This window comes from Cohnella phaseoli (assembly GCF_003386235.1).
GTDB classification, from domain to species: domain Bacteria; phylum Bacillota; class Bacilli; order Paenibacillales; family Paenibacillaceae; genus Cohnella; species Cohnella phaseoli.
Genome location: NZ_QRDZ01000022.1, coordinates 57,672 through 170,657 on the forward strand (window position 1 = coordinate 57,672; position 112,986 = coordinate 170,657).

The 112,986-nt window shown below is 54.1% G+C and carries 96 protein-coding genes, 2 rRNA genes and 1 riboswitch (1 of these 99 cut by a window edge); of the genes, 27 read left to right on the forward strand and 71 right to left on the reverse strand.

The window, feature by feature from the left end; all coding sequences use genetic code 11:
- The 4 genes from DFP98_RS24320 to DFP98_RS24335 all read right to left on the reverse strand — a co-directional run.
- Nucleotides 1-200 carry the 5' portion of a lactonase family protein gene (locus tag DFP98_RS24320; protein WP_116063221.1) on the reverse strand. 874 nt of this gene lie to the left of the window's left edge, so only the first 200 of its 1,074 coding nucleotides appear in the window; the start codon lies at nt 198-200; the stop codon falls past the left edge of the window.
- A 411-nt stretch (nt 201-611) separates the two neighbouring features.
- Nucleotides 612-1,556 (reverse strand): Gfo/Idh/MocA family protein, encoded by a 945-nt coding sequence (locus tag DFP98_RS24325; protein ID WP_116063222.1) that lies wholly within the window; start codon nt 1,554-1,556, stop codon nt 612-614.
- The gene (locus DFP98_RS24330; RefSeq protein ID WP_116063223.1) at nt 1,553-2,590 is read right to left on the reverse strand and encodes a Gfo/Idh/MocA family protein; all 1,038 of its coding nucleotides are present in this window, start codon (nt 2,588-2,590) and stop codon (nt 1,553-1,555) included. The genes DFP98_RS24325 and DFP98_RS24330 overlap by 4 nt, the downstream gene beginning before the upstream one ends.
- A 41-nt stretch (nt 2,591-2,631) precedes the next feature.
- The gene (locus DFP98_RS24335; protein ID WP_116063224.1) at nt 2,632-4,848 is read right to left on the reverse strand and encodes a helix-turn-helix domain-containing protein; all 2,217 of its coding nucleotides are present in this window, start codon (nt 4,846-4,848) and stop codon (nt 2,632-2,634) included.
- Nucleotides 4,849-5,093: 245 nt separating this feature from the next.
- On the opposite strand from DFP98_RS24335, the gene DFP98_RS24340 reads away from it, so the two are divergent.
- The 4 genes from DFP98_RS24340 to DFP98_RS24355 all read left to right on the forward strand — a co-directional run bounded on the left by DFP98_RS24340 (nt 5,094) and on the right by DFP98_RS24355 (nt 8,883).
- Entirely contained in the window at nt 5,094-5,996 is a 903-nt protein-coding gene (locus DFP98_RS24340) for an ABC transporter permease (RefSeq protein ID WP_116063317.1), read from the forward strand.
- A 16-nt stretch (nt 5,997-6,012) separates the two neighbouring features.
- The gene (locus DFP98_RS24345) at nt 6,013-6,879 is read left to right on the forward strand and encodes a carbohydrate ABC transporter permease (protein WP_116063225.1); all 867 of its coding nucleotides are present in this window, start codon (nt 6,013-6,015) and stop codon (nt 6,877-6,879) included.
- A gap of 44 nt (nt 6,880-6,923) precedes the next feature.
- Nucleotides 6,924-8,486 (forward strand): extracellular solute-binding protein, encoded by a 1,563-nt coding sequence (locus DFP98_RS24350; protein WP_116063226.1) that lies wholly within the window; start codon nt 6,924-6,926, stop codon nt 8,484-8,486.
- A 145-nt stretch (nt 8,487-8,631) separates the two neighbouring features.
- On the forward strand, nt 8,632-8,883 hold the full coding sequence (locus tag DFP98_RS24355; protein WP_116063227.1) for a hypothetical protein: 252 nt from the start codon (nt 8,632-8,634) through the stop codon (nt 8,881-8,883).
- 220 nt (nt 8,884-9,103) lie between these two features.
- On the opposite strand, the gene DFP98_RS24360 is transcribed toward DFP98_RS24355, so the two are convergent.
- The 21 genes from DFP98_RS24360 to pth all read right to left on the reverse strand — a co-directional run bounded on the left by DFP98_RS24360 (nt 9,104) and on the right by pth (nt 39,078).
- Entirely contained in the window at nt 9,104-10,816 is a 1,713-nt protein-coding gene (locus tag DFP98_RS24360) for a hypothetical protein (protein ID WP_116063228.1), read from the reverse strand.
- A gap of 167 nt (nt 10,817-10,983) precedes the next feature.
- A complete protein-coding gene (locus DFP98_RS24365) occupies nt 10,984-11,229 on the reverse strand; it encodes a TetR/AcrR family transcriptional regulator (protein WP_220377163.1) in 246 nt (81 codons plus the stop codon).
- Between the two features lie 17 nt (nt 11,230-11,246).
- Nucleotides 11,247-12,239, reverse strand: a complete 993-nt coding sequence (locus DFP98_RS24370) for a LacI family DNA-binding transcriptional regulator (RefSeq protein WP_181917920.1) — start codon at nt 12,237-12,239, stop codon at nt 11,247-11,249.
- Between the two features lie 11 nt (nt 12,240-12,250).
- The gene (locus DFP98_RS24375) at nt 12,251-14,716 is read right to left on the reverse strand and encodes a GH116 family glycosyl hydrolase (RefSeq protein WP_116063231.1); all 2,466 of its coding nucleotides are present in this window, start codon (nt 14,714-14,716) and stop codon (nt 12,251-12,253) included.
- A gap of 196 nt (nt 14,717-14,912) precedes the next feature.
- Nucleotides 14,913-15,839, reverse strand: coding sequence for a metallophosphoesterase family protein (locus tag DFP98_RS24380; protein WP_116063232.1), 927 nt, complete (start codon nt 15,837-15,839; stop codon nt 14,913-14,915).
- 27 nt (nt 15,840-15,866) lie between these two features.
- A complete protein-coding gene (locus DFP98_RS24385; protein ID WP_147310270.1) occupies nt 15,867-18,278 on the reverse strand; it encodes a hypothetical protein in 2,412 nt (803 codons plus the stop codon).
- Between the two features lie 20 nt (nt 18,279-18,298).
- A complete protein-coding gene (locus DFP98_RS24390; RefSeq protein WP_116063234.1) occupies nt 18,299-19,900 on the reverse strand; it encodes an alpha-L-fucosidase in 1,602 nt (533 codons plus the stop codon).
- A gap of 113 nt (nt 19,901-20,013) precedes the next feature.
- Nucleotides 20,014-21,795: an extracellular solute-binding protein gene (locus DFP98_RS24395; protein WP_116063235.1), complete on the reverse strand. Its 1,782-nt coding sequence runs from the start codon at nt 21,793-21,795 to the stop codon at nt 20,014-20,016.
- 88 nt (nt 21,796-21,883) lie between these two features.
- Entirely contained in the window at nt 21,884-22,768 is an 885-nt protein-coding gene (locus tag DFP98_RS24400; protein WP_116063236.1) for a carbohydrate ABC transporter permease, read from the reverse strand.
- Between the two features lie 47 nt (nt 22,769-22,815).
- Entirely contained in the window at nt 22,816-23,724 is a 909-nt protein-coding gene (locus DFP98_RS24405; RefSeq protein WP_116063237.1) for an ABC transporter permease, read from the reverse strand.
- Between the two features lie 173 nt (nt 23,725-23,897).
- Nucleotides 23,898-25,733 carry a sensor histidine kinase gene (locus tag DFP98_RS24410; RefSeq protein ID WP_116063238.1) on the reverse strand — a complete coding sequence of 612 codons (1,836 nt, stop codon included), beginning with the start codon at nt 25,731-25,733 and terminating at the stop codon, nt 23,898-23,900.
- Nucleotides 25,720-27,345, reverse strand: a complete 1,626-nt coding sequence (locus DFP98_RS40025) for a response regulator (RefSeq protein ID WP_116063239.1) — start codon at nt 27,343-27,345, stop codon at nt 25,720-25,722. Before DFP98_RS40025 ends, DFP98_RS24410 begins: the two co-directional genes overlap by 14 nt.
- Nucleotides 27,346-27,951: 606 nt before the next feature.
- Nucleotides 27,952-28,233, reverse strand: coding sequence for an RNA-binding S4 domain-containing protein (locus DFP98_RS24425; RefSeq protein WP_116063241.1), 282 nt, complete (start codon nt 28,231-28,233; stop codon nt 27,952-27,954).
- A 3-nt stretch (nt 28,234-28,236) separates the two neighbouring features.
- Nucleotides 28,237-28,509 carry an HU family DNA-binding protein gene (locus tag DFP98_RS24430; RefSeq protein ID WP_116063242.1) on the reverse strand — a complete coding sequence of 91 codons (273 nt, stop codon included), beginning with the start codon at nt 28,507-28,509 and terminating at the stop codon, nt 28,237-28,239.
- A gap of 587 nt (nt 28,510-29,096) precedes the next feature.
- Nucleotides 29,097-30,581 (reverse strand): bifunctional methyltransferase/pyrophosphohydrolase YabN, encoded by a 1,485-nt coding sequence (gene yabN, locus DFP98_RS24435; RefSeq protein ID WP_116063243.1) that lies wholly within the window; start codon nt 30,579-30,581, stop codon nt 29,097-29,099.
- Between the two features lie 6 nt (nt 30,582-30,587).
- Nucleotides 30,588-32,423 (reverse strand): polysaccharide biosynthesis protein, encoded by a 1,836-nt coding sequence (locus tag DFP98_RS24440; protein ID WP_116063244.1) that lies wholly within the window; start codon nt 32,421-32,423, stop codon nt 30,588-30,590.
- 183 nt (nt 32,424-32,606) lie between these two features.
- A complete protein-coding gene (gene spoVT / locus DFP98_RS24445) occupies nt 32,607-33,149 on the reverse strand; it encodes a stage V sporulation protein T (RefSeq protein ID WP_116063245.1) in 543 nt (180 codons plus the stop codon).
- A gap of 293 nt (nt 33,150-33,442) precedes the next feature.
- Complete coding sequence (locus DFP98_RS24450; RefSeq protein WP_116063246.1) at nt 33,443-34,543, reverse strand: peptidylprolyl isomerase; 1,101 nt, start codon at nt 34,541-34,543, stop codon at nt 33,443-33,445.
- Nucleotides 34,530-38,051, reverse strand: a complete 3,522-nt coding sequence (mfd, locus tag DFP98_RS24455) for a transcription-repair coupling factor (protein WP_116063247.1) — start codon at nt 38,049-38,051, stop codon at nt 34,530-34,532. Before mfd ends, DFP98_RS24450 begins: the two co-directional genes overlap by 14 nt.
- Nucleotides 38,052-38,184: 133 nt before the next feature.
- A complete protein-coding gene (locus tag DFP98_RS24460) occupies nt 38,185-38,415 on the reverse strand; it encodes an anti-sigma-F factor Fin family protein (RefSeq protein ID WP_116063248.1) in 231 nt (76 codons plus the stop codon).
- Between the two features lie 96 nt (nt 38,416-38,511).
- Entirely contained in the window at nt 38,512-39,078 is a 567-nt protein-coding gene (gene pth, locus DFP98_RS24465) for an aminoacyl-tRNA hydrolase (RefSeq protein ID WP_116063249.1), read from the reverse strand.
- Nucleotides 39,079-39,210: 132 nt separating this feature from the next.
- Here pth and DFP98_RS24470 point away from each other — a divergent pair, with 132 nt between their 5' ends.
- Nucleotides 39,211-39,405 (forward strand): hypothetical protein, encoded by a 195-nt coding sequence (locus DFP98_RS24470; protein WP_181917922.1) that lies wholly within the window; start codon nt 39,211-39,213, stop codon nt 39,403-39,405.
- A 166-nt stretch (nt 39,406-39,571) separates the two neighbouring features.
- Here DFP98_RS24470 and DFP98_RS24475 read toward each other — a convergent pair whose 3' ends face one another.
- The 15 genes from DFP98_RS24475 to DFP98_RS24545 form a co-directional block, all read right to left on the reverse strand.
- Complete coding sequence (locus DFP98_RS24475; RefSeq protein ID WP_116063251.1) at nt 39,572-40,216, reverse strand: 50S ribosomal protein L25; 645 nt, start codon at nt 40,214-40,216, stop codon at nt 39,572-39,574.
- A gap of 54 nt (nt 40,217-40,270) precedes the next feature.
- Entirely contained in the window at nt 40,271-41,227 is a 957-nt protein-coding gene (locus DFP98_RS24480) for a ribose-phosphate diphosphokinase (RefSeq protein WP_116063252.1), read from the reverse strand.
- A gap of 21 nt (nt 41,228-41,248) precedes the next feature.
- Nucleotides 41,249-42,646, reverse strand: a complete 1,398-nt coding sequence (gene glmU / locus DFP98_RS24485) for a bifunctional UDP-N-acetylglucosamine diphosphorylase/glucosamine-1-phosphate N-acetyltransferase GlmU (protein WP_116063253.1) — start codon at nt 42,644-42,646, stop codon at nt 41,249-41,251.
- Nucleotides 42,647-42,798: 152 nt separating this feature from the next.
- On the reverse strand, nt 42,799-43,083 hold the full coding sequence (spoVG, locus tag DFP98_RS24490; RefSeq protein ID WP_115995948.1) for a septation regulator SpoVG: 285 nt from the start codon (nt 43,081-43,083) through the stop codon (nt 42,799-42,801).
- Nucleotides 43,084-43,192: 109 nt separating this feature from the next.
- A complete protein-coding gene (locus tag DFP98_RS24495) occupies nt 43,193-43,591 on the reverse strand; it encodes a RidA family protein (RefSeq protein ID WP_116063254.1) in 399 nt (132 codons plus the stop codon).
- A gap of 13 nt (nt 43,592-43,604) precedes the next feature.
- Nucleotides 43,605-44,426, reverse strand: a complete 822-nt coding sequence (purR, locus tag DFP98_RS24500; protein ID WP_116063255.1) for a pur operon repressor — start codon at nt 44,424-44,426, stop codon at nt 43,605-43,607.
- Nucleotides 44,427-44,526: 100 nt separating this feature from the next.
- A complete protein-coding gene (ispE, locus tag DFP98_RS24505) occupies nt 44,527-45,384 on the reverse strand; it encodes a 4-(cytidine 5'-diphospho)-2-C-methyl-D-erythritol kinase (protein ID WP_116063256.1) in 858 nt (285 codons plus the stop codon).
- 125 nt (nt 45,385-45,509) lie between these two features.
- Nucleotides 45,510-45,692 carry a small, acid-soluble spore protein, alpha/beta type gene (locus tag DFP98_RS24510; RefSeq protein ID WP_116063257.1) on the reverse strand — a complete coding sequence of 61 codons (183 nt, stop codon included), beginning with the start codon at nt 45,690-45,692 and terminating at the stop codon, nt 45,510-45,512.
- 129 nt (nt 45,693-45,821) lie between these two features.
- Nucleotides 45,822-46,097, reverse strand: coding sequence for a biofilm formation stimulator Veg (gene veg / locus DFP98_RS24515; protein ID WP_116063258.1), 276 nt, complete (start codon nt 46,095-46,097; stop codon nt 45,822-45,824).
- Between the two features lie 150 nt (nt 46,098-46,247).
- On the reverse strand, nt 46,248-47,126 hold the full coding sequence (yabG, locus tag DFP98_RS24520; RefSeq protein ID WP_116063259.1) for a sporulation peptidase YabG: 879 nt from the start codon (nt 47,124-47,126) through the stop codon (nt 46,248-46,250).
- Between the two features lie 89 nt (nt 47,127-47,215).
- On the reverse strand, nt 47,216-48,091 hold the full coding sequence (gene rsmA, locus DFP98_RS24525; RefSeq protein ID WP_116063260.1) for a 16S rRNA (adenine(1518)-N(6)/adenine(1519)-N(6))-dimethyltransferase RsmA: 876 nt from the start codon (nt 48,089-48,091) through the stop codon (nt 47,216-47,218).
- A 4-nt stretch (nt 48,092-48,095) separates the two neighbouring features.
- Complete coding sequence (gene rnmV / locus DFP98_RS24530; RefSeq protein WP_116063261.1) at nt 48,096-48,647, reverse strand: ribonuclease M5; 552 nt, start codon at nt 48,645-48,647, stop codon at nt 48,096-48,098.
- Between the two features lie 171 nt (nt 48,648-48,818).
- Nucleotides 48,819-49,976 (reverse strand): resuscitation-promoting factor, encoded by a 1,158-nt coding sequence (locus DFP98_RS24535; protein ID WP_116063262.1) that lies wholly within the window; start codon nt 49,974-49,976, stop codon nt 48,819-48,821.
- 279 nt (nt 49,977-50,255) lie between these two features.
- Nucleotides 50,256-50,473, reverse strand: a riboswitch (cyclic di-AMP (ydaO/yuaA leader).
- A gap of 179 nt (nt 50,474-50,652) precedes the next feature.
- Entirely contained in the window at nt 50,653-51,429 is a 777-nt protein-coding gene (locus DFP98_RS24540; protein ID WP_116063263.1) for a TatD family hydrolase, read from the reverse strand.
- Nucleotides 51,430-51,658: 229 nt separating this feature from the next.
- Entirely contained in the window at nt 51,659-52,951 is a 1,293-nt protein-coding gene (locus DFP98_RS24545) for an HD domain-containing protein (RefSeq protein ID WP_116063264.1), read from the reverse strand.
- Nucleotides 52,952-53,279: 328 nt separating this feature from the next.
- Here DFP98_RS24545 and DFP98_RS24550 point away from each other — a divergent pair, with 328 nt between their 5' ends.
- Nucleotides 53,280-53,534, forward strand: coding sequence for an AbrB/MazE/SpoVT family DNA-binding domain-containing protein (locus tag DFP98_RS24550; protein ID WP_027086730.1), 255 nt, complete (start codon nt 53,280-53,282; stop codon nt 53,532-53,534).
- A gap of 126 nt (nt 53,535-53,660) precedes the next feature.
- On the opposite strand, the gene rsmI is transcribed toward DFP98_RS24550, so the two are convergent.
- Entirely contained in the window at nt 53,661-54,635 is a 975-nt protein-coding gene (gene rsmI / locus DFP98_RS24555; RefSeq protein ID WP_116063265.1) for a 16S rRNA (cytidine(1402)-2'-O)-methyltransferase, read from the reverse strand.
- Nucleotides 54,632-55,459 (reverse strand): tRNA1(Val) (adenine(37)-N6)-methyltransferase, encoded by an 828-nt coding sequence (locus tag DFP98_RS24560; protein ID WP_116063266.1) that lies wholly within the window; start codon nt 55,457-55,459, stop codon nt 54,632-54,634. Before DFP98_RS24560 ends, rsmI begins: the two co-directional genes overlap by 4 nt.
- Before the next feature lie 166 nt (nt 55,460-55,625).
- On the opposite strand from DFP98_RS24560, the gene DFP98_RS24565 reads away from it, so the two are divergent.
- The gene (locus DFP98_RS24565) at nt 55,626-57,488 is read left to right on the forward strand and encodes a patatin-like phospholipase family protein (RefSeq protein WP_116063267.1); all 1,863 of its coding nucleotides are present in this window, start codon (nt 55,626-55,628) and stop codon (nt 57,486-57,488) included.
- 136 nt (nt 57,489-57,624) lie between these two features.
- Nucleotides 57,625-58,344, forward strand: coding sequence for a G1 family glutamic endopeptidase (locus DFP98_RS24570; RefSeq protein ID WP_116063268.1), 720 nt, complete (start codon nt 57,625-57,627; stop codon nt 58,342-58,344).
- Nucleotides 58,345-58,449: 105 nt separating this feature from the next.
- Here the strand turns inward: DFP98_RS24570 and DFP98_RS24575 are convergent, their stop codons facing one another.
- The 6 genes from DFP98_RS24575 to DFP98_RS24600 form a co-directional block, all read right to left on the reverse strand.
- Nucleotides 58,450-59,226 (reverse strand): response regulator transcription factor, encoded by a 777-nt coding sequence (locus tag DFP98_RS24575; RefSeq protein ID WP_246016676.1) that lies wholly within the window; start codon nt 59,224-59,226, stop codon nt 58,450-58,452.
- On the reverse strand, nt 59,226-60,989 hold the full coding sequence (locus tag DFP98_RS24580) for a sensor histidine kinase (protein ID WP_147310272.1): 1,764 nt from the start codon (nt 60,987-60,989) through the stop codon (nt 59,226-59,228). The genes DFP98_RS24575 and DFP98_RS24580 overlap by 1 nt, the downstream gene beginning before the upstream one ends.
- 86 nt (nt 60,990-61,075) lie before the next feature.
- On the reverse strand, nt 61,076-62,668 hold the full coding sequence (locus DFP98_RS24585) for an extracellular solute-binding protein (RefSeq protein ID WP_181917924.1): 1,593 nt from the start codon (nt 62,666-62,668) through the stop codon (nt 61,076-61,078).
- Nucleotides 62,669-62,709: 41 nt separating this feature from the next.
- Nucleotides 62,710-63,591, reverse strand: a complete 882-nt coding sequence (locus DFP98_RS24590; RefSeq protein ID WP_116063272.1) for a carbohydrate ABC transporter permease — start codon at nt 63,589-63,591, stop codon at nt 62,710-62,712.
- Nucleotides 63,592-63,614: 23 nt separating this feature from the next.
- Nucleotides 63,615-64,601 (reverse strand): ABC transporter permease, encoded by a 987-nt coding sequence (locus DFP98_RS24595; protein WP_246016677.1) that lies wholly within the window; start codon nt 64,599-64,601, stop codon nt 63,615-63,617.
- Between the two features lie 100 nt (nt 64,602-64,701).
- Nucleotides 64,702-68,559, reverse strand: a complete 3,858-nt coding sequence (locus DFP98_RS24600) for a hypothetical protein (protein WP_246016678.1) — start codon at nt 68,557-68,559, stop codon at nt 64,702-64,704.
- Between the two features lie 172 nt (nt 68,560-68,731).
- Here DFP98_RS24600 and DFP98_RS24605 point away from each other — a divergent pair, with 172 nt between their 5' ends.
- The 7 genes from DFP98_RS24605 to DFP98_RS24635 all read left to right on the forward strand — a co-directional run bounded on the left by DFP98_RS24605 (nt 68,732) and on the right by DFP98_RS24635 (nt 78,881).
- Complete coding sequence (locus DFP98_RS24605; RefSeq protein ID WP_116063273.1) at nt 68,732-69,757, forward strand: family 43 glycosylhydrolase; 1,026 nt, start codon at nt 68,732-68,734, stop codon at nt 69,755-69,757.
- Nucleotides 69,754-72,456, forward strand: a complete 2,703-nt coding sequence (locus DFP98_RS24610) for a family 78 glycoside hydrolase catalytic domain (protein WP_116063274.1) — start codon at nt 69,754-69,756, stop codon at nt 72,454-72,456. The genes DFP98_RS24605 and DFP98_RS24610 overlap by 4 nt, the downstream gene beginning before the upstream one ends.
- A 13-nt stretch (nt 72,457-72,469) precedes the next feature.
- Complete coding sequence (locus DFP98_RS24615) at nt 72,470-74,536, forward strand: beta-galactosidase (RefSeq protein ID WP_116063275.1); 2,067 nt, start codon at nt 72,470-72,472, stop codon at nt 74,534-74,536.
- Nucleotides 74,526-76,922: a glycoside hydrolase family 95 protein gene (locus DFP98_RS24620; RefSeq protein WP_116063276.1), complete on the forward strand. Its 2,397-nt coding sequence runs from the start codon at nt 74,526-74,528 to the stop codon at nt 76,920-76,922. The genes DFP98_RS24615 and DFP98_RS24620 overlap by 11 nt, the downstream gene beginning before the upstream one ends.
- Nucleotides 76,923-76,958: 36 nt before the next feature.
- Nucleotides 76,959-77,957 (forward strand): hypothetical protein, encoded by a 999-nt coding sequence (locus tag DFP98_RS24625; RefSeq protein ID WP_116063277.1) that lies wholly within the window; start codon nt 76,959-76,961, stop codon nt 77,955-77,957.
- Between the two features lie 60 nt (nt 77,958-78,017).
- Complete coding sequence (locus DFP98_RS24630) at nt 78,018-78,407, forward strand: hypothetical protein (RefSeq protein WP_116063278.1); 390 nt, start codon at nt 78,018-78,020, stop codon at nt 78,405-78,407.
- A 204-nt stretch (nt 78,408-78,611) separates the two neighbouring features.
- Nucleotides 78,612-78,881: a TroA family protein gene (locus DFP98_RS24635; protein ID WP_116063279.1), complete on the forward strand. Its 270-nt coding sequence runs from the start codon at nt 78,612-78,614 to the stop codon at nt 78,879-78,881.
- Nucleotides 78,882-78,971: 90 nt separating this feature from the next.
- Here the strand turns inward: DFP98_RS24635 and DFP98_RS24640 are convergent, their stop codons facing one another.
- The gene (locus DFP98_RS24640; protein ID WP_181917925.1) at nt 78,972-79,730 is read right to left on the reverse strand and encodes a helix-turn-helix transcriptional regulator; all 759 of its coding nucleotides are present in this window, start codon (nt 79,728-79,730) and stop codon (nt 78,972-78,974) included.
- A gap of 163 nt (nt 79,731-79,893) precedes the next feature.
- On the opposite strand from DFP98_RS24640, the gene DFP98_RS24645 reads away from it, so the two are divergent.
- Both DFP98_RS24645 and rbsK read left to right on the forward strand, forming a co-directional pair.
- Nucleotides 79,894-80,844, forward strand: a complete 951-nt coding sequence (locus DFP98_RS24645) for a nucleoside hydrolase (protein WP_116063281.1) — start codon at nt 79,894-79,896, stop codon at nt 80,842-80,844.
- A complete protein-coding gene (gene rbsK / locus DFP98_RS24650; protein ID WP_116063282.1) occupies nt 80,841-81,767 on the forward strand; it encodes a ribokinase in 927 nt (308 codons plus the stop codon). Before DFP98_RS24645 ends, rbsK begins: the two co-directional genes overlap by 4 nt.
- 109 nt (nt 81,768-81,876) lie before the next feature.
- Here rbsK and DFP98_RS24655 read toward each other — a convergent pair whose 3' ends face one another.
- From DFP98_RS24655 to aroC, 4 genes are all read right to left on the reverse strand, one after another.
- Nucleotides 81,877-82,770 (reverse strand): alpha/beta fold hydrolase, encoded by an 894-nt coding sequence (locus tag DFP98_RS24655; protein WP_116063283.1) that lies wholly within the window; start codon nt 82,768-82,770, stop codon nt 81,877-81,879.
- A gap of 100 nt (nt 82,771-82,870) precedes the next feature.
- The gene (locus DFP98_RS24660; RefSeq protein WP_116063284.1) at nt 82,871-83,455 is read right to left on the reverse strand and encodes a TetR/AcrR family transcriptional regulator; all 585 of its coding nucleotides are present in this window, start codon (nt 83,453-83,455) and stop codon (nt 82,871-82,873) included.
- Nucleotides 83,456-83,482: 27 nt separating this feature from the next.
- Entirely contained in the window at nt 83,483-83,911 is a 429-nt protein-coding gene (locus tag DFP98_RS24665) for a VOC family protein (RefSeq protein ID WP_116063285.1), read from the reverse strand.
- 102 nt (nt 83,912-84,013) lie between these two features.
- On the reverse strand, nt 84,014-85,072 hold the full coding sequence (gene aroC / locus DFP98_RS24670) for a chorismate synthase (RefSeq protein WP_116063286.1): 1,059 nt from the start codon (nt 85,070-85,072) through the stop codon (nt 84,014-84,016).
- A 108-nt stretch (nt 85,073-85,180) separates the two neighbouring features.
- On the opposite strand from aroC, the gene DFP98_RS24675 reads away from it, so the two are divergent.
- Nucleotides 85,181-86,074 carry a LysR family transcriptional regulator gene (locus DFP98_RS24675; RefSeq protein WP_116063287.1) on the forward strand — a complete coding sequence of 298 codons (894 nt, stop codon included), beginning with the start codon at nt 85,181-85,183 and terminating at the stop codon, nt 86,072-86,074.
- A 94-nt stretch (nt 86,075-86,168) separates the two neighbouring features.
- Here DFP98_RS24675 and DFP98_RS24680 read toward each other — a convergent pair whose 3' ends face one another.
- A complete protein-coding gene (locus tag DFP98_RS24680) occupies nt 86,169-87,572 on the reverse strand; it encodes a hypothetical protein (protein ID WP_116063288.1) in 1,404 nt (467 codons plus the stop codon).
- Between the two features lie 285 nt (nt 87,573-87,857).
- On the opposite strand from DFP98_RS24680, the gene DFP98_RS24685 reads away from it, so the two are divergent.
- Complete coding sequence (locus DFP98_RS24685) at nt 87,858-89,570, forward strand: methyl-accepting chemotaxis protein (protein WP_116063289.1); 1,713 nt, start codon at nt 87,858-87,860, stop codon at nt 89,568-89,570.
- A 270-nt stretch (nt 89,571-89,840) separates the two neighbouring features.
- On the opposite strand, the gene DFP98_RS24690 is transcribed toward DFP98_RS24685, so the two are convergent.
- Entirely contained in the window at nt 89,841-90,731 is an 891-nt protein-coding gene (locus DFP98_RS24690) for a LysR family transcriptional regulator (RefSeq protein WP_116063290.1), read from the reverse strand.
- Between the two features lie 148 nt (nt 90,732-90,879).
- On the opposite strand from DFP98_RS24690, the gene DFP98_RS24695 reads away from it, so the two are divergent.
- The 4 genes from DFP98_RS24695 to DFP98_RS24710 are packed head-to-tail and all read left to right on the forward strand — an operon-like array spanning nt 90,880 to nt 94,261.
- Entirely contained in the window at nt 90,880-92,070 is a 1,191-nt protein-coding gene (locus DFP98_RS24695) for an acetyl-CoA C-acetyltransferase (protein WP_116063291.1), read from the forward strand.
- A gap of 20 nt (nt 92,071-92,090) precedes the next feature.
- Nucleotides 92,091-92,783: a CoA transferase subunit A gene (locus DFP98_RS24700; protein ID WP_116063292.1), complete on the forward strand. Its 693-nt coding sequence runs from the start codon at nt 92,091-92,093 to the stop codon at nt 92,781-92,783.
- 16 nt (nt 92,784-92,799) lie between these two features.
- The gene (locus tag DFP98_RS24705) at nt 92,800-93,462 is read left to right on the forward strand and encodes a CoA transferase subunit B (RefSeq protein WP_116063293.1); all 663 of its coding nucleotides are present in this window, start codon (nt 92,800-92,802) and stop codon (nt 93,460-93,462) included.
- Between the two features lie 19 nt (nt 93,463-93,481).
- A complete protein-coding gene (locus DFP98_RS24710) occupies nt 93,482-94,261 on the forward strand; it encodes a 3-hydroxybutyrate dehydrogenase (RefSeq protein WP_116063294.1) in 780 nt (259 codons plus the stop codon).
- A 41-nt stretch (nt 94,262-94,302) separates the two neighbouring features.
- Here DFP98_RS24710 and DFP98_RS24715 read toward each other — a convergent pair whose 3' ends face one another.
- On the reverse strand, nt 94,303-95,223 hold the full coding sequence (locus tag DFP98_RS24715) for a helix-turn-helix transcriptional regulator (RefSeq protein WP_116063295.1): 921 nt from the start codon (nt 95,221-95,223) through the stop codon (nt 94,303-94,305).
- A gap of 206 nt (nt 95,224-95,429) precedes the next feature.
- On the opposite strand from DFP98_RS24715, the gene DFP98_RS24720 reads away from it, so the two are divergent.
- Entirely contained in the window at nt 95,430-97,199 is a 1,770-nt protein-coding gene (locus DFP98_RS24720; protein ID WP_116063296.1) for a glycoside hydrolase family 35 protein, read from the forward strand.
- Nucleotides 97,200-97,290: 91 nt separating this feature from the next.
- Here DFP98_RS24720 and DFP98_RS24725 read toward each other — a convergent pair whose 3' ends face one another.
- The 4 genes from DFP98_RS24725 to DFP98_RS24740 all read right to left on the reverse strand — a co-directional run bounded on the left by DFP98_RS24725 (nt 97,291) and on the right by DFP98_RS24740 (nt 101,686).
- Nucleotides 97,291-98,166, reverse strand: coding sequence for a carbohydrate ABC transporter permease (locus tag DFP98_RS24725; protein ID WP_209073690.1), 876 nt, complete (start codon nt 98,164-98,166; stop codon nt 97,291-97,293).
- A gap of 41 nt (nt 98,167-98,207) precedes the next feature.
- A complete protein-coding gene (locus tag DFP98_RS24730; protein WP_116063297.1) occupies nt 98,208-99,083 on the reverse strand; it encodes a carbohydrate ABC transporter permease in 876 nt (291 codons plus the stop codon).
- Nucleotides 99,084-99,156: 73 nt separating this feature from the next.
- Nucleotides 99,157-100,425, reverse strand: coding sequence for an ABC transporter substrate-binding protein (locus DFP98_RS24735; protein ID WP_116063298.1), 1,269 nt, complete (start codon nt 100,423-100,425; stop codon nt 99,157-99,159).
- 547 nt (nt 100,426-100,972) lie between these two features.
- Nucleotides 100,973-101,686 carry a GntR family transcriptional regulator gene (locus DFP98_RS24740; protein ID WP_116063299.1) on the reverse strand — a complete coding sequence of 238 codons (714 nt, stop codon included), beginning with the start codon at nt 101,684-101,686 and terminating at the stop codon, nt 100,973-100,975.
- Nucleotides 101,687-102,067: 381 nt separating this feature from the next.
- Here DFP98_RS24740 and DFP98_RS24745 point away from each other — a divergent pair, with 381 nt between their 5' ends.
- Nucleotides 102,068-103,042, forward strand: coding sequence for an N-acetylglucosamine kinase (locus DFP98_RS24745; RefSeq protein WP_116063300.1), 975 nt, complete (start codon nt 102,068-102,070; stop codon nt 103,040-103,042).
- Between the two features lie 4 nt (nt 103,043-103,046).
- Nucleotides 103,047-104,372, forward strand: coding sequence for a 6-phospho-beta-glucosidase (locus DFP98_RS24750; RefSeq protein ID WP_116063301.1), 1,326 nt, complete (start codon nt 103,047-103,049; stop codon nt 104,370-104,372).
- Nucleotides 104,373-104,454: 82 nt separating this feature from the next.
- Here the strand turns inward: DFP98_RS24750 and DFP98_RS24755 are convergent, their stop codons facing one another.
- The 9 genes from DFP98_RS24755 to DFP98_RS24795 all read right to left on the reverse strand — a co-directional run bounded on the left by DFP98_RS24755 (nt 104,455) and on the right by DFP98_RS24795 (nt 111,682).
- Nucleotides 104,455-104,808 (reverse strand): initiation-control protein YabA, encoded by a 354-nt coding sequence (locus DFP98_RS24755; RefSeq protein ID WP_425455548.1) that lies wholly within the window; start codon nt 104,806-104,808, stop codon nt 104,455-104,457.
- 75 nt (nt 104,809-104,883) lie between these two features.
- On the reverse strand, nt 104,884-105,684 hold the full coding sequence (locus DFP98_RS24760; protein ID WP_116063303.1) for a PSP1 domain-containing protein: 801 nt from the start codon (nt 105,682-105,684) through the stop codon (nt 104,884-104,886).
- Nucleotides 105,685-105,686: 2 nt separating this feature from the next.
- Nucleotides 105,687-106,664: a DNA polymerase III subunit delta' gene (gene holB, locus DFP98_RS24765; protein ID WP_116063304.1), complete on the reverse strand. Its 978-nt coding sequence runs from the start codon at nt 106,662-106,664 to the stop codon at nt 105,687-105,689.
- A 24-nt stretch (nt 106,665-106,688) separates the two neighbouring features.
- Complete coding sequence (locus DFP98_RS24770) at nt 106,689-107,132, reverse strand: YaaR family protein (RefSeq protein ID WP_116063305.1); 444 nt, start codon at nt 107,130-107,132, stop codon at nt 106,689-106,691.
- Nucleotides 107,133-107,154: 22 nt separating this feature from the next.
- A complete protein-coding gene (locus DFP98_RS24775) occupies nt 107,155-107,484 on the reverse strand; it encodes a cyclic-di-AMP receptor (RefSeq protein ID WP_116063306.1) in 330 nt (109 codons plus the stop codon).
- A gap of 101 nt (nt 107,485-107,585) precedes the next feature.
- Nucleotides 107,586-108,218 (reverse strand): dTMP kinase, encoded by a 633-nt coding sequence (tmk, locus tag DFP98_RS24780; protein ID WP_116063307.1) that lies wholly within the window; start codon nt 108,216-108,218, stop codon nt 107,586-107,588.
- A 227-nt stretch (nt 108,219-108,445) separates the two neighbouring features.
- Nucleotides 108,446-109,909, reverse strand: a complete 1,464-nt coding sequence (gene wsfD, locus DFP98_RS24785; protein WP_116063308.1) for a glycan biosynthesis hexose transferase WsfD — start codon at nt 109,907-109,909, stop codon at nt 108,446-108,448.
- Between the two features lie 10 nt (nt 109,910-109,919).
- The gene (locus DFP98_RS24790) at nt 109,920-111,416 is read right to left on the reverse strand and encodes an aminotransferase class I/II-fold pyridoxal phosphate-dependent enzyme (protein WP_116063309.1); all 1,497 of its coding nucleotides are present in this window, start codon (nt 111,414-111,416) and stop codon (nt 109,920-109,922) included.
- Between the two features lie 80 nt (nt 111,417-111,496).
- Entirely contained in the window at nt 111,497-111,682 is a 186-nt protein-coding gene (locus DFP98_RS24795; protein WP_116063310.1) for a sigma factor G inhibitor Gin, read from the reverse strand.
- 162 nt (nt 111,683-111,844) lie between these two features.
- Between DFP98_RS24795 and DFP98_RS24800 the strand changes: the two genes are divergently transcribed.
- Complete coding sequence (locus DFP98_RS24800; protein ID WP_116063311.1) at nt 111,845-112,372, forward strand: transposase; 528 nt, start codon at nt 111,845-111,847, stop codon at nt 112,370-112,372.
- A gap of 252 nt (nt 112,373-112,624) precedes the next feature.
- Here DFP98_RS24800 and rrf read toward each other — a convergent pair.
- Nucleotides 112,625-112,741, reverse strand: a 5S ribosomal RNA gene (rrf, locus tag DFP98_RS24805).
- Nucleotides 112,742-112,893: 152 nt separating this feature from the next.
- Nucleotides 112,894-112,986, reverse strand: a 23S ribosomal RNA gene (locus DFP98_RS24810); the annotation flags it as partial.

The following is a 112,986-nucleotide window of genomic DNA, read 5'->3' on the forward strand; positions in this document are numbered from 1 at the left end:
TCAATATGCTCTTCCACCTCGCTGACCGCATAAAGACGGGTCCCGCTCTTATTCACGCGCAAAAACGACGGATTCTCGATATTCCCATACTCCGCCGTCTTCACCAGCTCAGCCGTCTCCGTCAGCAGCTCCGCCCTCGTAATTCCGACTTCATTTTTGGCGCCGTAGGCGCTGATCCATATTTCGAGAGCTTTAGTCATGTCTTATTGCTCCTTTGGGATGATTGGAATAGATAACCCGTTAAGAGGTGAATTCAGTACCGAATGAGACAGTATCCAAGCGGATCACGACCCACAAAATTCCCATTTGTATGGAAATTGGACTTCTACTGCAGATCTGTCTGTTTGCACAAAAAGTTTATGCAGGGAAGTTAGCCGGAAAATCGTACAATACAGCTGGAATCAGGCTTGAAATAAGAATGTTTGTTCGGAAAATCGTACAAAGCAACTCGAATCAGGCTCAAACGATGGAAGTTTGTAGGAAAAACCGTGCAAGTCGACCAAAATCAAGGATTGTATGCCGCTGACCCCTTTTAAAGGATAGTCCCATTATACAACATTTAGCAGTTTTTCCGTATCCCCGAAACCGAGAGCGTCTTACGCCTAACAGCGCTACAACCGCACTGGCTCCCCTGTAAGACGGCTGCGGTTGCCCGCTTCGAGGAAGCGGACGACCTCCAGCAGCTCGTCCGGCGGAATCGGAGAGACCCCGGAGCGAAACATAGCGAGTACCGCCTCCAGCAAGCCGGCGTAATACGGCTTCGGGTGGGCGGAGGCGTCGACGTGCCGCGAGCCGGAACGGCCGTGCAGCACCGCGCCGAAGCAAGTATTGCCCATCCGGTTGCCGCGGAAAGCGCCGAGGCGGCCGTCGGCCCATTCCCCGATAACGCAGTCGCCGACCGCATTCGATACGGCCGTTACTTGCTTGCAGCCGGTGCCGAGACTGGCGTATAGCATTTCCGTCATGTGGATGCCGTACCAATACAGGCCGGGCTGAGTCGGCTGAATCGTCATCGGCCCGTATGCGTCTATACCGTACAGTTCGCCGGTCGGAATTGCGGCTAGCGCATCCGTCAGCGCCTGCGAATACCGCAATGCGGAGGCGCTCATAACGGGGATGCCGTGTCGAGCGGCGAGTTCGACGATTGTGTAGGCATCCTCGTAACCGATCGTCAGCGGTTTGTCGATGAATACCGGTTTGCCGAATGCCGCGATCGCCCGAAACTGCTCGCAATGAACCCGGGCGTCGACCGATTCGAGCAAAATCGCGTCGCTCGCCTCGGCCACCGCTTCCGGCGTGTCCAGCAATCGAACGCCGAACTCCTCCTTCATGCGGGCGGTAAAGCCTTCGACTCTCGCATAGCTCATCTCGAAGTCCGGAGAGACGCTCGAATAAGCCGACTCGATGATCGCGCCGGGAACATGGTACGGATGGGCGGCATCGTGCAGCAGCTCCGCGAATGCGACGACGTGAGAAGTATCCAAGCCGATGATGCCAAGCTTCAGCGGACGACGGCCCGCTGAACGTGCATCGCCATTCCTCGATAAAATGTTCATCCTACGTCTTTCACCGCTTCTTCCCGTCCAGATTTGTGCGAAGCATACATCGCGCGAACGACCGCGACCGCATGACGCGAATGCTCTAGAGACGGCCCCGGCCATTCGACCGAATCCGAGCTGGCCTCTGCATCCGAATTGGAACCGGAGTCGTCCCCCGCCTCAATCCTCGCGATCAGATCCAGCAGCTGCAGCACGAAAGGCGGCTCCTGCCGATCCGTCTCGACCCGTTCGTATTCGCCGCCGCTGCTAAGCCAGAGCGCTTTGCCCGTCTCCAGCTTCAGCATGCCTTCCGTGAAGACGAGTTCCGTCTCGTTGCGGGCGAGGCCTTGGTAGCCGGACTGCGACACCGTTGCTGGAACGCCGTTCTCCAGGTGGAGAAACGCCATGCCGCTCCCTTCGATATCCCCTTTGCCTCCGTAATGGCTCGTTACCGCTTTGACCGAATGAACGGCGGAGCCGGCCAGCCACGCGATCTTGTCGACGGAGTGCGAACCGAGATTCATCAGAATGCCGCCCCCCGCGAGCGCCTTCTGGAAAAACCACGCCGGGCGCCGCTCCTGAAAGTAATACACGTTGCGGACATCGTTGATCATAACGAGCTTGCCTAAGCCGCCCTCGTCAATTATCCGTTTCGCCGTCCGGTTCTCGGCGATATAATGCTGAGTGTGGCCAACCATGAGACGAACGCCCTGTCGACTTGCCGCCTCGATGATCTCGTCGCATTGGCCGACATCCAGCGCCATCGGCTTCTCCAGCAGCACGTGAACGCCCGATTCGATACAGAACAACGCCGCAGTCATGTGCAGAAAATGAGGGAGAGTAATAATGGCGATATCCGGCTTCTCCCGAACGATCATTTCCTTGTAATCCGTATACGCCGATAGACCGCCGTAACGCCCAGCCAACCCCTCTGCGCGCTCTTCGATTAAATCCGCCACGGCAACCGCCTTCGCCCGCTCCATTCCCGCCAGCGCAAGCAAATGCTCTTCTGCGATCGCCCCTCCGCCGATAACCGCCACGCGATAGACCATGTCGAACAACCTCTTCCCTAGGAGGCGGCCAAGGCCGCCTACTATCGTGTATTTTTACGATACTCTCCCGGCGACAAGCCGGTTATCTTCTTGAACGTGCGGATAAACGAATTCGCGTTCAAGTAACCCGTTCGGACGGCGACCTCCTGAATCTGCAGGTCCGTGCCGGTTAGCAGCTCCTTCGCTTTGCCGATGCGGACCTCATTCAAGTAGTCGACGAAGTTCACGCCTTGCTTCTTCTTGAAATACGCCGAAAGATACGTGCCGGTAATGTTTAGCTTCCGTGCGAGAATGTCGAGAGAGAGTTCCTCCGAATAGTGCTCTTCGATATAGCCGAGAGCAAATCCGATGATCGGATCGCGTTCTTCTTTCTTCCGGCGGATCGCTGCCGCGACCCCGGCCACATATGCCGTCAGCCCCTTATCGAGCTGCTCCACCGTCAGACACTCTTCGATCTCCTCCCAAGGAGCCCGGCGCACGTCTCCATCTGGCGGCTCGGATTCGACCTCGACGGCTTGCAGCGTCTTCTGAGCCTTGACGACGATGTCGCGGGCGAACGACTGGAACGCTGCCGCCGTCGCGTGTACGCGCGTCATGCCGGCCAAGTGCCGCGAGACGAGCTGTCGCAGCTCGGTCTCGTTTCCGTAGCGCAGGTGGGTGTAGAATTCCTGCTCCTCTGCGGCGCTGAGCGAGTAACGCCCGGTAGACGGCCGGACATTGCACAGAATTTGCGTCTCGTCGTTCAGCATCCGCTGCTCCGTCATCGCCACGGCTTGCTCGTAAGCGGAGATAAGTTCGTAAGAGTGAGAATAGATCGGGCTAACGCCGATCGTGAAGCAGCCATAGGCTTTATCGAGATCGAACGTCCTCTTCATCCTATCGAGCAGCGCCAGCACGTCGGCGACGTCGTCTTCCGTGAATAGAAGCGTCACGATCCGATTGCGTTCAATCTGGAACGTCTGCGAATCCGGAAATCTTTCCTTGAATTCGAGTTGAATATATTCCTTATAGAGGAACACCGCCCGCTCCATCCCGTTTGCCGTCTGTTCTAGAAACCGGCGCTTAAACGCCATGTCGTAGACGATGACAAGAAACGGCTTGTCTGCGAACGACGTGCCTTTGGGCTCGCCCGTTCCCGTTCGGATCATTTTCAGCCGATTGATGTAGGCGTAATAGCGAAGCGTCGTCTCATTCTGCTTGAGATGGTGCATAGCGTCTTCGTTGGACTTGAGCAGCAGGCTCATTTTCTCCCCGATGTAATCGAACTCCGCAATCTGCGTCGCAAACGGCCCCGGCTTCTGTCTTCTGAGCGCATCGACGATTCTCTTCAGAGGCCCGTTCACGCGAAAGCTGAAAATGACGGACGCGCCCACGCTGATCAAAATCGCCACGCCGAGCAAGCCGGCAAGAACGAGGTTCAGATGCTTGATTTGGGACGAGATGTTGGCGTACGGCATCGACAAGATGTAGGTTAGCCCGCTGTCCTTGCTTTTGGTGTAGAACACGTAATAGCCGTTTCTCTTCACGTAGCCTTCCTGGCCCGGCATTTCGGACGGAGAGAGCGCCGGGGTCGACCCGGAAGTGCGATAGAGAGGTTCGCCGTCATCGCCGAGCAGCGAGAATTGACTGTCTTTAGGAAGGAACGCCTCCGTCATTTTGCGGGCGTCCAGGAAGGCGATCATGTAAACCTTCGACTGCCCGTACTCCTTCATGACGATGGGATACAGAAGGCCGATCGGTTTCTTCTGATGCGAGAAAACCTCGGAGAAGACGGCGGAAGGGAACATCTTGAAGCTGTAATCTTTGACGAACTCCTGCTGCCAAAACGAGAAAGAATATTCGTCGCTTAGATAGAATTTCTCGAACATCCGCTCCGGCTTGACGGTCCCTTCCTTCTCAATCATCAGGTTGTTTTGCGGAAAATAAAGCACGACGTTGTTCAAGCAAAGCGATTCGTTGGAAAGCATATAATTGATGTCCTTCTGGACCTGGTAAACCATCTCGTAGCTGATGCTCTGCCGGTCGTTCTTTAATATCGCCACGTGGTCGTTGAAGTACAGCTGAAGCACCGACTTGCGGACGAGCGCCAGATGCTTCTCGTAATTCTCGCTGGCAAAGCCGAGGTTTAAGCTGCTGTTCTTAATGATCTCGTCCTGAATCGTATCCCGGAAAAAGGTATAGGAAAAAACGTTAAACGATAGCATCAACGCAATAATAGCCAGGAAGCTGGCAAGCAGCTTATAAAGCAACGAGTTCATTTTTCCCCGTAAGAATGCCTTCTTGGAAGCCTCCCTATCCCCTCGTCGATCGCCTCTTCTCACTATAGCCGACGATCCCACTCCTTCATAGAGAAGCCCTCCGCTCAGCGATATACGAATTTCAAGATCATCACCCAATCTTTCGATTGCTGCAAAAATGCGCGTTATTCAAAGAACGGAAGATTTCGCTTCGGCTGTACCGAGGCTATGCTAAGGTCACATTCCGGACCGAAAGGAACATCGAGATGACGCTGAGTCAAAAATGGAACAAAGGCAAATGGCTATTCGCCATGTTTATTCCTTGTTTGCTGTATTACGTCCTATTCAAGTATTTGCCCATCTTCGGGATCGTCGTCGCCTTTAAGGACTATAGCCTGTATAAGGGAATTTGGGCGAGCGATTGGGTCGGCCTGAAATATTTCAGAATGTTCTTCAACAGCTCCGACTTCTGGCTGCTGCTTCGCAACACGTTCCTGCTCGGCTTCTACAATCTGGCATTCGGATTCGCGGCCCCAATCGCTCTCGCTCTTCTTCTTAATGAAATGAGGCTGCGGGCGTTCAAAAGATTCGTCCAGACCGTGAGCTATCTGCCTCACTTTATCTCCAACGTCGTCGCGGCGAGCATGGTCATCATCTTCCTATCTCCGACGGGCGGCGTATTTAACCGGATGCTGACCTCCTTCGGCTTCGATTCGATCAACTTCATGATCGAGCCAGGCTGGTTTCGCCCCATCTACGTTCTGTCCGAAATCTGGCAGCACGTCGGCTGGGAATCGATCATCTTTTTGGCAGCGCTCACAGCGATCGATCCGTCCTTATACGAAGCCGCGGGAATCGACGGGGCGAGCCGCTGGCGGAAAATCGTGCATGTCACGCTGCCCGGCATTTCCTCGACGATGATCGTTCTGCTGATCTTGAAAATCGGCAGCATGATGGAGATCGGCTTCGAGAAAGTGTTCCTGCTCGCGAATCCGGCCACGTACGCGAACGCCGACATTCTGAGCACGTACGTCTACCGGGCCGGCTTGGTCAACGGCAATTTCAGCTACGGTTCCGCGATCGACCTGTTCACTGCAGCCGTCAGCTTCGTTTTCCTACTGAATGCCAACTATATGAGCCGTAAATTCACCGGCAATAGCCTGTGGTAGAGAGAGGACGACAACGATGAGAAAACTATCGATATTCGGCTTGGCGAATGGGGTCTTGCTCGCCGCAGTCGCGTTCGTTACGCTATTTCCTTTCCTTTATATGGCATCCGTTTCCTTGAGCGGCAGCAACTATGTGTTGAAAGGCATGGTGAGCTGGTTTCCTCGCGGCTTTAACGTGGACATGTATAAGTTCGTGCTGGATGATCCGCGCATCATGAGGGCTTACTGGAACACGATCGTGTACGCTGTCGTCGGCACAGCCGTCGCCTTGGTCGTGACGGGTTTCGGCGCCTATGCCCTTTCGAAGAGAGAGATGTTTTTTCACCGCGGCTTTACGATCATGATCGTTATTACGATGTTTTTTAGCGGAGGCATGATTCCGACATTCCTCGTGGTGAGAGAGCTCGGCATCATGAACTCGATCTGGGCAATGGTGCTCCCGAGCGCGGTCAGCACATGGAACCTGCTTATTATGAGAACGTTCTTCGCGAACATTCCGAAGGAGCTCGAGGAATCCGGCAAACTTGACGGGCTCTCCGAGCTCGGAATCTTCGCCCGTATCGTCGCACCGTTGTCCGGCGCGATCTTCGCCACCATCGGCTTGTTCTACGCGGTCGGACTGTGGAACAACTTCCTGAATCCGCTCCTTTACTTGCGGGACCCCGATCTGTTCCCGCTGCAGGTTATTCTGCGCAACATGCTGCTCGTCGGCCAGGCAGGCTCGGGCGATCTGACCGCTGCGAAGGGAGGTGATTCTCTGATCGTGGAGGAGTCGTACACCTACGCTGTCATCCTTGTCTCCACGCTGCCCATCCTGTGCTTGTATCCGTTTCTGCAACGTTATTTCGTAAGGGGAGTTATGATTGGCGCTGTCAAGGGTTAAGAAGTGCGTTATACTATTCGCAATAATAAAGGAGCCTGTTTACGATGAAAAACAGACAAATCATTCTGGCGACGATGCTGGCATTCGCTCTCCTAATCGCAGGATGCAGCAAGTCGAATAATAATGAAGGCTCGCCTTCCTCCTCCGGGACGCAGCCCGCGTCGAAAAGCCCGTCGGCTGCCGCAAGCGAGACGCCGGCTGCGCTTACCTCCAAGACGTTTACGATGCTGACCGACTCCAATCCAAGTTGGCCGTTCGACAAGGAATGGCCGGTCTGGAAGTGGATCGAGGAGAAAACCGGCGCGAAATTCAACGTCCAGCTTCCATCGGGCACGTTGTACGACGCACTGAACTTAACGTTCGCTTCCGGCGATCTGCCCGATCTTATCTTCATGCCGGATCGGACGCAAGCGCTGAAATACGGTCAACAGGGCGCGCTTGTTAACATCTTGGACTACAAGGACAAGATGCCGAATTTTCAGAAATGGATGGAGCAATATCCGGATGTGACGAAGTCGTTCCTCGCCGCCGACGGCAAAATGTATATGTTGCCGACGCAAGGCTTTGGAGAGACGAACCGCGTCGTGTGGATGTACCGTGAAGATATTTTCAAGAAGCACGGATTAACGCCGCCTAAGACATACGACGAACTGTATACAATACTGAAAGAGCTGAAGAAGCTGTATCCGGACAGCTACCCGCTGGCGTTCCGCAACGGCATGCCCGCGATGACGAACTTGACGCCGAACTTCGAGACCAGCGACACCTACTACAAAAACGACGACGGCGATGTGATCTTCGGCCCGGCCGAGGACAACTACAAGACAATGGTCGGCTACTTGAACAAATTCTATTACGAGAAGCTCATCCCGTCCGATTGGCTGACGCTGCAGACCAAGCAATGGCAGGATTTGCTATCGACCGACCAAGCTTTCATTACAGTCGATTTCATCGGACGGATCGACTTCTTCAACGCCGCTATTCGTCAGGAAAACCCGGAATTTACGATGGCGTTCATGGCGCCTCCCGCCGGTTTGCCGGGCGGCAAGCAGCAGAACCCGTTCAAGCAAGTTGTCGAGAACAACCTGGCGATCTCCGCTACGTCCAACAATATCGACGACATCGTTAAAGTGTTCGACTTCTTCTACAGCGAAGAAGGACGAACGCTGCTCAGCTGGGGCAAGGAAGGCGAGACGTACACCGTCGAAGGCGGCCAGAAGAAAATCAATCCAACTTACGTCGATTCCTCCGACTTCCGCAAGAGAACCGGTCTGGCGACGAATGGCACCTACACGTGGATCGACTATGACGCGCATCTCAGCCTTGCGTCCAAGGAGCTCAAATACGCTTATCAGGAAGCCCCAAAATACGATAGCAAATTCAATCTTAAGCCTTCGTTCACGGACAAAGAATACGAGACGATCTCCATCACCGGCACAGCGATCGACAAGTATCGCGACGAGCAGATCAGCAAATTTATTCTCGGCGCTGAGAGCTTGGACGATTGGAGCAAATACGTCGACGAGCTGAACAAGCTCGGCCTGCCTCAAGTGACGGAGCTGACGAAATCGGCTCTCGATCGCACAGAGAACATTAGCTTGAAGTAAGCGAGTGAAATAGGTTAGGCGAAGATCTCCCCCATTAAGAGTCAAACTCTTGATCGGGGGAGATTTCCCATCCGAATTCATATTGCATTTCGAATGAAAATCGTTATCATTAAACCCAACTTAGCGTATTAAAAGAGGGCGACCTATGATATCAAGAGGACAAGAAGCCGGGGCGCTGATTCGAATAAAAGATATTGTTTCTCTGGAAGTGCCTTTGGATGGAGAGGCGGCTTATCCGGCGAACAGCTCGTATACCGCCGTCTTTTGCTTGGGCGGCAGGGCGATGATCGCTTCGGGAAGCGAAACCGTCGAGTTGGCGCCGAACGATCCGGCCGCAAGAGCGGCTGGCCGAGGATATACGCTTGGCGCAGGAGCTGCCGCCCCATGTATTCGGTAGGAGCAAAAACCCACTTCAAGTCAACATAAGGCGTCTGCCCCATCCGCTGGAACAGGGCAGGCAGCTCGCACTTAAAAACGTCTGCTGCCTCCAGTATTTGCGGCAAAACCGCTATTCTTGCTATACCTGTCCGCGCCTTACGGCTAAGGAACGGGCGGAGTGGCGGCATTGATCGGCTGTTTGACCGGCAGTGGTCCATGACTGGCGCCTGACTTTGCGGTCAAAGCCGCCGAGAAGCCCCCAAGAACACCTCTGACGTCAGAAATTTGCTCAAGGCCAATAGGAGGATAACCGAAGGAAGGCTAACGATCGCTCCCATCTGCAGCACAATCTCGGGAGATTGCTGCAGGTCCATGCTTCTGCTTAACATAGCGACGCTGGTGATAGGAGAGTATAGTTCGGGATTGCTTATATAAACGAAAGGCGGGATATAGGAGTTCCATAGGCCGACGAAGCTCAGCACGCCAAGCCCCAGCAGCGGCTTCCATACTTTAGGCACGAAAAGGGTGAAAAAAGCATGCATCTCCCCCCGCCCTTCCTGCTCGGCCTGCAGCTTTAACGACGCATAATTTGCGTTAAAGGCGCTCTTCAGCACAAATACGCCCACAATCGCGACTAATCCGCCGATCAGCAGCGGGTAAGTCGTGTTGACCGCGCCCATCCCCCGATACGCCATATATTCGTGTAAAGTACTGCCCGTTCCGATCGCCAGCACAAACAGCAGCACAAGCTTATAAAGTCCGCGACCGGGCAGCCGAGAAACGGTGAGAGGATAAGCGAGCATGAGAATAATCAACAGACCGATCACGGTCACCGTGCCGTACAGGATTAGAAAAAGCATAAAATTTTGCCCCGGGAAGACATCGGATAAGGCTGGCCCGCCCCCTTCGCCGATAAGAAAAGGGTGAACAAACAGGAAGTACAGGAAAAACAGCACGATCGCCGAATACAGCGAAGCGACGACAATTCCGAGCGCGTTGCGCCCTGCAGAAGTACCGAAGCCCGAATTAGAACGGGTGTCTGCGGCCTTGTCGAGATTCACCCGCTTCCCTCCCGAAGCTTGCGCGGAGCCGCGGGTGAACAGATCGCGGAGGAACCATTTTCGCACAAGAAAATAGGCCGCTAAAGTAAAGACGAGTTGAACCGCAAACTGAAACAGCCACACCGCCGAGCTGACGCCGTAATTGGCATTTATAAAGCCGATCCGAAAACCGAAGGTATCCACCGTATCGCCTACTGAATAGACGAGAGGGTTGTTCAGCAGATAAAGCAGATCGAAATCGGTGGACAGAATCGTGGACAACTGGATCAGCAAAAACGCGACAAGCGCCCGTAAAGCGGGATAGAACGTGGAAGTCTGCCGGACTCCGGGCGCATGCGAGCCGGATTGATAGGCTCGAATCGCGGCCAACGCAAGAAGCACGGGAATTCCGCAGGTTTTGAGAGCTTCTAGCAAGTAGACGATCGCCCTGAAATACGCAGGATCGGTCAGAAGCAGGCTATCTATCGAAAAGATCGATTGCGTCGGCGATAACAGATACGCCGCGACGTCCGCAACGACGGAGGACGGGATAAAGTATGGGATCAGAAATAAGAGAACGAACGCATTACGCAGCCGGGCAGATTGAATTCCGCTTAGCGCGAGCGCGAGCACAAGAGCGACGGTTCCAACGACGCCCATATACGATAGCTTGATCGCGAGTGTATTCCCCAGAACGTTAACGAATTCCGGCATGCCGAATAGCGCTTTAAAGTTCGCCAAACCTGTCCATTCGCTCCCAAAAATACCGTAGAGCGGCTTCACATCGGTAAAGGCCATGCGAATGCCTACGATAAAAGGAATGATTTTCAACAAAAAAATGAGGAGCAGCGGCAGAAACGCCAGCAGGTAGTGAAATTTATACTTCCAAATTCGTTTGAGGTAAAGATCCAATGAAGGAGCCTCCCCTTCTCATATTCATTCACAGGCGTACCAAATTGTACCATCCAATAGCGCGGATCGTCTACAATTTCCGACAATATCCTGATTAATGACGAGTGGGAGGGCAACAGAGAAAACCGCCGGGAGCCTGCAGAATTTCTCCTGCGAATGCCGTTGCGTTACGTGATGGAATCCACATAAATTCGGCACAGCTGCTCCCGATTCTCAGGGACGGGCAAGCTTGCAGACTGGGACTGCTCCTCTTCCGTAAGCTCCCGAATCACTTCGCTCAGAAGATCGGCGAACAGTCGATCCTTCGTATCGTAATAGCGATATAAGGTCTGTTTTGAAATCCCGGCTTCCAATGTGATGCTGTCCAACCCGAGCTTGCTAGGCGGGCGAAATAGGGTGATCTTTTTTTCCAATCCTCGAATTTGCAGCTCTATTCTGCGGACGGCAGCGCCAGCGTTCCCGGTATAACGACTTTGCCGACCAACGCATTCCCCTTGATCGCTTCCACGAGAAACCGCACGGACATCTGGCCGACCTCCAGGCGGGGAATATTGACGGTGGCGATCCTCTCGGCCATTCCCTGGCTCCCTCCGACATTGTCGCAGCCGATCAGCTCGATTTCCCCGTCCGCCAGCCCGGCTTCGTTCATCGCCTGCAGGGCGCCGAAGGCCGCGCGATCGCTTACCGCGAATACCGCGGTCGGCCGCTCGGAGAGTTGAAGCAAATATTTCATCTCCTGGTAGCCTTTAATATAGCCGTCGTCGAAGTTCGGAGTGATAAACTGCGGATCAAGCGGCATTCCGTGCTCCATCAACGCGGCGCAATAGCCGGCATAGCGGTCAACCAGCGACTTGTACTTAACGGGGCCGCTAATAAAGCCGATCCGTCGATGTCCCCGGCCGATCAAATATTCCGTGGCCAGAAACCCTGCGCCGTAATGATCCGAGTGCACCGACAGAATGTCGCCTTTATGCGTATAGTTATCCACGAGCACAAGAGGAATACCCGAGTGCCGCAGCTCGCTGATAAGCTCATCGGTAATCAAGCCGCCGCCGAGCGCGATCAGCCCGCCCACCTGGTTCAGCCAGGCTTGGGAATCTGAGCCTTCCCGAACAAAGGAGAGCACCATCTCGTAGCCGAGGAGGCTGCATTCCTTCTCGATGCCGTGGATGATTTCGCCGTAGTAGGGATCGGTTTCGAAGGAGGCGTACTGTTCAATCAGCACGCGAATCAGCAGTCTTCCTTCCGCTAGAGCCCGATCATGGCTGAGCTCTGCGTATGCTTGGCGAATCGTATGCTTCGTTTCATCGGAGAAGGAGCCTTTCTGATTCAGAACCAGCGACACCGTCGCGGGAGAGAACCCCGTTCGATCCGCGATTTCTTTAATGCTCGGCTTTCTTCTGCTTTCGTTCTTCTCGCTCATAATTTCACCTTTCATGCCGACAATTTGATCTGATTCACGGGGATACGGCCGGAACGAACCTCAAGATACGGTCGTCCATCCTTTATTCCTGCTATACCATATCCTTCGTTCGTACACAAGAAGCTCAAATAATCTCCGGTGACTCGAGGGGATACGTATAGCGTCTGTTCAACCGCGTCGTAACGAATGCCGCTCCATGCCTGGATCAGCCCGTAGGAGGCGAGCGCGCGAGCATACCAGTGTCCGCATTCGTATTCGTTATACGGATTGCGCACGACGCCGTCGTAACGGTCGCGGCAGATTCGTACGATCTCCAGCCCTTCTTCAACGCAGCCCAGAGCGATCAGATGCGAGGCTACTTGATATTCGATTCCCGTCCACACTTCATTGCTATAGACGAACGGCAGCGAGAGCTTTCCTCCTCTAGGCCAAGTACACAGGAGCAATCCTCCCTCACGACCCAACGCGTAGCCGGGGCGCTGCGGATTGGCATGCTCGGACAAATCTCGCTTCAGGTTGTACGTGTATACGCTGAGCAGATGACTTTTTACCTTTTCCCGATCCAAAATATCTCCAAGCCCGCACATCTCCGCCAGCCAAGCTCCGATAATTCCGTCGGATAGACAGCCTTTGCCGTACTGATACTTGGGGCCTTCCTTGCGCATCAGCTCGATCGCTTCCGGGGAGTAATCCAGGTTCCGGTCGATGTCGGAATCGGCATGGACGGGCGCAGAAGCCCTCAGCCCTTCCCAAACGACCTTCTGCTCGAAATATTCTCCGTTAAAAAGCTCTGTCTCCACATAGCTTCTGCCCTTGCGGTAAATTTCCTCATACCGCTCCGGGTCGTCTCCGAGCGCCCGGGCCATAAGAGACGCCGCCTTCAGCGCTCCCAGATAGATCGAGGAGCACATGCCGTCCGGGCCCCAAAATTCAATATCATACGTGTTATGATGCGGCTCTGTTAGCACTCCCGCTTCTTCGGGATCCCAGGTTTGGATGCAATAGTTCAAGCTTGCTTGGACCCGAGGCCATAACGCCGCCAGCCACTGTGTATTCCCGCCGACTCTCCACTCCCGGTAAACCTTCATGATTCCGCCGAGCTGACCGTCGCTCGCCGCATGGAACAGATGAGTTGCCGGCTGAATCGGCAGCGGGATGCGGAAGTTCTGATGACCTTCGTCATTCTGGCCTTCGATGAACTCCGTCATGCGAAGACCGCGTTCCAAGTCGGGAAAAAGATGAGGAATCGCCTGCGCATAGTTCCATACGTGAGTGCAGGTGCCGTGACAGCTCCCCCACGTATCGTCGCAGCCCTCGAACGCCCACAGCCTTCCGTCGGCTTGTCTGAGCACGGTCGGCGATTTCAGAATCGACAGGTTGGCCGTTACGGCCTCCTTCATCTCCTCCGGAAGTGTCGTGTCGTTAAAGGCGCGGAAGAACGCCTCGCTCTCCGCTCGCAATCTTTCGTACTGGCTCGTCCAATACTCCGCAACGGAATTCATGCTGCCGAATCTCCCGGAGTACCACGGTTTATGGAAATTACGCAATTCATGCCTGTGTGCGTCTCCCGTCGCTAAAGGATCGTCCACATCGCCCTGCGCCAGATTCGATTCCGGAACGTACCACGACAGCATCAGCTTAACCGTTCTGCGCTCGCCGGGCTGCAGCTCGAGCGGCACGTATAGGCTTCCTCCAGGGCTTGCTCTGCCTTCCCCGATCGCCGGTTTCTCGACCGCAGCCCCCTCTTCGACCGATCTCCACGCCATCGTAACCGGATCGAACCAGCTTCCCCTGAACCACGCGCAGTCGACTTTAGTCTCGGCTTGATCCGTTGCGGCGGAGAAGGAGCCTTCCACCCATGGCTTTCCTTCTGCCGGGGGCTGATAAAGCTCGAATCCGTTGTCCGTCCGGCGAACGCAATGGTCGCCCTGGCCCTCCGCTTCCATGAAGTGAACGGCATGGAAAGAGTATACAAGCTCCAGAGGCTCATCGGACGCATTTGTAAAAGCAAACTCCAGCCCGGCGACAGGCAGACTGGAATCGTCCGCATTCAGAGGAATGAACGGACTCCAGCCCGTGATCGCGACGGAGATCGGCAGCCTGGGATCTGTCAGCTCGACCGTTCCGAAGGGAAACCGGCTCTGAAAGGAGCTGTTCGCAAACCGCGGCAGTCCGTAGGTTTTGCCCATTAAGCCGACGCCCGAGCCGGGCGTTGAAGTCGTGCGTATGCCCATCACTTTCCACGACGGTACTGGGCCTTCGAGTACCCGGGCGATGTTCCCGTCCTTGCCTTTAATACAGACGGCAGAGAATACGGTGGGCTCGTTGCCTGTATCCGGCGCGTGGCGCAGCGAAAATTGGGATAAAGCGCCGGCTCCCTCCAGACAGAGCATGCCGGCTCCGATTCCTCCAAGGGGAAAAGCGACGCGGGAGCTGCGTTCTCCTGTATACGCCGTGTTGTAGGCTCTGTTACTCATCGTCCAGCCTCCTCCTCACCACTTTCTGATCTCATTATATCGTGCCTGCACTTTTAGTAAATATATTTTAGATAAATTTATTTAATTTAATAAAAATAATAAAAACGGAGGGCATTGTGGCCTCCCGCTCTTCCGCTTATATTTTGATCGCCTCGCCGCTCTCCGCGGAGGGGTATCGATAGACTTGCGCTTAGAATCAAGCGCCCGGCAGATGCTTATCCTGTTCGGCAATAACGGTGCCGTCGTCGAGCCGCAGCCACGAATCGAACGTCCGCTCCCCTTCTCGCAGGCGAATAATCCGCGCGCCGTGTTGGAAGCCCTCCTGCCCGTAGGTGTTGTAGCCGGTCGCACGTCCGTAACAGAGCCGGATGCCGTGCAATTCTCCCCAGTAATCGTTGATGTGGTCGTGGCCGACAAACGTCCCCATGACGTCTCCCGCTTCGACCAGCGCCGCGAACATGCCCGAATTGACCAGCGGAGAGCATACCCGCTCAAGCTTGCTGCCGTAGCACACTTGCTTCTCCCAGACCTCATTGTACTCCGGCAGCGGAATATGGAAGAAAGCAAGCGCAGGCAGAGGCGCGCCACCGTTGCGAGCGGTCAGAGCCTCCGAAGCGCCGGCATACCATTCGATCTGATCGCGGCGAATCCAATCATAGCCTTCAATATGGCCGACCGGCGAATAATCCCCGCTGTCCAGAAAATAAAGCGCCGCTCCGGCCTTGCCGCGTCCGCCCTGTATTTCAAGCATATAATTGCCGAAGCCGCTTATCCCATCCGTATGCTGCGTCAAGTTATGCTTCTGCTCAAGCAGGAAGTCCAGCAGCTCCGCTCGGCTGACGCTGCCTTCCGCATCGTGATTGCCGAACACCGCCGCCCACGGAATACTTCTGGATTCCGCCGCATCAATCGCTTCGCTTAAAGATCTTCGCGGATCCGTGCATTCCTCTCCGGAGATCAAATCCCCCGTAAATACAACAAGATCGGGGCGCTCCGCCTCCAGTACGGCATCCATGAGCGCCCTCGTGCGCCGATCCTGCTCATCGCCGTTCTTCCAATGCAAATCCGTAAACTGTACGACCGTGAACGTACCGTCCTCCCGAAATCGCAGCCCCTGTTCCATACCGCTTCCCTCTTTCTTCTATGATGTCTATAGCTCCGGCGCTTGCACCGTTTCCGGCTTTCCCCGGGTCATCATTATAACGCTAACGACGGGCTTCGGGTTGCCGATAAATTTGCAGCTAAACGAAATCGTCTGCCCTCCGCTTCGAACGGCAGGTCCGTCCGCCGCTGCGTGAACGACGCGAAGCAGATTCCAATTCCGGTCATAGATTTTGCCGACTCGATCTCCGTCGCATACGAGGTAATGGTTCGCCGCCACCTCCGTATCGAAGGTCAAATAGACATTGCCGGTATAGAAAGTCGGCCGTTGCACCGCTGCGTCTTCATTGCCGTACGACGGCGTTACGCGCATGCAAAACCTGAGCGGCTGATCGCCGTGTTTGTTATAATACGCCCAATCCGCTCCGCCCGGCTGACCGGGCTGCAATTCGGAGGGACTGCAGACGAGCGGCTTGGAGCGGTCCACCGGATACAACGTCCATTTCCCTTCCCCCGCAGCCTCCAGATGCCAATCGCTCTTCGGATCGCGCAGCCTCTCCCTCTGCTCGGGCGAGAACGCGCCGGCTCTCCGCGCCGATTCCCAACAGCGCACGGCCTCAAGCAGCGTCTCCTTGTTCCCGATACTTTCCAAAATCCGCATTTCAGCCACAAGCGCAAAGCCCGCCTGATATCCCGCCGCTTTCGACAGCACCCATTCGATCTCATCCAATGTCGTCGCTTCGAAGCGATCGGATGCGGTGCGAATGAGAAACCATCCCAGCATTGGCGGAATGAAATTCCGGGCAAAAAAGCGCTGGTTGGCCAGCCGCCATTCCAGCTGGCCTTCGCGCGTCGCCGCTCCCCATGGCTCTCCCCAATTAAATCGCGTGAAGATGTGCCACAGATAGTTCGGCCCAACGATGCTGGCGTCGTTGATCACTTCGTCGCCCCAGCCGTCGTAGCACTTGCGAACGAATCTGCTTACGCCGTAATCGTCTTGTCCGGTTGCGTACAGACCTTCCAGTCCGTCGAAAGAGATTTGCTTGACGCCGGTCATTCGAAACAGGTCCGCGATGCGCTCGCTATACTCCTCCTGCAGCTCGAAATTCGGAAACAAAACGTCGTAGGGGTGATCCCACAGCCGGCCGATCTCCGTACCCGGCTCATGAGCCGACGCAGCCGTGCCGTTCGCTCCGCGCTTCACGTTGATTAGCTTCCATGGAGCGCTATCCGTTACGGCTTCGTATTCGATCAGTTCGTTCCCGATTCGCGCCGTTTGCCGAAACAATCGGGCCGCAAACGGACCGGGATCGTCCACCTCGATGTCCGCAGCAGTCTCCTCCACCCTCGAAGCCAGACGAGACGCGCCCACTGTTTGCAATCGCCCGGCCGGAATCGGCGTAACATATGGATCGTTCAGCGTCGTAAAGTTCGACAAGGTATGCAAGCCGACGCGAACGCCCTCGCTTTCCGCCAGCTTGACGCACCCGCGCAGTCCGTCGTCCCCGTTGGGGAAGCTTCTCTCCTTGAGCGTGAAATGACCCCACTGCCCGAACGGGTCGGGATGATAAACGTACTTTAGACCGGCTTGCTTCGTATAGCGGACCGCATCGGCCATCGTCGCTTCGGAAAAATCGGTAATGAAATACGACTGATTCGCGCCGGGCGATTTTTTGCCCCAGACGCCTTCGATCGTCGGATGCGGCAGCCCTTCTCGAAGCTCAATGACTTCGATCGTATCCAGCACTTCCCCGGCCGGACATCCGAACAGGGCGATCTTCGTTCCGGCGATGCTCGCGTCTTCGCCGCCAATCGGCGCTACCGGAACATCCGGCAAATTCCATACCGTTCGGCGAGCCGCCTTCGACCGATTCCGCGCGAATGCTTGAAGCACGCTGCCTTCGGCGGTCGGCCATGCCGTACAAGCCGAATAGGGGAATTTCATGTCCGATGGCGAATGTCCTCCGCCATTCGGATCGGGCTGGCCGTTCCCGCGCTCCGTATCCGCAGGATCAAACAACGGCGCAAGCTCAATCGGCCATCCGCCGACGGTTTTCATATTGAGCGACTGAATGCCGATCGCCAAGTCCCCGTCGTGCACGACGCCGACCGATTCTCCGATCGAACCCGCCACAGAAGTCGCATACGGCCCCCATACGAATGTGTCCACATCCGCTCCTGCGATGCGCGTCACTTCAAATGCTGCGTAGCGCAAGCAGTTAGCATATTCCACCTCTACCTGCGCGCCGCATTCGGCGAATGCAAACGTCAGCGTTCCCGTCTCGCCGTCGCAGCTCAGCGATGAAGGCGCCTCGGCCTTCCCTTCGACAACGATGCGGATGAAAGGAGATTCGGATGAGGCAACTGAATATTCCTTGCCGTTCTCCGCATTCTTCAGGCTGACGACATTCCCCGCCGAATCGAGGATCATCCGCAGCCTTCCCGCCGGTAAGTCGATCATTTGCATTCACGCCTTTATCTTTATAATTTCTCAAGCCATATGTTGCCGAATCCGTTATTGCCAAGCTCGCAATAAAGCTCCAACTCCAACTGAATGCGCTGCCCCAGACCGGTAATATTGATTCTGTAACGATCCTCGGTCTGCGACACGAATTGCGGATAGGAAGCGCCGTTCAGCAACAGACGAACGCCCTCGGCGCGGACGCTGCTTGCACCGCCGTCGGCATTATCGAAATAGAGCGCATACTGTCCCGCGTCGTCGATCAGATCGCCGATGTCGTACGTCTCCGTGCTTTTCCGGTCGACTTTATAGATGAACAATTCCGGACCCCATTCGCCGACCTTTTGCCGCTCAGATCGAATGTTGTTCGGGCTGAATACGGTAGCCGCTCCGGTGTAATACGCCGTCAGGCTTGCAATCCTCGGTTCGTCCACCGCCTTCAGCACGTTCAGCCGAAGCTTGTGCAGCGTCGCCTCGGCGATCCGCTCGATTCTCTTGTGCCCGATCGCTGTGCCGCTGCACAGCTTCAGCCACTGCTCCCCGTCGAAGCCAAGCACTTCATAGGAGCGAATGCGTTCGCCGTAACGAATATCCTCGCAAATAACAATATGGTCGATTGCGGTAGGCTCCATCAGCTCAATTTCCAGCGTATCCCCGGAACCGCCGGCCTCGCAAAGCGCATTGGCAAACCTTTTGCGGATCTCGTCCCCGAACTCCTTCGCCCGCCGCGCGTCCGGCTCCGGAATTTGACCGGTCGGATCGGGGTTGGCATTGAGCAGAAGAACGGCGCCGTTGCCGACAGACCTGTAATACAGCTCCATCAGATGATCCAGGCTTTTGACCGTGCCTTCATTCTGCGTGTTCCAAAACCACGTATTCCGAATGCGCGCGTCGCATTCCATCGGCATCCAGATTTCTCCGTTCGGATCGCTGTGCTGAATCGTGCCCAACCCTCTGGCCGCTTCTGAATCGGCTCTTACCGCATTCCACGCCGGATAGGTGGCGATCCCTTCCTCGTTGCCGACCCAGCGGATGGAGGCATGCTTGCTCTGGAAATACACCGCGTTCGGAACATAGCGCTCCAAAATATCGCCGACCTCGATCTCTTGCCCGCCGTCGAACCATACCTCGAAAATTTCCCCGTATCGGCTCAGCACTTCCTCCAATTGAGTCCGGTAAATCTTGTTGTACTTCTCCTGCGCCTCCGGCGTTTCGCACCGGCCCGCGAGCTGCGCCCCGTTATAGATATCCTGCGGACTTAAATAGATACCGAGCTTGAGCCCCCGCTTCCGGCAGGATTCGGATAGATCGCGCAGCACATCGCCCTTGCCGTCTCTCCAAGGCGTGTCCTTGACGCCATAATCGCATGTATCCGTCTGCCACATGCAGAATCCGCCTACGTGCTTGGCGACCATTACGATATATTTGGCGCCAAGCGATTCGGCGACGGAAGCCCACTGTTCGGTATCCAGCTCGGACGGATTGATCCGGTCCAGCGGCGTCGACAGATCGTCGTACTCCTGGTCCTGATAGACGTTGGGCGCCCAATGGATAAACATGCCGATTTCGGTATCGTGCCACTCCACCTGCTGCGGCGTAGGCACTGCCAGCTTTACGGTCATTTCATCAAACCTTCTTTCTCTCTTAGCTCGTTATGGATAGGGGAAAAAGGATTCGGGCGGCGAGACGACTTGAGTTGAAGTCGATTCAACTCGTCTCCTCCGCCCGATCGCGTTTATCGCTTCAGTACAGCCGTTTTGGCAAGCGAGTCCTTCCAGTTCTGTGCCCAGAACTGCTTGGATTGGTCATAGCCTATCTTATTCAGGCTGTCCAGGAATTCTTCCTTGACCTTGTTGAATTCCGCCTCGTCCTTGGACAAAATAATTTTCGGCATCGTCGTCTTCACCAGTTCTTCGACCTTGGCATCGATCCGCTTAATATCGTCGGGAGCGCTGGCGAGTCCGGTCTGCACGGTCGTATCAAATGCGCCCCACGAGATTTTCCCTTCCTGCACCAGCTTTTCGAGCGCCTCGCCGGGGTAGGTTGCTCCGTAATGCTCGCTGTATGCCTTATCGAGCGGCGTTAATTTCGTTTGGAACACTTTCGGAGTATAGAACAGACTGATCAGCTCGCCGTCGGCCGGATTCACGACAAAATCGTCAAGTCCCTGCAAATTGCCGTATTTGCCGATCCCGGTCGTATCTCCGAATTTCTCCATCGTTTTCGACAGGTTGATCGTCTCGTCCGTCATTTCCGGCTTGCCGTCGACCATCTTCCAATGCTCGCCTTCCACGCCGCTGGCCGCCAATCTTGAGCCTTCCGGCGAGAACATAAAGTTCAGCAGCTCTACGGCCCGCTCCGGGTGCTTCGAGTTTTTGGAGATCGCCAAGTATTTGCCGCTCCAGCCTGTCGGGGAGAATCCGCCTTTATAAATCTGCGTTCCGGTAATCGGAATCATGCCGTAGCCGGCTTCGGGCTTGCCTGCGTCGGCCAGCTTCTTGTTCCCGCCGCCTGTCCACCAGTTGGCGATGCTGGACAACAGCTGCAAATTGTCGAGCTTGGCGCTGTACTGGTCCATCTGCTGCGTGAACGCTTCGGGATCGAGCAGCCCCATCTGGTTCGCCTTGAAAAAGTACCTCATGCTATTCCAGAACGTGCTGCTCTCGTCGGTCAGCAGCTCATAGGCGTTGCCTTGAGCATCCTGCACATAAGTACCGGGACCGTTGAAATACCCGTCCGCAAACGCGTTCTGAATAATGAACGGCCAGAGACCGCCGTTATATGCGGATACGCCGTATACCTTCTTACCGTCCTCCGTCTTCGGATAAAGCTTCTGCATCTCGGCCAGCAAGTTGAGAAAATCGTCCGTCGATTTGATTTCCGGAGCGCCGAGCTCTTGGTACATATCCCATCGCGTCCAAAATCCGACCGAATATTCATACTGCGGAGCGGCCGCGCCTACGTCCGAATAGGTTCCGGTATGGATGGGGAGGAAGTACAGCTTGTTCTGGCCTTCGCTCATGTTTTGTCTGAAGTATTCGAGCGTCTCGGGCATTCCTTTCTCGATGTCCTGTCCGCTCGTTTTCAAGTAGTCGTCTATGTTGATAATTTGATTGCCTTCGATCATTTGTTTAATATACTTGTGGTCGACCATCAGAATGTCGGGCAAATCGCCGTCGGCGAGCATCAGCTTCAGTTTGTTTTCGTCGGCCGCCATCGTGTCGAGCGTAACGCCTGTCCTTCTCTCGATTTCTTTGGCGACGGGATCGCTCTGGATACCGGGAATATCGGCTGCGCCTGCGCCGAACATCGTTAACGTGACAGGCTCCTTCGTCGGCGGGCTCGAATCGGCGCTCGGACTTTCCGAGCTTCCCGACGAAGTCGAACTTGGCGTCTGGGCCTCCCCGCTTTTGTCGTTGTTGCCGCCGCTGCTGCATGCTGCCAACGCCGATGCCAGCAGCATAAGTGTAAGCAGCATCGATAGTCCTTTTCGAACCGAAATCTTGGCAAAGCTCATCGTATTGCCTCCCTTATGATTCTGAATAGTCTATATAATTGAAATGCCGAACCCGATTTCGCGCTGCGGCATCAATTATCGGTTCGAATCAGCCTTTCACGGCTCCGAGCATAAGACCTTTGACAAAATATCTTTGCAGGAAGGGATAGACGAACAGAATCGGGATCGTCACGATCATCGTCATCGTCATTCGCACCGCTTGGGGCGTAATTTGCCGCGCGGCTTCTCCCCGGTTCAGCTCCTGAATCGTCATGTTGGCGATCGACTGAACCTGGTTCAAATAGTTGTAGAGCACCATCTGCACCGTCTGCAGCTTCGGATCGGATACGAGGAAGAAATTGTCCTGCCACGTATTCCACTGGGTGACGGCGGCGAATACCGCAATGGTCGCGATTATCGGCAGCGACAGGAAGAAGATGATTTTGATAAAAATCGTGAAGTATCCCGCACCGTCGATCATCGCCGATTCCTCCAATGCCGCCGGAAGCTGTTCGATGAACGTCTTGATCAGGATGACGTAAAATCCGACGATCGCCCCGGGAATGACATAGAGCAGAAAGTTGTTTTTCAAGCCCAGGCTTTTCATTGTCAAGTACCACGGAATCAGCCCGGCGTTCAAATAGAGCGTGATGACCACGAATCGATAGATGAACTTGCGGAAGGGCAGCTCTCTTTTCGTGACGATGTAGGCGAATAACGTACAGCAGAATACGGTAAGGATCGTGCCGATCACCGTTCTGAGAACGGAAACGACGAACGAAGAGGAGATATTGGGCAACTCCAGCAGGCGCCTGTAGTTATCGAAATTCAAGCCTTTGGGCCAGAACACCAGCCCTCCGCCCGCTGCAATCGGATCGCTGAGCGAGTAGATGAAAATGTAGTAAAACGGATAGATACAGGCAAAGGTGATCAAAGAAAGCAGAAAATAATTGCTGATGGAGAAGCTGACATCCCATAATCTGGTCCGTATCACGTTTGATTTCACATCCTTTTCCTGGGGATCAAGATCAGCTAGATAGGCTAGATGATGGACTCGCCTCTTATTTTTTTGGAAATAAAGTTAACGGTGAACAGCAGAGTGATGCTGACTGCCGTCTTCGATATTCCGATCGCCGTCGCATAGGCGTAATCGTTCGTCGCAATTCCGATCCGGTACACGTAATAGTCGAGCACCTCGATCTTTTCCGCGACAAGCGGGTTATGGAAGACGAAATACTGATCGAATCCGTTCGACAGCATATTGCTGATCCCCAACAGCAGCAGCACGATATACGTCGGCATCAGCCCCGGCACCGTCACGTTCATAATCATCTGAAACCGGCCGGCCCCGTCTACCTTCGCAGCGTCGTACAGCTCCTGATCGATCCCCGCGATCGCGGCCAAATAGATGATCGCGCCCCAGCCGATGCCCTTCCATACCGATACCGCGGTTTGAACGTACCAGACGGCTTCCCGGTTGCCGAGAATGTTCGTCGGCTCGCTGATGATGTGCAGCTTCATCAGAATCGTATTCAACAATCCCTCTACCGAAAAAATGGAGAAAAACAAGGAGAATACGATAAACCAGCTGATAAAATTCGGAAGCGTCGTCGTCGTCTGCACGAACTTCTTGAACTTGCCGTTTTTGACCTCGGACAGCAGGATGGCGAAGATAAGCGGCAAAGGAGTCGTCACAATGCCCAGGAAGCTCATCGCCAGCGTGTTTTTCAACACGTTGAGCATTTCGCCCCCGTCATGGAACGTCAGCGTAAAAAACTTCAATCCGACAAACTCCGTCTGGCTAAGCGGTATACCGGGCTTGTAATCGAAGAAGGCGTATACCCAGCCGAATAGGGGCAAATAGTTGAATAGAAACACCAGCACAAGGAACGGAACGGCCATCAAAAGCAAGTTGAGCCTGCTTTTCGTGAGCATCGGTTTGTTAAACATAGATCTACTCCATTTCGTTTAGTGACTGGCTTGATTTCCTTCAGTATAGGCGAGGCCAACTATACAAAAAACGAACTAACTTACGAATTCTTTCCCTTCGGGCGGCAAAATAAAAAAAGGCGAGCAGCTCGCTGCCCCCCTCTTCCAAACAATGCCATAGATCTGTTCATTTTTTACGTTTTCGTTCCATTGCCGAACTTGGGAAATCTCAATGTGACCGTTGTGCCCCGATTAATCTCGCTTTCGATCTCAAGCCGGTAGTGGCTGCCGAAATGAAGCTGAAGACGCTTGTTGACGTTCTGCAGGCCGATGCCGATATTCAGGCTGCTCTGCTCGTTCGTTTGCTCGCCGTCTAATATTTCCTTCAGCTGCCCCAGCCGCTGCTCGGTCATTCCCGTACCGGTATCCGATAAAACAAGGCGGATGTCGTCGCGATGCTCTTCGGCCGCAATCCGAATCGTACCCGTATAATTGTGCGCTTCCATCCCGTGCACGATCGCATTCTCGATAATCGGCTGCAGAATAAACCGCAGCACGCGATAATCGGCCACCGAATCGGGGTAGCTCCACTCGACTTGGATCCCCTGGCCGTACCGGACGTTCATCAGCTTGATATAATTGTCGATATAATGGATTTCCTCGCGGAACGTCCACATCAGGTCGGTGCGATTAAAAATGGGCTTCAGCAAGTTCGCCAGCGTCGTCAGGCTTTGCGAAATGTTGTCCGCTTTAATGACGATCGCCATCCACTTGATCGTGTTTAAAGTGTTGTACAGAAAATGCGGCTGAATCTGCGACTGCAGCATGCGAATTTCCAGCTGCGCCTTCTGCTCTTCCGCCTTCCGGTTGTCTTCGATGAGACCGATCATGCTTTGGGACATTCTGTTGAAGCCTCTGGCCAGCATGCCGAGCTCATTATCATCGTCGCTCTCCAGCGAAATGCCGAGATTGCCCCGCTCCATTTCCTGCATCGCTTTCCTCAGCTGCCAGAGCGGTTTCGTAATTTTACGAATCCAATAATACGAAATCGTAAGCGCCGCGATCAGCATGACCGTCAAGATGCCAATCATCGTATAGCGAAGCTGCCAAATATCTTTGACGAATTCGCTGATCGGCACCAACTTGACTACCGTCCAACCGGTCTCCCCCAAGCGGTAATAAATCACCTGCCTGTCTCCGTTCGTAAAGCTTCCGAAGGGACGGTCGATCACGCCCAGCAACTCTGCGTCTACCCCTTGCCCTAACCGAGTCCCGTCCGTATCCGAAATGATCGTGCCTTCGGCGTCGTAAATAAAAATTTCACTGCCGGGCTCTCCCGCCAATTTGTTATAGGTAGCGGCCAAAGCCTGCTGTTTGATGTTGACGACCAGCGTTCCCGCTTGCGTCATCCTTGAGACGGCTTTTACGCCGCGCATCGCCGACAGCAGGTTGCTCGACTCGTCACCGGTCTGAAACGCTTCGCTTTGAAAATCCTTCGCCTTTGTCGCGCCTTTCCAAATCAGCCGGGGATAGGACTCCTGAGCCTGGCTGTACAGCCCGAACGTATAGAACCAATGCTTGTCTTCGGCGTCCACGATAAAGGTCGAAGCTTGATCGCTAACGCCGACGACGGTGCCGCCGTCCGTGAACAAATAGATCGACGAAATATATTCATAGTTTTTCAGGACGATCGAAATCCGGTCCATCACTCTATTCGTCAAGTTGACATGCTCTCCGGGCGAGTTGGAGCTGTCCGAAATCGTCTCCAAATATTCCTGAATGTCCGGATCGATCAGAAACAGCTTGGATACCTTGTCCGCATCGTGACGCATGACGTCAACGCTGTACTGCAGCTGCTCGAACAGCTGCAGCGTCGATTTCTCCGAGCGTTTCTGCCAGATATCCTGCACGCCGAAGTAGATGCCGACCGCGCTGACGATCAGCACGACAACGCTCATGATCATAAACGATAAGCTAAGGCTTGTCTGCAAACTCCCGCCGGAAAGCTTTAACAACCTATTCCTGATCATCCGACTCACCGGCTTTCGACCAATCCACCATCCACTGCCGGCGGAACTCGCGGGGACTGCTGCCCGTTATTTTTTTGAAGGCCCGGCTGAAATAACTGTGATTGGTAAAACCGGTTTTCTCCGCTACCTCGTACGTTTTCAAGTAGGTGCCTAGCAGCAGCTCCTTGGCCTGCTCGATGCGGTACTGCACCAGATAGTCCGCATAATTTTGCTGCATCTCTTTTTTGAACAGGCCGCTCAAGTAATTCGGGCTCATCTGGACAAGTTCGGCCAGTTCCTCCAGCGTAATGTCGCGCTCATAATTGGCTTCGATAAACTGCAGTACATTGTTGATCTCCCTGCTGACGGTCCGTTTCTGCGCGTGAAGCCGGGCCAGCTCGGCCAAATACTGCCGGTAAGCCTCGATCATTTCATCCAGCGTCTCCGCATTCATGATCCGATCGGCATACGTTGTAAAAAACTCGATCCGGTTCGTGCGAGCCAGATGCAAGGTGCTGATCGGCCAGAGCAGCCATTGCATGAATTGCTTCTGCACCTCTTGCTTGGACAACGCGCTGCCGGCGTCTAGAAATGCATGAATCTTTTCCGCGAGCAATTTTTTGTAGCCGTCGCCAACCTCCCAGCCTTCGGCAAGTCCGAGCAGCTTCTCTCGCAGCTCCCCGCCAATGAGCTCGTTGTCTCCGCGTTCGACGAATGCGTTTTTTCCGGGCCCGTAAAAAAACTTCCTCTCCAGCGCTTGAATGCTTTGCCGATATTGCCGGATTAATGCGCCGTACCCGGACTGAATGTCGCTAATGCCGAAGGAGACGGTCACGTTAAAGTAGGTGGACATCACTTTGCGGATATGGTCGATGATTTTGTACAAATTCTCATAGATCTGCTGCTCGCTTAATAGATCGTGAAAGCTGAATAGCATCACATAACGGCTTTCCTCGTCATGGAACACTTCGCCGCGCTCGTAGCCTCGCAACACCTCGTTCAGCACGTTCAGCAACGACCTGCGGGTCAATTGCCCCTTCTGATCTTGAAAACGATCGCGCAAACGCCAGTATTGATCGATCTCCATGGCGCTTACGATCATCCGCGTCGGCTTTAGGTTCAGCTGTAAGTAGTCCACTTTGGCGGCGAACTCGCGCTCGGTGTATCCGTTGCAGAACAAATAGTCTTTAATCAAATTCTCCTTCACCGCGTCGTGCTCCGATTCCAAGTGCTGGGGAGACGGGCGCTGAGGGGAAGTTTTCATTTCGTGCTGAAGCCGGCTTAGCAGCTTCTCGATCTGCTCGGGAGTCATCTCCAGCTTCAAAATATATTCGCTAACGTGATGAACAAGCGCTTTGCGCACCAGATCGAAATCCTCCATGCAGGTTAAAATAACGACTTTGGTCGTCTGATCCGTCTCGCGAATGCGTCCGATCAGCTCCATGCCGTCCATGACCGGCATCTTGATGTCGGTAATGACGATATCGGGTGCGTCCCGTTGATACACCTCCCAGGCTTCTTGCCCGTTCGGCACGTCCGCGATCACGGTCATTCCGAACTTATCCCATTCAATCGCGTTTTTCAGTCCTACTCTGACGAGCATTTCATCTTCGGCTATCAAAACCTTGAACATCTACGTCGCCTCCATGATGAACATGAAACTATTACTAAGTACGAGCACAAAATTTCCTTGCTGCCGCTTTGTCTGGTTTTAATGTCGGCAATTCATTCGCTCGTTTAAAGTCCGCATGACACACTCGCAAACTCAACAATTTCTGCCGGGACAATTGGTTTAACTGAAATCGCCATCCTTGCGAAAAATTAAACAAAGCAAAAGTCGGCAGAATCTGCTGGCTTTCGCTTTGTTTAATGCTACACCCTACACCAGAAAAACCCGTTATATAGAATGTCCTTCGAAATCCTTGGTCTATTGCTCTTGAACAAATGTAAGCCCCGGAAAGGCAGTATAAGAATTAAGATACTTTGCGGAAACCACCTTAACCGCATTAATTTTCCCTCCCTCTCCAAACTCTATATCCCAAACTGCATCCTTTATTTCGTAATTATGAGATTGTTCCTGCACCTTCTCATTACCGATATTGTACCTCTGATCAATAATTCCAACATTCATTAGCAACAGAACAATTCGCTTGAGCCAAGATCAGAAAAAAATGGCGCAAGCTGTTCCCTATGATAGGAACGGCTTGCGCCATCTTTGCGTTGATGTTGATGTGAATGCTTACAATCCGAAGGGATCGTCCTCGCGTTTGCGAACCTCTTCCTTCAGAATGGTATACATCCCGGCGACGTCTTCCTTGCGGGTTGACTCCGTCAAACGTTCGATCCGCACAGTTAGCGTGCGTTGCCCGAATTGGATGTCCAGCTCATCCCCGATTTTGACGGTCGCGCTAGGCTTGGCTTCCCTGTTATTGAGAAGGACGCGCCCTTGGTCGGACACGTCCTTCGCAACGGTGCGGCGCTTAATCAGGCGCGACACCTTCAGGAACTTATCAAGACGCATGAATTATTTTACAGCGTCTTTCAGTTTGTTGCCGGCTTTGAATGCAGGAACTTTGGAAGCTGGAATTTCGATCGAGTTGCCTGTTTGCGGGTTGCGACCCACACGGCCGGAACGGCTGCGAGTTTCGAACGTGCCGAAGCCGATCAGTTGTACTTTGTCGCCTTTGGACAGAGCGTCGGTAACTTCGCCCAAGAAACCGTTCAATACGGATTCTACGTCCTTCTTTGTCATGCCGCTTTTGTCTGCAATGTTGTTGATCAGATCTGTTTTGTTCATGGTACTGTATTCCTCCTATGGTTGAGCCATTATTCGTTCCCCCGGTCCCTCTAGGGACGTCGGAACGTTGATTTTTTAATGCACGAAGGATACTATTCTGTCCCTTGTTAAAAAAATCCTGCCATACTCTAAAAAAAAATCACGAAATAGGTAGAAAGTACGGGAAAAACGGCGGATTTTAGGTCATTTTTAGGTTCAGTTCGTATCAAAAGGACTGTATCGGATTTGACCGCGTTTTCCCGTTGGCGAAGCTTTTGACAGCCTGGCAACCATGAATAGGCATATGCCTATGCTTGCGAGCCGTCTAGCGGTCTCGTATCGCGCTTCGCGGTTTGCGAGATTACCAGCATATCTCTCCCGTAATCACTTGATGAAGCTTGCGGATTTCCGACACCTTAACTATATTACTCTTGAATTGCCCTACTAGTTGCGCTACGCCTAGCAATTTGCCGAAGATCGTTAAAATCGGCCGAGAGTTGTCGCTGCCTCCTCTCTATAATACGTGTTCAAAAAGTCCGGTTTTTCGATGTCGAGTTCGCATTCCGGGATGCTTCGTGATCAAAAGCAGGCTATCGAACAACTTCATTCTATCGATTTTTCGCTTCTTCCCACCATGCATCCATTTCTATCAAATCAGTATCCCCAAAAGAGCGTCCGCTTATACGAAGCTGCTCTTCGATATACTTGAACCGTTCCGCGAACCTTCTGTTCGTACCCGCAAGCGCCTCCTCCGGATCGGCTTTGATGAACCGCGACGCGTTAACGACGGCGAATAGCAGATCGCCGAGCTCGTCCCGCTGGCGTTCCGCCGACTCCTCGCGAACGGCCTGCCGAAGCTCGCCAAGCTCCTCCTCGATTTTGTCGAAGACACCATCCAGATTCGGCCAGTCGAACCCGACAGAAGCGGCTTTCTTCTGCACTTTGTGGGCGCGAGGCAGCGCCGGAAGATCCTTCGGAATGCCGTCGAGCAGAGATTGACGTTCGGCCAGGCCCTTGCGTTTCTTCTCCTCGGCCTTCATCTGCTCCCAGTTGCGCAGCGCAGCCTCGGCATTCTCCGCATTCTCTCCGCCGAACACATGTGGATGCCGGAAGATGAGCTTGTCGTTTAGCTCGGCCAGAACGTCGAACACGTCGAACGCTCCCGTCTCCTCCTCCATCTGGCTGTGCAGCAGCACCTGCAGGATGACGTCTCCGAATTCCTCCTTCATGCCGTCCGGATCGTCCAGATCCAGCGCCTCGATCGCCTCGTACGTCTCCTCGATGAAATTGCGCCGAATCGACTGATGCGTCTGCTCCCGGTCCCAGGGGCAGCCCTCGGGACTGCGCAGAATAGCGACGATCTCGTGCAGCCGTTCGAAGGAGCGGCGGCTAAGTCGGTCATCCGAGCTGGCCGGAATATACACGAGCATCAGATTGCCATAGCTGTCCAGTCGATCAAGCTCGTAGAGCGGAATGTGCAGAATGCGCTCCTGCCCCTCTACGCCCAGCGCTTGTCCGACGACGATCGGATGATCGTCCGGGTAGACGTTCATCAGCGCCAGCTTCGCCTCGGAGGCGGTATACGCGTCGTAGACTTGTCCAATTACGGTATGCAGACGCGGTCTCAAATGCTCGCGTGTCAGCTCCGACGCGTCGAGCAGCTGGAAGCCCTCGATCGGATCGAAGCCGAGGCGCGTGAACGCTTGATCGAGGAAGCTCTCCCCGCCGAGCAGCTTCAGCCCGACGCCTTGCTCCGGCGCGCGCTGTCTTAACAGCTGCACCGTCCGTTCCGCGACCATCGGATGTCCGGGGACGGCGTAAACGATCGTCTCCCCTGGGCTTCCTGCCGCCGCGGCCAGCAGTTCGTTCGCAATCGCGTCGTACACTTCCGCAAAATCGTCATGCTGCTCGTACAGCCGGTCGAACGATTCGAAGCCGATATCCCGAAGCTTCAGATCGGCGACGGCCGGATGGTCCGCCGTACGGACGTAGCGGCGGAACGAGCTTTCCAGCGCCTTCAACGTGCCGAGCGTCAATTGGTCCTCTCCCCCGGAGCCAAGTCCGACAACGATAATTAAGGTTTGATTATTCATCTATGATCATCCTTCCCGGTTATCCCGATGAGTCAGGTTTCTGATGCGAAGCATCCAGCGGTCTAGGCGAGTGCCGGAGATTCCCGGCAGCTCGCGCCATTCGTGCGGAGCGACGGCGCCTAGGGCGACGAGCGCCGCGGCGAAGACGGCGGCCCCGAGCGCGACGCCCGGCAGGGCGACGAGCAGGGCCGCCGCGCGCGCCGGCATAACGGCGGCGAACAGCCCGCCGAGGCCGTGCGCGAGCAGAGCGACCGCGGCCGCCATGGCGGCCAGCGCAGCGACGGAGCGCCACGCGAGCGGTGCGCGCGGGGCGGGCAGTTGGACGCGCTGGCGTAGGGACAGCGCGTTAAGGGTTGCGGCGATGGCGTAGGCGATCGCCATCGCTGCGGCGGCGCCTGCGATGCCGTGCTGCGGCACAAGGGCGACGTTGAGCGATAGCTTGAGCAGCGCGGCTGCCGCCAGGTTGACAGCCGGCGCTCGCAGTTCGCCTATGCCTTGCAGCAAAGCGGCGCTGACCGCTTGCAGCGTGCCACCGACCGCAGCCAGCCCGACGAGCGCCATTGCAACCGAGCCGCTATCGTCGCCGAATAGCGCCGTATTGATCGGCACGGCCAGAAGCGCCAGCCCCGCCGCAGCCGCGCAGCCGAACCACCAGGCGAGCCGCAGCGCGAATCTCGCCCTCCCGGCCAGCTCCGCTTCGTCTCCGCGCGTCCTTGCCGCCGTGAGCGCCGGAACGAGCGCGGCTGCCGCCCCGGACACCCCCAGGACAACCAACTGCAGCAACGCCACGCCTCGGCTGTAGACGCCGAACTGGGCCAGCGCCCATTCCCCTCCCTGATCCAGCAGCCGGGGGATGGAGAATGCGTCGATCAGCGCGAACATCGGCGCAACGATCGACGCAGCCGCCACAGGCACGGCAACCCGAATAATCCGTTTCACCAGGGCGGCTCTCGGCTCTATCACCACTACGCGCCCGATCGGACTTCCTCCCGCCCCTCCATGCCTTTTCCCTACGGCGACCGTTTCCGCCGCCTTTCCCGCCGTTCCGAAGCTTTTCTTAGCTCCGCTCGAGCGAATCGGGATCGGCTGCCCCGGCTTGCGGCCTTCGCGGACGGAGATCGCCGCCATCACGAGCAGTCCCATTGCTGCGCCAGTTGCCAAACCGCCATGCACGGCCGCGGCCGTAGCGGAGGCCGACCAGGCTCCGTTCAAGGCGATCGCCAGCGCAACGAGCATAAACGCCACTCTGGCGATCTGTTCCGCGAGCTGGGACAACGCCGGCGCGAGCATCCGCATCCTGCCTTGGTGGTACCCCCTCAGCACAGCAGCAACAGGCGAGAACAACAGCGCCAACGAGGACATTCGAATGGCGGGAGCCGCCGCATCAAGTCCCATCCACTGGGCGAACGCGTCCGCCCCGAGCCAGAGCGCCGCGAACATGATCAATCCGATCAGCCCGATCAACGCTCCCGCCCAACGAACGATGCGTCTAGCGCCCTCTTCGTCGTCCTTCGCCGCCTTCTCGGCAACCAAAGCGCTAACCGCGACCGGAATGCCCGCGGATGCGAGGGTCATCCACATGACCGCCAGCGCGTACACAGCCGTATACAGCCCGAACACTTCGTCTCCGGCCAAATTTTGCAGCGGAATTTTCTGCAAAGTGCCGATCAGCTTAGCGAGCAGAGCCGCGCCTCCCAGCAAAGCGGCTCCTTGCATAAGCGCCTTTTTCCCAGAGCTTCCTGGGTTGCCTGGGTTGCCTGGATTGCCCGGATTTCCCGGACTTCCGGAAATTTCAGAGCCTCCCGAGCTATCCGAACTTCCGGTTCCATATTCGATTCGCATGACCGTTTCCCCATTCCTTGGCCGAAGCTTTGTTCGTCCGCAGGCTTATCCGTAATCTCTCCGTTCCCATTCCCGTGTCTTGATTATAAACGAAAGCCGCAAAGCAAAAAAGCTTCCCCAAGAACGGGGGTCAAGCCGTCCGGGAAAGCTTTTCGTTCGAACGCCTAAGCGTTCCTTTCTAATTCACTGCTCCATCTGTTTCGCGAGGAAGCCCGCGGCCGTCTCGACCATTTTGCTCTCCATCGCGCCCATCTTCACCGCATCGTCCTTGCTGAGGAGCACGACCGTACCGATCGGATCTCCTCCCGCCACGATCGGCGCCGCCGCGAACGAGCTGATCGTTTCGGCTATGTCTCTGAGCATTTCGTGGCTGCCCGGGGAAGACTCCAAAATAATTTTGCGATTGTCCATGCAGTTCTCAAGCAGATTGCCGATCGCCTTGTCGATATACTCCTTCTTGGAGGCTCCTGCCACTGCAATGAACGTATCCCGGTCGGAGATCAAGGCGATATGTCCCGTGCTCTCGGACAGCGATTCGGCATATTCCTTGGCGAAATCGCCCAGCTCGCCGATTGGGGAATATTTTTTGAGGATAACTTCGCCATCGCGATCCACGAAAATTTCTAGCGGATCCCCTTCCCGAATGCGAAGGGTGCGACGAATTTCTTTGGGAATGACGACTCTTCCGAGGTCATCGATACGGCGTACAATTCCGGTTGCTTTCATGGTCGTGTTGCCCCACTTTCGTAGATGTATTCGCTCTGCTGCTGCCGCCGGCACGAACGCGTTGCCGGCCTTTATGACGAACCTTGAACATTCGGAAAAAGGTGTCTCGAATCGTAAGGGTAGTATTCAACCTCTCCCATTTTCTTATGCGTTCGCCCTTCGCTGGAGGAATCATCCAACCCAAGATTAGGTCGGAACGCTCGATCTTCTTTGGCCTCTTTCTATCCCGAATAGAAAAAAAAGCGTCCGAAGCTTCGTCGCATGGTCGCGGTCGAAGCTTCGGACACGTTTACTTATTGCGCGGATGCAGACGCCGATGGCGAGGCTGCCGGGGATTCGGACCCCGATGCGCTTGGCGACTCTGCCGGGGATTCGGATCCCGATGCGCTTGGCGATGCAGACGGCTCCTGCGGCAGCGTGACGACGATGCCCAGCTTGTCCTGTTCGCTAACGATGAATTCGTTCAGTTTGGTCGAAGAAAGCTCCATTTTGATCGAATCCTTGGACTCCTCGGACAGCTTGTCCACGGAAGTCACTTCCTCGCGGCTCTCGACCTTCATGACGTGATAACCGAATTGCGTCTTGACCGGCTCGCCGATCTCGCCGATCGGCTGCGTATTCGCCGCTTCCTTAAATTCGGCAACCCAGCCTCCAGCAGCTTGTTTCTCGTACAGACCGCCGTTATCCTTGGAGCCGGTGTCCGTGGAATACTCCTTGGCCAGAGCATTCCAATCTCCGCCGGCTTCAAGCTTGGCCTTTACTTCGTTAGCCGTTTTCAGCGCTTCCTCTTCGGTTTTCAGCTCCTCACCCGTGTTGGGATCGGACGTTCCGATCAGAATATGACGAACAGTAACGACGTTAAAGTCGGACGGCGCTTTGTCAAACTCCGCCTTGATTTCTTCGTCGGTTACCTTGCCTTTGAATTCATCGCCTTTGGCCGAATAATACGATTGGAATTTCAGCGTTTCCTCGTAGAAATTAACCATATCGTCTACGGTAAGGTTGTTTTCCTTCATTTGCGTTTTGAGCTCCGGCTGCGTATTGCGCGCCTTCTCTACATTTTCCTTAAACGTCTTGATTTCCGTCTTGACCTTGTCCTTCTCTTCGTTGGAGATCTGCTCTCCGAGCACCTTCGTCACAATGTACTGCTTAACCAGCTGCTCCTTGATCTGCGGAATAGACGCGTACATGGCGATCTGGTTGTTGCCGCTCAAAAGCTGAAAAGCGATATACTTCTCAAAGTCTTGATCCGTGACTTGCCCGCCATTGTTGTAGGTAGCGATGACGGTTTCCTTCTCTTTCTTGCCGCACGCGGACATCAGTGCGACCAGCATGACCGCCGCCAGCGCCAACAGAGCCAGCCGACGATACGGCATGCTTCTATGTTGCAACATCCTGTAGTTCCCCCTTCGATTTTGTCGCTTCTTTGTATTGTACCAGAAAATCCTCAAGGAACGCTAATAGAGCGTTCTCGTCAAGTCCCCGCGCTTTCATGCGGATTACAGGCTGCTGCTCGCCCAAGGCGAATACGACGCGCCCTTGCAGCTTCGCCTCCAACGGCTTCAGCTTCTTCTCGTCGATGTCGGCGCGACGGCGTTCCTCCAGCTTTAACGTCACGTCGTCTCCGCGGCGGACGATCGATTCGATTCCGTACTTGCGCCCGTATACCTTCAGTCTGGCGACCGCCATCAGATTGAGCACGGCTTTAGGCGGCTCTCCGAAACGGTCGATCAGCTCCTCGAACAGCTCCTCCACATCTTCCAGCGAAGCGGCGGCGGCGACTTTCTTATAGATTTCGATTTTCTGAATGCTGTCGTAAATATACTCGGGAGGCAGATAGGCGTCGACGCCTAAATCGAGCTGCGTGTTCACCGGACGCGGCGGCTGCACATCTCCGCCGAGCTGCAGCTTGCGGCTCTGAATTTCCTCTGCGAGCATCTGGGAATACAGATCGAAGCCGACCGATGCGATAAAGCCGTGCTGTTCCGCTCCGAGCAGGTTGCCGGCGCCGCGAATGGACAAGTCGCGCATAGCGATCTTGAAGCCCGATCCGAGCTCGGTAAACTCCTTAATCGATTGCAGACGCTTCTCCGCGACCTCCGTCAGCACTTTGTCCCGCTGATAGGTAAAGTAGGCATAAGCGATCCGATTAGACCGCCCCACTCGTCCGCGCAGCTGGTAGAGCTGCGACAGCCCCATTTTATCCGCATCGTGCACAATGAGCGTATTGACGTTCGGGATATCGACCCCAGTCTCGATTATGCTTGTGCTGACGAGTACGTCGTATTCCCCGTCCAGGAAATCGAGTATCGTTCTCTCCAATTCCTGCTCCGACATCTGGCCGTGAGCGACGGCGATTCTGGCGTCGGGCACAAGCGCGCTGATCTGCTCGGCCGCCTGATAGATGCCCTGCACCCGATTGAACAAATAATAAACTTGCCCGTCGCGGGCCAGTTCTCGCTCGATCGCCTCGCGGACAAGCGTCGCACTGTATTCGACGACATAGGTTTGCACCGGGAATCGGTTCTCCGGCGGCGTCTCGATGACGGACAAATCTCTTACGCCCAGCATCGACATGTGAAGCGTGCGCGGAATCGGCGTCGCCGTCAACGTCAGCACGTCTACATTCGTCTTCAGCTTCTTCAGCTTCTCTTTATGCGTGACGCCGAAGCGCTGCTCCTCGTCCACGATCAGCAGTCCAAGCTCCTTGAACACGATATCCTGGGACAGAATTCGATGCGTTCCGATCACGACGTCGACCGTTCCCGCCTTTAGCCCTTTGATCGTCTCCGTCTGCTCCTTGCGGCTCCGGAACCGGCTCAACACCTTGATATTAAACGGATAGCCGGAGAAGCGCTCGCGGAAGGTCTCGAAGTGCTGCTGCGCCAATATCGTCGTCGGCACAAGCACGGCTACCTGCTTGCCCTCGATCGCAGCCTTGAACGCGGCGCGGATCGCCACCTCCGTCTTGCCGTAGCCGACGTCTCCGCACAGCAAACGATCCATCGGACGCGGCGTCTGCATATCCTTCTTGATCTCCCGGATCGCCCGCAGCTGGTCCGTCGTCTCTTCGTACGGGAACATCTCTTCGAATTCCTGCTGATACGGCGTATCCTCTCCGAAGCCGAAGCCGGTCGTCGCCTGCCGCTCCGCATACAGCTTGATCAGATCGTCCGCGATGTCCTGTACGGATGAGCGAACCTTGGATTTCGCCCGGTTCCACTCCGAGCCTCCGAGCTTGCTGACCTTTGGCTCCTTCTCCTCGTTGCCCACATACTTCTGGATCAGATCGAACTGCTCCACAGGTACGGAAAGACGATCTCCCCCCGCATAGACGATATGGAGATAATCTTTGTGAATGCCGCCGACTTCCAACGTTCCGATACCCAAATATTTGCCGATGCCATGGTTTTGGTGCACGACGAAGTCGCCCACCTTCAGCTCGGTGTAGCTCTTGAGACGCTCGGCGTTATCGAGATGGCGATCGACCCGTCTAGCCTTGCGCTGCTTCTGCGTGAACATCTCGCCTTCGGTAATGACGACGAGCTTGATCGAAGGCAGCTCGAAGCCGCTTTGCAGGTTTCCTTGCAAAATTTCCGGCGGCTCGATCTGATAGTCGTCCAGTACCCTTCTCATCCGCTCGGCCCGCTCAGCGTTGCCCGCAAGCATCAAAATCCGAACGCCGCTCTTGCGCCAGCGCTCGGTCTCCGCCTTCAGCACGTTCATCTGTCCATGAAAGTTCTGCATGGAACGACAGACGAAGTTGATAATATTTTGCGGTTGCGTATGCGGAATCTGCCTGACGAAGAGCGACAGGTAGACGATTTGAAACGCTTTCGGATACAGCGCCTGCTCCGCAGAAACAGCCAGCGCAAAACCGGGCAGCGATTTGCCCTGCTGCAGCAGATGGGTCGCCCACTCCGATTCGTCGCGTTCCAGCTGACGCGCGGTTTCACCGAGTCTGTTCGGTTCGTCCATCAGCAGAATCGTATCTTTAGGCATATAGTCCAGCAGCGTCTGGCGCTCCGGATAAAGCAGAGAGATGTACTTGTAAATCTCGGGAAAATAAACGCGCTGGCGCAAAAGCTCAATTTCTCGGGAAATTTCCGAGCTTAACTTCTCCTTGGCCTGGCGGTCGGTCATTCGCTCCAACTGCTTGTCGAGCAAATCCCGCGCATGCTGAGCCGCATTCTGGAATCTTCTCTCGACGGCGATCCACTCTCGGCTCGGCCGCACGGTATAAGACTCCAGCTTCTCGATCGACCGCTGATCGGCCGGATCGAACGTGCGAATGGAATCGATCTCATCGTCGAACCATTCCACCCGGCAAGCAAGCGCAGAAGCGAGCGGGAAGAAATCGACGATGCCCCCGCGCACGCTCATATGGCCTTTCTGCTCGACCCGATCGACTCTCTCGTAGCCAAGCTCGACCATTCTATGCAGAAACTGTTCCATCGGCAGATTCTCTCCGACGCGCAGCACGATATGCGCTTCCGACATCGTCTGCCGATCCGGAAGAAATCTCCGAACCCCGGCGAACGGCACGACAATAACGCCGCGGAAGCCATCCGCAAGCTTGAGTATGGAGTCCAGCCTCCGCGCCGACGTTTCGGGGCTTGAGATCGCGGTTTCTGCGGCGATCAGCTCATTGGCGGGATACAGCAGCACCTCGTCCGCCGATAAGCATTCTTGCAAATCGTCGGCAATTTTCTGAGCCGAAAACATATTGTGCGTCACGATGAGAATCGGTCGCTTCAGCTCGCGGTACATTCCGGCGATCGCCACTTGTCGGGCGGAGCCGGACAAGCCGGCGACGAGTTGCTCCCGCATTCCGCTTTGCAGTCCTTGAATGACGCTAATAAGATCGGGATCTTTAACGAGTGATTGGATTAACGGATTCATGGCATTTCCCCTCTCCGAAACAACCTTCCACGTATCTACTGCTTATTTCAAATCGCGCCCTGGAAATCAAGAAAAAAGCCCCGGCACAAGCCAAGGACTCCTGGAGGATGTCGAAACGCGATGCTTTCGGCGCTTACTGCAACGGATTGGACAGCAACGCAAGCTCGGGATTCGCGTCCAGCGTCTGACTGCAATAGTCGCAGATTACCCGTACGGTCACGTCCCCGTTGGAATTATACGCTATTATACGCTTTCGCTCACCGGGGGTCAAGAATTGCAGACCCAGCCGATACTCGCCTACCTCCGAATGGTCGAAGCTTCCCAACGGCATGCCGCAATGGCGGCAAATATAGTTCACAGTCATAGCTATGCCTCCCGGAGTGAGCATATGCGGTATCCCGCATTTCTCTTTCCAGTATTCCCGCAAACCGTCTCTTTAATAATAGGCCGTTCAAAAAGGTCAGCCTTTCGCGTTATACTTCGCCATCGTCTGCTCGAACGTATGCGTCAGGGCGTATTCAATCGCATCGCACGCTTCTTCTATCGAACGCTGAAGCGGCTCTTTCTCCGACTTCGCGAAGCCCGAGAGGACGTAGTCGGAGATGGCCCATCCCGGCTCAGGCCTGGATATGCCGACGCGCACCCGATTAAAAGTCTGCGTGTTGAGATGCTGAATAATCGACTTGATGCCGTTATGCCCGCCTGGACTTCCTTGATATCTGAGCCGAATACGGCCAACCTCGGTATCCAGATCGTCATAGACGACGATTAAATCTTCCGGCTTCGCCTTATAGAAATCCATGAAGGCTCTTAACGACTCGCCCGACAAATTCATATAGGTCATCGGTTTTAAGAGCGCGACCTTCACGTCTCCAACCTTCGCCTCGCCCGTCAACGCCTTGAATTTCTGCGCAGTCACATCCGTGTTAAACCTTCGAGCCAGCTCGTCAATAACCATAAAGCCCGCATTGTGCCGAGTACTTGCGTAAGTCGAGCCCGGATTTCCCAATCCGACAATCCAACGCATAAAGATTTCCTCCAAATCCGAACATTTTCGCCATATTTACTTAAGAAAATAGAATTCCTATGCAACGAAAGCCTGTTGCCGCGTGTCTTATCTAATACAGATTCCGAGAAAGCGAGTTGAATTGATGTGTACATGAACGGCCAGATGATTTATGACGACCAGCATTTCCTGGATCATATGTCTTCTCAAGTTCCGGTGCAGATTTATTGCGGAAGGCGTCACAGCGATATTGGTTTTATCGAATATTATGGCAAAGAATTCGTTCAGGTCAACAATATTTTCTACAACCGCAGGCAATTTACCTTCGTCTCTCGCCCGGGTTACTGAGTCAACGGGGTGAGCGGCCGACTGGAGCAGGAGGCTTCGGTATGCCGCTTTCAACATATTCCCTTTGTTTTACGGACGGGCCTTCTTGCCATGCCGCCTCCCCCTGCTGCATGACAAGAAGGCCGCGCATAGCGCGACCTCTTCGCAATCTTCCGACAGCCTTCCTTTAATCCTTCTCCACCGCCAACGCAGCTTCCGAATGTTTGCGATCTTCCTCGGCTTCGTCGTTAAGCGCTTCGACCTCATCCTCGGAACGCTCCTTCTGAGGCGCCAGAACGGCGACGATAACCGTTTCCGGGTCTTGTACGGCGGTTACCCCGGCCGGCAGCGTCAGATCGCCGATGGTCAGATGTTCGCCCATTTCCAGCCCGCCGACATCCGCCGCGATCGCGTCTGGAATGTCCTTCGGGTAGCATTCGATGTCGATCTCGTGCAGCACGAGCTGCAGCATGCCGCCTTCTTTCTCTCCCGGAGACACTCCGGTGAAATCAAGCCGGGCTGACGTCGTTATCTTCTCATTCATATCGATGCGGCGAAAATCCACATGCAGCATCTGTCTGGAGATCGGATCTCTCTGCAGCTCCGCCAACATGACTGGCTGCTTGCCCGCTCCAGGAATCTCCATATCGAGCACCGCGTACGGATTGCCCTTTAGCATGTCCGTCAGAGCTTTCGCATCTATCGCAATCTTGGAAGGCACGGCCAGTCCTTTGCCGTACACGACCCCGGGAACGCCGCCAGATGCGCGAAGGCGCCTTAACTGGCCATGGGTCGAAGCCTCTCGGAGTTGAACTTGAAGTTCAGCGGTCATATCGAATTCCTCCCCAGCTAGGTATATCCTTGTTGTACCCCAGGGAGGCGTTCATTAAACATGCGGTTCGAATAAGGAGCTCAGCGACTGCTGTTCATGCACTCGAACAATCGCTTCGGCCAACAACGGCGCTACCGACAGTACCTTGACCTTGTCGGTGCCGCAAGGCTGCCTGAGCGGAATCGTATCCGTCACGACAATTTCCTTGATTGACGAAGCTTCCAGACGCTCAATCGCCGGCCCGGACAGCACAGGATGGGTACAGCAAGCGTAGATATCCCCTGCGCCGGCTTTCTTTAAGGCGTTTGCGGCTAGCGCGATCGTACCCGCCGTATCGATAATATCGTCAATCAGAATCGCCGTTCTCCCCTTGACGTCGCCGATGATATTCATGACCTCGACAACGCCCGGCTCGGGCCTGCGCTTATCGATAATCGCAAGCGGAGCCTGAAGAGTATCGGCCAGACGACGCGCGCGAACGACGCCGCCATGATCGGGGGAGACAACAACGGGAGACTCCAACTGCTTCTCATGAAAATAATCTCCCAGAATCGGAACGCCCAGCAAATGATCGACGGGAATATCGAAGAAGCCTTGAATCTGCATGGCGTGCAGATCCATAGCGATAACCCGGTGCGTCCCTGCGGTCTCGATCAGATTCGCTACCAGCTTGGCGGTAATCGGATCCCTAGAACGCGCCTTGCGATCTTGCCTGGCGTACCCGTAATAAGGAATGACGACATTAATCGTCTTGGCCGACGCCCGTTTCAACGCATCGACCATGACAAGCAGCTCGATTAGGTGGTCGTTGACCGGCGCGGAAGTCGACTGTACGACATACACGTCGCTTCCTCTAACACTATCGTCCAATTGAATATGGATCTCGCCGTCGCTGAACCGGCTCATCGTCACGTTGCCTAGCTCGACGCCGATGCATTTGGCAATCGAATGCGCTAGCTCTGGATTTGAACTGCAGGAGAATAGCTTTAAGGTTGGATCCGAATAAGCCATTTTAGTTTTTTACCGCCTTTGTTATTCGGTTTCTTTGTTTTTCTTGGCTTGGGCGCGAGCGCGAATCTTGTCCGCATACCCTGGTTTGTTGACTTGACGCTCGCGGGCAATGGCCAAGTCATTGTCTGCTACATTGCTCGTAATCGTGGAGCCGGCGACGACGTAAGCGCCGCTGCCGATCTTGACCGGAGCGACCAGATTCGAATTGCTGCCGATAAACGCTTGATCCCCGATCTCGGTCATTGATTTATTATAACCGTCGTAGTTTGCCGTAATCGCCCCACAGCCGAAATTAACGCCTGAGCCGACGATCGCGTCCCCGATGTAGCTTAGATGAGGAATCTTGCTGTCTGCTCCGATTGCGGCATTTTTGATCTCGACGAAATCGCCGACCTTCACCTGGCGTCCAAGCTTCGTTCCGGGCCTTAAGTAAGCGAACGGACCGACGTTGCATCCTTCGGAAATATCCGCGCCTTCGGTCACCGTCTGGCGGATCGTCGTTCCGTCCCCGACCGTCGTATCCTTCAAGTCCGCCGACGGACCGATCACGCAATCCGAGCCGATCGAAGTCGCGCCACGAAGCAGGGTTCCGGGATAGATGACCGTATCCGCGCCAATCGTGACACCCGCTTCAATATACGTATTCGCCGCGTCAACGATCGTCACGCCATTCGCCTGATGGGCTTCATTAATTCTCAGCCGCATAAGCCGCTCCGCTTCCCCAAGTCCAATTCGGTCGTTGACTCCCGTTCCTTCCACGGGATCCTTGCACTTGCTGGCGGCGATCCGCTCGCCGCGGCCGCGCAAAATGCCGATGACGTCCGTCGCGTAATATTCTCCCTGCGCGTTGTCGTTCGTCACCTCGGCAAGAGCGGAGAACAGCATGCGGTTATCGAAGCAATACGTCCCTGTATTGATCTCGCTAATAGCCGCTTCCTCTGCGGAACAGTCCTTCTGCTCGACGATTCTAAGCACGCTGCCGTCTTGACCGCGAATGATCCGCCCCAGGCCGGACGGGTCCTCCACGTCCGCCGTCAGCACGGTTGCCGCCGCTTCTTGCTGCAAATGCTGCGCGATCAACTCTTTGATTGTCTCGGCCGTCACAAGCGGCGTATCGCCGTAAGTAACGACCGTAACGCCATCCTCCTGCCCCAGCAGCGCCTCGGCTTGCTGCACAGCGTGACCTGTCCCGAGCTGCTCCGCCTGCAGAGCGTACTCGATCTCATCGCCCAGCTTCGCCTTCACGGCTTCCGCGCCGTGGCCGACGACCACGACGGTCCGGCCGCATTCCGCGCCCTTTACGGCGTCCAGGACGTGCTCGACCATCGGTTTTCCGCATACGGGATGCAATACTTTATATAGCTTCGATTTCATTCTCTTGCCCTGCCCTGCGGCAAGGATGATCGCCATTTTGTTCATCAATGCGTGAGCCCCTTTCCGTTCCGGTGAATCTGAGTTGAATCTATAAGTGCGCCTATTATCAAAATCATAGCTTATAGCTTATTCAAGATCAAATGAAAAGGCTCAAATGAAAAGAGAGCCTGTCCAGGCTCTCTTCTCCATATCCATCATTATGCCCCTTCTACCATAACTTCTTCTTCTTGCGCTGCTCGCTCGTACTCCGCCAATACTGCGGCTTGAATCTTCTCGCGTGTCCCGGAGGAAATCGGATGGGCAATGTCCCGGAACTCTCCATCCGGCGTCCGTTTGCTCGGCATAGCGACGAACATGCCATTGTTCCCGTCGATAACGCGAATGTCGTGGACGACGAATTCGTTATCGATCGTGATTGAAGCAATGGCTTTCATGCGCCCCTCCGAATTGACTCGGCGGAGTCTCACGTCTGTAATTTGCACTTGTGTTCACCACCTTTGCCCCTCAGAAAGACTTGGTGTAATATTCCACAAAGTTACGCAAATTCCTTCTTAAATATGGTAAAACACCTGCTAAAAATCAAATAAATTTTTAATTCCTGACAGTTTCGACAGATATCGCCGCAATCAATTCAATTTCGACAAGAACATCCTTTGGCAAGCGAGCGACTTCTACTGTAGAACGAGCCGGCGTATGCGCTCCGAAGTGTGATGCATACACTTCGTTGAACTCGGCGAATTGGTTCATGTCCTTCAAAAACACGGTCGTCTTAATGACATCCGAGAATCCGAGTCCTTCGGCGGATAGAACCGCTTTCAAGTTAGCCAATACTTGGCGCGTCTGATCCTGGATGCCGCCTGCGACAAGCTCTCCCGCAGGGGTTAACGGAATTTGACCGGAAGTGTACAGCAGATTGCCCGTGCGAACCGCTTGCGCGTACGGACCGATTGCTGCAGGAGCATCGGTCGTGGAGACGATTTTCAAGCTCATAATTGTTATCCTCCTAGAAAAAGTTGCCTGGTTGGACTTTGATTTGACGAGTCTTCAGATCGACTTCCGTTAGACGCGCCAGCGAGACGTAATCGTGAAGCAGCCGTTCCTCGCTATCGATCTCTCCGGATTCTACGAATACGCCGACACCGGCGACGACCGCGCGAAACTCGTACAGCAGATCGACCATTCCCTGAATCGTTCCGCCCGCTTTCATGAAATCGTCGATAATGAGAACGCGGGATTCTTCCTTAAGCGCCCGACGAGCAAGCGACATCGTCTGGATGCGCTTCGTGGAGCCCGAGACATAGTTAATGCTGACCGCGGAGCCTTCCGTCACCTTATGATCGCGCCTTACGATCACGACGGGCAGGTTCAAATACTGAGCGGTTGCATGAGCGAGAGGGATACCCTTCGTCTCGACGGTCATAATGACGTCGATATTCCGATCCGCGAACGCCGTCGCGAACATGCGGCCTACTTCCTGCATCATCGCCGGTTGGCCGAGCAGATCGGTCATATACAAATAGCCGCCCGGCAGCAGCCGGTCGGGCTGTTCAAGTTCGCGGCAGATCGAGCCGATTCTGACGAGCGCCTGATCCTTGCGACATTTCGGCACGAACCGAACGCCGCCCGCCGCTCCGGCCAACGTGTTCAGCTCCCCGATTCCTTCGTCCTCGAACACTTCCTTGATAATCGCCAAATCCTCGCTGATCGAAGATTTAGCCGACTGATACCGTTCGGCGAATGCTGTCAGGGAAATTAACGTGTGGGGACGGGTCAATAAATACTGCGTCATCTCTACGAGTCTGGCGCTGCGTTTCAGTTTCTTCACGTTCCCCTCTCCCGTCCAAATCCGAATATTTTACAGTATCATAACATCTTTATACGGTTTTGTTCAACAGAAACGAGAGTTTGTGCGGTGCAAGCGGACACTATGTTAACATTCTTACCACATAGACGTCTTTGCAAAACCCTCTTAGCGCGTTATAGACGCGTGCAACCTTCATTTCCTTGGACACTAGGCCGAAGACGGTCGGCCCGCTTCCGGACATCAGCACGCCGTCTGCTCCCGACTTGATCATACAATCCTTGATCTGCCGAACTTCGGGATAACGGTTCAGTGTGACATTTTCAAGAACATTTCCCAACGACGCGCACATATCGGGGAACGACTGTCGCGACAAGGCGTCCAGCATGCGCGGAATGGATGGGTGCTCCTTCACCTCGTGCACGCGAAACTTGCCATATACGTCCGCCGTTGACACGTTGATCGGAGGCTTAGCCAGCACGACCCAGCATTGCGGGGGAGGAGAGATCGATTCCAGTCTTTCCCCTCTTCCTCTGGCCAGCGCCGTACCGCCGCGAATGCAGAAGGGGATGTCCGAGCCGAGCTCCGCGCCAAGCGTCTCCAGCTCCTCTGTCGGGAGCTCCAGATTCCAGAGACGGTTCAACCCTTTCAGCGTCGCCGCCGCATCGCTGCTGCCGCCCGCCAAGCCGGCCGCCACCGGAATCTGCTTGTCCAGATGTATGTAGACGCCGCGTCTGACTCCGTACCGCTCCTTGATCAGCCTCGCAGCCTGGAAAGCCAAATTCTTCTCGTCCAGGGGAATAAATCCCGCCTGGCTCGACAGGACGATCTGATCGCGAGGCAGCTCCTCCATCTCCAGACGATCGGCCAAATCGACCATCGTCATGATCATCTCTACCTCGTGAAAGCCGTCCTCCCGCTTCCGCAGAACGTCCAGTACGAGATTGATCTTGGCCGGCGCCTTCTCATATATTTTCGACATCGTGTCTTCACCAACTTCCGAGACAATACCTTTTGCATTATTATAACAAACGATGCCCGCAAATGCGAAAAGAGGTCGAATCCGCGCATTCCGCGGGAATCCGCCTCTTTTGGCTTTTATTGCTATCAGGATCTCGGCGTTCGGGATGCGGTCTGCTCGGCGATCTGGATGGCGCGTTTGACCATATTTCCGGCATCCTTCGTGCGAATGCCTCCCCAGCCCTCCTGCTGAACCGTATCGTAGATGCCCAGGTCCTTGGCCAGCTCCTCTTTGAACTGCTCCGACATGACGCCTCTTCTTCTGCTCATCGTACGCCTCCTCGTCTGGATGTCTTAGGACGTTCACGATTAGAATGCCTCGAAGAGGATGTCGGCATGCAAAACGGGCAGCACGGCGCCCTTGAACCCGGCGCGATGCTGCCCGTACTATTCAACCGTCTAGTGCGACAAATAATGGATTCGTACCTCGCCATCGTCATTGCAGAGCGTAACCTCTACAGACTCGGTCAAAATATCGGCATAGCTGTACGAAACCCGCTTAAACGTGTGCTGCTCTTGGTCAAGCTTGACAATGAAAACCGATGGGTAGATTTCTTCCAGTACCCCCGTGCGTTCGATGGTTTTGCGTCGTCCACCGTTGGCGCGGAGCATGATTTTGGAACCGACGTGCGGCTCCAGGCTTCGCTTGATATCGAGAAGCGTGTTTTTAGCCATGATCCACTACCACCTCTTTCCCTGTAAATTATAACTAAAAACAGGGGAGGTGTCAAATGAATCAAAATATTATATCAACGATGCGGATTTACTGTCAACGGTCATTTTCCTTGATGGGATTAGGTTTTCCTAAAAAAAGCTTCATTTTTGTCACAAAACGTTCACATTTTGCTCAGAATTAACCTCTTTTAAATTCGGCAGACCGATCCGGTAACGCCCCATCGTCTCGATCCCTCCAACGCCCTGTCTGCCGCTGATCGTATGCGCGATGACGTCCGTAATGTTGATCGTGTCGCGGAACGGCGTAAACGCCGCGCGAACGGCCACATACACCGGATCAAGCGCATGAATCATAATTCGGCCCGGAGAGCTGGCGAAATTCGCTCCCGCCTGCAGCAGCGCCTCAAAGTGTGACTGGCAAGCTCCGGCGACAACGACCAGGGAATCGCGGTTGCGTTCGTAATCCCTGGCTACGTTCACGGCGTGTACGAAGTTCAACGAGTTTTTGTAGCTGCTGAGCTGCTGCAGATTCTGCTGCTGCTTAAGAACGCCGTCATGGCCTGTAATGACGACGATATCCGGATGGAACTGAGGAAGCATGCGCATGAGCATATGCGGCATCTGCGACTCATGACAATGAACGCCTTCCGCCGGCACTTTCAGCTGCGCGTACACCTGCATGCTCTTCTTGAGATAATTCGGATCGCCGTCCAGATGAAGTACTTTGCCCGGCATTTCGAAGAACGGCTGTCTGCGATCATCCAGCGCTGTCGTAAATCCAAAACGGCCGAATTGCCGGCTCCGCTCCTCGCTGATTTTGCGCAGCGACTCGTTCGCTTTAATACGCGCCTGGCGCGTCCCTCCGAGCTCGTCCGGGTTTCGCACCGTCTGGAGATCCTCGACCGGCGCATCCGCCAGCAAGCGGTAATCCGTCCCTCTGAGCACGGCTTGCTGCGCGGCGAACGCCGCGACCCGGAACAACACGTCTCCTCCATAGGATTTCCGTACGACAAGGTCCCCCTGCTTCATGCCCACTCACCTCTCCGTCTATCCTATGGAGTCGGAGTCGGATGGGTGCGCGTCCGGGGGGACGGTTTTAACGGCTATCGGCCGCGTTTTTATGCGAGCATGCCGCTGCGGGTCAGAGCCTCGCACACGGCTGCGAACTCCTCCAGAGACAACGTCTCCGCCCTCCGCTCCGGTTGTACGCCGATCTCCCTAAGCAGGTCGCCGAGCTCGGCTTTGCGCTCCTTGCCGGATAGCGCGGACAAATTGTTCGCCAGCGTCTTGCGCCGCTGCGCGAACGAAGTCTGAACAACGCGGAAAAACTTCTCCTCGTCCGGCACGCTGACGGCCGGTTCGGGGCGCCGTTTCAGCCTGATGACCGCCGAATCCACATTCGGCTCGGGAATAAACGCTTTGCCCGGAACGATGCATACCAACTCCGGCTCGCAGTAGTACTGAACGGCAATGCTCAAGCTGCCGTAATCTTTGCCGCCCGGCTTGGCGGACATTCTCAAGGCAACTTCCTTCTGCACCATAACGACGATGTTCTCAATCGGCAGCTTGTCCTCCAGCAGCTTCATGATGATCGGCGTCGTCACGTAGTACGGAAGATTCGCTACGACGCTGACGCCCGCCAGACCGGTGAAATGCTCTTGCCAGAGCGCATGCAGATCGGTTTTCAGAATATCGCTTTGGACGATGCTGACATGCTCGTAAGGAGCCAAGACGTCCTTAAGGATCGGAATCAACCTCCGATCGATCTCCACCGCCGTCACCTTGCCGGCGGACTTGGCGAGCCTCTCGGTCAGCGATCCGATTCCCGGGCCGACCTCCAGCGCTCCTCGCGTCTCGTCCAGCCCGGCCGCAGCAATGATCTGGTCGAGCACATTCCCGTCGATCAGGAAGTTTTGGCCGAGACTCTTTTTGAACGTAAACCCGTGCTTGCGAATAATTTCGCGCGTCCGGTTTGATGTGGCGATCTCCTTCATGCCTTTATCGTCCTTCCTGCTCCAACTGCTCCAGCGCCGCTTGAAATTCGGCCTTCGTAATCCGGAACATGAGGCATCTCTTGTAAAATTGTTTGCCGTTTGCGTAGCCTATGCCCAGAATCTCTCCCATACGCTCTCTGCGGCCCGCAGATGAGGCGTGTACGATCAGCCCGGCGGCCAGCAGGTCGTTCCACTCGATCTCCGCAGGCTCGTCCGTGGCCGCCTCCGGTCCGCGCACCCTCTCCAGCGCCCGGCGAATCGCTTCATCGGATGCATGCTCCACGCCGATGCCCCTGCGGCCTCGCGCCTCGTCCTTCGTCAGGAAGGCATGCTTGCAGTCCGGAACGCGCTCGGAGACGATCTTGCGGATACGTTCCCCCGGAGCGTCCGGGTCGGTGAGGACGATGACGCCTCTGCGTGCTTGCGCAAGCTCGATCCGCACAAGCACGTCCTCTCCGATCGCCGAGCCGCCCGTCTCGATCGTATCGGCGTTTACGGCCCGCTTGACCGCCGTCGTGTCATCCTTCCCCTCCACGACAATCATTTCTCGAATCATTCGTTTTCATTCCGCCTTTAATCCGTGCATTTCCTTCAAGCGTATACGAGAATGGTACGAAGGGCAAGTCCCGAACCCTCCCTTCCGCACTGCTGCGCAACAAAAATCGGGAAGAGCCCAAAGGCTCTTCCCGACGCAAAGCTCTATTGGATCGAAGCCGAGCGATGCCGGCTAATCCGCGGACGGCTTGACCGGCCCGATCACGTACACCGTATACCCGCGTTTTAATCCGAACTTGTTGACGTGCGATTCGCTATCGAAGTAGACATCGATTTTCTTGCCTTTGACGGCTCCGCCCGTATCTTCGGCGCGGCGGAAGCCGATCCCTTCGATGTACACCCACCAGCCGAGCGGAATCACTTTCGGATCCACAGCAACCGTGCGGCCTTCCTTCACGGTCGTTCCGGTCCGGGTGATGCCGTAGCCGTCGTCTCCTTTGGATTTACCCGTAGATGCGAACCCTGCCGAATACGCCGTCAACGTCACGTTGCTCAGCATCCGTTTTACTTTGACGCTCTTGCCGTTCAGCTTGACGACTTTCGCTTCTCCCGCTTTCGGCGGTCCGCTGAACGATGCCAAAGCCACTTCGGCCTTCTTCTTCGTTCCGATTGCGACAACCTGCTGTACAGCCGGCTTGGCAATCGTCTTCTCGATCATTTCCTGGCTGACCAGCTTGCCGTTCTCGTAAACCTTCTCGGTTTTATAGACGACCGTGCCTTCCTTGCCTTCGGTCACGACCTTCGTCTTGCCTTCTTCAAGCTCCTCGCTCTTCTTCTCCACAACCTTGAAGGCGATCGGGCGCTGGGTCTCTGTAACCTCTTTGCGCACGCGAACGACCGATACGGTCATACCTTCCCGCAAAGGACTGTCAAGCTCCGGAACGACGCGGTCATTCTCGGATAGATTGAGGTTTAACGACTGGATGACTCCCCCAACGGTATCTTCGCTTGAATAAGCGACTTGCTGTTTGCCATCCGCTTTGATCATAACGCCTACTGCCCGGTCGATAATCAATCGGCTTCCCTCTTCCAAGCTGGCCGTAGCCGCCATAGAGAGATGATCGTTAGGCCCGATGTAAATGCCCTGCTCTTCGAGCAAGCCGAGCACGTCCGAGGTTTTCGTAGAGATCGCCTTCGAGACGCCGTTGTCGATGATCGTAATGTTCTTGATCGCCGCCTTCTGCAGCAACGAAATGAACATGATGGAGATGGCAAAAACGAGAATTGCGGCCAATAGCGCTGCACGCAAATGCTCATGCTTCCAACGCAGTGCGAAAAGCTTGCCGGTCGGTCGTGGATCATGGGTTTCCTGAATAGGAATTGCGCCCATATCTCGTTCCTCCTTCATAGCCCGCCGTCGACTGTAATGCATGATGTTGTCTGACGCGACTAATCCAAAATGGTTAACGACACCTGGCGATCAGACCCGAAATTTTCGCGGATTTCGGCTGGATCGATCAGACGCCGCCTTCCCCAGTTCAGAATACTCACATGAGAGCATGTTACCCTGAGCAGTTGTGTTGGCAACACAAAAAGCCATCGAGACAGAGGACTGTTCGTGGCTTCCGCATGATTGAAAATAAGCTAAGTACTGTAGCGGCACGAGGGTGACCTCTCTCTATCACGCTTGCGGGGTTAGCTGTCGGATTCGGGCAAAGAGAGTTGCCCTAACGGCTGCATGCCTGACGCGTCACTCAGATAGAGCCGCCATCCCGACACTTGCCGCATTCACCCCAAGATTGCTCGGACCGCATTGGACGCTCATCAAGATCGTCGCCGCGTTGGGTCCCCCACTCTCCCGTTCGGGAGATTAAGCGCACTGGAAAAGGAATGTCATATTCGAACTTTCTGTTGAAGATCATAACCTCTGCGCGATAACAGTGTAAAGACGGCTCATCCGACGAATTTGGCCGTTTTTACGGAAAATCGAAGGGAACTTGCGCGATAATCGCAACAAAAGCCAGTTTTTTCTTCGAAGCGGCTTGTTTTCCTCCCGTTTCTTCCGTTTATCTCGTTATCCCAAAACAGCGTCTGGCGTTATCGCCTGTTATTTTTGCAATTTCTTCCAGAGAAACACCTTTTATTTCCGCTGCCGTCTCTGCGACCAGACGCACGTAAGCGGACTCATTTCGCTTCCCTCGATGGGGGTGAGGAGTCAAATAGGGGGCATCGGTTTCGATCAGCAAACGGTCCAATGGAACCCTTTCCAAAACCTCTTTGGGAACCCTTGCATTTTTGAATGTAACCGGTCCCCCGAAGGAAATATGGAAATTCATATCCAGGCATATTTGGGCCGTCTCCCAACTTCCGGAGAAGCAGTGCATAATTCCCCCGACCTCGGAAGCCCGCTCCTCCTTCAATAATTTTACAATGTCCTCGTGTGCGTCCCGATTATGAATCACAATAGGTTTTCCGATCCGCCGGGCCAGTCGAATTTGTTCGCGAAACACTGTCTGCTGAACGTCTTTCGGCGATGTGTCCCAATAATAATCAAGTCCGATTTCGCCGATCGCGACGACTTTCGGATGAGTGGTGCAGAGTCGCTCGATCCAGGCCAAATCCTCTTCCAGCTTCATGTCGACGGCATCGGTCGGATGCCACCCAACCGCCGCATAAATAAACGGGTATTTCTCCGTCAACGCCATCGTCGTGGGAATCGTCTCGCGGTTGAACCCGATATTGACGATCGTGTCTACGCCGGCGGCCAACGCGCGTTCTATCACTTCATCTCGATCGCTGTCGAACTTGTGAGAATCGAGGTGGGCATGGGTATCAAAAAGCATCATTATGTCTCCTTTTTCGAGAGGTTGTTCAAAAAGTCCAATTTTGATCACGAAGCATCTCATAAAGCATACTCGACGTCGAATCTTGCATTCAGCCGGATCTTCCGGTACTCACGTAGCTTCCACTACGCTCCGTTCCTCATCACCGGTCTTCATCCAACCTTCTTGGTGCTGAAAACCGGACTTTTTGAACTCTCATTTTATGTGTGATCCAAATCACTTTCTTCTATTATATAGACAACCTGGCGCGTGTCTCGGAACTGAGCAAATGAGCGTGCGGAAGCACTCGCTCCTCCGGATAATAAATGTAATCATTGCCTCGATGCAAGCCGGCGATCGAGCGAATAATATCGGAGGCTGCCGAAATTTCCGTCAGCTCCTCCCGCTTGTCCAACAGCAAAATCGGAGGCTTCTCCTTACTGTCAGGCAGCACCCCCGGCTTATAGACGTCATACGGGGAATCCTCGGGCTTGTCGACTTCCATATGATAGGACGGATCGAGGCCGATCCTTCGCCACTCGCCGCGAACATCTTCGAGCCACCCTCTGTCCTCTCCGGTCAGCGGCGCAAACTTGTACAGCCTCCGGTTCAAGAAGCGCCGGCATAGATCCGCCAGCAATTCGTCGCGTTCGCCCGCCCACTCGCCGAAAGCCGTCTGCACCATCGCCTCGTCGAGCCTCATGTACTGTGCCAGCGTGACGGAGCCGGACAGCAAAGCCCGGATCGGGTCAAGCATAAAGGAGAATGCGTAGCCGGACGCGAGAAGCTCGCTCGCTCTCCGGAAAATTTGACGAAGCAATATTTCCGAGCTGCGGGTGACAGGGTGAAAATAAACCTGCCAATACATTTGGTATCTTGACATTAAGTAATCTTCGACGGCGTGCATCCCGCTGTCCTTAACGACGATTTTCCCCTGGAAGGGGCGCAGCACTCGCAAAATGCGGTCCAGATCAAACGTGCCGTAGTTCACTCCCGTGAAATAAGCATCGCGCAGCAAGTAATCCATCCGATCCGCATCCAGTTGGCTGGATACGAGGCTGACTACAATCGGTTTTTCGTATTTCTTGCGGATCACCGCGGCGACCTTGTCCGGAAATCGGTCATCGATTTCGCGCAGTACGCGGTTAATCTCGGTATCCCCTAAGACCACTTCGCAGGTCCATTCTTCATGGTCCGTGCCGAAGATTTGTTCAATAGAATGCGAAAATGGGCCATGTCCGACATCATGCAACAAAGAAGCACAAAGACTGAGCAATTTTTCCTCTTGCGGCCAATCGCTGTATCCATTACGCTCAAACTGAGAAATCACTTTCCTTGTAATTTCATATACACCCAACGAATGGGAAAACCGACTGTGCTCTGCCCCATGAAACGTAAGATAGGAGGTGCCTAGTTGGCGGATTCTTCTGAGTCGCTGGAACTCCGGCGTATTGATGAGCTTCCAGACGGTCAGATCCTGCACGTAAATGGAATGATGCACAGGATCTTTGAAAACCTTCTCCTCGTGTAATCTCGATAACATGGAACATCACCTCATCTTGGTCATTTTTCGACAAAGTGTCGTTGAAAAAATCGGTTTATGTCGAATATTGTCGAATTTCGTTTTCCTTATACTTTTGGCCGTCTTAACGAGCTTTTTTTAGAAAATCACCATTCCTGAGAGGATTTTCAGACGATATTTAAGAATTTTAAGCATTTCTCGCGCGCTTTCAGGTTGACTTTTTTGGGAAAGGTTGGTACGATAGAGTTCGGAAAAGAGAGAACTTTGTCGAAAACTGGCGACAACGAACAGGCACAGGATCTATGTTCGTTTTGTATTTATTTTAATCATACGAGAGGGGTATTACCAAATGATGAAATCTACCGGTATCGTACGTAAAGTCGATGAATTGGGACGGGTGGTTATTCCGATCGAGCTTCGCCGCACACTTGGCATTGGAGAGAAAGACGCGCTGGAGATTTATGTAGACGGCGAGCGCATTATGCTTAAGAAATACGAGCCTGCGTGCATCTTCTGCGGCAACGCGGAGAACGTTACTTACTTCAAAGGAAAAATTGTTTGCAGAGAATGTTTGAAGGATTTACCTTCCCCTGTGACAAATTAGAGAAAATAGTTTATAATAAAATTTGTATTCTAATTATTGTTAATTCGAACCTTTTTATACTCCTTGCCCCCTCTCGATGTCGATCTCGGGAGGGGATTTTTTTCGTCTTACTTACTTGTACCCCATTTACTCGTCTTCGTTCTTTTCAAGCAGCGCCTGATAGACGTCTCGCTTCGATATTCCCCGATCCGTCGCCGTTGATTTCATCGCTTCCTTACGCGATTGTCCGGCCGCCTCGTAATGCGCAACATGCTGCCCAAGCGTTACGGAAGTCCACCACAAGCCGACCTGTTCCGCGTCGTCTCCTGCTCGAATTCCGTTTTCCGAACGCGTTCCTTCTATTAATATACAGCACTCCCCGAGCGGAGCGTTCTGCTCGACATGCGCCAGACAGGCCTCAACCGTTCCCCTAACGACTTCCTCGTGCTTCTTCGTCAGTTCGCGTACGATAGCCATTTTTCGGCCGCCCCATCGCTCGGCGATCGCAGCTACGGTTTTTTTCAGTCGGTGGGGAGATTCGTATAAAATCAGCGTTCCGCTCTCTCCCTGCAAGCTGTCGAGCAGCTTGTGCACGCCCTTCCGATCGCGCGGCGGAAAGCCGACGAACAGGAAGCGATCGGTCGGGAGACCGGAGACGATCAGCGCCGACAGAGCGGCATTCGCCCCCGGAATCGGCACGATCGGTATGCCGACGGCTGCCGCGTCCCTCGCCAAGTCCGCCCCCGGGTCGGAGATCGCGGGAATACCCGCATCGCTGACAAGCGCAATGCTCTGACCTTCCAGAAGCAGACGGATTAATTCGGGACCGCTTGCTTCCCGGTTATGCTCGTGATAGCTGACAAGCCGGTTCTGGATTTCGAAATGCGTCAGCAGCTTGCGCGTCTGCCTCGTATCCTCGGCCGCGATCAGTTGCACCTCCTTTAATGTGCGGATCGCGCGAAACGTCATATCCTCCAGATTGCCGATCGGCGTCGCTACCAAGTACAGCGTCCCCGGCTTCTCGCGCGCAGCGAAGCTCTTCTGGACAGTGGCCTGAGCAAAGCTTGCTCTTGCTGCCTCTCCCGAGTCGATCCCGTCTCTGTTTGTTGTAGCTTCGTTCATGTTAGCTCCTCCCCTCCAGTCCGCTTTTCCTTAACCGACGGCGCTCGCCCGTTAGGGCGTTTGAAGTCCGGCAGTTCCGCCGCTTGTCCGTAAAATACGGCCAACAGCTCCGGCGTATACTCCCCGTCCTCTTCATAGACGATCAGAGGCGGCAAGAGTCTAACCTCAGGCCGGCCGTCGCGAGTTCCTTCTATTAATATCATGTTCGCTTCCGCTTCCCTGCGGGGGTGCACGAAGCGTATCCGCTTTGGTTCAATGCGGTAACGGCGCATCAGATCGATAATATCGACCAACCGGCTCGGACGATGAACCATCGCAACCTTGCCGCCCGCCTTCACGCTCCTGGCGCAGGCCGCGACGACGTCCTCCAGCTTGCAGCCGACCTCGTGGCGGGCCATTGCCTGATGAAGATTGTCTTTGCGATCGCCGCTCGCGACCGGCAAATACGGCGGATTAACCGTAACTGCATCGTATAGCTCGCCTTCGAGCTTCCATTCGCGCAAATCGCCTTCTATAATATGTACCCGGTCGTCCAGACGGTTCAACGATACGCTTCTTCGCGCCATGTCGGCGAGCCGGGTCTGAATCTCGATGCCCTCCACTTTTGCTTCGGTTCGCGTCGTAAGCAGCATCGGAATAACGCCGTTGCCTGTACACAAATCGAGAATGCGCCCTCTTGGCGGTACGGAGGCAAACCGAGCGAGCAGCACCGCGTCCAGCGAGAAACTGAACACTTCGGGACTTTGAATGATTTTCAAATGATGAGTCAATAGATCGTCCAGCCGTTCTCCAGGCTGCAGAATTAGCTCCTCTTCAGCGCTCACGAGTCGCACCTTCCTCTTCTAAGTGCTTACGCCACTTAGCTTACTTGATTCGAGGCTTGATCGCAAACTCATTCGTTTCGACATCTTCCCGACACATTAAGCTGCTAAGATTAATGATCATTGTCTTTCGTGCGTTAGTGCAGTTGTGAAAGGAGAGGCTACGCTGGTGCTTGAGAAACTCCGACAATATCCCATCATCGATCAATTGGAAACGACGGACATGGAAGCTCTGTTTCCCTATTTGACGGAAACCGAGTATTCGGATGGAACGATTATTTTGCACATGGGACAGACAAGCGCTCGCTTTCATATTCTCCTGTCCGGAGTCGTCTTTGTGTACATCGAAAACGAGGTTCCGGTAACCTTGGCCGAGTTAAGCAGAGGGCATTTCTTCGGCGAAATGTCTTGTCTAACCGGGGAAACCGTAAGCGCTTCGATAAGAGCCCAAGGGCAGGTCAGAACGTTATCCATGCAGCGCGACGGCTTGATGATGCTCATGGACAAAAGCGCCGCTTTTCGCCAACAAGTGATGGAAAGCATGATCGTCCGGATTCGCAGATCGAATGATCGGGTCATGGAGGAGCATGCCCGAAGCTTCGTCGTACTCCGCGAAATGGAACAGCAGAGGCAGAACGGATACGGGCCGTTGATCGGGAGCAGCCCTTATATGCGCAATCTGAGGCAGGAGCTGGAACGGCTGTCCGTTCAAGAGCGCCCTGTATGCCTGGTCGGAGAGAAGGGCGTAGGGAAGCTTCATATCGCCTATCGGCTGCATGACGGGTCTCATCGTCGGAATTATCCGTTGCTGGCGATAAGCGGGATCGATTTCAATTGGGACGAATGGAATCGAAAAGCCCATGCCGCCAAAGGCGGAAGTCTCATCCTGAAGCATGCTGAGGCATTGCCTGAGAATGTTCTTCACCGACTGCTCCAGGCGTCGGAAGAATGCCGGATCATCATGACGGCCTTGCGACCCCTTGATGCGGAAATTCAACAAATTCACGTAGAACCGTTGCGGGAGAGAACCGACGATATCCCGGAGCTTGTTAATTATTTCTTATCGAAAGCCGGCGCAGCCAACCCTTGCGATGCGATCACAGAGAGCGCCATGCGGATGATTCAGATGTTCCCGTTCCTTAAAGGCAATGTCGAAGAACTCAAAAAGCTGCTCGAAGAAGCCCTTCTGTTAAGCAGAGGAAGCACGATACGCAACTCCCATCTGCGGTTCAGCGGGCCGCGCAAGCCGGGAACGAGGCCGACCGTCGGTCTGGCTCTTGGTAGCGGCTCCGTCCGCGGTGCAGCTCACGTAGGCATCTTAAAGGTGCTGGAGGAGGAGCAAATACCGGTCGATTTGATTGCGGGAACGAGCGTAGGCGCATTTATCGGCGCTCTCTATGCCGGCGGCCAGCCGATCTCCGCATTCGAAAGAGTATTGCCGACGGTGCGCTGGAGACAGCTCGTTCAATTCATGCTGCATCCGAAAGCATTCGCCAGCAACCATCGAATGATCCGGTTCGTGGAGAAATACATCGGGCCGGTCGATTTCGAGGATCTGCGGATTCCGTTTGCCGCTGTCGCCGCCAACGCGCTAACCGGAGAGACCCACATTCTGAACAAAGGAAGAGTCTCTCATGCGATATGCGCCTCCACGGCGATTCCCGGAATTATTAAGCCCGTCACCTTGGGCAATCGCTTACTGATTGACGGAGGAGTGGTCCATGCTGTACCGGTCGCTCTTGCGAGAAGCATGGGGGCGGATGTCGTGATCGCGGTCGATGTCAGCTTGTCTTCGTCGACGAAAAAAGCGCCTAAACATTTTATTGCCTCCATTCTCAATACGATCGAAATCATGAGCGAGAAAATCAGGCAAGAGGAGCTGCAGTTAGCCGACGTTGTGCTGCATCCCGATCTAGGAGTAAACGCGTTATCGTTTAAAGCTTCCCCTTCCTTAATCCAGCTGGGCGAAAAAGCAACACGCGAAGCGGTGGCTACGATTAAAAAGAAAATCGGATCGGTAAACGCTGACTAGTCCGATAATTGCCGGGTGGCAGGAAGATAAACGAAGGTCGAAATCAACCGGATAAAGGGCTTCGAGGGTAGTTGTCCGTTTCCGTCTTTCACAGGGTGGAATACCTTTATACCAAACCTGTAAAGGCGGTGTAGATTTGGCGAAAAATCAACGGAAAGGCTCCGCTCCGCTTCGTCCCGCTTCCTCTGCCGCACGACCTTCCCGCAGCATTGCTCCCGGATGGATATCAAGCAATTGGTCGGGATATGCGATCAGTGGGAAGAAAAACGCATATCGTCAGATTTCGGCCTACTGGGTCGTTCCTCAAGTAAAGCCGAGCAAACAGGATCGGTTTTCTTCAGCCTGGATCGGGATCGACGGCTTCGAGAATCCGTTCCTGATTCAGACGGGCACCGAGCACGACACGATCAACGGGAAGACCGTATACTACCCCTGGTGGGAAATCCTGCCCGCTCCCGAAACCCGCATCAATCGCCCGGTCTCGCCGGGAGACCTGATCTTCGCACAAATCCGCAAACTTCCGAACCGCAAATGGCTGATTCTGCTGCGCAACAAGACGAAGGGCTGGACGTTCAAAACGATTCAAACGTACGCCGGACCGGCTGCGACGGCGGAGTGGGTGATGGAGGCTCCTTCTATCGGCAGTGAAATCACGACATTGGCCAACTACGGCAAAATCAGATTCTACAGCGGCAAAATAAATCGCCGCAGCGCGAACCTGAAGCCGAGCAATCGAGGGATCATGGTTCAGCAAGGCCGAATCGTCTCGACCCCCTCCCTTCCGAACAAAACAAAAAACGGTTTCTACGTCGCTTACGGCTCCAGGCTTCCCAAGCCTCCCCGATGCAAGCGTTGACCGTCTTCAAGCGCCTTAGCGAAGCCGAACACACCGTGTTGCAATAAGCCCAAAAAAGCATCTGCCGTTCGGGCGGATGCTTTTTAATAAGAATAATTGGGGCGTTTAATGCTTGCTGGCCCGGTAATCACCCGGAGTCACCCCGCAATGCTTTTTGAAAATACTGAAAAAATGGCGCACATTCTCATATCCGACCTTCTCCGAGATTTGCTGCAAGGGCATCTCCTGATGCTTGTTTATAAGCTGCTTGGCTTTCTGGATCCGATACAGGTGCAAATAATGAATGAAGGTGATTCCCGTCTCCTTGCGAAACAAAGAGCTGATATAGTTAGGATGCAAATATACGTGCTCTGCGACCTGATCCAGGGACAGATCTAACGCATAGTTCTCATGGATATAATGAATGATTTTCTCTACGTTTCTGGACATCTGATTGCCGTTCTCCATTCGGGCGAAGACCGGATCTTCATCCCCGGTGCCCGCCCAAGAAGCTTGACGGGCCGATGCTTCGCTTACTAGCTCGATCGAGACGTTGGACAGAACATCGTATAGCTCGATTTTGTTGATCGGCTTCAGCAAGTAATCGATCACCTGGCAGCGAATCGCTTTCCGCAAATACTCGGTATGGTCGAAGCCGGTCAGAAGGATGAATCGCTTGCACAGATCCCGGCTTTTCGCTTCCCGGATCAGTTCAAGGCCGTTCATCTCCGGCATCTGAATATCGGTTATGACCAGGTCCGGCTTGAAATCCCGCATTTTATCCAGAGCCTCGATGCCATCGTAAGCGCATACGATGGCCGAACAAGGAGTGCTGCCTTTTTCAATAATATTGATAAGTCCCTTATGAATAAACGGCTCGTCATCCACGATCATCAAGTTCATTATCGTTTCACTCCCAATCTCAGGATATAAGTCGTTCCCTGACCGACGGCACTCTCGATGGTCAAGCCCGAGCCTTCCCCGTAAAACGCCATTATCCTTTCGCTTACGTTGTAGAGTCCGAGCCCGGAATCTTCCGTCTGCAGCACGCTCCGATCGGCCTTGTTGTCCAACACATCGCGGATCACCTTCAGCCTCTCCTCGGGGATCCCCGCTCCATTGTCCGATATTTCAATGAGAATCGTATCGTCTTCCCGATCAACGATTACTACAATCTCGCCCTTGCCTCTCCTCTTGGCAATGCCGTGGTTGATGCAATTCTCCAGCAGCGGCTGCAAAATGAACCGCGGACAGCGCATGTCGTCAATCTCCGTTCGCACCTGAATATCGTATTGAAGCAGCTCCATCAAGCGCGGCTTATGAACGTCCAAATAATGGGTTACGTTGGCCAGTTCCTTCTTCAGTGTCGATTCGTTCTCCTGTGACGACAGACTGTAACGAAGGAGCTTGCCCAGGGAATAGATGGCGTCGACGACTTCGTTATCGTCGTTGATCTCGGCGAGCATGCGGATCGATTCCAGCGTATTATAGAGAAAATGAGGCTTTACCTGAGCCTGCAATACCAGATAGTCGGCCTCTTTTTTCATCAACTCGGCTTTGTGAACGGTGTTAAGCAACTCATCGATTCTAAGAATCAAAGAGTTATAGGAAAGAATCAGGAAACCGATCTCATCGCCGTTGCCCTTATCCTCGAAAGGCGTCAGATTGTTCTCGTTCACCCTTCGCATATGTTTGGTCAGGTTCAAGATCCGCTTTGTCAACACGGACGCGATCGCGTAATAGACGGCGGAGAGCAGAAGCAGCAACCCGCCCATAATCCAAGCCAGATTTTTCGTCTGCTTGGACAAATCCGAGAACAGCTCGTTAGTGGAGGACATGAAATAAAACTTCAGTTGCAGATCCGGGATGTCCAGAGAATTCACCAGTACTCCCCGCTCGCTCCAGGTCGTCTGCTTCGGGGCCGCACGGTTTAGGATTTTATCCAAGATCGCATGATACGCATCGGGCTTGAGTTGCTCCCCCCGATTCTCGTATACGCTTTCATCTCCCTTTAAAACCACTATTCCCGTATTATCGCCGCTCACGACAGCCTCCACAAAATCGCCGATAATTCGGTCGTTAACCCTAATTTCAAGAATGCCCAGACGAGTCGTGTAGTTGTCGGTGTACAGATTCTGATAGAAGAGCAATTCCGGAAGACCGGACGATAGCGACGGTTGCGTGATCCACCGCTTCTGATTGATCTTCAGCTCCTGGGATACGTCCCTGGCCTCTTGCGATTCTTCATCGAGAAGATCGCTGATCTCTTTGCCCACCGGCATGACCGCCTGCTTCGTCTTGTACAACCGGACGGATTCAATCGAAGGATTCGAGTTGTTGGCGAACGTGAAGATCGGCCGTATATCCTTCAGGAAATAATAGACGTAGTCTCCGGGCGTCTGATAAAGCCCTTTCAAATATTCTAGCATCTGAGAATTGTGCTGGAACAGGGAATGGATGGATTCCACCTGAGTCAGACTGACCTTTAAGCTGTTTGAGGCCTGTATAATCAATTGCTGCTTAGCCTGAGAAAAGTCGTTTACGACATTTGAATTGAATTGATGGTACAGATACGCTCCCGATAGGACAACAGGCAGAAGCACTAGCAAAATGTAGCCGAAAATCATTTTGTGAACGATTCGTACGCTCTTTAGAAATCGAATCAAGACGATCCCATCGCTTCCCGGTGTAAAATGACAAGTCGGGTAAGGCTCCGAAGAACCTTACCCTGCGTCCAAGATCATCGATTATGTTACTTCATTAATGATTTGGCTTCATTATACTCCTTCGTCGCCCATTCTTCCAACCGGTCGATCCCGATGTCTTTCGTCTTGTCGAGCATCGCTTTTAACGCGACTTTGGCATCCTCCTCGGACTTGGCCAAATAAATTTTCATCTCTTCGTTTTTGATCATGTTGTCGATATTGGCCTGAATGACCTGCTCGTCCGAGTCGGCTGCGGGCACCACTTTGCCGAATATCGAATCGACGATCGTCACTTTCTTCAGCTCCTGCATCACCGCAGTCGAAGCGGAATCCGGCACGTAACGCTGCAGACTGGAGGTCTCGCCCTTGTCGGCCAGAATGCCCCACCATACGACGCCCATCTGTACCTGTTTGTCTTGGTCCTTGGAGTCGAAGTTGAACACCGGGTAGCCTTCTGCATGCATTGTCCAATCCTCTCCCTCGATCCCCCAAGAAGCCAGGCGCTGTCCTTCAATGCTGTACATATATTGGATGAACTTGCTTGCCGCTTCCTTGTTTTTGGCCGTTTTCGGCACGTACATGCCCGACCACCCGATTCCGTTCGAATAGACCTTAGCGTTGGAGCCCAGATTTTTAATGATCTGCGTCATCCGAAATTGCTTTCCGTCCGACTCCAGACGGGGATTAAGCGTTTCGGAGTCTCCCGACGCGTTGATCAGGGAGAACGCCTTGCCGTTCAGAATTTGGTTTTCCGCTTCTGTCCGCTCTTGCCACGTGAAGTTCTCGGCTACGATATAACCGTCGCGATATAGCTTGTTCACATACAGGTAAAACGCTTCCTGATCCGGGTGATTAATATAGTACTTCGCTTGGTCGTCGCCGGAATTATAGAAGCCGAACCGGGGTACGCCGTGCTGAATGCGCAAGTAGCTTCCCGCTTCCCCCGGGGTAATGACCGCCGGGATGAGATCCGGATATTTCTCCTTCACTTGTCCAAGAATGTTCAAATAGTCGTCCAAAGTCTCCAGCTTCGGATTGCCGAGCGCATCCATAATGTCTGCGCGTACCGACAGTCCTTGGCCCGGATTCAAGCATTTATCGCACTCCGCCAATTCGTCGGCCGTCATGAAACCGTTGCGGATCGTATAAAGGCTGCCATCCTTCGTCGCGTTAACGGCTCGGGCGATCGGAGAAATCTCGAAATCCTTCAGCTGGTACTCCTCGATCAGTTCGTCCCATGTGTAAGAAATATCCGGGTTGGACATCGACTGGTGGTTGTTGTACGTGTAAACGATATCGGGCATTTGCGCTCCGGACGCGATCATGAGCGGGAGCTGCTGCGCGTCGGCCGCGATCTGTACATTGACCTTGATGCCGGTTCTCTTCGAGATTTCATCGGGGATTTTACCCTTCCATTCGGTCATCGGCCACCAGGGGTGATCGACGAACAAAGTTATTTCTCCAAGATCCTTGACCGTCTCTGCTCCGCCGTCCTCCGTTTGTGTTGCTCCTGGAGCGGACGGACTAGCGCCGGACGAGGCCGGAGCGTTGTTGCCTCCCGAAGAACAGGCCGTAAGCAAGGACCCGATAAGCGCGAGCAGCCCCAGCGATTTCAAAGCTTTGCCGGTATTCTTTTTCATTTGCATGAACCCTCCCGTTGAATGATTGCATCTATCGAGAATCAGCCTTTAACCGCGCCGATCATCGCACCTTTGACAAAATATTTTTGCAAGAACGGGTACACGATCATGATCGGTACGACGGCCACGACCATCGACGTTACCTGCAGCGAATACGTGGTTACCTTGACGGCATTCGCCGCATATTCGATACTGACCGCATCCGTCGGAATGTTGCCTCTATTGATGACTTCGATCATCCGGTAGGTCAGCGTCCTCAGATTCTCGTTTTGCACGTAATAGGCTGAGTCGAGCCAGGCATTCCATTGTCCCACGCCCAGGAACAGCGCCATCGTAGCCATGAGAGGCTTGGATATGGGCAAGATAAGCGAGCGGAAAATTCTCATATCGTTCGCGCCGTCGATCGTCGCGGCCTCCCGCAATTCCGAGGGAATTTCCCGGAAGAACGATACGGCGATAAACAGGAAGAAAATATTAAGCATTGATGGAACGACGTATACCCAGAACGTATTCAGCAAGTGCATGTGCCTTAGGATAATATAAAACGGAATTAATCCCCCGGATACGTACATGCCGATAACGAACAGAGAAAAGTAGATTTTCTTGAATACCAAACCCTTATGCGCCAATCCGTAGGAGACAAGGCAAGTAAAAACGACGCCGATCAACGTTCCGACTCCCGTTCTCGCCACCGTGACGAAGAAGGCCAGCGTCCATTTCGCATCGCCCATAATCTTCTCGTAGTTGGCTAACGTAAAGTCCCGGGGCCAGAAGTAAATCCCTCCCAGCCCGGTATCCAGCCCGTTATTGAAGGAGATGATAAATAAATAGTAGAAAGGGTAAGCGGTGACGATAAAGATGACGATCAGCAACGCATAAACGAACGTATCCACGGAATAGTCCTCGAGCGTTCTTTTTCTCATGGTGTCCCTCCTCTCTTACCCGTCTAGAACAAGCCCGATTTGGTTGTTTTCTTCGAAATCCAGTTGCTGCCGAAAATCAAGATGACGGAGATGACGGCCTGCAGCAAATCGATAGCGGTAGCGAAGGAGTAGCGTCCCTGGGACAGCCCTACCTTAAACGCGTACGTTTGCAGGATTTCCGATTTGTCCGCGTTCACGGCGTTTCCGAGCAGGAAGGCTTGTTCGAAGTTGGAGCCGACCAGCCCGCCGCCAAGCAGGCTTCCGAGGGCCAGAATCAGCACGACGATGGTCGTTCCCCTGATGCCGGGAAGCGTAATATGCCAAATCCGGCGCAGGCGCCCGGCCCCGTCGATATGCGCCGCCTCGTACAATGCGGGCGAGATGCCGCTGACGGCGGCCAAGAAGATGATCGTCCACCAGCCGGATTCTTTCCATACTGCGGTTCCGACAGCCATCCCCCAGAAGTTGCCCGGATCGGACAGGAAGGCGATCGGCTCCTTGATCAATCCCAATCCCATCAGTAAGATGTTGAAAATGCCGCTGTTCTCAGACAGGAATACCGAAGCGAGCCCGGCCACAACAACCCAGGAAATGAAGTGAGGAAGATAACTGGCCGTCTGCACCGCCCGCTTGAATAGGCCGTCCTTCACTTCGTTAAGCATGAGAGCCAGCAAGATCGGGATCGGAAAGGCGAAGATGAGTTTAAGAAAACTGATCCCTAGCGTATTGATGACGATCGTCTTGAAGTTATAACTGTTTACGAACTCTTTGAAATATTTCAGTCCCACCCATTCGCTGGTGAAAATCCCGGAAATGCCGGAAGCGATCTTATAGTTCTTAAACGCGATCAGAATACCGAACATCGGAAGGTAATGAAAAATAAACAGAGAGATCAGGCCAAGCCATACGAATAGTTGCATGTACTTCTGTTGTCTAAAGCGCTTCCATACAAGACGAATGGAATGATCCGATTTTGTCGTCGCGTATTCCTTTGCCAGTTGCTGCTTCAATCGATCCACTCCTTATCAGCGCGTATTGCAGCCTTAATTCGAGGTTACAATACGCGCCGGAACCGCTCAATTGTTCATTCTTCAAATCTGATGTTCGATTTTAAGATGTTTCTTGGCTTATTCGAACAGGTCCGTGCAGCCCCCCTGCGGCAAAATGATGCTGCCAGGTCGGATCGATGCCGCTGTTCCAATACGATACTTTGGGATCTGTGCTGCCTCCCACATTGTGCGAAGGCCTTCCCGTTTCATAATGCGCGCCCAGTGTGTTCGTTATGCGAATGCGCAAACGATGCGCTCCTTCCTCCGGTCCTTCCCCCAGATCGAAGCGGTAGGGCCGCCATGCCCGAACGCCCATCGGGCGCCCGTCCAGCCATACCTCGGCCGTGCCTCGGACATGGCCCAGATCCAGGATCGCCCGCCCGGAGGCCGGCAATTCGACGATTCGTTCGTATTCGACCGCGCCGCTGTGATGCGGCAGGGCAAGCGCCGTTCGCCAATCGCCCAATGGGCCCGGCGCAGGGGAAAGCTTGAAGCGGATCGGTGCAAGCAGGACGTCGGCATCCGAGCAGGGGCCGGACGGTTCGATTCGAATAGCCGCGATCGCTCCCGCCATCTGAGGAGGGAACTCGGCGCAGCCGTCACGCACGGGGACCTCCTTGCCGGAAATCCATACTCGCATGGAACCCGCCGCGGCCACGGTCATGCCGGAAGCGCCAATAGGGAGCGGTAGCCGTACCCATACGGGGCGGCCGATCATAGCCGGATCGCCTTGGAACGGCAGCGGCTCCGGGTCCGGAACGGAGTGCGGCATGAGCCAGCCGACGCCCGGGAGCGGATGCGGCCGAGGAGACAGCCACAGCGTCTCAGTCTCCGCGAATTGCAGCACGGCTTCATGAAGGATGGCTGCCGCATTTCCGGACTCGTCGAGCCAGTCCTCCCCGGTGCAGAACGCCGTTTGTTGCCCGTTCGTCTGCTCGATGACCCCGTCCGCAAGCACTTCGCCAGCGCCTTCGGGCAGCTCGAACCGGATCTCGTTCGCGCCCTCCCGCCATAGCGAAGTCACATCCGCCTCTTCTTGTCCTTGGCGAATATAAGGGTTAAAATCGCCGTGTTCCGTCACCTTGGTACCGTTCACGTACAAAGCGACCCGGCCTCTGGCTGCGAATACGAGCCTGACGCGCTCCACGGACGCGCCCGGGCGCGGCTCGATCGTCTTGATCAAGCGGGAGCCGGCATTCGGGGTCGTCGTCATGATCCACTTGGGCAACGGCGGCTTGGCCTCTGCGTTAACCTCTATCCCGGCTCGAGCCAGGCCGCTGACGATCGCCTTCACCCGCAGCTTCAATTCATTGGGGCCGGCATTTAGCTCGATCCAGGCGGTCTGCTCCTCGGGGCCTCCCTGCCATTGGATTTCCCGGTCGTTGATCCGGCCCGCGATGTCGGCATTGCTTTCGATACGAATCCAATAGCGGCCGGCTGAAGGCGCAAGCACATAGGTGCGGGCCCATACGGTTCGGCCCTGCTCCACTTCGCCGAGGTTCAGGAATCTTCGCGGGACTCGTCCCATTCGGCCGGCCCAGGATCTAAAGTTGTGGTCGCCGAACGTACGGCTGTACACGACCGGTCGACTGGCTCCGGGCTCGAAGCGCTCATCGTCGGAAGCCTGCCAATAGGCGGCCTCGCTCCACAAGCGGTCTGCCCAGGAAGCATCGTCGCAATCGGGATGCTGCCAATCCGCCCGTTCCCCTTCCGCCTCGTTTGTCTCCTGACGGACCCGGACCATCCGTCGCTCGATCGGCGCATACTGCGTGCGTTCCCCATGCAGGTCGAAGTCGCCGTAGCGATTATCCAGTGTCGACACCGCCATAATCCGCCAACCTTCGGAGGGCAGCTCGCGGCAGACCGACGCCGCGGGGAGCGCAACTGATTTAGCAGAAAGGACCGTTGTTGGCGTAACAGCAGGATATGCGGGCTCGCCGCGGTCCTCCTCGCGGGGGCAGACGACCAATGCGGCCGGCCAAGAAGCGAAGCTTACTTCCAGCTCCGCCCATTCGCCGTCGCGCGTGTACGTCGCGGGAATAATGTCTCCGTTGACCGGGTCCCAAAGCTGGGGACGGCCTTGCGTGCGCAGCCGATAGAAGGCGCTTTCTTGCAAAACCGTCCGCCCGTCGGAAGGCTGGTGCATCGCGAGCAGCCGACCTTCTTCGGGAAGCAGCAAGAAGACGTCCGCATCCTCCACGCGGCGATGAAGGGACATGCCCGGCCCCTGCACGATTCGAGGAATACGCTCATTCAGAAGCTGGACGGCGGAGGCCGCGGAATCGACCTTGACGATTCCGTTCAGCACCGGATCATCCTCCGGCACCTCGATCCCGATCACCCATCCGCCTTCTTCGATCCAACGCTCCACCCGGCGGCGGGCCGCCTCGTCCATCCTCGTCGTTCCGCACAGCAGCAAGACGGAGAACGTCTCGTCCGCAATGCGCAGCTTGCCTTCTTCCACCTTGCTTTTCTCCAACGCCGAATCGTCGACGACGTCGAAATCCAGCCGGGCTTCCCTAAGAACGCCAAGCTTATGCTGATCCCTGCGAGCATTGTACCCGGCTACGTCCGCATACACTCTGCGGAGATGCTCCATCTCGCCGTTGGGCACCTGATTGGCGACCAGCATCGGATGATCGGTGCTCTTCCCGTCGCTTAGCGACATATAACCCGATGCCGCATAGGACGGATAGTGCACCGCGATCGGCGCGACATGCGTTCCTTCGCTCAGCAGAGAGCAGATGCGACTAACGGTGTCGGCGAATACCGAGTAGTGCTCGAAGTACGGCTGACGCCAGCCGGTATCGGGCGGCGCCCATTCCCACCAACCGCCGCGCGTGCTGTAATAGACCGAATGCGGGCTGTACAGCGTCACGCCCGCCTGGAACCAGGGAATCAACCAGTGCAGCGTTTCCTCCAGCGTTCCGCCCCACCCGCTCGTATGAAACGCTTCCAGGAACACGCGCTTGCCTCCGTGCAGATGAACCATCGAAGAATGCGGCTTAATCTCTCCGTCCATATCGCAACCCGCCGCATTGTACCAGCGATGCGTTCGAATATAATCCAGATACAGACGCTGTGCCCCATGCACGTCGACCTTCCGCGCCGGTCCGGCCTGATCGCAGCACAGCAGCATCCGATGCTTGTCATGCCATTGCGCGATCGGAACGAAGAAGGCCCGCTCGGCCAATTCCGCCGCCAGCTCGTACACCTGCCTTCGCACACGGCCCGACTCGGGCAGATCTTCGAACAACGCCGGAAGCCCGGTCAGTAAATCCCCGCCGTATCTGTCCTCGTACAGGTCCGTCAGCTGCGGCGTCCACAACGGAAGGGGAGGCAGCTCGTCCTGGAAGCTCCCCGCGATCGTCCGTCCCAGATCGTGCGGGAACCTGCGTTCGAATTCTCCATGTACTCGATCGAGCAGCAAGGAACAGGCATAGGGGTCCAGCCAGTTAAAGCCTTGGCGAACGGAAGCGTATTGGTATTCAGAGGTCTGCAGCAGCAGCGTCGCCCCCTCGGGCAGCCGTTCGTCCGCGGCGAATCTGCGCAGAACGTAGCCGGCGCATTCCGGAAGTTCGGCCACAATCCGCGCCGGGAAGTTTGAGCCGGAGAAACCGATCTGGTCGTAGAAATACAGGTACATGCCGAGCCGCTCCGCTTCCCGCAAAGCCGCTTCGAACATCGCCCACCAGCGTTCGCTGAAATAGAAGGGATTATCGCTTACGCTGCCGTATTGGGGACCGGTCGGCGCGATATTGATAATGCCGATATTGCGCAAGCCGCCATCGCGGAATTTTTGCAGCTGCCAGCGGATGCGCTCTTCCGTCACTTCCTCCGCGCTCCACCACCAGAAAGGCAACGGCCCGAAGCGCGGATCGGCGGATTTAAACTGTCGCTTCAATCGTTCTATGCTCATCGTTCACCCTCGCTCGCCTGTAAATTGGCTTTCCATACCCCTTATCTTAGGAGCCTGTTCAAAGCGATGTATAGCGATCATTTTTAACCAAAAGCCTTAATTATCCGGATATCCTTCCATGTTATGATGGTTCAAACTTCATTCGCCGTCTCGGCAAGGAGGGAGCATTCCGTTGAATATTCGCCCTTATTTAACGCCCTACAAGTACGGCCATCCCGTACTGGTCGGCTCCGGAGTTCCCGGCAGCTTCGACTATCACGCGGTAGATTGTCCATTCGTCTTCCGGCATCGCGACGGCTTCTATATGATGTACGTCGGCTTTGACGGCGTAGGCTATCAGACCGCGCTGGCGACAAGCGAAGATCTGCTCCGTTGGGAGCATCTGTCCACCATTCTCGACAGGGACGAAGGCTCCCGCTGGGATTCGCGGAACATTGCCGGAACGTGGATTCTGAGGGAAAACGACTTGCATAAAGCTCCGACTCTGAAAAAGTGGCAAGGAAAGTATTGGCTTACGTATCACTCCTATCCTGGCGACGGATACGAGGCCGGACCCGCGAAGATCGGACTCGCCTGGACGGACGACGAGAGCCTGCTGACGTGGCATCGGCTCGAAGCGCCTATTCTCGTACCGGAGGAAGGCGCGGATTGGGAACGCGGCGGATTGTACAAAGAATGCCTCGTGGAGCATGAGGGGACGTTCTATCTGTTCTATAACGCTAAAAATCAGGATCACGGACGCTGGGTCGAACAGACGGGGCTGGCCGTATCGACGGATTTGCGGAATTGGCGGCGGCACGAGCATAACCCGGTTCTGAAGGTGACGCCCGGAGCCTGGGATAGCGGCTTCGTCAGCGACCCGTGCGTGCTTCGCGACGGCGATCGCTGGGTGATGTACTTTTTTGGCTACGATTACAAGAAAGCGCAGGAAGGCATCGCTCTATCGCACGATCTGAGGCAATGGGACAAATATCCCGACCCGATCATCGAGACGGGCCGGGAAGGCGAGCTGGACGCCCTCTTCGCGCACAAGCCTTCCGTGATCAACCATAAAGGCGTTCTCTACCACTTCTACACGGCCAGCCGCCGTCCGCAAGACGGGGATCGGACCTGCAATATTTTCCCTGAGTTCCGCACGATCACGGTGGCGACGTCTGAACTGCTGACTGGACACGCGTCTTCAGGAGGAGAACTATGACCGAACTGATCATCTCGTCGATGCGGACGGAAGGCCGCGTCCAGCCCATGGGACTGGATGCAACCGCTCCCATGCTGGGCTGGACTTTCGCGTCGTCCCCGTCACGCTCCCGTTCGCAAACCGCCTATCGGATCAGGGTCGCTGCGTGCGAGGAGCTACTGGTCGACGGACGATCCGATGTATGGGATAGCGGATGGCGGGACGGCGGGAATCAAGCCGCAATTGCCTACGAAGGGGCTCCGCTGGAGCCCCGGAGGCGCTACTACTGGCAAGTGACGGTGCGGGATGACCTCGGCCGACAAGCGGAAAGCCCTGTCTCCTGGTGGGAGACGGGCTTGCTTCGCGATGGAAGATGGAGCGGAAAGTGGATCGGAGACGCTTCCGACGGGACAGCCGGGCGCCCGCTCCCTCAGTTCCGTCGGAGCTTCCGGATCGAGAAGCCTGTGCGGTGCGCCCGGGCGTATATAAGCGGTCTCGGTCATTACGAGCTTCGCCTGAACGGCGGCAAAGTCGGCGATTACGAGCTCGACCCCGGGTGGACGGAATATGACAAAACGGTTCTCTATATCGCTTACGACATCACCGATGCTCTCGTACAAGGGGAGAACGTGGCCGGCATCCTGCTCGGCAACGGCTTCTACAATGTGGCAGGCGGCCGCTATACGAAATTTAAAGACTCGTATGGCGCGCCAAAATGTCTGGCCGATCTGGTCATCGACTACGCCGACGGCACGAGCGAGACGATCGGCACGGATAGCGCGTGGCGGACGGCCGCAAGCCCGCTCGCCTTCTCCTGCATCTATGGCGGTGAGGATTACGATGCGCAATTGGAGCAGGAAGGCTGGGATCGTTCCGGCTTCGCCGAAGGGGCAGATTGGCACGAAGCGGCGGAGGCGGAAGCGCCTTCCGGAGAGCTTGTCGCTCAGGCGGCGCCCGCCCTCAAAGTGATGGAGCGGCTATCCCCGGTCTCTATCGCGGAGCCCAAGCCCGGCCTATTCATCGTCGATCTGGGCCGGAATTTCTCGGGCTGGCCGGAAATCGCCGTCTCTGGAACGCAGGGCGCAACGGTAAAGCTGATCCCGGCTGAGCTATTAACGGAAGACGGACTAGCTAATCAGAAATGGTCCGGATCCCCCTACGAGCTGAATTACACCTTAAGCGGCATGGGTACGGAAGTATGGAGACCTCGATTTACTTATTACGGGTTTCGATACGTTCAAGTTGAAGGTATCGGGGCGATTACTCCGGAAAAGGACGGCCACGAGGCGTGTAAGCTTCCGGTGCTGCACCGCATAGAGGGGCAGATGATCTATCCGGACGTTCGTAAGGCGGGAAGCTTTTGCTGCTCGGACGACAGGCTGAACCGGATTCACGAGATCATCAACCGGGCGATGCTCAGCAACATGAAGAGCGTGCTGACCGATTGCCCGCATCGCGAGAAGCTCGGCTGGCTGGAGCAGGTTCATCTGATGGGGCCTTCGCTGATATTCAACTATGACGTCGAGGCGCTACTCATGAAGGTGCTGGCCGACATCGCCGACGCCCAGCAGCCCGATGGGCTCATTCCGACGACGGCGCCGGAATATGTGGTGTTTCAGGAGCCGTGGGACGTGTTCCGGCATGCGGTCGCTTGGGGCGGCGCCTCCGTTCTGACCGCCTGGGAGCTGCTGCAGCGCTACGGAAACGCCGGCGTTCTGCAGCGGCATTACGAGACGATGAGACGTTATATCGACTACTTGACGGTCACCGCGGACGGCAACATTCTCCGAGACGGGCTGGGAGATTGGTATGACGTCGGTCCGAACGGGCCCGGCTTCTCGCAGAACACCCCGGTCCCATTGGCGGAAACCGCCATCTACTACGGGTTGGCCATCGTCATGCGAAGCATAGCGACGCGGCTTGGTTTCACTGAGGACGCGGACGTCTATGCCCGATTGGCGGATTCGATCAAAGGCGCCTTTAACCGCGAGTTCTTCGACGAGCGGACGGTTCTGTACGCTGAGGGCAGCGATGCAGCCTTAGCGATGCCGCTGGCCATCGGACTGGCTCCGGATGCTCATCGGGACGCCTTGTTTGCGCGGCTTGTTCGGAACATCGAGGAGCGAGGCGGCCGGACGACGTCCGGCGACGTGGGCCACAGATATGTGCTGCTTGCGCTTGCGCGCGGCGGACGGTCGGACCTGATCTACCGAATGACGCGCAGCACCGATACGCCAGGCTATGGCTATCAGATCGCCAACGGCGCGACAACGCTGACCGAAGCCTGGGACGGACCGACCGTCGGCAAATCGCAGAACCATTTTATGCTTGGGCATCTGGAGGAGTGGCTTTACACCGGTCTCGCGGGGCTGGATTACCGGTATCTTCCGGAAACGGGGCGTTTCGCCGTGAAGGTTAAGCCAGGCATTGTCGGCGACGTGCTATGGGCCGAAGCCCGGCATGAGCTGCGAGCGGGCCAAGCGTCCGTTCGGTGGGAACAGGGAGAAGGGCATGCGCTAGAGGTTGCCGTGGAAATTCCGGTCAATGCGGACGGATGGATCCATATTCCCGTTTCCGAATTCGATTCCGTCGCCGTGGAAGGAGACGGAGCGCGGTTCGTCGGGCACGAGGACGGCTGTGCGGTCTATCGGACCGGTTCGGGCTCGTTCGTGTTCACCGCGAAGAGCCGGAGCGATCGACGGAGCGTAGATCAAAAATAAGGAGGGTGCGTTCATGAAACGCAAGTGGTCGAAAATCGTCTACGGCGGAGATTACAACCCCGAGCAATGGCCGCGGGAAATCCGCGACCAGGATATGCGCCTGTTCAAACTGGCCGATATCGATATCGTTACTCTAAACGTATTTTCCTGGGCGTTGAATCAACCGGACGAGCAAACTTACCGGTTCGAATGGTTGGACGAGGTCATGGACGAGCTCCACAGGAACGGCGTCGCGGTATGCCTGGGGACGAGCACAGCCGCTCATCCGGCCTGGATGGCGCTCCAATACCCGGACGTGCTGACTGTAGATCCCGAAGGCCGCAAAAAGAAGTTCGGACGCAGGCACAATTCCTGTCCGAACAGCCCGACCTTCCGTAAATATTCGGCGCTTATGGCGGGCAAGCTGGCCGAGCGATACAAGAACCACCCCGCGCTGCTGCTCTGGCATGTGAACAACGAGTACGGCTGGCGCTGTTATTGCGATAACTGCGAGCGGGCATTCCGGCTATGGCTGGAGAAACGGTACGGAACGCTGGATGCCTTGAACGACGCCTGGTATACGCGCTTCTGGGGCCACACGTTCTACAGCTGGGAGGAGATCGTCCTCCCCAGCCTGCTGTCCGAGCATATCGATGCGGCCAATCCGGACAAGACGGCGTTCCAGGGCATCTCTCTCGATTATGCCCGGTTCGCCTCGGATAGCCTGCTGGAATGCTATATGCTGGAGCGAGACGCGATCAAGGCCGTCATTCCCGACGCGGTCGTGACGACGAACTTTCAGGGGAATGGGGCTTACAAGCCGCTAGATTATTTCAAGTGGGCGAAGGAGATCGACGTCATCGCGCTGGACAGCTACCCGACGAACGATATGCCCATGAGCCAGATCGCCATGCGGCACGATCTGATGCGCGGCTTGAAGAACGGGGATCCGTTCCTGCTCATGGAGCAAAGCCCCAGCGTGCTTAACTGGAAGGACGTCAATCCGCTCAAGCGTCCCGGAGTCATGCGGCTGTGGAGCTATCAGTCGATTGCGCGCGGGGCCGAGAGCATTATGTTCTTCCAGATGCGCAGAAACGCAGGGGCGTTCGAGAAGTTTCACGGCGCGATCATCGACCATGCCGGCCACGAGCATACCCGCGTATTTCGGGAGGTGGCGGAGCTCGGCGGCGAATTAAAGCGTCTGGGCGACACGCTGCTCGATGCCAGAACGACGTCGCGGGCGGCCATTGTCTTCGATTGGGACAATTGGTGGGCGCTTGAATACTCCAGCGGACCGACCGTCGCGCTGAAGTATCTCGATCAGATTCAGCGGTATTACGACGCTTTCTATGATCGGAACATTCCGGTCGATCTGATCGGCGTGGATTCGGATCTGAGCGCCTACGACCTCGTACTTGCTCCCGTACTTTACATGGTTAAGCCGAGCTATGCCGCCAAGCTGGAAAATTACGTGCGCGGGGGCGGAACGTTCGTCACCACATTTTTCAGCGGCATCGTCGGCGAGAGCGATCTGGTTGCGCTCGGCGGATACCCTGGCGAGCTGCGCAAGCTGCTTGGGCTATGGGCGGAAGAGCTCGATGCTCTGTTCCCCGATCAACACAATTCGATCGTCATGAAAGAATCGCTAGGCTCGGTTAGCGGCTCCTATTCCTGCGGCCTACTCTGCGACCTGATTCATTCGGAAGGCGCCGAAGTGCTGGCGGAATACGGGGACGACTTCTATCGCGGCAGACCCGCGCTCACACGCAACCGTTTCGGCCAAGGAGAAGCCTGGTATATCGCATCCAGTCCGGAGCAGCGGTTTCTATCGGACTTCGTTGCAGAGCTGTGCAGGCGGAAGGGCATCAATCCGCTGCTGGATACCCCGCGCGGCGTCGAGGCTACGCAGCGCGTCAATGCCAACGGCCGCTTTACGTTCGTGCTTAACCATCGCGACGACGAGGCGCAGGTGGACATTGGCGTCGCTGCATGCACGGATCTGCTATCCGGCTCTACTCTAACGGGAACGGTCGTTCTTCCTCCCAAAGGCGTACTAATTCTGCAAGGCGCTACGCAGGAAGGTGAAATCGATGAACGATGAGAACAAGCTCAAGCTCTGGTATCTACGGCCTGCCGCTGAATGGGTCGAAGCGCTGCCGATTGGCAACGGGCGACTGGGCGGCATGGCTTTCGGAGGAATCAAGCACGAGCGGATCCAGCTCAACGAAGATACCTTGTGGTCCGGGCGGCCGACCGATCCGAACAATGACGGGGCGGCAGCGTATCTGGAAGAGGTGCGGCGGCTGAATTTCGCCGGACGTTACGCGGAGGCGCAAGCTCTGATCGAAGAGCATATGCTCGGCCCGTGGGTCGAATCGTATCAAGCGATGGGGGATCTGCGACTGGAATTCGACGGGGGCGAACAGGTCGAGGATTACCGGCGCGAGCTGGATTTGCGGGACGCCGTATTCCGTACCCGTTTCGTTCGCCAAGGCGTTCTCCATACGAGAGAGGTATTCGTCTCCGCGCCAGATCAGGTCATGGTCGTCCGACTGGCGGTCGACCGCCCGGGCAAGCTGCATTTTCAAGCTTCGCTCGACAGTCCGCTTAACTATTCCGTGCAACGGGCGGACGACCGCCGCATCGCTTTGAACGGGCAAAGTCCGGTCCATGTCGAGCCCTATCACGTCGACACCGAACAGTCGGTGTTTTACGAAGACGGGCAGGGTCTGACGTTCGCCGTGCATCTCCAAGCTGCTTCGACGGACGGGAAGGTGGAGACGCAAGGCAATCGCATCGTCGTTCGCGACGCGACGGAGGCCGTGTTCCTGCTGGCTGCGGCGACCAGCTACAACGGTTTCGACCGCGACCCGCGAAAAGACGGCCAAGATCCGGAGCGGCTCTGCATCTCCCGGTTGAACGAGGCTTCGGGGCGAACTTGGGAGCAGTTGCTCTCCCGCCATACGGCCGATTATCGCCGCTTGTTCGAGCGCATCGATTGGCGGCTCGACGTTCCGGGCCTGGACGGCCTGCCGACGGACGAGCGGATCGATGCGCTGCGAGCCGGGAAGAACGATCCGCAGATGGCGGTGCTCTTCTACCAATACGGTCGCTACCTGCTAATCTCCAGCTCCCGCCCGGGCACGCAGGCGGCGACGCTGCAAGGCATCTGGAACGATATGACCCGTCCGCCGTGGGCCTGCTGCTATACGATTAATATCAATACGCAAATGAATTATTGGGCGGCGGAAGCGAATCATTTGGCCGAATGCCACGAGCCGCTGTTCGACCTGCTGGACGATCTGAGTATAACAGGGGCGCAGACGGCGAAGATCCATTATAATAGCAGCGGATGGGTCGCCCATCATTCCACCGACTTGTGGCGGACAGCCACTCCGTCCGGCGGTCCGTCGAAGGGACCGGCCAGTTGGGCATTCTGGCCGATGGGCGGCGTGTGGCTCTGCCGGCATCTGTGGGAGCATTACGAATTCGGCGGGGACCTCGACTTCCTGAAACGGCGGGCCTATCCGATCCTGAAAGGCGCCGCGGAATTTTGTCTGGACTGGCTCGTCGAGGATGGCGAAGGACATCTCGTAACGAATCCGTCTACTTCCCCGGAAAATACGTTTATCGGCCCGGACGGACAGAAGGCGGCCGTCAGCATTGCCTCGACGATGGACACGTCCATGATCCGGGAACTGTTCGCCCACTGCATCGAAGCGGCTTCGCTCCTGGACATCGACATCGAATTCCGGGGAACGCTGGAACAAGCTGCAGGCCGGCTTCTTCCGCTGCAAATCGGCCAATATGGACAGCTTCAGGAATGGTATCGGGATTTCGAAGAGAGCGAGCCGGGGCACCGGCATACCGCTCATCTGTATGCGCTGCATCCGGGGAGCGAGATTATTCCGTCCCGCGACCCCGAGCTCGCTGAGGCGGTCAAGGCGACACTTAAACGGAGACGAGAGCATGAAAAGCTCGATACGATCGGCTGGTGCTTTGCCTGGATGATCAGCATGTATGCCCGGCTTGAGGATGGAAATATGGCTCACGACTATCTGGAGAAGCTGCTCCGCAACCCGTTTCCGAATCTGTTCAATGCGCATCGCCATCCAAAGCTCGTCTTCTATCCGCTTACCATCGAAGCGAACTTCGGAGCGACCGCGGGGATCGCCGAGCTGCTGCTGCAAAGTCATGGCGGAGAAATCCGCCTGCTGCCGGCGCTCCCCTCGGCTTGGCCCGATGGCAGCATTCGCGGCTTGCGGGCGCGCGGGGGCTTCGAGGTGGCCATGGAGTGGCGAGACGGCAGACTGACGAGAGCCGAGATTCTCTCCCGTAACGGACGGACTTGCAAAGTGCACTTGGGAGCTCCGTTCTTCGTCGTCTCTTCCGACTCCGGAGAAAGACTCCGCAGCGATGACCGCTGCGAGGCGCAGTTTGCCACCCTGCAGGGCGGAAGATATATAATAGAGGCAACTTATAAATAATTCCTTCAGGTCGGCCTTAACAAGAGGAGCACGACAATGAACTGGAAATCAGAAATCTATCGGAAGGCGGTTCTAATCGCCGAGCAATACCGTGCGGTCAACGGTGTACGAGGGATCGCCATTGGCGGAAGCGTTGCCAGGCGAACCGTCTGGAAGCACTCCGATCTCGAGCTCTGCCTGTTTGTTGACGAATACCGCCCGGCGTTTGACTATTTTAACGTCATTGACGGCCTGGGCGTTGAAATTATTCAGATCAACGTGGCCAACGTTCGAGCCTTCCTCGATCGTTATGCAGAGGACGGGAGTATCCAAGGAGCGCTGAGCTTTCCTATTCAGGTTTACCAATGCCGCATCGTTCACGACCCCGAGGGGCTGCTGGCCGCATTCAAGCAAATTTACGATCGCGCTTTGTTCGACGACCGCATTAAGTCGGTCAAGAAACGGGAGGCGAAGCAACGCGCCGATGAACGATACGGGAACGCCATACGGCTACTTGATGAAGGCAGCCCCGCAAGCGCTCATGCCTCCCTTCGTCTGGCCGTGAACGAGCTAATGCTGGCCTATTATTGGCAGCACGATATTTTGCCCAGAAGCCAGAATCGTACCGTCTATTTGCTGAAACTCCATTCTCGCAAGCTGGGAAGCTTCGATTTGTACCGTCTTTTTACGGAGGTTTACGGATTGACCGGCAATAAGGCACAAATGAAGGAAGAGCTGTTTGCCGCCAAAAATGATCTCTTCTCGATTGCAAGCGCCGCATGGGGACGAAACGCTCCGGAATTTCTGGAAAAAGCCTGCGACGGGCAGCTGGAATGGGGATACGAAAGCAGCATTCTGTATGTTCATAAATGGTGCGTCCATACTATCCATTTCACGGAACTGACGCAAGCGATTTACGACCGCCCGGAGTTCGCGCGGCAGCGCCCCGAATTGACCAGGTTTCTGGGGTTCGACCGGACAGACGAAGAGCAAGTGTCTGCTTGGATGGAAGACTATACGAAAGTCGCAAGCGCACTGCAAATAAGAATCGAATAGACTTCCTTATTTTGTTCCATTACACTGGATAGCAAAATAGGAAAGCGAGGTGGGCCGGCATTGACAACGACGATTGTTGTTATTTTCATTACCGTCTCATTGCTTACGTCATCGCTTACGATCGCTTTGGTTGTCCAGAACGTGCGAGCGGGCAAAGCGAAAATCTCCCAGCGGAGAACCATCCTTGAGAACGGCATCCCCGCTCAGGCGACCATCAATTCTATCGAGCAAACCAACGTGCAGTTGGACGATCAGCCTGAGGTGCTGATTGATCTAACCGTCGTCAAGTCGGATGGCGAAGCCTTCCATGCCATGGTGCGAACCGTTATCCCGATCATTAACATTCCGTCGTTTCAAAAAGGCAGTGTCATAGAAGTTCGATATATGACCGTAAACAATGAACTGAAGGTCGAAGTCGAAGGCGCCTACTTCCCTTTCAGCAAGACTTGATGACGGAGCAACTAAGAAGGGATTCCATGAACATGGAAGACAAATTGATCTATTACTATACAGGGCTTGGCTGGAACGACGACCCCTGTGACGCGGAGACGCGCATTGCCGTTGTGACGACGGGCTTCGGCTGCGCGATCTGCGGTCCTTATCCCTTACGAAAGTCTAAGAACGGTCGACGAACAAATTTCTGTCATTGCGGATTTGCTCGGCAAGGATAAAGAAGGCGCGGAATGGCTGGAGCAATTCCATAAGAACGCGGATGAAGCGCGCGCCAAAGTGAACGCCGTCATTCCGGAAGGGAAATCGGCCGCGATTATCGGCATTATGGACGGCACTGTAGGCTTGCTTGGCGACCGATTCGGACGAGGCGGACAAGCGCTCTACAATGTACTGAAGCTCAAGCCGCCGGAAAGAGTTCAGAAGCTGATCGACAGAGATGCTAACAGCGTCCAAGTAAAAACAATCCATTAAAACAATGACAGCCGCTTGGGAACAGCGCCCATGCGGCTGTCATTTGTCTTATTTGCACCTTCTTTGGATGACGATTAGGGGTAGGAACCTTTAAACCTTCGAATTCCGATACTGCTGAGGGCTGGTCCCAACATATTTTTTAAATAGCATGCAAAATTGCGGAGGCGTGGAGAAGCCGCATTCCATGGCGATCGTCGTTACGGAGTCGCTGCTTCCCGCAAGCCGTTTTTTGGCCTGATCGATTCGCTTGCGAATGACGTACTGAATCGGCGAGTATCCGGTTTTCTCCTTGAATTGATGTCGGAAATAATGATAGCTGTATCCGAGCGTCTCGGCGAGATCGGCAAAATCGACTTTATCGCAGTTATATTGCTCGATGTAATTTTGAGCGTAGCGAAGCTTCTCATCAATCTCCAGAGTTTCGTTCGGCGCATCGCCGCCAATAATTCTCCCAACCTCGATAATCAGCTCCGTGAGAAGGCAATTCAACTTTAAGTGATAGAAGCTGTTTTTGCTTTGAAGCTCCGCAGCCATCTTTTCCAACAAGTCGTGAATGCGGCCGTCGGGATCGTCGCGATATAAGCCAGTTTGAAGATGGATCGGAACTTGGTCGTAGGAAAAGTTAACGAACATGACCTTGGTTTTGTCGCGCCTGTACTCATCGTGCTTATGCCCTGGAGGGATAACCGTAAATTGGCCGCTGCTATATGAATACGTATGGTTTCCGATCGTCGTGGTCCCGTTCCCCGAAGCATAAAATACAATTTCGAATCCCCCGTGGCTATGAAAATCGATATAGCTCTCCGCATCCCGCTCCGCGGCAAAGAACAAATCGAAGGAACAATTCATCTCGATATCCCCTTCTCTCAGCCATCGTCTAAAAAGCCAAATCATATAATATATCGACCATTAAAGGATACTAAAACATAGAACAATTCCTTTATTATTATATTAACGAAGACCAAATCATACAATCGTGGAATTGCGATTTTCCGAAAGGGTGCGAGTACTTATGCCAACCTCTTTTCCCAAGCTTTCCGAGCAACTTCGTCTCAGCCGCCTTGAACCGCCGACAGGCAAAGTCAACATGGTGCTGGATACGGACACCTTTAATGAGATCGACGATCAGTTTGCCGTAGCTTACTCTTTGCTATCCAAGAACAAATTGAATCTTCAAGCGATCTACGCCGCCCCCTTCTTTAATGAGAAATCGAGCGGACCGAAAGACGGCATGGAAAAAAGCTATCAGGAGATTCTTGATATTTTGGAGCGGATGGACCATCCTGCGGAAGGCTTTGCTTTCAGAGGCTCGGAGCAGTATTTACCGGCAGACGGTACGCCGGTAGACAGTCCCGCAGCCCGCGATCTGGTCGAGAAAGCATTGCGCACCCCGGACGAGGAGGTTCTTTATGTTGTCGCGATCGGCGCAATTACCAATGTAGCTTCAGCTATTCTGATGGAGCCTAAAATTATCGAGAAAATCGTGGTCGTCTGGCTAGGCGGACATACGCTGGATTGGCCGGACACCAACGAGTTTAATCTTATTCAGGACATACCGGCAGCTCGCGTCGTGCTGGATTGCGGAGTGCCGCTTGTTCTTGTTCCGTGCGTCGGGGTCGCTTCGCATTTGATCACGACTTTGCCGGAGATCAACCAATATGTAAAGGGCAAGGGGCGGATCGGAGATTTCCTTGCGCAGCGGTTCGAGGAATGCAGCGATGATCATTACGCTTATTCTCGAGTCATTTGGGACATTTCGGTGGTCGCTTGGCTGATCGACGCCGAATTTATTCCAAGCTGTCTCGTTCACAGCCCTATCGTAACCGACCAGGGGACCTGGAGCCGCAGTCCGACGCGGCACTGGATTCGCATTGCCCTGTTTGCCGACAGGAACCGGGTATTTAAAGACCTCTTCTCCAAGCTGGAGCAATATGCCGGCGAAGGTGAAGGTGAGAAACGATGAAATGGCCTAATCGACCTGTAGTAGCGGTAGTTGGCAGCATCAATATGGACATTGTCGTCGAATCGTCGTCGTTCCCTCAACCGGGAGAAACGGTCATGGGGCGGAGCATCGCTTATTTTGCCGGCGGCAAAGGGGCGAATCAGGCCGTTGCCGCAGCTCGTCTGGGGGCGGATGTCCGTATGATCGGCGCGATCGGGAGCGATAATTTCGGCAGCGAACTGCTTGCGGGACTAAAAGCGGAAGGCATCGACACACGAGGCGTAAAAGTAACGGAAGGAGCGTCTGGCATCGCTTCGATTCTCGTCTCGGGCGGGGAAAACGAGATCGTCGTCGTTCCGGGCGCCAACGGCGAGCTTCGGCCCGAAGACGTCGCGGCTAACGCAAGCTTGATCGAGGAGGCGGATATCGTTCTCGTCCAGCTCGAGGTTCCTCAAGACACCGTTGAGGCAGCCCTCAAGCTGGCGAAAACTTACGGCAAGAAAACGGTTCTGAATCCCGCTCCGGCCGGTCGATTCCCGGACGAATGGCTGCCGCTGGCCGACATCGTCACACCAAATGAGACCGAATTGGCGGCTCTCGTCGGAGAGGAACGGCTGGACGATCCGCTCGTGCTTCAAGAAGCGACGAACAAACTGCATATGCGCGGAGCTTCGCGAATCATCGTCACGCTGGGGGCCAACGGCGCTGCGCTGTCCTTGGGAGATGGGGAAATTGCCAGAGTGCCCGGCCATCGAGTGACGGTTGTCGATACGACGGGGGCGGGCGATACGTTCCACGGAGCGCTCGCCGCCGCGTGGGCCGGCGGACTGGAGCTGCCGGAGGCGCTCGCAGCCGCCGTGAAAGCTTCAGCGCTATCCGTAACGAAAGAAGGAGCTCAGACCGGTATGCCGACTTTGGAGGAACTGTCGAGCTGGATGAGCTAGCCGTTTTGTTTACTATATGGAATCGCTTGAAGTGAATTCGAGCGGTTCCACAAAAAAAATCCCCCTCGATCCCTCTGAGGAAGATAATCTGTATTTTCCATAGGTCATGTCAGTCCCGCCCCGCCTCGTACAGCTTCTGCGCAACCATAGCCGGCCTTGTGCGCGAATCGGTCATATGGTCCCCATCGCCGACGATTAAGCGGAATAGTCCAAGCCGCGAGGCCATATGAGGGTACCAGCCGAACCCTTCCGCTCCCGTAAAGACGTTGTCCTGATAAAAATAAAGGTAGCTTCTAGGGGTCGACAGCGCGTAAAACGCTTTAAGATCCAGCTTCTCGAACAGAGGTTTCGCCGGTTCAGGAGTGACGCCTGCGTAGATCCGTTTGGCTACCTCGAAGGGAGCCGTATTGACGAACAACTCCCGAAACAACGGAAATGGCAGCATAATCGTGTCATCGCTCGATGCCGCTCGAAGCTGCTCGAAGCCTTGCCTGGTTGCGGGCGGTACCTCGTCGGCAAGCGCTTCTCCGTCATTCAGTACGAACGCATCCCAAAAGACGAGACGCTTGATGCGGTCCGGTATTTGCTCGGCGACCTTCTGGACGACCGTCCCGCCGAAGCTGTGCCCGACGAGGATAATGTCATGCAGGTTCAGCCTTGTCACAATATCGACGACCGACTTCGTGATCATCGCGTGCGTGACCGCTTTGTTCGGATCGTTGCCGTGACCCGCATATTCCGGCGCGTAGACGGTCTGCCCTCTTCTGCGCAGTTCGGCCGCTATACCGTCCCAGAAATGGGCGTCCGCCCATGAGCCGTGAACAAGCACAAAGGTAAGTCGTTGCTGCTGCTGAGGAAACGGTCGATAGCTTTCGCCCGACTCTCGAGCGCTATACTGCCATGGCCATCGGCTATCCGAATAAGGCGTGCAGTTAAAACCTCGGGGAATAGGTCCGTAATAGAAATAGGGAAGTTGATGAATCGGCGGTTGATAAGGGAACATCCAAAAACATCCTTTCGGTCGGCATTATTCAGCTTATGCCTAATGTTTTTGTGAGGTTCCCCCCTCTTTATGATGCTCTTTGCTCCAAGCAAGCGAATCGTTATTGCTTTAATCCTCCCAAGAATACGGCAAGCACCTTCATCGTTTCATCGAGAGCATTAGGCTGCTGGGACTCGTTGGCAAGCCAGAGCGCCGTCTCATTCAAACCGCCGGATATAAAATGGGTCATGGCGTCAAGGGGAACCCGCCGGAAATGCCCCTGCTCTTGCATAATCTCAAGCTGGCCCCTCAATAAGCGCATAGAGTGATTTTTATCCATCTCTCTCCATACTTCCCAGCCCAGAATTGCAGGTCCGTCGATCAGCATAATACGCCTGTTTCGCTCTTCAACGGCGGCCATAATAAACGCTCGGCAACCCAAGTAGAGCTGCTCCCAGACGTCTTCGCTTGTCGAGGCCTCCTGCTCCAGCCTTTCGGCAACCTCTCGCTGGACGTCTTCAAGCACAATTCGGAACAAGTCCTTTTTACTGCGAAAATGATGGTAAACGGCTCCCCGCGTCAGATTCGCCTCATGCACGATCGATTCCAATGCCGCATCGGCATATCCATAATCGGTAAAATGGGTTCTGGCGATCTCGACCAGCTTACGAATCGTCTCCGCTGTCGCCGCTTTACTTCTTCTCATAATCGACTAGCTCTCCCCTGCGCCCCCCTACTTCCATACCTCTTCGGAGTATTGGGCGCTGAAATCCTCTGAAGGCGGAATAATAGTAATGACATCGATTAATACTCCGTTGGGATCCGAAGTAATAAAGTGCCGCTGTCCAAAATCTTCGCTTCGGATATCGAGTTCCAACGGCAGTCGCGATCCCCGGATAAGGCGTTCGTATTCGGCATCGACGTCGTCTACTTCGAAATTTAGAATCAATCCGCTTACTTTGGTCCGATAGGCATCGGGAACGGTCGGATGAGAAGCGTCAAGAATAGCCAATTCATAGGGCACATCGTTGCCGGTCAACTTCAAGCTTACGTACCAATCCGCTTCAAAAACCTTTTCGAATCCAAAATGAGCCTCGTAAAATGCTGCAGTAGCGCTAACTTGATCGGTTAAAATGACGGGATAAAAGCTGGAAGCTTTCATAATAATATCACCTCTCGGCTAGGATTGCATTCATATTAACATACATACAGTATGTATGTAAATAATGATTGCAAATTAGCTGCCGTCTGTACAAGAGGCCTGTTATTCGTCGAGCAACGCTGCTTGTCGCTTATAGTGATCCTCGATCACCAAGCACGCCATTGCTTCAATTACCGGCACGATTCGGGGACAGATGCAGGGATCGTGCCTGCCCTCCGTCACGATCTCCCGTTCCTTGCCGTACATGTCGACGGTCTGTTGCAAGACGGAGATGGACGATGTCGGCTTGACTACCACTCGGAATACGATGTCGGCTCCGGTGCTGATCCCGCCGATAATTCCTCCGGCATTGTTCGTCAGAAATCCCGTCCGATCCATCTGATCGTTGTGTTCGCTCCCCAACATAGCGGCCGCTTGGAAGCCCGCGCCGAACTCAATGCCCTTGATCGCGCCGATTGAAAGCATGGCCTTGGCTAGCTCCGCATCCAGCTTATCAAACACGGGCTCCCCGATCCCCGCCGCAACGCCGCTAATCCGACATTCCACGATTCCCCCACAGCTGTCGCCATTCGCGGATAGCTGTTCAATCCGCTCAATCATGCTCCGTGCCGCCACGGGATCGCATGCCCGCACCAGGTTGCGTTCGATGGCATCCGGTTCGAACGTTTCGCAGCGGATTCCCCCGACCTCCGTTGTGTACGCCAACACGGAGACTCCCCGTCGTTCCAGCAGCTTGCGCGCCACCGCGCCTGCAGCCACCCGAGCAGCCGTTTCTCTGCCCGAGGCTCTGCCGCTCCCGCGATAGTCTCGAAGACCATACTTCTTCTCATAGGTTAGATCCGCATGTCCAGGACGGTACATTGATTTAATATCGTCGTAAGCCGACGGGCGCATGTCTGTGTTGTTCAGCATAATGCACATCGGCGTCCCCGTTGTTCGGCCCTCGAATAGACCGGATAGGATACGAATCTTATCGTATTCCCGCCGAGGAGTCGTGACGGAGGATTGCCCCGGCTTTCTGCGATCCATCTGAATTTGTACATAGGCTTCGTCCAACTCAAGGCCCGGCGTTATGCCGTCTATAATGACGCCTACCGCTTCGCCGTGAGATTCGCCGAACGTAGTCACTTTTAATCTTTCTCCGAATGTACTGCCTGCCATAGCCATATACCTCCCGCTTTTTAATTCCTTTACGATCAGTTTAAAGGTATATTTGAAATAAATGAAATCGCAAAAACAGATCTTTGTCATAGAGAGGATTGATGACAAGTGATTGCCAATACGGAATGGTACCGAATTTTTCTCCATGCCGCCGAATATTCCAACCTGACTAAGGCCGCTCAAAGCCTACATATGACACAACCTTCCGTCAGCTATGCGATTAAGCAGTTGGAAGAGGCTTTGGGCGTGGAGCTGTTTGACCGCTTATCCAAAGGCGTGCGATTAACGCAAGAAGGACAAGCCCTATATTTGCATGTTCGGCAAGCGTTTGAGGAGCTTGATTCCGCCGAGCGGCGAATGAAGAGGCTGAAGCAGTTTAGTGAAGGCAATCTGCGAATTGGTGCGAACGGCGCCATTATCAAGGATTTCGTTGTCCCTCTGCTCGAACAGTTTCATGCTCGCTATGCGGATATTCGCATCCAGCTCTCTCAGGAAAAGACAAACCTCATCTTGGAGCGGCTGAAGCTGGGCTCATTGGACGTCGGTTATGTCTACTTGCCCATATCGGATGACGAGATTGAGATCGTCTCCTCCCATGTCTCGCCTTTTTGCGTAGTTGTGGGGAAGGCCTTGGCGGACTTGCAAAAAGAACCGCTGACCACGCAACAGATAACAGAACTTCCGCTCTTGATGCTTTCTCCGGGCAGCACGACGCGCTCCTTCGTCGAAATGTGGTTTCGGTCGCAGGGGGTCTCCGTAGAAGCCGATTTCGAACTGAATAGCCTTGAAATGATTACGGAATTGGTTGAGCGGGGATACGGGGCGGCGTTCTTGCCGCGGGCATTCGTGATGTCAAGAATCCGGAGCGGCTCTCTGAAGGAGCTGCGTACAGTCGTTCCATTACCTGACCGCCACATTGGCATCGCTGTTCGGAGACAGTCGGCCCCTTCCATTGCGGCCAAGGCATTCATCGAGATGCTGCAGCAATCTACCGATAGCTAACGGTGCTGGCTGCCGCCCTGGCAGGCAGAGGCTAAAAAAAAGCCTGCCTTTCGGCAAGCTTAACGGGTACGGGCGTATTCGAAAGCGCCGGATTCTAATTATGAGAACCTTCCGCTATTTCCCGGGAGATAAAATGCTTGAACCTCGCGAAATAGCGTTCGGAGGCTTCCCAACGTTTGGAGTCTAGATAGGAAATGTCTTGGCGTCCATACTCGTTGGGTGGCTGATAATGCCGGGAAACATATTTGTCATTATCCAACGTATAGAAATAGAAGGAACCATCATGAGTCTGTATTTCCATTCGCGCATTCAGTTCGTCCCCGTCTTCGTCCGTATGCGCCTGACGAAAACGATAATATATGGAGCCATCCCAGAACCCGTCGTTGTCCTCCCCTGCCGGGTCCAGTGCCTGAATGGCCGGATGCTGGAAAAGCTCCTCGAAGTCACCCCGATCCACGACCGGCAAATACAGCTCGGCCACATTAACGCAGGTCAGCAGCATGATCCAATAATAATTAAACTCCGACAATTGCTCTTGAGGTTCACCTGTAATGTCCTCCCAGATCGCCTCTTCATCCATCGCTTTTCTCAACAGATGAACGACTTCGTCTTCCTCAAGCGAAATAAAATAGTGATTCCGCTCATCCTTAATGTACACGCTAGGAGTCTGTAGATCCCCGTCCCCATCAACATACTCCCGATTTACTTTGAAATAAGCGCCCCGCTCAGTGAAGTCGAAATAGTGCTTATCGCCGGGCATCAGTACACACTGAATCAGTTTCATAATATTTTCTTGATTAAGCGCGTTGTCGGTAAAGTATAGGTGGACGGCTCCCTTTCTCTGGAGCGCTTCGTTCAAATCTTTCAGTGCAGAACGACCTTTCCTAAGCGTGGAGACAAGCATGCCGAACAGAAAACCGACCTCTTCGTCCTCAATATCTTCATCATCCAGGAAAACGTCGTCGATTAGCACATCGCGAATGTCTACGGGAAGCTCCTGGCAGACGCCATCCCCCTCCCACGCGTTTACCGTACACACAAACCGTTTTTCACCGCCCGCTGTGATACGGTATTGGTCATCCTGAACTAGCACCGCTGCGTTCAGATTGCCTTGAACGATCGTTTCTCCGTGGTTGTAGGAGCCGCACAGAACTTCTTCGACCAGCAGATTGCCCTCGACATAGATCTCTTGGCCGCCTACCGCCATATTTTGGACAGTCAAGTTCCCCATCACCATAAGCCCGATAGCGCCATCCGTTTCCTCATTGTAGAGGTTGTCCACCGTAAAGTTCCCATCGATAAAAATGAGTATCGTCTCCGTCTGATCCGGAAACGGCTTTTCCCAATCCAAATCGAGAGAAGGCAACGTTAAATCTCCGGCATAGTAAGCGGCAATGTGCTCGTCGGTAAAGTCCTGATAGAATTTCGCCCAACAGGAATCTTCGGGAAAGCGATCCTTAAGTTGGTTGAGGGGCATAAATTGAAAGGAACTGTTCATCGTTTCTCTCCTTTGACTTTTCACCTCCCAATATTGTAAAGCTATTTAGAAAATACATCCATATGAATCGAAGGCAGGAAATGCGCCCAACAAGATCAAATAAATCGCTTGAAATCTGAAACCGATATCAGATACACTAGCATAGGTAATACAACGCGTTCCAAGTTATGGTAAATCCCTTTTCAGGAAACAACAGCTTCATGAAAACGATACAATCCACTTTTTGCAGCCGGGCTGCCGTAAATCGGGAGCTACCCACAACACTCAGCAGGGGAGTACACTACCATGAATTGGATTAGAAATTGGAAGATTAGAACTAAAATTTTCAGCATGCTTGGACTGTCTATTCTCTTCTTATTTGCAATCGGAACGATCGGAACAACCTTTATGCAATCGATGGGCAACAATGCCCGCGCCATCTACGAGAAGCAGATGATCCCGAACGGCTTGATCAACAAGCTGCTGTTCGGCAACTCTCAGATCGACTTGTATCAGACGGAGCTGCTCGTAGCCGTCGACCAGAATCTGATCATGCAAATCCAAGAGCAAATCACCGAAACTAGAGCGAGCAACCAAGCAACGCGCAAAGAGCTGGAGCAGATCGAGCTGTCGCAGCGGGCTCAGGCTGAATACCAGAAGTTTCTCGATCTGATTCCGAAAAGCAACGATGCGCGCAAAAAGGTTGACGAACTGGTCGGCAACAATAAAATAACGGAAGCCTATGTCGCATATGCCACCGCATTCAAGCCCGTAAGAGCGGATATGATCGACGTTCTGGAGCTTGCGGTGAAATATAATGAAGAGGATGCCAAAGCGTTCTACGAGGAGAGTATTTCCAGCTTCCAGACCGCTACGACGCTTGTTCTTCTCCTCTCTGCATTAGCTATTGTGCTGTGTTCCGCTGTCGGCTTCCTGATTACCGCCTTCATCACGCGTCCCGTTCATCAAATTCAGCAGTTAATGGCCAAGGCCCAGGATGGGGATTTGACCGTACACGGCAGCTATCGCTCTAGGGATGAGATCGGACTGCTTACAACGGATTTCAACCAGATGATCGGCGGATTAAAAGAGGTTATCGTAAAGATCAGTATGGAGTCCCAGAGTCTCTCCGCTAGTTCGGAGCAGCTATTGGCCAGCTCGGAGCAGTCGAACCTGACTATTAATCAAGTCGTTGAGTCGATTCAGTCGATCGCTAGCGGCGCGGACGCTCAGCTGCATGCGACGGAAGAAAGCGCAAAAGCGATGGAAGAAATGGCCGAAGGGATCAAACGAATTGCCGAATCTTCCGGAGATGTATCGGAAACGTCCGTCGAGGCGGCCAAACAAGCGAATGATGGAAATGAAGCGATTCAGAAGGCGATTGATCAGATGGGCTTGATCCGATCCGCCGTGAACGATTCCTCGCAAGTGGTCAAGCAGTTGGGAGCGCGCTCTCATGAAATCGGGCAGATCGTTAATGCGATTACTGAAATCGCAGCGCAAACGAATCTGCTCGCATTAAACGCTGCAATAGAGGCGGCAAGAGCGGGAGAGCACGGGCTTGGATTTGCCGTCGTAGCCGGCGAGGTAAGGAAGCTCGCCGAACAGTCCCGGCAATCCGCCGAACAGATTGTCGCGATTATTGAGCAGGTTAAAAGCGAAACGGCTTATGCGATTGCATCTATGGATAACGGAAACCAGGTCGTCAACGCGGGCACGGAGATCATGCAAGAAGCCGGAGAAGCTTTCCGCAACAGTCTTTATTCGGTTCAAGCGGTTTCCGGCCAGATTCAAGAGGTTTCCGCCGCATCCGAGGAAATGTCGGCCAGCTCGCAGCAGGTTGCCGCATCGCTTCATAATATGAAAAGCATTGCGCAAGTCTCTTTCTCCAATACGGAGAGCGTTGCTGCGGCTTCGGAAGAGCAGCTCGCGACATTGGAGGAAATCTCCTCGGCCGTTGGCTCGCTGACCAAGATGTCGCAGGATTTGTTCGACATTACTCAACGCTTCAAGAGCTAGCCAAGATAATCGATAATAAAGTTGCAAGTGGTATGTACCTCATTCCGATGCAAGCAGCGGATCCATTTGCAAACAAGAGTTTACGCAGAGAAGGTAGTCGAAAAATCGTACAACGCAGCTCGGATCAGGCCTAAAGAGCAGACTTTTGTTCGGAAAATCGTACAAAGCTGCTCTGCTCAGGCTATAACGACGAACGTTTGTAGGAAAAACCATATAAATCATCCAAGATCAGAGATTGCAGATCACTATGGGACAGCCACGTCCATCGAATCAATTGCCGCGAACCTGTTGCCGCCTTATAAACTCAATCCACCCTCTAGCTGCGTGGGAGAGGTAATGGTTTTTGCTCCAGATCGCGGCAAGATCCCAACGAATCGGCGGAATCGTCTCGGGAATCACGCTAACCGATCCCAGATCGATTTTTCTGGACACCGTATCCGGAAGGAAAGCGATCCCCAGTCCGGCCCCGACCATCTCCCCGATAAAATCCCATTGCGAGCTTTCATAAGCGATCTTCGGCTCGAACCCCTCTTGTATGCAGGACTCTCTCACACGATCATAAAGCGAGAAACCTTCTCTGAACAAAATAAACGGCTCCTCTTTCAATTCCGCAAGATGGACGGTTTGTGCCCCCGCCAACGCATGGCTCGAATTCACGATCAACGATAGCTGACGCTCTGCCAGAGGAAATACCTCGAACTGCTCCTCGTCCACTGGCAAGACGACCACGCCTACATCCAGCTTAGCTTCCCTGACCAGTTGCTCCACCACTTTGCCGCCCTCTTCGACCAATCGAAGCTGCACGCCCGGATACTCGCCGCGAAAATCCGCAATCATTCTCGGAAAGAAACTCGATCCGATAACGGGAGGCAGCCCTAAAGACAGCTTCCCCCGTTTCAATTGCCTCCCTTCATTTAACGTCGACTGAAGATCACGGGACATCGCGATCGTCTCCATCGCGTATTTCAGCACGACTTCTCCGTCGTCCGTCAGCCGCAGATACCGAGTCGTACGGTCGAACAACACGACTCCTAACTCTTCCTCCAAGTTCTTGATCGCTTTGCTTAGCGACGGCTGCGAGCTATGAAGCGACTGCGCCGCTTTCGAGAAGCTTAGCTGCTTGGCGACTTCCGCGAAATAAAGAAGCTGTTGAAATTCCATTCCGCTCTCCCCTCCGACATCCCCATATATTCCAATTTTGAATCAATTATATTCGATATATGTATTTTACTCATAAATGCTGCTTCAGTACAATTTTAATGAAAGGAATCGTTATGGACGATTCGATTGAATGAGGAGGGATGGGCGCATGAGCGAAAATGAAGTTGTCATCGTCAGCGCGGCGCGAACGCCAATCGGGAAATTGGGCGGTGCTTTCAAGGATGTCTCAGCCGTGCAGCTAGGCGCTGCCGTCATACAGGCAGTTATCGAACGGGCCGGCATCTCCGGCTCTCTCGTACAAGAAGTACTTATGGGCAATGTCCTGCAAGCCGGACTTGGCCAGAACCCGGCACGGCAGGCCTCGCTTCAAGCAGGCTTATCCGTAGAGGTGCCCGCGACAACGGTAAACCAAGTGTGCGGCTCCGGTCTAATGTCGCTGCAGATCGCTTACCGATCCATTCAGAGCGGGGAATGCGACATTGTCGTCGCAGGCGGAATGGAAAATATGAGCCAGGCTCCTCATCTGCTTCAAGGAACGCGCTCCGGCTACGTCTTGGGTGATCAAACGCTTCGCGACAGCATGATCAAGGATGGCTTGTGGTGTGCGCAGAACGATTATCACATGGGCATAACTGCGGAAAATTTATGCGAACGGTACAACCTGGAGCGCGAGCAGCTCGACCAGTTTGCGTTAGATAGCCAAAGAAAAGCCGCAGCCGCGATGGCCAACGGAACCTTCAAGGACGAAATCGTCGCCATGGATGTGCCGGGGCGCAAAGGAGCAATGCTGCGAGCCGATCAAGATGAGTTTCCTCGCCCGGACACGACGTTGGAAGGTCTCTCCAAGCTCAAGCCTGCATTCAAGAAGGACGGCAAAGTGACGGCCGGCAACGCTTCCGGCATCAATGATGGAGCGGCAGCTCTATTGATCATGAGCAGGTCTAGCGCAGAACTGCACGGTCTTCATCCCATGGCCGTTATTCGCTCCTGCGCCGTCGTTGGCGTCGATCCCGCTCATATGGGAATCGGACCAATTCCGGCTACGGAGAAGGCGCTTCAGAAAGCTGGACTAACGATTGCCGATATCGATGTGATCGAAGCCAATGAAGCGTTTGCCTCCCAAGCGCTCCTGTACGCGAAGCATTTCGATCTAGATGACCGCAAGCTTAACGTCAACGGTGGAGCAATTGCTTTAGGACATCCGATCGGAGCCAGCGGCGCTAGGGTCGTGGTCTCCCTGCTGTACGAGATGGCACGTCGAAATTCACGATTTGGCTTGGCTGCATTATGCGTCGGCGGCGGGCAAGGAGTCGCTGTCGTCGTAGAGCGCTGCGAATAATCCAGAAGGGAGCAAGCCAAATGAAAAAAATAAACTCATCGTTTATGGAAGCGGTTTCCGATATTCGCGACGGCTCCATTCTAATGGTTGGCGGCTTCGGTCTTGTCGGCATTCCCGAAAATCTGATTGTCGCGCTGTCCGAAACCGGAGTGAAGAACCTAACCGTCATTTCCAACAATTGCGGGGTCGACGATTGGGGTCTTGGCCTGTTGCTTCGCAACAAGCAGATCAAGAAGATCATCGCCTCTTACGTCGGAGAGAACAAAGAGTTTGAACGGCAAGTTCTCTCGGGAGAGATCGAGGTCGACCTCTTGCCTCAAGGCACGTTAGCGGAGAAAATCAGAGCGGGCGGCGCAGGCATTCCTGCCTTCTACACCCCCGCAGGCGTCGGAACGCCGCTCGCGGAGGGGAAAGAAACGCGAGTGTTCGGCAACAAAACCTATCTCCTAGAGGAAGCGTTAACCGCCGACTTCTCCTTAGTTCGCGCCGCAGCCGCTGATAAGCTGGGAAATCTGACGTATAACAAAACAGCGCGCAACTTCAACCCTCTCATGGCAACCGCCGGTCGCATCACGATTGCCGAGACGGAACAATTAAAGGAAGACGGCTTTCTCGATACCGATCAAATTCATACACCGGGCATTTACGTACAGCAAATCATCGTGGGTGAACAACAGAAACGAATCGAGAAGTTAACGGTCGCACAGCGATAAGGAGGAGGAGAATCCCATGGCCGAATTATCTATTCGCGAGAAGATCGCGATCCGCGCAGAGAAGGAAATCGCCAGCGGATACTACGTGAATCTTGGAATCGGCATCCCTACATTGGTAGCCAACTTCATCCCGGATGAGAAGCAGGTGCTGCTTCAATCCGAGAACGGCCTGCTCGGAATCGGCCCTTATCCGGCCCAAGATCAAGTCGATCCCGATCTGATCAACGCCGGCAAAGAAACGATAACCGCAATTGCAGGGGCCTCTTATTTCGATAGCTCCGACTCCTTCGCCATGATCCGCGGCGGGCATATCGACCTCGCCATCCTTGGCGGCATGGAGGTATCCGAGTCGGGAGACTTGGCCAACTGGATGATTCCCGGTAAGATGGTCAAAGGCATGGGCGGAGCGATGGATCTCGTTCATGGCGCTAAGCGAATCGTCGTCATCATGGATCATGTGAACAAAGACGGCAAGCCGAAAATATTGAAGCAATGCACGCTCCCTCTCACGGGCAAATCCGTCGTGGACAGAATCATAACCGATCGCGCAGTTATCGATGTCACTCCGGAAGGCCTTGTCTTATCGGAGGTCGCTAGAGGTTATACTTGCGACGATATTCTGGCTGCGACAGAGCCGCCGCTTCGAATCGCGGATAACGTCCTTCTAGACGCTTACTAATGAGTGGAGGGAAAGCGGCATGCTAAACCAAAAAGTCGTGCTCGTCACGGGAGCGGCGCGAGGAATCGGATTTGAAATCGGACGGCGTTTCGCCGAAGGAGGGGCCACCGTCGTTCTAACCGATCTGGACGGAACGGCGGCTGGACATTCTGCAGAATCTCTTAGACAATCGGGACTCGACGCACATGGGATCAAGCTGGACGTAACCGCGCCCGAAAGTGAGATCGCCGGCACGATTCAAAGTATCGAATCGACCTGGGGGAGCGTCGATATCCTAATCAACAACGCGGGGATGCAGTATGTTTCGCCAGTCGAGCATTTTCCGACGGAAACGTTCGAACGAATGCTCCGAATTATGCTGACAGCACCCTTTATTTTGACCAAGTTGGTCGTTCCCGGCATGAAGAGGAGGCAATTCGGCAGGATTATCAATATCGCCTCCATTAACGGCCTGGTCGGATTCGCGGGGAAAACCGCCTACAATAGCGCTAAGCACGGGCTTATCGGCTTAACCAAAGCCGTTGCGCTTGAGACCGCGACCGACGGAATTACGGTGAATGCACTATGTCCCGGTTACGTAGATACGGTCTTGGTGAGAAACCAATTGGCGGATGTGGCAGCCCTCCACCAGCTCTCCCGGGAGGAAGCTCTGGAAAAAGTGATTTTGCCTCTCGTTCCGCAACGCAGACTCATCGAAATGCAAGAAATCGCGGAATACGCCGTCTTCCTGTCCGGCGATCACGCCAAAGGAATTACCGGCCAAGCGATCGTCATCGATGGCGGTTATACTGCTCAATAAGACTCAAAGAAGCGGCCGCCTCATACGCTATTGGCCGCTTCTTACTTATAGTCGGAACTCGGCTGCCCCAAATGAATTCTAGGACGGTACTGGGAAGGGGAAACGCCCGTCCATCTCTTGAACTGTCTGGAAAAATGGCTGATGGAGGAGAAACCCAGCTTCTCCGCGATCTCTTCTATCGTTAGTTCGTTGTCCAGCAGATGTCGCTTGGCTTGATTCAGCATGAGCTGCGTTAAATATTGGCGCGGCGACATCCCGTACACTTTGGTGAAAACCTTGTAGCATTGGCTTCTGCTCAAATTCAAATAATTAGCGATTTCCTCTATTTTAATATCTGTGTACATATTGTTCTGAATCATCGACTCTACCGCATGGGCCAAATCCACCTCGGTTGTAGAGCTATGGCGATCCAGTCCGCGGCCCCCATGTCTTCTGGAATCAAGAAGCACCGCAACCTCTTTAATCATCAGCAAGACATGACTTTGAAACAACAGCTTGTTCAAACCGGCGAGATGCAAAGAAATGGTGCCTTCCTCCCAACTGCGATGAGCGGAATTTTGTAACTCGTTCTGGAGCAAGGCCTCCAATTCCTGCAAACAAGCAGGCAACCGAGTTTGTTGAATCGCGCTCTTCTTCAGATGCTCATAGGAATTGGCGGACAGATGGTCTCGCAATTCTTTATCGTCTATATTGAAATGGGTGTTAAAGAAACTATAGGTCTGTGCAGAGTTGTTATGCATGTAATGCTTAACTCCCGGCTTCAGTAGCAGTAAATCTCCCGCCTCTAGAGTGAATTCATAATCCTCCGTCGACAGCGTGATTTCCCCATCCCAACAATACAACAGCTCGAATAAATGATGATGATGTCTTGGGTATGACCAGAAGGGCTGCCTGACGCCAAAATGACAACCCACAATTTGCAGCGTATGCGTCATGCTTGCGATTCGAATATCGGTTTCCATCTGTCGCCACTCCCCTACTGCATCGCATAGAGTTAACAAGGATTCTGTGTTCAGTATAATTCGCGGCCGCGAGTTCGTCTAACTCTCTTATATGGCAAAATAACAAATGGTCAAATAGTCGGAGCATTTGCTAATTGCCCCCTTCTTCCCTGCTTCTTATGATGATTTAAAGGAATCATCATTATCATTCACGGGGTGAACCGGAAATGGGTACTTTTAATTATCAGGGCGAGCAATTTTTACTGGACGGACAACCGATTCGCATTATCTCCGGCGCAATTCATTATTTTCGCGTAGTGCCCGAGTATTGGCGCGATCGTCTTCTTAAGCTGAAAGCTTGCGGATTTAATACGGTGGAAACCTATGTGGCATGGAACCTGCACGAGCCGCGCGAAGGCCAATTCCGCTTCGACGGTCTGGCCGATATCGAGCAGTTTATTCAAATTGCCGCTGACGTCGGACTGCTCGTAATCGTTCGTCCCAGCCCCTATATTTGTGCGGAGTGGGAATTCGGAGGACTGCCTGCATGGCTGCTCGCCGATTCTGATATGAGGTTGCGCTGCTTCCATCAGCCTTTCCTGGACAAAGTCGATGCTTATTACGATGTTCTGCTGCCGAAATTTAAGCCCTTGCTCTATACGAACGGCGGGCCGATTATTGCCATGCAAATCGAGAATGAATATGGCAGCTACGGCAACGATAAGAAATATCTGGAATACTTAAAAACCAGTATGCAATCTCGCGGTATCGATGTCCTTCTTTTCACCTCGGACGGCCCTGAAGACGCTATGCTGCAAGGAGGAATGGTGGACGGCGTACTCGAAACCGTCAATTTCGGCTCCCGTCCCGCTGAAGCGTTCGCGAAATTGCGCGAATACCAAAGCGACAAACCGCTCATGTGTATGGAATTCTGGAACGGCTGGTTCGACCATTGGGGCGAGCAGCATCATACCCGGGATGAAGCCGATGTTGCGAAGGTATTCCAGGAAATGCTGGAGGCGAACGCTTCGGTCAACTTCTATATGTTCCATGGCGGGACGAATTTCGGATTTTATAACGGCGCCAACAATCCGAAATACGAGCCCACGATTACAAGCTACGACTACGATGTGCTGCTAAGCGAGTCGGGAGATCCGACCCCCAAATTCTATGCCGTACGCAGCGTGATCGAACAATATGAGAAGCTTGATCCTTTAGTGCTGCCCGATCCGATTAAGAAACAAGCCTATGGGACGATCCAAATGACGGAATGGACGGGCTTGTTCGACCAATTGGATGCGTTGGGTACCAAAACGCAAAGCGCCTATCCAGAGACCATGGAGAAGCTGGGACAGGACTATGGATTTATTTTGTATAAGACGCACGTAACCGGACCTCGGGGCAAAACAAATCTCACCCTGCAGGATGTGCGTGACCGGGCCATCGTTTATTTGGACAATCGGTATATTGGCGTAATCGAGAGAGACCGCGAGGAGCTGCAGGAGCTTGAACTGGAAATCCCGGCATCGGGAGCCCAATTGTCCATCCTTGTAGAAAACTTGGGGAGGACCAACTATGGCCGGTTTTTGAAGGATTGCAAAGGAATTACCGAAGGCGTGCGGCTTGGCTATCAATTTTTGTTCGATTGGGAAATCTACACGTTGCCGCTCGATAACCTGCATTCCCTTTCCTTCGAACCGGGCAACGGGCAGGAGATGGCTTCCGAAGAGGGCGGCGCGGATCAGCCGGTATTCTACAAAGGAATATTAACCATCGACGAAACGGCCGACACCTTTATGAATATGAGCGGCTGGACCAAAGGCGTTGTCTACGTGAACGGGTTTAACCTCGGTCGTTATTGGGAACGAGGACCTCAACAGACCTTGTATATTCCCGCTCCGCTCCTTAAAGTCGGAGACAACGAGATTATCATTTTCGAACTGCATGGAGCCCAGCAATTGAGCGTGGAATTTGAAGATACGGCTCGTCTGGGATAGATTTTGCATAAATGCCGTCATCTTTCGCGCCTCGATTTACGCGACGAAAGATGACGGCATCTTATTTTCCCAGCGCAGAATTGAGTTCGGATTACTTCAATGCGCCTTCCGTTAATCCCGCTACAATGTAACGGTGAAAGAAAACGTACAGCACGATCATCGGGATCGTAATGATGGACAGAGCCGAGAACAACAGCTTGTAGTCGGTCGTATATCGGCTAGAGAATGCCAACAATCCGACGGGGATCGTCTTTAATTCGTCGTTCTGAATATAGAGCATGGCTAGCAGCAGTTCATTCCAAGTGTTGAGAGCGGAGAAAATGCCGACGGTTGCCATGCTTGGAATCAGCAGCGGAAAAATGATTTTCGCGAACAGGACGAAATTGCTGCAGCCATCGATCCTCGCCGCCTCCATCAGCTCTTTGGGCACGGAATCGAGATACGCTTTTAACAGAAAAATAGCTAGCGGCAGTCCGATCCCGATATAAGGAAGGATCAGCCCCATGTAGCTGTCTTTAAGATGAAGTCTCTCGAAAATATAGCTTTGCGCAATAAAAAAAGATTGCAGCGGCATAAACAAACCGAATACGAACATGAGCATAAGCGCTTTGCTGCCCGTAAACTTCAGCTTGCTGAAGGCGAATGCGGCCAGACTGGCAAACAGCAGAATGCCTACGATAGTAATAGACGTGACGATGACGCTATTCTTAGCATAGATGCTCATATTGCCTACATTCCAGGCGTCGGCCCAGTTCTGCCAAGCAATCGTGTTAGGCAAGCCGAACGGAGTCGTGAAAATTTCCCGATTGGTACGGAAGGACGACAGAACCAACCAAATCATCGGGTAGAAAAAAAAGCAGGATAGGACGATCATGAGTACGTAGTACAAAATTTTGGAGGGATATTGCTTCCCCGTTCGTACGCGATCGTCGGGTCTCTTCTCTATGTTCCAAGCTGCGGTCGCCAATGACAGCACCTCTTTCTTTCGAATGCGATAAGGAATGGGGACTAGTATTCCAGCGAGTTGTCTTTACGTTGAAGCTTGCCCGCCAACAAACCGATTACGGCGATCACCACCGTCATAATAACGGCCAGTGCAGAACCGTAGCCGATGCTCATGTTATTGAAAACCACTTTAACAAGATAAGTCGTTACGATTTCCGTGGAGTTATAAGGTCCTCCGTTCGTCATGACGTAGAACAGATCGAACGCTTGAAAACCGGTCAAGACGCAGAGCATCACCCCGGTATCGACTAAGCCGCGGATCATCGGCATTTTAATTTTAGTGAAGATTGTCCATTCGGTTGCCCCGTCCAAATACGCCGATTCGTACACATCCTTGGGGATGCGTTGAATGCCGGAATAGAAAATCGTCATGTAGAAGCCCGCATATACCCAACCGGATACGAGACAGATCGCTAACAGTGCCGTATTCGGATTGCCCAGCCAGACATTCGTCCAGCTTTCTAAGCCGACAGCCGTCAGAATGGAATTCAGCAGACCGAAATCGGAGTTGTACACGAATCTCCAGATGTAGGAGACGACAATCATCGGGAGCATCACCGGCGTGAAAAATGCGATGCGGAACAGGCTGCTTCCTTTACGTCCCATCGTAATTAATCCGGCAAGACATAATCCGACGAGAACCTCAAGAAATACAGTTGCGATAATGTAGATGAGAATATGGCTGTAGGAGCTCCAGTAGATGCGGTCTTGGAACGCTCTGGCATAGTTGTCCAGCCCTACGAAGTTCATTGCTCCGAAGCCGTTCCAATCGTAAAAGCTGAAGGCAAAGGTCATCACAATGGGAACGAGAATTGTAAAAGCGAACAAGAGGACGGCAGGAGCAACGAATAGATAGGCTGATCTTGATTTGGGGGACATCTTCCCACCTCCATCGTAATGCGGTCAGGAAGGCCGGCTATAACCGTTAAGGTGCCGGCCTTCCTGTGAATTTCTACTTTTTAAGCGGTGCGATCGTATTGTCCAACTCGGCCAGCGCGGCTCCCGGCGTTCTCGCTCCGCTCAGCACTTGAGAGGTGGCCAAGTACAGCGCGTTGGCCACTTCGATGTTGTAGCCCATATCCGGAGGAGACACGACCACCGGAGCTCCTTGAAGCAGGTCGTTCATGCTGGAAGCGAGAGGGTTCATTGCCTCTTTGTCGATGCCGTCTTTCGTAATCGGAACGGCGCCTGCAGCGGACAGCTTTTTGGACGACTCGGCGGAGCTATAGAGCTTCATAAACTCGATTGATTCCTCGACCAGCTTGGAATTTTTGTTGACGACCATTCCGGTTAGAACGCCGATGACGCTGTCCTGATTCCCTTGGCCGCCAGGCATAGACGGAAGGTTGAAGTAGCCCATTTCGAATTCAGGAGCTTCTTCTTCCGCAGTCGGAACGAGCCAGCTGCCGATCGGATGCATTGCCGCCTTGCCGTTAAAGAACAGCATATCCGCTTCATTGTCCGCGATCGCATTGACGCTATCGTTAATATAGCCTTTGTCCCATAGCGTCTGAACATATGTGTATGCGTTAACAAATTCCGGGGAATTGAACGGTTTCTTGAGCTGCATCGCATCGTCGAAGGCTTGCTCGCCGACTACGCGCGAGATCAGATGGCCGATCCAGTTGCCGGCAGGCCATTGCTCCTTATTGCCGACGGCGATGGGCGTAATACCGGCCGCCTTAACCTTCTCGCTGACCTCAAGGAACTGCTCCCAAGTTGTTGGAGGCTCCAGTCCAAGATCGTTAAAAACTTGCTTATTGTAATAAATAACGTTAGTAACATCGCCTGCAGTCGGAATCATATACGTCTTGCCGTCGAATTTCATGCCGTTAAAGCTGCCCTCTTCGAACTGATCTCCGAGACCGGTCGTTTTGAGAATCTCCGTAATATCTGCCGCATAACCTTCCTGAACGCGATTGTTCAAGCGCACTCCGGCCCATTCAAAATAAAGATCCGGCGCATTCTGACTGCTGAGCAGATTCGGGAGGCCAATGTATTTATAAGTATCGTCCTTCTGGAAAGTAAATTCGACTTTGATGTCTTTGTGCTGGCTCTCGAATTCCTTGGCAATATCCTCCCATACTTTTATCAAACCTTCGCCCGGCGACCCCATGGCGATTCGCAAAGTCGTCTGCTCGCTCTTGGAAGCGCCTGAACACCCGGCAAGTCCTACAGCCACAACAACCGCTGTACATCCCAAAATCCCTTTTCTCAACATAATCGCTCCTCTTCATAACCTATATTTATTTGTTAAAACGATATTCCCCAAATTGTCATTACTATCAAATTAAACGGCGCTAAGCAGAATTACAGAGTAAATCTATACGAATGATGTAAAAGCCGATCTTATTCGTTTGCTCTTCAATAATTTGTAGTAACAATATAAAACTATTGTATTAACGAAATGCAGCTGTTGTCAATGAATTTATAAAAAAAGGTTTTCCGCCTTTCCCCTCTTCCGTGCTCAATTTGTAAAAGTCTATATGATAAGAGCAGAATTCGCCAATTTTCGGTTTCTTCCCCCTCTATTTTGTTATTATCAAACATAATCATTGACATTTTGTCATTATTATAAATAGAATGATAGTAAATTGTTACTACAATAATCTATTTTGCAGAAGAAACGCGAAAAAAGAAGTCGCTGTTTAACTGGATTGACCGTTACTTTGAGCTTATTGCAGAGGAATAGGAATACAGGGGATCAAGACAAAAAAGAAGATCGCCAGTTGCGGTGATCTTCTTTTTTTGATTCCTCGCGCGAGAAGCTAGAAGAATCTCTCGATCGTATAGTTGGAGAAGTCGCCGCGGAATACGCCGAAGCTGTATTCCAACGGTTTATTGTCGGAGAGATAAGTGAAGGTTTTGACCTGCAAACACGGCGAGCCTTCCTTAATGCCCAGCAGCTTCTTGGCGACTTTGTCCGCAAGAATCGGCTTAAGCTGTTCCACGGAACGATGCGCTTTAAGCTGATATTTGGATTCAAGGAATTCGAACAACGAACCGTCGCTGTAATCGTTCACCAGGCCGGGAGCCAGATCCCACGAAATGTAGGTTGTCTCGTAGATAAGCGGTTCGCCGTCCGCATACCGAACGCGCAATAGTTGGTTGATCGGGGAATTAAGCGGCGCCTGTAAAAATTCGTTTAGCGGCGCTTCGGCGGGAATCACCTTTGCCTCGATAATTCTGCTCGACGGCTCCTTGCCCTGCATCATGATGTCTTCGGAAAAGCTTCGCGTCTGAATCAGGTGGAGCTCCTTGCGCTTAACGAACGTTCCTCTACCCTGGATTCGTTCAAGTATGCCCTGCGTCTCAAGCTCGCTGAGCGCCAATCGAATCGTCGTTCGGCTTGCAGAATACAGCGTGCACAGATCGGCTTCTGTCGGCAATCTTTCGCCGACGGCATAAACGCCCGATTGAATTTGTTTGAGCAACTGCTCTCTAATATGAAAGTATAAGGAGTTTCCCGATCTCTTTGTCATTACAAACTGCCTCCGATACCAGTATTGATTTATTATATCACATGTGCTTCTTGGCTTAAATCCACCAAAAGGTAGTTACAAATAAAAAGATTTAATTTTTTTTTAAAAGTTTAATCATTACCTTTGATCATACTCGACGAGAATGCATGCTCAACCCGGGGTCCTTTCACATGAAATGTTACCCTTAAATTATAAATTAATTCCAAAATAATTGGAATCATTTCCTATGTCATTCGAAACAATTCATGAATACTCATCGTTTAATACTTTTGTTTTACATTTGTAGTAATGAATATTATAATTCGTTTATTGGTATTAACAAATTGGTGATTGATGCTGTAAATGAGACAACTGTAGAGATGGACTGAAAGGAGCTGACCTATGCGATATTTTGCAGGGGTAGATGGAGGCGGCAGCAAAACCTACTCGCTTGTCGTCGATGAAGCAGGAAATGTGCTAGGTTCTGGCTTGGCGGGATGCGGCAATCATCAAATCATCGGCGCGGAAGCGGCGGTGACGAACATTAGCGAATCTTTGCATGAAGCGCTTCGGCAAGCGGACCTGAAGGAAGAGAAGTTAAGCTTTGTCCAGTTCGGCCTGGCAGGAGCGGACAGACCTTTCGATATGAATAGGCTGCAACCGGAAATTTCGCGACAGATGAATTTGCAACAGACGGATATCGTATGCGATACGATGGAGGGCTTGCGTGTGGGCAGTCCGACGAACACGGGAGTTGTGCTTGTCTGCGGCAGCAATACGAATGCAGCCGGACGCAACGAGAAGGGGCAAACCGTGCAAGTAGGAGGGTTTAACGATCTGTTCGGCGATCGGGCGGGCGGCTATCACCTGGCTTTTCAAGCCTTCAGCAGAACCGTCCGCTGCTGGGACGGCCGAGAGCCGCACAGCATACTCGTCGACAAGGTCCCTGCAGCGCTGGGGTTTGACAGCATGGAGACGATGATCGAACGATGCTTGGATGACGAAATCGTCGAAGCCCCGCTTCAACTGTCTTACGTGGTGCACGAAGCGGCAAGGGAAGGCGACTGGCTGTCGATTGAACTGCTGACCAACATGGGCAGGGAGCTTGGCCTAGCCGCTGCAGCCGTTATCCACAAGCTTGGCGGGTTTAGCGGCCACATCGTTCCGGTTGTATTAACCGGTAGCATTCTGCAATCCGGGAGGAATCCCGAGCTGCTTGAAGCGCTGAAGAAGGAGGTCTCCGCGACTCACGCTTCGTGCACGTTTGTCATTCCGCAGCTCGTTCCCGTATTCGGATCCGTCATGCTGGCCATGGATCGTCTGGGAATTGCCGTTACAGAACAAATCGCGGAAAAATTTACGAACTTCGGAGGATAACGAAATGAAAAAAGACGGATTAAAAATTGCAGTTATTGGCGGCGGTTCCTCTTATACGCCGGAGCTAATCGACGGATTGATTCGTTACTATGACGAATTTCCGGTTGCAGAGCTTTATCTGGTCGATATTGAGCCAGGCGCAGACAAGCTGAAAATCATTGGAGACTTGGCGCAGCGGATGATCGACGCCAGCGGCAAACCGATCAAGCTGCATACGACGATGGATCGCCGCGAAGCGATCAGAGGCGCGGATTTCGTGACGACTCAAATCCGCGTAGGCATGTTGGACGCTCGTTCGCGCGACGAGAAGATTCCACTGCTGTTCGGTCTAATCGGGCAAGAGACGACCGGCGCAGGCGGGTTCGCCAAAGCGCTGAGAACGATTCCGGTTATTCTGGACATTTGCCGCGAAATCGAAGAGCTTGCGCCTGACGCTTTCTTAATTAATTTTACGAATCCGGCAGGCTTGGTGACGGAAGCGGTCAATAAGCATACGAAAGTGAAATCCGTTGGCTTGTGCAACCTGCCGATCGGCAACAAGATGCAAATCGCGGAGCTTTACGATGTGGATCAGCGCGACCTGTATATCGAGATGGTCGGGATCAATCATCTGAACTGGACGACTAAGGTGGTCATTGACGGGAAAGATCAAACGCAGGATTTTCTTACGAAGATTGCGGGTAGAAGCGGATTTTCTATGAAGAACATCCCCGACCTGGAATGGGATGCGGAATTCATTACTTCTGTCGGCGCATTGCCTTGTGCCTATCATCGTTACTATTACATGAAAGAAGAAATGTTCCGCGAACTGAATACCACCTTCCAAGAAACCGGCAAAACGAGAGCGGACGATGTCAAAGAAGTGGAGGCGGAGCTGTTCGAGCTTTATACTCAACCTGAACTCGTATCTAAGCCGCCTCAGCTGGAAAAACGCGGAGGCGCCTATTACTCCGAGGCCGCCGTCCAGCTAATGAAATCGATCTACAACGATAGCGGAGATATTCAGGTGGTGAACGTTCGCAACGGAGGAGTTATCTCCTGCTTGCCTGAGGACGCCGCGATCGAAGTCAACTGCGTGATTAAATCGGACGGTCCACATCCGATCGTGTTAAGCGGAGAGCTTCCGCCGCAAATTAGAGGGCTGCTGCAAGTTGTGAAGGCCTACGAGGAATTAACCGTTCAAGCGGCAGTATTCGGCGATTACCATGCCGCGCTGCAGGCGCTCACGATCCACCCGTTAGTCGGGGACGAACAGCTCGCCAAATCGTTAATCGGCGAGATTCTTGCGCAGAATGCGGCCTATCTGCCTCAATTTGCAAAGAACGACTAATACCTAGGACCTCATATAGCGTCATAAATAATGAAGAGGCATCGACTCCCTTTCACTTGGGGAAGTTAATGCCTCTTCTATCTTATTTACTCAAAAACGACAAGCAGAACAAGCAATCGCCTTCCATACGCAAATGACCGTAATACACGTTGCAAATATGGAAGCCTTCATGATAGAGCCGGGCGAGATTGTCATAGCCTTCTCCGACGCCGGCGTTTGCAGCGGAAGCGTAGTCTTCGTTCCCCTTGACGGCAGCCGGTTCTTCCACCGCTTCTTGGGTGACCGCTACAGATTCCGTTTCCCGCTTCAGTACTTTTCTGAGCTGCTGATTCTCGATTCTGAGCCGCTGGTTCTCCTCCAGCAGTTCCTTGAACTTCAGCTTCAGATCTCCGAATTCGGCATACACTTTACCCAAATTCGATTCCAGTTCATCCATATGAAGAAAAGTGTCTTTCATGAACAGATATCCACCTCAAGGCATCCGCTATGTCATTTCGGAAGGTTCTGTCACTCACTTCAAGACGACATCGTCGAAGGGCAGTTCTTTGACCTTGCCCAGCTCGAACAGCTGTACGTGAACGCTGCGAGAGCCAAGGTTGATACCAACGACTTTGCCCTCTCCCAGCGACGTCACGACCGTCTTGCCTACCGCTGGCAATTCTTCTTTAGCACTTTCATAGTTGTCGTGCTCGTACTTCAAGCAACACATTAAGCGGCCGCATAGGCCGGAGATCTTCGTCGGATTAAGCGAAAGATTCTGGTCCTTCGCCATCTTGATGGATACCGGTTCGAAATCTCCCAGCCAGGAGGAGCAGCACAGCACTCGCCCGCACGGCCCAATTCCGCCAAGCATCTTGGCCTCGTCGCGCACCCCGATCTGACGCAGCTCGATTCGAGTTCGGAATACGCCGGCCAAATCCTTCACCAGCTCCCGGAAGTCGACGCGCCCTTCAGCCGTGAAGTAAAAAATGATTTTATTCCGGTCAAACGTGTATTCCACGTCTACGAGCTTCATCTTAAGCGCGTGATCCTTGATTTTCTGCAGTCCGACGGTAAATGCACTCTTGGCTGCGTTGCGGTTCTCCTCGACAGCTTTGGCGTCGGGATCTCCCGCGATGCGAATGACCTTCTTCAGGGGAAGAACGACATCCTCTTCTCCTACCGTCTTCGGGCCGACGACGACTTTGCCGTATTCAACGCCGCGTGCCGTCTCCACGATGACATGCTGATCTTTGGATACCGGATGCTCGGCGGGATCGAAATAATAGATTTTGCCCGCTTTCTTGAAGCGGACTCCCACCACATCGTACAAATCTACCCCTCCCGCACGTTCACCAGAAATTGCTCCAGCGCCAGTTGCGGCGCTACGTGAGCTTTAATTCTCCTTGCCGCCGTCAGTGCGGATTCCATAATCCTTACCCAGGACCCGATCGGACGGCTCCAAGCCGTCTTGGAAATCCACTCCGCCTGGTCCGGGAACACCATATAGCTCTGACGGTCGGTCATTGCGTAAATCATATCTCTATACCACAAAGCTAACAATTGTAGCAAAATGTCAACATGTTCGGCGAGTTCCGTCTTAAACACCTGCTGCTGCGCTTGAAGCATACTGGCGGCGAACCGGGACGGACTCTCCTTGCCTAATTGTATCACTACGTTTCGGATATCTGCAAACCAATTCTCGTCTGCCAATTTTCGGCTGGCCCCGAGTCCTGGCGACAAATGAACGGCCGCCCGCGCGAGCAGCGGCGATTTGCCTTCCTGCACGAGAATATTTTCCAACGCTTGCCGATCGCCCGGAACGAAAGGTACGAGCTGCGTCCGCGACAGAATCGTCGGCAGCACGGCCTGTGCGCTCGGGGCAAGCAGGATGGCGACGACGGGAGAAGGGGGCTCCTCCAGAAATTTAAGCAGGCTGTTGCTCGCCTGGGTCGTCATCGTCTCCGCCGATTCGATGATATATATTTTATAGCCCGCTCCGGAGCTGCGATACGAGAGCTCCCGCTGCAGCGAACGAATCTGCTCGATCTTCACCGTTGCTCCGTCCGGTCGAATGATATGAAGATCCGGATGATTGCCATGGAGCACCTTGCGGCATTCCAGACATTCTCCGCAAGCGTCGCTGCCGCCCCTCTCGCAAAAAATCGCCTGCGCGAACGCCTGCGCCATCTCCATCCGTCCCGAGCCGGGCGTTCCCGCGAACAGGTAGGCATGCGCAAGCCGATTCGCCGCAAGCGCGTTGCGCAGAAGCGACTTCGCCCTGTCTTGTCCTGCAATCTGTTGAAAGCCCATCTAAAGAAACTCCTTAGTCGAAACTCAAAATGCGATATTAATCAGAAGGCCGCGAATTTCTCCGACCTTCTGCAGCAGATCGATCCGCCCCTCTTCGCTCTGCAACAGCTCTTCTCCCATACCTACTAGCATCGCGTCGACCTCTTCAAGCAGCTTGTAGCGCTTGCCGCGGCCTCTACGGTCCCAGCCCCGCGTCTCCTTCAAGGCAATGCCGCGGCGCACCGTATCTTCCAGAAACGCTTTGACCATCTGCCGATACAGCACCAGCTCCCGAATCGTCATCGAACGGGTAAGCCGATCCCCTTGCATTCGGATGTCCTCCAGCTTGCGCTGCAGCTCCTCATGCGTTCGCTGTTCGTCCTGCTGCTGCATCAGATCGCCGAAGCTTTGCGATTGGGCAGGTCTTGCCGGCAGTTCTCCCCGTTGAATCGTCTTGCCGACGGGATATAGCCCCGGTTGGATCTTCATGTCCGTTCACACCGCCCAACCGTTAGAAATGTTCGAACCGTTCTACCGGAAGCACGAATACGGCAGCCCCGCCTACCTGCACCTCGACCGGGAAAGGAATGTACGAATCCGCCGCTCCGCTAACAGGCGACACTGGCGTGACCAGCTGGTCCCGCACTTTACAGCTTGAACGAATCACGTCCAGGGCGCTCTGTACCCGATCGTCCTCAATCCCGATCAGGAACGTCGTATTGCCGGCACGAAGGAATCCCCCCGTACTCGCCAGCTTTGTTGCCCGGAACCCTTCCTTGATCAATGCATTGGACAACCGGTTGCTGTCCTTATCCTGAATAACCGCAATCAGCAATTTCATAGTCAGGCCTCCTCGTAATGAAATAGCGGTCTGTCGATGTTGGATTTACTTCTACTTAATATAAATTGGACACTTACACGCTAAAACCCTTTTTTAAATGGCTATGCCAGCGATTTCTCCACCAGCACCCACGCCGCTTCCGCCAGACGTGCGGGCTCTTCGCTTGCATCCAGCGTACGGATTCGCTCCGGAAACTTCTCCGCGATCTGCAAATATCCGTCACGAACCTTGCGATGAAAAGCCAGCCCTTCCAAGTCGAGCCGATTGACCTCGCGGTGTTGGTTCTCCGCGATTCTGGCCAATCCGACCTCGGGGTCCAGATCCAAGTATAAAGTAAGATCGGGCATGCAATCCTCGATGGCGAAACGGTTGATGTCCCACACCTTGTCTACGCCCAGCCCCCGAGCATGGCCTTGATAGACTAGACTGCTGTCCACGAAACGATCGCAGATCACGATACTCCCCCGCTTCAACGCCGGCATGACGATCTCCACCAGATGCTGCCTGCGGGCTGCCGCATACAGCAGCGCTTCCGTCCTCGCATCCATCTTCGTATTCTTCGTATCCAGAATAATGCTTCGGATCGATTCTGCAATCGGACTGCCCCCCGGCTCGCGGGTCCGGATTGTCCTCCTCTTCGTTTCCTTATATATTCTCTCAGTCAATTGCGTGATTAGCGTCGTCTTACCCGCTCCATCCCCGCCTTCAATCGTGATGAACAATCCGCCCTGCACTCCGCTTTCCCCTTTCAGCCGTTGCCTATATAAGTTGAACCAATGAAGGGAAAGCCCATTGCATTCCAAAAGGGATGGTTTTGCCGACTTCAGACAGGTTGTTTTGGGCTGCTTGGATCGATAAGAACTTTATAGGTAAGCAGCCCAAAGCCAAAACTCGCGGCAAAACCATTCCCTTTCTTCATTCCATTGGGCTATCTCTTCGAGGTATCTTTGGTTCAACTTATTTAGCCCCAAACCCGCCTCTGCGCAAGCTTAATTGCTCCGTAGAATGCTCCGACTATTGCGCTTATTACCATCATATCAAAGCAGACGTTAAACATAAACAAATGCTTCCCAAGATCGGCCTCTCCGTCCCCAATAAGCGGCACGATACAGGAGAAAACCGCCGATAGCGCAACGACGGCAAGCATCTCGACCCCTATTCTCCATTTACCCGAGCGGTTGTTCAGCCAAACTGCGATCAAGATTCCGACGTATACGAGGAAAATAAGAAAGTACCACACGGCCTTGCGAGGCATGTAAGCCACCTTGAAGTCGCTCCACCCGCTGAAAGAATGCGAAATCGCCCCGGGAGATTTGCCCGCCGAAGCATCATAATTGCCCAGGTAATAAGGGCGAATATACATCGCGTTCTCCGCCGCTCTATCCAGCTTCTGCATAAAACGCGAAGGATGCTTCAAATAATACATAGCGATATCCTTGTGGCTTAGCTGCTGCAGCACCTCTCGATGCAGCACGGGATCGTTCTGCGGAATAGCCGTGTCCTTCTGAAAATAATTCGTGCCCGCAAGCACGGCGTACTTGCCGGAGATACCTAGCTCCTCCATATCGCGTTCCAGATGCGGCGTATCCTTGAGCACACCGAAGAAGATCGACTGGTATAGGTTGACATGCTTTAACCGATCCGGCGCGGCTACGATCATAAGGATCGATCCGGCTAGCAAAATTCCCGCTCCCGTCCACACCTGCCGTCTCCATCTAGGATCGTTCCGCAATCCGCTCATTCTCCAGGCTAGCAGCGCGAAAACGAATCCCAGCGGCGCGTTCTGAATTTTCGACGTTGCTACCGCCAATGCGGCCGCCACGAATAATGCAAACAGCCAGCCGGTCGGCCTGTCCGACGAGGCCAGCGCGAAAGCCGACGCAACCATCAGCAGCATCGCAATCAGCGCATAAGGCTCTCCGAAGAAGGATTGAAAATAAGCCGCATAACCGATATCGCCGAATACGAACAACAGCGCCGCAGCCAATAGCAGTGCCATAGCCAGCGTCGCTTTGCGGCTATCCGCTCGCGGCGCATAACGAACAAACAGCACGACAGCCCAAATATAAGCAGCCGCATAGAGGCCCCCAAGTACGCGAATATCGAAAGTCGCTCCATCCACCAGCCTTCCGATCCACCCGGCAACGGCTACGAATACGACGTGCGTAGAGACATAGCCCCCGAGCGTGTAGCCCCCATATCCGAAATGCTGATGCGCATATTTGAAATACAGAGCTTCATAGGACTGGTCCGGATGAAGCACGCGCAATCCCGACACGCCCAGCACGCGCCCAAAATCTCCGCTGTCGGCCAGTCCGATAACGGGAGGAATCATAATTAATCCGACCAGCAGCGCTCCTGCCGCAATACCAGCCAGCCATGCCATCCAGATACGAATGTCTCGGCCGACGCGATCCCTGATCATGCTCTCACCTCTAGCCGTTGTTCTCTTGCCATACTTGAATCTCGCTAAGCTGCGGATCCCGGACCCCTTGAATACGCGCCCCTTCATGCCGCCAACGCTGCAGTTGGCTCACAATTGCCTCTGTAATGGTTTCTCCCGGATATAACACAGGTATACCCGGCGGGTAAGGAATGACCCATTCCGCCGCCTTGCGGCCGATGCTGCTCTCCAAAGAAACCGTTACGGTTAACCTCTCTTCCCGATCAAACAAAATCGGTTCCGGAACGATCGCGGACTGTTCGTTTTCTTCCTCGAACGGCGATGTCTCCTTCGGATTACCCTCTAGCGGTTTAATCCCAGGTGCACTTCCTTGCTTGCGCCCTGCGATGTCTGCCAATGCCGCCTTCAGCCTCTGCCCGTCCTCCAGCGTCGTTCCCGGCCCAAGCGCCAGCACGACATATCTCTCATCGGCCATTTCCGCAATGCAGAGCTGCTTCTCCAACTCGTCTCGCAGCGCAAAACCGGTCAGACAGCCCGATTCGTCGAACAGGACCAGCTTAAGAGGATCGTAGACGATATCGGCGCTTATATAATCCCCGTAACCCAACGCCCGGAACGACGTCTTCTCCAACGCTTTCACGACTTGCAGCGCCGCATCCATCGCGCTAGAGAACAAGCGTTCCTTGTCATTGTTCAGCTGCCATCTGGCCAAGTCCAACGACGCCATGATCGGAAAGGAGGGACTGGAGCTCTGTACCATCGTTAACGCTTGCCTGATCGCGGCTCTCGGAACGCGTTTTCCTTGCATATGCAGCATAGCGCCCATCGTCATTGCACCGAGCATTTTATGCGTCGATTGCACGACAACGTCCGCGCCTGCCTCCAGCGCCGATGGGGGAAATTGCGGGTGCGAACCGAAATGCGCTCCGTGCGCCTCGTCGACCATTACCGGCACGCCTCGGTTATGCGCGGCCGCAATAAGCGGCGACAGATCGACGCTCATCCCATAGTAATTCGGCGAAGACAGAATAAGCGCTTTAGCCTCCGGATAACGCGCCAACGCTTGCGTCGCCAGGCGCTCGTCCGGAACGGTCGCCAGTCCCGACAATCGATCGATCTGCGGTGACAGCAGCACTGCCCGAGCGCCCGCCAGCATTAGACCGTGAACGATCGATTTATGTACGTTGCGCTGCACGATAACGAGATCGCCCGGGCGACATAGGCCGACGATCATCGCCAGATTGCCCGACGTGCTGCCGCCTACGAGAAACCGGGTCTCCTCCGCCCCGAAGCATTCCGCTGCGAGAGCCTGCGCTTCAAGCAACGCTCCCTCCGGATGGTGCAGATCGTCGGTATCCGACAGCTCCGTAACGTCCAGAGCAAGCAGCGCTTCGTAATAGGCGGCCGCCCGCCCATCGCCCCAGCTTGCCCTCGCTTTATGTCCCGGTACATGGAAAGCGGCCGCCTGCAGCCGATCGTGGGCGACCAGCGCTTCGAATAGAGGGGCTTTCTGTTGATCTAGCTTCACTCATCATTGCCCCCTCTGGGTTTTGATCTTATTATATCAGAACGAAAGACCGGACAGATTATCTGCCCGGTCTCTCGCAATCAAATATGGAAACGAACCCATAACTGTTTTAACTGTTTGACGAAAAAAGGATACCTCTCATCTTCCGCGCTTGTGTGCACCATCTCAGATTCGCATGACGTACATATAAATTCCGTAACAATCGTAATCCCTTCGTCCTTCGGCTCACCGCATACCATGCAGGTTTTCCGCTCGGTCGCCTCCATGAACGCCACCTCCGCCTTTTCCTATCGTTGCCTCTAGTATGTCCGAATTCTATGAAAATATACCTATTGATAGTCCGAAAACGGCTTGAAACATAACAATAAGCTTTCATTATTCCGATAGTAATGGACAGGAAGCGTTTTGCGCCGGGAGGAATATCGTGAATGAGCGAGCTGCAGTCCAAGAGAGAAGCAACTTTCTATAATTATACACTCGTTCGTAAAATAGCTCTTCGTCCAGAGAGTAAATATAGCTATATGTCCACCGCTCTGCTGCTAGTTACTGTATTATACTTCATTGACGGCTGGTATGGATTGATCTATTCGATCATCGGCGCCGTTCTTATGCTGCTTGTACATGCCCTTGTATTGCGAATTACGCTAAGACGAGTCGACGAACTGTCGGAGAAAAAATGGACCTTCCGCCGAGACTGGCCATGGATCGGCCCTCTGCCGATCATGGATACGCAGCTAGCTCTATTTCGCCGGCTTCATTTCCATCTGTTCCTCGTCGGGTGCTGCGTCTCCGGCTTGTTCTATCCGTGGGCCCCTTCCTCGCTCGTGATCTCGTTGGTGTATTGGCACATTTGGCTGTTAACCCCGCGCGTGAGACTGCTTCTTACACTGCGGCGTGAGCGCAGAGACGGCATCGTGCGGCTGGAAGCGAAGGAAGTGTCGTTCTACCACCAGTAACATGGGTTGAAAAATGGTTTTCCGTACGAACTGTCTCGCCGGCCTCATTGACGGAAGCGCGCCAGTCCACCGTACGGAACAGTCGGCTAACTCACACAGCTCTCTTCTAACGGAACGATCAGTGAACTTCCGTCGGCATTCCAATGATCAAAGCCGGTATGTTCAACACGTAAACCGGCCTGATACGATTTCTTTTCGAACAGTCTGATTAATATACAAAAAAACACCCGATTAAGGGTGTTTCTCTATCCAGCCTGGCGACGTCCTACTCTCCCAGGACCCTGCGGTCCAAGTACCATCGGCGCTGGAGGGCTTAACGGTCGTGTTCGGGATGGGTACGCGTGGAACCCCTCCGCCGTCATCACCAGACCAGATTGCTTCATTTCAAGCCATGTTAAACATGGCATTCATGGCTTGCGCCCTGAAAACCGGATACGAACCAAACTCGCGCTTAGAAGAAGGTGAAGTGTCTTGCTTTATAGGCCAAATCACTGTTCGTAGCGATTTGCATCGCACGAGGTTAGGATAAGCCCTCGACCGATTAGTACTCGTCAGCTCCACACATTGCTGCGCTTCCACCCCGAGCCTATCAACCTGGTGTTCTTCCAGGGGTC

Bases quoted from the DNA above. Each gene is read 5' to 3' on its own strand.
- DFP98_RS24545 (WP_116063264.1), bottom strand. From the start codon at position 52,951: ATGTTATCGAGATTACACGAGGAGAAGGTTTTCAAAGATCCTGTGCAT.
- DFP98_RS24440 (WP_116063244.1), bottom strand. From the start codon at position 32,423: ATGCGAATCGAATATGGAACCGGAAGTTCGGATAGCTCGGGAGGCTCT.
- ispE (WP_116063256.1), bottom strand. From the start codon at position 45,384: ATGTCGAAAATATATGAGAAGGCGCCGGCCAAGATCAATCTCGTACTG.
- DFP98_RS24690 (WP_116063290.1), bottom strand. From the start codon at position 90,731: ATGGAATTTCAACAGCTTCTTTATTTCGCGGAAGTCGCCAAGCAGCTA.
- DFP98_RS24535 (WP_116063262.1), bottom strand. From the start codon at position 49,976: ATGGGCGCAATTCCTATTCAGGAAACCCATGATCCACGACCGACCGGC.
- DFP98_RS24450 (WP_116063246.1), bottom strand. From the start codon at position 34,543: ATGTTGCAACATAGAAGCATGCCGTATCGTCGGCTGGCTCTGTTGGCG.
- DFP98_RS24410 (WP_116063238.1), bottom strand. From the start codon at position 25,733: ATGATCAGGAATAGGTTGTTAAAGCTTTCCGGCGGGAGTTTGCAGACA.
- DFP98_RS24480 (WP_116063252.1), bottom strand. From the start codon at position 41,227: ATGGCTTATTCGGATCCAACCTTAAAGCTATTCTCCTGCAGTTCAAAT.
- DFP98_RS24340 (WP_116063317.1), top strand. From the start codon at position 5,094: ATGACGCTGAGTCAAAAATGGAACAAAGGCAAATGGCTATTCGCCATG.
- DFP98_RS24380 (WP_116063232.1), bottom strand. From the start codon at position 15,839: ATGGAACAGGGGCTGCGATTTCGGGAGGACGGTACGTTCACGGTCGTA.
- DFP98_RS24695 (WP_116063291.1), top strand. From the start codon at position 90,880: ATGAGCGAAAATGAAGTTGTCATCGTCAGCGCGGCGCGAACGCCAATC.
- rbsK (WP_116063282.1), top strand. From the start codon at position 80,841: ATGAAATGGCCTAATCGACCTGTAGTAGCGGTAGTTGGCAGCATCAAT.
- DFP98_RS24745 (WP_116063300.1), top strand. From the start codon at position 102,068: ATGCGATATTTTGCAGGGGTAGATGGAGGCGGCAGCAAAACCTACTCG.
- DFP98_RS24600 (WP_246016678.1), bottom strand. From the start codon at position 68,559: ATGAGCATAGAACGATTGAAGCGACAGTTTAAATCCGCCGATCCGCGC.
- DFP98_RS24775 (WP_116063306.1), bottom strand. From the start codon at position 107,484: ATGAAATTGCTGATTGCGGTTATTCAGGATAAGGACAGCAACCGGTTG.
- holB (WP_116063304.1), bottom strand. From the start codon at position 106,664: ATGGGCTTTCAACAGATTGCAGGACAAGACAGGGCGAAGTCGCTTCTG.
- DFP98_RS24680 (WP_116063288.1), bottom strand. From the start codon at position 87,572: ATGAACAGTTCCTTTCAATTTATGCCCCTCAACCAACTTAAGGATCGC.
- DFP98_RS24730 (WP_116063297.1), bottom strand. From the start codon at position 99,083: ATGTCCCCCAAATCAAGATCAGCCTATCTATTCGTTGCTCCTGCCGTC.
- DFP98_RS24740 (WP_116063299.1), bottom strand. From the start codon at position 101,686: ATGACAAAGAGATCGGGAAACTCCTTATACTTTCATATTAGAGAGCAG.
- DFP98_RS24355 (WP_116063227.1), top strand. From the start codon at position 8,632: ATGATATCAAGAGGACAAGAAGCCGGGGCGCTGATTCGAATAAAAGAT.
- DFP98_RS24425 (WP_116063241.1), bottom strand. From the start codon at position 28,233: ATGCGTCTTGATAAGTTCCTGAAGGTGTCGCGCCTGATTAAGCGCCGC.
- rsmA (WP_116063260.1), bottom strand. From the start codon at position 48,091: ATGAAGGAGATCGCCACATCAAACCGGACGCGCGAAATTATTCGCAAG.
- DFP98_RS24660 (WP_116063284.1), bottom strand. From the start codon at position 83,455: ATGAGAAGAAGTAAAGCGGCGACAGCGGAGACGATTCGTAAGCTGGTC.
- DFP98_RS24405 (WP_116063237.1), bottom strand. From the start codon at position 23,724: ATGTTTAACAAACCGATGCTCACGAAAAGCAGGCTCAACTTGCTTTTG.
- DFP98_RS24720 (WP_116063296.1), top strand. From the start codon at position 95,430: ATGGGTACTTTTAATTATCAGGGCGAGCAATTTTTACTGGACGGACAA.
- DFP98_RS24795 (WP_116063310.1), bottom strand. From the start codon at position 111,682: ATGGAGGCGACCGAGCGGAAAACCTGCATGGTATGCGGTGAGCCGAAG.
- DFP98_RS24620 (WP_116063276.1), top strand. From the start codon at position 74,526: ATGAACGATGAGAACAAGCTCAAGCTCTGGTATCTACGGCCTGCCGCT.
- DFP98_RS24610 (WP_116063274.1), top strand. From the start codon at position 69,754: ATGACCGAACTGATCATCTCGTCGATGCGGACGGAAGGCCGCGTCCAG.
- DFP98_RS24715 (WP_116063295.1), bottom strand. From the start codon at position 95,223: ATGGAAACCGATATTCGAATCGCAAGCATGACGCATACGCTGCAAATT.
- DFP98_RS24755 (WP_425455548.1), bottom strand. From the start codon at position 104,808: ATGGATGAACTGGAATCGAATTTGGGTAAAGTGTATGCCGAATTCGGA.
- DFP98_RS24615 (WP_116063275.1), top strand. From the start codon at position 72,470: ATGAAACGCAAGTGGTCGAAAATCGTCTACGGCGGAGATTACAACCCC.
- yabN (WP_116063243.1), bottom strand. From the start codon at position 30,581: ATGAATAATCAAACCTTAATTATCGTTGTCGGACTTGGCTCCGGGGGA.
- DFP98_RS24575 (WP_246016676.1), bottom strand. From the start codon at position 59,226: ATGAACTTGATGATCGTGGATGACGAGCCGTTTATTCATAAGGGACTT.
- DFP98_RS24705 (WP_116063293.1), top strand. From the start codon at position 92,800: ATGGCCGAATTATCTATTCGCGAGAAGATCGCGATCCGCGCAGAGAAG.
- rnmV (WP_116063261.1), bottom strand. From the start codon at position 48,647: ATGATTCGAGAAATGATTGTCGTGGAGGGGAAGGATGACACGACGGCG.
- DFP98_RS24700 (WP_116063292.1), top strand. From the start codon at position 92,091: ATGAAAAAAATAAACTCATCGTTTATGGAAGCGGTTTCCGATATTCGC.
- DFP98_RS24590 (WP_116063272.1), bottom strand. From the start codon at position 63,591: ATGAGAAAAAGAACGCTCGAGGACTATTCCGTGGATACGTTCGTTTAT.
- DFP98_RS24685 (WP_116063289.1), top strand. From the start codon at position 87,858: ATGAATTGGATTAGAAATTGGAAGATTAGAACTAAAATTTTCAGCATG.
- DFP98_RS24645 (WP_116063281.1), top strand. From the start codon at position 79,894: ATGCCAACCTCTTTTCCCAAGCTTTCCGAGCAACTTCGTCTCAGCCGC.
- veg (WP_116063258.1), bottom strand. From the start codon at position 46,097: ATGGCTAAAAACACGCTTCTCGATATCAAGCGAAGCCTGGAGCCGCAC.
- DFP98_RS24540 (WP_116063263.1), bottom strand. From the start codon at position 51,429: ATGCTTTTTGATACCCATGCCCACCTCGATTCTCACAAGTTCGACAGC.
- DFP98_RS24625 (WP_116063277.1), top strand. From the start codon at position 76,959: ATGAACTGGAAATCAGAAATCTATCGGAAGGCGGTTCTAATCGCCGAG.
- DFP98_RS24395 (WP_116063235.1), bottom strand. From the start codon at position 21,795: ATGAGCTTTGCCAAGATTTCGGTTCGAAAAGGACTATCGATGCTGCTT.
- DFP98_RS24385 (WP_147310270.1), bottom strand. From the start codon at position 18,278: ATGATCGACTTACCGGCGGGAAGGCTGCGGATGATCCTCGATTCGGCG.
- glmU (WP_116063253.1), bottom strand. From the start codon at position 42,646: ATGAACAAAATGGCGATCATCCTTGCCGCAGGGCAGGGCAAGAGAATG.
- DFP98_RS24550 (WP_027086730.1), top strand. From the start codon at position 53,280: ATGATGAAATCTACCGGTATCGTACGTAAAGTCGATGAATTGGGACGG.
- DFP98_RS24375 (WP_116063231.1), bottom strand. From the start codon at position 14,716: ATGAGTAACAGAGCCTACAACACGGCGTATACAGGAGAACGCAGCTCC.
- DFP98_RS24325 (WP_116063222.1), bottom strand. From the start codon at position 1,556: ATGAACATTTTATCGAGGAATGGCGATGCACGTTCAGCGGGCCGTCGT.
- DFP98_RS40025 (WP_116063239.1), bottom strand. From the start codon at position 27,345: ATGTTCAAGGTTTTGATAGCCGAAGATGAAATGCTCGTCAGAGTAGGA.
- DFP98_RS24495 (WP_116063254.1), bottom strand. From the start codon at position 43,591: ATGAGCTTGAAAATCGTCTCCACGACCGATGCTCCTGCAGCAATCGGT.
- DFP98_RS24710 (WP_116063294.1), top strand. From the start codon at position 93,482: ATGCTAAACCAAAAAGTCGTGCTCGTCACGGGAGCGGCGCGAGGAATC.
- spoVT (WP_116063245.1), bottom strand. From the start codon at position 33,149: ATGAAAGCAACCGGAATTGTACGCCGTATCGATGACCTCGGAAGAGTC.
- DFP98_RS24475 (WP_116063251.1), bottom strand. From the start codon at position 40,216: ATGACCGCTGAACTTCAAGTTCAACTCCGAGAGGCTTCGACCCATGGC.
- DFP98_RS24640 (WP_181917925.1), bottom strand. From the start codon at position 79,730: ATGAATTGTTCCTTCGATTTGTTCTTTGCCGCGGAGCGGGATGCGGAG.
- aroC (WP_116063286.1), bottom strand. From the start codon at position 85,072: ATGGCAGGCAGTACATTCGGAGAAAGATTAAAAGTGACTACGTTCGGC.
- mfd (WP_116063247.1), bottom strand. From the start codon at position 38,051: ATGAATCCGTTAATCCAATCACTCGTTAAAGATCCCGATCTTATTAGC.
- DFP98_RS24665 (WP_116063285.1), bottom strand. From the start codon at position 83,911: ATGAAAGCTTCCAGCTTTTATCCCGTCATTTTAACCGATCAAGTTAGC.
- pth (WP_116063249.1), bottom strand. From the start codon at position 39,078: ATGCGTTGGATTGTCGGATTGGGAAATCCGGGCTCGACTTACGCAAGT.
- DFP98_RS24330 (WP_116063223.1), bottom strand. From the start codon at position 2,590: ATGGTCTATCGCGTGGCGGTTATCGGCGGAGGGGCGATCGCAGAAGAG.
- yabG (WP_116063259.1), bottom strand. From the start codon at position 47,126: ATGAAGCAGGGGGACCTTGTCGTACGGAAATCCTATGGAGGAGACGTG.
- DFP98_RS24345 (WP_116063225.1), top strand. From the start codon at position 6,013: ATGAGAAAACTATCGATATTCGGCTTGGCGAATGGGGTCTTGCTCGCC.
- DFP98_RS24335 (WP_116063224.1), bottom strand. From the start codon at position 4,848: ATGAACTCGTTGCTTTATAAGCTGCTTGCCAGCTTCCTGGCTATTATT.
- DFP98_RS24750 (WP_116063301.1), top strand. From the start codon at position 103,047: ATGAAAAAAGACGGATTAAAAATTGCAGTTATTGGCGGCGGTTCCTCT.
- DFP98_RS24390 (WP_116063234.1), bottom strand. From the start codon at position 19,900: ATGACCGTAAAGCTGGCAGTGCCTACGCCGCAGCAGGTGGAGTGGCAC.
- DFP98_RS24655 (WP_116063283.1), bottom strand. From the start codon at position 82,770: ATGTTCCCTTATCAACCGCCGATTCATCAACTTCCCTATTTCTATTAC.
- DFP98_RS24585 (WP_181917924.1), bottom strand. From the start codon at position 62,668: ATGAAAAAGAATACCGGCAAAGCTTTGAAATCGCTGGGGCTGCTCGCG.
- DFP98_RS24510 (WP_116063257.1), bottom strand. From the start codon at position 45,692: ATGAGCAGAAGAAGAGGCGTCATGTCGGAGCAGTTCAAAGAGGAGCTG.
- DFP98_RS24430 (WP_116063242.1), bottom strand. From the start codon at position 28,509: ATGAACAAAACAGATCTGATCAACAACATTGCAGACAAAAGCGGCATG.
- wsfD (WP_116063308.1), bottom strand. From the start codon at position 109,909: ATGATCAGGGATCGCGTCGGCCGAGACATTCGTATCTGGATGGCATGG.
- rsmI (WP_116063265.1), bottom strand. From the start codon at position 54,635: ATGAACGAAGCTACAACAAACAGAGACGGGATCGACTCGGGAGAGGCA.
- DFP98_RS24800 (WP_116063311.1), top strand. From the start codon at position 111,845: ATGAGCGAGCTGCAGTCCAAGAGAGAAGCAACTTTCTATAATTATACA.
- DFP98_RS24350 (WP_116063226.1), top strand. From the start codon at position 6,924: ATGAAAAACAGACAAATCATTCTGGCGACGATGCTGGCATTCGCTCTC.
- DFP98_RS24370 (WP_181917920.1), bottom strand. From the start codon at position 12,239: ATGAGCGAGAAGAACGAAAGCAGAAGAAAGCCGAGCATTAAAGAAATC.
- DFP98_RS24460 (WP_116063248.1), bottom strand. From the start codon at position 38,415: ATGACTGTGAACTATATTTGCCGCCATTGCGGCATGCCGTTGGGAAGC.
- DFP98_RS24470 (WP_181917922.1), top strand. From the start codon at position 39,211: ATGAACGGCCAGATGATTTATGACGACCAGCATTTCCTGGATCATATG.
- DFP98_RS24735 (WP_116063298.1), bottom strand. From the start codon at position 100,425: ATGTTGAGAAAAGGGATTTTGGGATGTACAGCGGTTGTTGTGGCTGTA.
- DFP98_RS24770 (WP_116063305.1), bottom strand. From the start codon at position 107,132: ATGAAGATCCAACCGGGGCTATATCCCGTCGGCAAGACGATTCAACGG.